The following is a 115,343-nucleotide window of genomic DNA, read 5'->3' as shown; positions in this document are numbered from 1 at the left end:
GAGAGAGATAGAGAGTTTACATGACAGATAAAAGCGCTGAGCAGCTACAACGGCAAATAGATAGCGCCAATAGCTATATTGAAGAGTTACAGATGAAAGTAGCTTTTCAAGAGCACACTATCGAGGCGCTTAATGAAGCGCTGGCTTCACAACAAAAGCAGCTTGATGACTTAGCGTTTAAAGTAAGTCACGTAATAGACCGTGTTAAAAGTATAGAGCCTTCTAATATTGCTAAGCAGTCGGAAGAAACCCCGCCCCCGCACTATTAATTTAAGAGAGTAAGTTATGAGCGATTTTGATATGGATGCATTCGACAGCATCGATTTTGACTCAGTGGAGCAGTCAGTAGCAGAGAAGCAGGCTGAAAAAGACAAGCAGGAAAGCCAAGAAATTGAAGGCATGCGCGACGGTGCCAACGATTGTGGTGATAGCTGTACCATATAGTACCATCTAAAGCGGTTAGGGCTCTTGCAGAGCCCTAACCGATGAAATTCCCCTCAGCGTTTTTAATTGGACCCCTTAGGGTTTTCCAATCTGTCTAACTCCAGTCTGTCGAGCTCTACGCTTTCCTCCACATCGCCTTTAAACGCTTTAATAAATGCGTTTTTCAATATTGCTGTAAATGCGTCCCATGTTTGCGTATCCGGGTTTGATAGGTCGCCTTCAATAGGAATGCGTGTAGCAATCTGATCTTCACTTTGATTTTCAAAAAGCTCTGTGACGAACGCGGAAATGGCTTCGATACTGCCTTCAATAAAACCGTCGCCGTCACGTTCAATATCGCCTTTCCAAGAAAACACTTCCACGTTATGCAAAATGGGTTTGATATAGCCTTTTACTTTCCCCTCGTTAGAAGCCACTTCGGCTGCAAGGGTAAGGGTCCCTGCTTCTAAATCAAAGGGCGCATAGGTATCAAGCAGGTTTTTAAAGTTCACCAGCCCAACATTGTCAGCTTGTATATCTAGGTCAAACGTGGGCGCTTCTGTCGCCGGGTTAAGCTTGGCGTTTAAGGAAATTGTACCTTGCTCTGCCGTTTGTCCCTTGGCTTTGGCCGTTGCTACACGGGTGTCTGATAAGTCATCGCTATTGACCAAGTTGTTCACTTCAAGCTGAATGTCGTGCAGCGCAATGTCGATAGCCGGAGAGGTATCGGGATTGTGAAAGGCAATTTTTCCTTGGTTAATGGTCAATTTGTCTATCCGCAGCGGAAACAGTTGATCGGCGATAGACAGCCAATTCTCGTTTTTACCCGACTGGCTTTTTTCTTCCGAGTTTCCGTCTACAAAATTAATTTCGGGGGAGTTAACAACCACTCTACCTACCGCAGCGCCTTTAAAAAGCTGTGACCACGACAGCGTAAATTCCACATAGTCTGCTTTAAACAAGGGCTTGTCTATTTGCCCGTTTGCCTTATAAAGCAAAACATACTCTAAGCTATAGGCGCCTCGCCACAACATCAAATCAACGTCGCCCACTCGGCCGTCGTATTGCTCCGATTGGCTTAGTGTGGTGTTAATGTATGTGGCTGCGGCATATGGAAGATATAACCTAAACGCAATGAGCATGAGCAATAACCCTGCTACCACATAACAAAACCGTTTTTTAGCATGCTTCATATTTCACTCCTTAGGGGCTAAGGATACAAAAACTATACCTGTACCACTTTTACATGATGAAAAGCGGCAGGCTAAGGGTTGGCGTGCTCTTAAGAGGAACGGCTATACGCTCATATTGGCAAGGGTTAAGCGGTATAGCACTAAATAAACGTAAATTTTACCTAGCGGTGAGTAGGAATGTTAGTGAGGCTTGAAAATACCAATAACGTTTTCTTTTGAACGGGTGGCTGCACTTACTTTTTCATCGGTTTGCGCTTCGTTATAGCCGCACGCCACACACTCAAGCTTCTCTACATTATTTTCGAAGTATAGCGAAATGGTATCTAGCTCTTGGCATTTAGGGCAGGTAGCTCCGGCCACAAACCGGCGTTTTACACGTTTTGACATACATACACCTTTGATGAATTTCGCCAATATTATACCTTGAAATGCTGCCTGTTGATCAGCTTTTGCCTTAAGTTTTTGATATTATACGCGGCCAAGTTTGTTCCATCACAGGTTGCTTATGATAAAGCTTTCAAACGTATCCCTACTACGCGGTCGTAAAATGCTGCTAGAAGAGGCGTCGGCACAGGTGTTTCCGGGCCATAAAGTGGCGCTAATTGGCAGTAATGGCTGCGGGAAATCTACACTTTTCGCACTGTTACGTAGCGAGCTGAGTGTGGATGCGGGCGACTGTAGCGTACCCAGTGATTGGCGCATAGTAAGCGTGGCGCAGGAAACCCCCGCAACGACGCGTACGGCCATCGACTATGTGGTGGACGGTGATAAACATTTACGTGACTTACAGGCCCAGTTAGAAGCCGCTGAAGAGAGTGGTGATGGTGTGAAAATAGGCCAAATTCATGGGCAGCTCGAACAAGCTGGGGCTTATGATGTGGAAGCCCGCGCAGCGACCATCCTTTCAGGCCTCGGGTTCACTAATGCGCAGCTGAACGCACCGGTTAGCGATTTTTCTGGTGGCTGGCGTATGCGATTAAACCTCGCCCAAGCGCTGCTTTGTCCGTCTGACTTACTGCTGCTGGATGAGCCTACTAACCACTTAGATTTAGACGCCGTAATATGGCTTGAAAAATGGCTGCAGCGATATGCTGGCACGTTGCTGTTGATATCACACGATAAGGCATTTATCGACAACACAGTGGCGCAAATTATCAGTGTTGAACAACAAAAGCTCGTTACTTATACCGGTAACTACTCGTCTTTTGAAACCCAGCGCGCCGAGCGTATACGTCTGCAAAACATTGAATATGAAAAGCAGCAGCAAAAGGTTGCGCACCTAAACTCTTTTATTACGCGGTTTAAAGCCAAAGCGAGTAAAGCGAAGCAAGCGCAAAGCCGAATTAAACAGTTAGAAAAAATGGAAACGCTATTGCCTGCCCATATGGCAAGCCCGTTTAGTTTTTCATTCGCGCCGCCCACCGCGCTTCCGAACCCGTTAGTTCAAATGGAAAAAATTCAGCTGGGTTACGATGAGCATATTGTGTTGCAGCAGGTAAAGCTTAACTTGGTGCCGGGGAGTCGAATTGGGCTTTTAGGGCGCAACGGGCAAGGTAAGTCCACATTGATCAAACTGCTTGCTGGCGTGCATGCGCCTAAGCAAGGTGTTTTTAATACGGCAAAAGGCCTAAAAATTGGCTACTTTGCCCAGCATCAGTTGGAAACGCTAGATGCCAATGCCACGCCCCTTTTGCATTTGCAGCGCATCGACGAGAAAGCTACAGAACAACAGCTTCGCGATTACCTCGGCGGGTTTGGTTTCAATGGTGACGAGGCCTTAGCGCCTGTAGCCCCCATGTCGGGTGGAGAAAAAGCCCGGTTGGTGCTGGCGTTAATTGTTTATCAAAAGCCTAACTTGTTGCTACTCGATGAACCCACTAACCATTTAGATTTAGAAATGCGTCATGCCCTTAATATCGCGCTGCAGGGCTTTGAAGGCGCCATGGTCCTTGTGTCGCACGACCGCTTCCTATTGTCATCGGTGTGCGAAGATTTTTATCTTGTTGATAGCAAAGAGGTTGAACCCTTCAAGGGCGACTTAGACGATTATCGCGACTGGATCTTAAAGCAGCAAGCCGCAGAAAAGGCGAAAGCCAATAGCGACGCCAAGGACGAAGCACAGCAAGCCTCTGGTGAGCCGAGTAAGCCAGAACGTAAAGTAGACCGTAAAGAAGAAAAACGCCGTGAAGCTGAGTTCAGGCAAACGGTAGCACCTTTCAAAAAAGCCATCGACAAACACGAAAAGGCCATGGAAAAGTGCAGTGCACAACTTGCAGACGTAGAAGAAGCGCTGGCAGATACCACGCTTTATAGCGACGATAAAAAACGCCGAACTAATGGCCTTGCTCGACAAGCAAACCCAGCTTAAACAGCAGCTTGAAGAAGAAGAGATGGCGTGGCTGGATGCGCAAGAGCAAATTGAGCTAAAACGAGAAGAGTACGACAATGCAACCGCTTAATCTTGAGATCAGTGCGTTCTGGGCGTACAGCGTTTCTCGCTATACCAAAGGGGACATGGCGCCGCTTGCTATTTTGCTGCAAGACAATCACAAGGTGAATGTTAACATTCTCTTGCTGATATGTTGGTGCTTAGAGAACAATACCATTATAAACTTGCCTCAGCTTAAAGCGGTTATTGAGGCCGCGGCCCCAACGGATTTAACATTGCAAGCCCATAGAGCCAAACGAAAAGCCGCACACCCTGATAACGGGGGGGATAGAGCCGTTTATGATGCGCTAAAAGAAGAAGAGCTTGAACTTGAACGAGCGCAGCAGCACGACATCGTTACATCGTTTAACGGGCAATCGGTAACATACTTAGGGCAGGCGCAGCTATCTTCTTCAAATATATTTAACGCATCTATCGCAGCGTTAATTAATGCCTACTCGCTTCGCGACAATAGCGAGGCTCGACGTTTGGTGAGCCTTGTGATCAAACAACTATCGTAAAAACACAATAAGAAATAACAATGAGTAAATCAGCGCTATCGCATGGAAAAAATAATAAAAAGCAGCTTTAAGGTGCCGGGATGGGCGAAAAACCGTCACGTCCAGACTATTTGGCCGCGTTTTATTCAAAAGCGTTTACCTTTGTCTTACGACATGGAGCGCTTAACGTTACCCGATGACGACTTTGTAGATGTCGCTTGGGGCCCCAAACCGCAAGAAACCTCAGGCATAGTCGTGATGTTTCATGGCCTAGAGGGCAGTATTAAGTCTCATTATGCTAACGATATGATGGCGCAGCTCTCTGTGAATGGCTGGCAGGTGGTAATGATGCATTACCGTGGCTGTAGCGGTGTACCAAATTTGAAAGCACGGGCCTATCACAGCGGTGAAACCGAAGATCCCAGTTATTTCTTGGCGTGGCTGCACGATAAGTTTCCACGTATTCCTAAAGTCGCCATTGGATTTTCCCTAGGCGGTAATATGCTGCTGAAATTACTTGGTGAAAACCCAGCTCAAAAATGGCTAAAAGCGGCCGTGGCCATCTCCTCTCCGCTAAAACTGTCTGAATGCGCTAAATCGATAAACCAAGGCTTTTCTAGGGTTTATCAAAAGTATCTGCTTACTAGCATGAAAAACACATTACTTAAGAAGATGGAGTACATTGACTATCGCAAGCTCATTCAGTTAACGAAAAGCGATGTGCATGAGATAACCAGTTTTACGCAGTTTGACGAGAAGATCACCGCGCCACTGCACGGTTTCGCAGACGCTCAAGATTACTATGAAAAATGCAGTGCTTATCATTTTTTAAGCGCAATTCACTGCCCTACGTTAGTCCTGCACAGTATCGACGACCCCTTTATGAACCACCTAATTGTGCCTCAAGAAGAAGAGCTTGCGCGTAATGTGACGGTAGAGCTTAGCGAGCGAGGTGGTCACGTAGGGTTCATGCAGGGCTCTGTATTAAATCCCAAGGTTTGGCTGCATGACCGCGTGAAACGCTTTGTTAGTGAAGCCCTGCCGGTGAATACCACCTGTGGCTATCTAAACCGATAAATACCACATAGTGTAAACACGATAAACACAACATACTTTCAGGAGCCTGAATGATAATTCCAATAGATGCGCTAGAAGCCGATACACTTTACAGTTTGGCAGAAGCGTTTGTGCTGCGCGAAGGCACCGACTATGGCGAACAAGAGGTTGCCCTAGAGGTGAAGGTGCAGCAAGTGTTAGAGAGATTGAAGCAAGGTGACGCGGTTTTGGTGTATTCAGAACTTCATGAAAGCGTGGATATTAAGCGAAAGGAAGATATTCAGCCTAGTGACGAAACAGAATAGATACCAAAAAAGCCGGGTCGAGCAACCCGGCAACCTACCTGAGGAGAGGGAGGCTTAAAACGCGTATCGTGCAGTAACCTGCATAATGTCTAGGTCATCAATCACTCTGTAGTTAGCTCCCACAGCCCATTGCGGCGTAATGTAATAATTTGCACCTACTCTAAATGATGCTTCTCCATCATCTACGTCGTAGTAACCCACTTCACCGGCTAGCTCAACTTGCTCTGTAATCATTGAGCGTAGGCCAGCATTAATGCTATAGCCCGTTTCGTCATTTACGTCACCGTCTATACGCTCTAGGTTAGCACCAAAGTAGGCGTCAGTTGTTGCGTTTACGGGTAAACGATAGCCAGCACCTAGCGTAAGCATGTCGAAGTCAAAGTTACCTTCTTCGAAAAAACTGTACTCACCGTTTAGGTACCAGTTGCTGTTTAAAAGATATTTACCATTAACCGTTAGGCCGTCTGGCTCAAAAGACTCGTTGTTGTCAAAGTCCATTTTGGTGTAACCACCTTCTACGTAACGCCAGTCAGGCTTGTCAGCCATTGCTGAAAGAGGAAGTGTTGCTGCAGCAAGTGCTGCCGTGATAAGTGTGATTGTTTTACGCATGTGATAACTCCTTAATGTGTTCAGCGACTTGCTTCTACTTACGCAATACCCGTGTGTCATAGAGTAAGCGCAAATAACGTGCTGCTAACAAGTCACTGTGTTGATGGCATAACAATGCTTCACGCCACCGTTTCTATTTCCGTAAAGAAATCGTGTCCGATTTAATTATCAACATGGTGAGTAGCAAGGCCTTTGCCAACACCGATAATGCGTGCTGTTACCAGCCGGTAAATTTCCTATATGTCATTAATAAATATGCGTAATTTTCACTTCGCTTAAATAATGTCACAACGTTGAATTCATGATATGTCGCATCTTTTTTATACTGCGAGGAAAAGTTGGCACGTCTAGGTGTCGCTAAAAACCAACAATTAACCTTTTGTCTAACCCTCTCGACATATTTACAAAACAAGGTTACCCGCTGTAACTCAATTAAATTAGAAGTAAGTCATTGTAAGTATTGTGAAAAATATAAAGTGACGCAGCGCTTCTTCGTATTGGAACGGCTTTTGCTGAAGTGCTTATGCGTTGTCCAATTTTCACTCCTACCGTTTTGACAGGGCGTTTGCTTCACAACGATAGGGTGAATAAGAAAGGAGTAGAGCACCTTTCTTCGTGTGGTTTGAATCACGAACGCTTTGGTAAAGTCTTTTAATTTGATTACTTACGCTAATTTTTTTCGATAACTCGGATAGCAAGCCAAAGCCACATAGCCACCTGGACAACCATTGTTTTCATAAGGAGAGGACGGATGGCTAAGCCAGTTTTTATTTTTAATAAAGTTTCAAAAAAGAGTGCGAGTAAGCCCCGACAGCTAGGGTTGTCACGCATTCTTTTGGCGATGACCAGCGTTATCGCGTTAGTGACATTTCATCAGGCAGGGGCTGTTGAGGTTAATGAAGACAATCAGCCACAGAAAACATCGCCAATTTTACAATCTATTATTGATGCGGCTCGTCAATCAGCCACTCAGAGCTATGAGCAAGACGATCATGGGCTAAACAGCAAGTTAAAAGAAATTGACTACACAACGTATCGTTCTATTCGCTTTAAACCCGAGCAAAGTCTTTGGCACGGTGAAAACGACTATGAGCTGCAATTTTTCCACCCAGGGTTTCTGTACGAATACCCGGTGACCATTCATACGATAGGCGAAAGTAATAAACCTGAGCGCCTTGCGTTTAACAGTGAGATGTTTAACTACGATGGTTCAGCATCAGCGTTGGCAGGGTTGACCGATGATAAGTCGGGCTTTGCGGGTTTTCGCGTTCACTACCCACTTAAAAATGAAGAGTATAAAGACGAGTTTGCTGTATTTTTAGGTGCTTCTTATTTTCGCCTTGTTGGTAAAAATCAGGTATATGGCATATCGGCCCGCGGGCTGGCTATCGATACGGCACTCGCGAAAGGGGAAGAGTTTCCTCACTTTACCGAGTTTTGGATTATCGAGCCTGGCGAAGGCAAACCTATTACTATTTACGCGCGCTTAGAAAGTCCGTCGGTAGCCGGCGCTTATAAGTTTGTCATTCAGCCCGACATCGATACCAGTGTTAAAGTGGAAAGCTGGTTGTTCGCACGAGATGATGTGAGCAAGCTAGGCATCGCGCCGTTCACCAGTATGTTCCTGTACGGTGAAAATACAGAGAAGCGCCACGACGATTATCGTCCGGAAGTTCACGACAGCGATGGCGTACTTATGGTTACCCACGCGGGTGAAGAGATTTGGCGCCCCCTTACAAATCCAGCTCGCCTTCAAGTGACCTCGCTTAGCGATACGAACCCCAAAGGTTTCGGTATGCTGCAGCGCGATGGTGAGTGGGATAACTACTTAGATGCAGAAGCTAACTATCACATACGTCCAGGTCTTTGGGTTACCCCCCAAGAAGGTTTTGAAAAAGGTCGTCTTGAAGTCGTCGAGATACCTACAAAATCTGAGATTCACGACAACATTGTGGCGTTCTGGACGCCTGAAAAGCCCTTTAATTCCGGTGAGTCGCTGTACTTTTCCTACGATCTTAAAACCGTTGAGCAAAACCCATTCGTTAGCGAACTGGCGTCAGTAGTGCGCACTCGCCAAGGTAAAGCGGTACTGCCAGGTGACGAATTTAAAGACGACAGCTTGAATAATACCCGTCAGTTTAGTGTGGATTTCAGCGCACCGCAGTCTCTTAGTTTTGATGAAAAATCTATGAAACTAGTGGTTCAAGGCGCTAATGGCGCAATCTCTAAGCAGCGCCTTTACCCCGTAGCCGATGGACAGGAATGGCGCGCTACTTTCTTTGTTAAACCGAACGAGAAGCAAACGGTTGATATGCGCGCTTATATCGAGCAAGACGGGCAACGTGTCAGTGAGGTGTGGAATTATGTCTATCAACCAAACTAAGCGCACAGATACAGCATTATCTAACGGGGCTAAAGCCGTGCCTCAGGTTAAAAGCGACACCGCAAAACGCGGGTCACATTTCATCTTAAAAGGAGAGCATATGCGTTTGTTTATCATGGCAATGCTAGTGATTCCAAGCACGGCGCTGGCCGGTTGGAGTTTATACGAAATATTTTTACCTAACGGCCTCACCAATTTAGAAATTGCACAGCTGGGGCTGGGGTTAACCCTGTTTGCTTGGCTATGTATGGCATTTTGGACGGGGATTATTGGATTCTTCTTACAGCTTTTCAACATTGACCCGTTAAGCTTGCGCCGAATTCAAGCGCAGCCAGATTCCGCTACACCACTTGGGCAAAAGCACGCCGTAGTAATGCCGGTATACAACGAAGATACTCGTCGCATTATGGTGGGTTTTGAAGCATGTATTCGCGAACTGATGGATAGCGACAATAGCGCGCAGTTTGATTTTTATATGCTAAGCGACACCCGTGATATGGCGAAAGCGGATGCAGAGCTTCGTGCCTTCACACGTTTGAAAAAACGTCTTGGTGGGTATTCAAGCCAGGTGTTCTATCGCAGACGAGAAAAGAACCTGCATAGAAAAGTAGGCAATCTTAAAGAATTTTGCGAGCGCTGGGGTGCTAACTATGAGTCGATGATTGTATTAGACGCCGATAGCGTAATGACGGGGGAGCGTATGCAGGACCTTGCTCGTCGTATTGAGCAAAATCCGGATACGGCGCTTGTTCAAACTATTCCTATGCCGGTACGTCAAAATACCTTCTTCGGGCGCTTTGTGCAGTTCGCGGCGCACTTATATAGCCCTATGTTAGCCACTGGGTTGTCATTTTGGCAAACCGACAGTGCTAACTATTGGGGGCACAATGCCATTATACGTATAGCGCCATTTATGCAGCATTGTGGGCTTCCTACTCTTGAAGGTCGCGCTCCCTTTGGCGGCGAAATTCTAAGCCACGACTTTGTCGAGGCGGCGCTATTGCGCCGAGCAGGCTGGCAAGCTTACTTGCTCACCGACACCACGGGCAGTTATGAAGAAGTGCCAAGCAATATTGTCGACTACGCCATCCGCGACCGCCGTTGGGTGCAGGGCAATATACAGCACCTAGGGTTGTTAAACGTGAAAGGCTTGAAAATGGCCAACCGACTGCATTTTTTGTTTGGTGCCTTTGCCTACATTTCTTCGCTTATATTGTTTTGTATGCTGGCGTTAGGCACGGCAGATGCGCTTATTCGCGCTACGTCGGTACCGGAATTCTTCGTGTCTGAATACCAATTATTCCCTAGCTGGCAGGTGGCACGCCAAGATATGATGATGGTGACCATGTGGGGCACGGCGGCCTTATTATTCCTACCTAAACTTTTGGGTATTGCTCTTGCGCTCATGAAGCGTCGCAGCGAGTTTGGCGGCGCGTGGGCGCTGATAAAAGGCGCGGCATTAGAGCTAACAATGGCTGTGCTCATTGCGCCGCTGATGATGTTTTATCACAGCTACTTTGTTATTAGTGTGTTCGTTGGTCATTCAGTTAAATGGGAAGCGCAAGAACGGGAAGGTCGCAAAGTACCTTGGACGGTAGCTATCAAGCACACGCAGATAATGAGTTGTCTAGCAGTGGCGTGGGGCGTAACCACGTTTTATTTCACGCCATCGCTATTTATGTGGCTGCTGCCGGTATTGGTAGGCATGGTGTTAGCAGCCCCGGTTATTCGTTTAACCAGTAGCGATAAGCTGGGCTTAGCAATGCGTCGGTGGGGTGTGTTTGTTATCGACCAAGAGGTAAAGGAATGCAAAGCCCTGAAGCGTTTACGTGTGGCCATGGACTACTTTGCTATTTCACAGCATAACGCTGAAGTTCCTGCTTTACCGGAAAATACATGGCAGAACATGCCGGTACAGACGCTCAGTGAAAAGCCCTTGCCTATGCGTTACAGGCTTTCTAATAACACCCAATAGGTTGATTTTGTTTCGAGAATTAAAAAACCGCACATAAAGTGCGGTTTTTTGTACCTTTACGAAATAAGAGGTCAGTTGCGCATTAGCACGAGGTGTTCAAGCTACCTTAAGGCGCGAGGTTCCTCTTTGCGCACATTGCACCCTTACTATTGTTCAAACGTTACCGCGAAGGTAACAGGTACAGTGGTTGTAATGCTCTTCAGGCCAGCAATCTTTTGAAGTGCCGCGACACCCTCTGCGAGACCAAATGACTCGGCTTTAATAAGCGTAGGTGCGGTAGTTGATACGGTTAATGTACCTTCATCTACCTTACTTGCGGTTACTGAAAATGATGTAGGGACCGCCTTGCCGTGAAGCACTAAAATGCCATCAACGTTTCCGTTTGCCACTTCACCTGCTTTCAGATTCATCATCGACTCAGGTAGGTTAGCTTCAAATGTTGCTTGTGCAAACTTTGATACATTAAATAGCATGTCTTGCATTCGCTGATTGCGAATATCAATCGCTGTATTAACAGACGATAAATCTACCGCAACGCTTAACTTACCGCTATCAGACAGGGTGCCGTTGAAGCTATCAAACTTATGAACTTCTGTAACTTGTGCGTTTTTCGTAGATAAGAAATGCAGCACACTTGTTTCGCTGTCAATTGACCAGTCGGCTGCAGCGGGAAATGCTAGCCCACAAGCGAGCAATGCTGTCGACAACGTGCGAATACGTGTAGTCATCATAGGTTACTCCTTTTACAAATTGGTTCCATCTGGCTTGATTTAACCACGACCAGAGTAATGTGGCCCAGCAACATTACTACGCTATTATACGTAGGTTAGCACGCTGCGCTATGTAATTTGTTACGTGCTAATGCGTATGTGGGTTTACGAAGTCATCATACTGGACAACGTCTTGCCACGGCACCCGTTGATCGCCCATTACCACAAAATCTGGGTTCTCTAACGAATGACGCTGGTTGTAGGTAAGCGGTTCAAAGTTAGCTGCGGCAATGCTACCGCCTGCCTCAGAGACTATGCACTGAGATGCGCCTGTGTCCCATTCACCGGTAATGCCGATTCGCATAAATACATCGGCTTTGCCTTCAGCAATGAAACAGGCTTTCAGCGAACAGCTGCCTAACGGTAGTGTTTGGTATACGCGCCTAGCGCACATTCTACTTAACACTTTTTCGCGAGACTGACGACGACTAATCGCAATCATAACAACGCTGCTTTTGGGGTCGTCTAGCTTGCGTACTTTTATGGGGTGGTCGCCATCAGGAGAAGACTTAAATGCACCCTTCCCTTTTTCGGCGTAATACAAAGACTGACCTGGCGGCCAAAATATAACCCCAATGGTGGGCTCATTATTTTCAATTAACGCAATATTAACGGCAAAGTCACCGCTTCTGGCGATGAATTCTTGTGTACCGTCAATAGGATCTATAAGCCAATAACGTGGCCAATGCTTTCGCTCTTCTAAACTTGCGTGTTTATTCTCTTCTGAAAGAATAGGGATATCAGGTGTAGCGGCTTTTAGTCGCTTATTAATAATATCATTTGCCAAATAATCTGCGCTGGTGACAGGGGACTCGTCTTCTTTTTGGTAAGCGTCAAACTCACCTTTGTCGTAGACTTCTAATACGGCTTCACCAGCTTCAACGGCAATTTTCTTTGCAAGTTCTAGTAGGTCGGCATGGGCGTCATCGGGCATGTTTATTGTTCCTTAAACCACTTTTGAGCTAAAAACAGCGCGGCAATACAGCGTGCTTCTATAAAGTCTTCTCGAGCAAGTAAAGCATCTGCTTCGTCTAAAGGCCAATGAATCACCTCAAGAGGCTCGGGTTCATCGCCTTCTAGTTGTTTGGGATACAAGTCGCGCGCCAATACAATGGTCATATTGGCGTTGAAAAACGTGGGGGCCATACTCACTTGGTGAAGTTCAATGAGATCGTTAGCAGCAAATCCTGCTTCCTCTTGAAGTTCGCGGTTGGCAGCTTCAATAGCGGTCTCGCCGGGGTCAATAAGGCCCTTTGGGAAACCAAGTTGATACGAATGTGTGCCCGCAGCATATTCGCGAATTAAAACCATGGTATTTTCATCTAGCATAGGCACAATCATTACAGCGCCCCGGTTACCCCCTGCCATTCTTTCGAATTCACGGGTGGCGCCATTAGAAAACTCAAGGTCTAGGCGTTCTACCCTAAAGAGCTTGCTTTGGGCTACGATTTCACGAGAATGAATGTGTGGTAACGGCTTGTTCGGATCAATTTTCGGCATGTCTCTCGCTACAACTTTGTTATCATACTTGTATACAATTTATTAGCTTACTTCATTATAAGGAAAATCGCTTGCCCTTTCTGCCCTGGAATGAAATAGACACTGTACTACTCGATATGGACGGTACCCTGTTGGACCTTCACTATGACAATCAGTTCTGGTTGCATCATTTACCAAAGCGTCTGGCTGAATTACGAGGGGTTTCAGAGGCGCAAACTCAGCAAGAAATGTCTAAGCGCTACGAGGCAGTGTTTGGTCAAATTCAGTGGTATTGCCTCGATTATTGGGCCGAGTCACTGACACTCGACTTAGAAAACGAGTTTATGCCGCTAAAACGGGAACTCGCCCATTTATTGGCACTTCGCGAAGACACCATTCCATTCCTTGATGCGCTCCATGCATCGGGCAGAGAAGTTGTACTGGTCACCAATGCTCACCCTCATAGTTTGGCGCTTAAAATTGAGCATACTCAGCTTGATTCTCACATTGATAACTTAATTTCTACCCATGAGTTTGGTGTGACAAAAGAATCTCAGCTGCTATGGGAGCGATTACAAGCCCAGGTTGAATTTGACGCCAGTCGCACGTTATTCGTCGATGACTCTCTTCCCATATTGAATGCAGCTAAGACTTACGGTATTAAGCATTTACTGGCAGTAGATAACCCAGACAGCACGTTGCCTAATCGCAATATTAGTGAATTCCCGGCAGTGCGAGACTATCGCTTGATGCTTGAAGATATCAAAGCAAATCCAGTGACTAATGTCGCAAAAGCACGTTTTTGAAGGACGAAAGCCAATGGTCTCAGATACAATTTACGTTGGGTCGATAAACCCGGTAAAAGTGAATGCGGCACTCAACACTCTATCTGACACGTTAGAGCATGATTTTGATGCACAAGGTGTGGCAGTGCCAAGTGGCGTACCTGACCAGCCTATGAATGAAGATGAAACCCGCCTAGGTGCCATCAATCGTATTAAAGCCATGCTTGCACACCATCAAGGCGGGTTAACCGATGCTTGGTACGTGGCGATTGAAGGCGGTGTCGACGTTTTCGAAGATGGCCCTGCAACGTTTGCTTATGTAGCGATATATCACGAGGGGCATTGGTCGGTTTCAAGAAGCGCCAGCCTGCCTATCCCCGTTAGTGTGTATCAGGCATTGCAGCGCGGTGAAGAGTTAGGGGCAGTAATGGATAAGCTTTTCGATACGGTCAACGTGAAACAAAAAGGCGGAGCTATAGGTCTTCTCACCTTAAATCACGCCACGCGACAAAGCGTCTATGAAGTCGCGTTAACCCTCGCTATGGCGAAGTTCCACTTTCCCGATCTTTATACCGACTAACCTCCCTTTCATAAAAATATTGTAAATCTGGGTTACTTCTTTTAGATACAGTAAAAAGGCTGGAATTCACCGAAAACTCACTAACATCTTCGATAATGGTGAGTTTTTCTTGGGTTTAAGCAATACATTGTGATCAGCCTCAAATACTGAGCACTCGCTCTGAAATCTTTACTGCGTTAGGGAATCTTTTCCAATTAGTTTTACTTTATCTTTTACGCGTTACACTTGATTTTAATATTAACCTATTGAAAATTCTGGCTAAAAGCTTTTGTGGCACCTTGGCTTTTTAGTTGCACCATCTTTAGACCAAACGGATTAAGGAGAGTGACAATGAGTGAGACAATCAATACCTACAACCCTGCTACAGGTGAAAAGATCGATCATTATCATTTGATGTCAGCTGAGGACGCAGAGCAAGCCGTAACACGCTCACAAGAAGCTTACTTGAACTGGCGCCGTACATCATTTGAAACCCGCGCCGATTTGCTAAACAACCTTGCTGACTTAATGGAAGAACGCATTGATGACCTTGCAAGCTTAATGACCCGAGAAATGGGGAAAGTAACGGCGCAGGGTAAGCAAGAAGTGCAATTATGTGCACAAATATGTCGTTATACCGCCGAGCATGGTGCATCAATGCTAGAAGATGAGCACCGTATCTTCGAAGGTGGTCGCGCTATTATTACCTATCAACCCATTGGCGTTATCTTAGGTATTCAGCCTTGGAATTTCCCGCTATACCAAGTTATTCGCTACAGTGTGTCGAACATTATGGCGGGTAACACAACGGTACTTAAACACGCGCAGAATGTATTTGGTATGGCCCAGGCTATTCAACAAATGTATGAAGATGCGGGTTTCCCGAAAAATGTTTATCAGTCGCTGCTTATAGACGGCAGTACGGCCAGTGACTTAATAAAACACAAATATGTTCGTGGCGTAACTTTTACCGGTAGTGATGAAGTTGGTAAACAGGTAGCAAAAGAAGCCGCCAGTTTATCGAAGAAAACCGTAATGGAGTTGGGTAGTAACGACGCCTTTGTGGTACTTGAAGATGCAGATATCGATAATGCGGTAGAGATGTGTATTCAAGGTCGTGTGATCAATAACGGCGAAACTTGTGTTGCTGCGAAGCGCTTTGTTGTAGTCGATAGCGTATATGATGAATTTAGAGATAAATTCGTCGCGAAGTGTAAAAAACTTAAAGTGGGCGACCCCACCGATGAGAATACCGATTTAGGCCCAATGGCGAGAGAAGATTTACGTGATGAGCTTCATGAGCAAGTGAAAAAGTCGCTAGATGCCGGTGCATCGTTAACGTTAGGTGGCGAGATCCCAGATTCGGATGGGTACTTCTACCCGGTAACGGTACTTGAAGACGTCTCCTCTGGTATGCCTGCATACGATGACGAACTGTTCGGTCCCGTAGCCTCATTAATACGCGCCCGTGATGATAAGCAAGCCATGGAGGTAGCGAACGATTCTCGCTATGGTTTAGGCGGCGGTATTTTTAGTACAGATACTGACAAAGCGGTAGAACTTGCTAAAGACGAGTTCGATACGGGCATGGTAAATATCAACGGCTACTCGTTAGCCCAGCCTAACCTACCCTTTGGTGGCGTAAAAGATAGCGGCTATGGTCGTGAGCACGGTGGATATGGTATGCGTGAGTTCGTAAACATTAAAACCATTATGGTAGCGGAGAAGGCTGCTGAATAGTCATTAGCTATTTAATATCGTTAATTAAAAACGGGCACGTATTACGTGCCCGTTTTTTTATTTAGGCTAAATAAGCTAGAATTTGGCGCTAGCTGTATCGGGTGACACTGCACGTGTCTGGCGCCTTTTGTGTTGTTACTTGCTATTGAGGCGCAAAAGGTAGCGGAATAGGCGTACCGTTAACGCTGGCTTTGCCATCTTTAAGCACTAATTTTGTCTCGTAACCATTCTCGGTTTCTTTTATCAAGCCTTGCTGAGCAAAGGTGCTTAAAACCATTGGGGTTTGCTGCTCGACAGCGGCTTCAAGCTCTTCTGCCGACATATTTTGCGCTTGCGGCGTTGCCATTAACTGCCCCATCATGTAGCCAGACGCTACGCTTTGCGCAAAGGCTTTGTCGGCGGTTACTTGTGCATCGGCCAGTAAGTGTGTTACCCAATAAGCCACATCTTCCATCGTACCTGGCAGCGCATCAATACCAACTAACTTGGTATTTGCGTAGGCGTTAAACGAGCCTTCAGGTAAGGTTGCTTTAAGCTTGGTAATGTTAAGCTCAGGCTCTGCTTTAAGCTGAGTAAGCAAGTTAGCCTCAATAAATTCCATCATTTTGGGCGGGGACTTCTTCTGAGGGCACGAGCAGTGATGTATTGCTAAAATCTTGGTAAGCTTTGATGAAATCAACGTCTAAGTTATTTAGGGCAACACCTAACACCATGTCAGAGGCTTCAAGGTCGGGCCCCGTTACCTTATCAATAGCGTATTCCACGTAAACATTGGCTGTGTTGCTGTCTTCATCAATATCGGTGTCTGTTACAAGGGCAATATTCTCAAGCTTTACCGTTTCTCCTGCTTCAAGGCCGGTAACTTCCATATTTTCGATAAGTGCTTTGACTTTCGATTCAAACAGGTCGCCCTTGAAGGCCTCTACCATACTGCCGTCATAGCTTACATCCATGGATAAATTGGATAATTTCATCGAAAACTCATCAGCGTTGATGCTTAGCGATTCACCAAAAGACGTATATAACGTCTGGTCGCCATCAGGTGCAGCTTCACCCTTATAGCCAGAGAAAAGCAGGGTGAAACCTTCTTCCTCATTGGTTGCGCTAAGGGCTGGAATAACATCTGCGTAGCTGAGACCGCCAAATAGTCCAACCACGCCTTCATTGCGATAAATGGGTTGTTGCGCATCCCATTGAACGTACTCTCTTAATTTATCGCCATCAATAAACACCGTGTAGTGAACGCGGCCTAATCCTACACCGTCGCCAAAATATACAGGGCCGTGATGAGCAACCAAGGTAGCGGTAACGCTAGGGTTTTCTTCAATAGGCATTTCAGCTGCATCGACATTTTGTGCATTGACTAGCGCTTGAAAGTCGACAGCAAGTTTGATTTCTGCCGTTGTCGAAAACCAGCCTTTGTCGTACGAAAGTACTTCGGCCGAGTAGACGGCTTGTTCATTCATTTCGTTTACTGCTGCGTTGACATTCTCGTGAACGCTAGAGCCGATAAAATAGGGGGCAACACCAAGCGCAACTAAAGTAACACCTGCGCCGGCTAAAAGAGGTTTGTTCATTGTACAATCCTTTGTTCAGAAATAATCAATTTACATGGGGCCTGGGCCATAATCGGTTTATGGCCTAGACAATTTATCGTTGCTCTATAAGTTACGTTCGAGGAATCTGAAACGCAATAAAGCCACTGTTATTAGGCGTACCAAATAAGCGTGCCGCTTGATGAACTTCATTGGGCAAGCTCGCATCAGGCTTAAATTTACCGCTCACTCGAATGTTTTTCATGTTTGTCGGTATAACCGCATCCATAGATAAGCTTAGCAAATTAGGCTCGTTCACCATTATGCCAATATCTTCACCTTCACAACGAAGTGTCGCAGAGTAGGTTCCGAAATCAATGGGGCCTTGGGTACCGGCTACCGTTGCATTAAGCCAATCTCCCGTACCATCAAGCGATTCACACGCTGGACCAAAGGTTAGGTTATTAAGCGAAACCTTAAAGCGCCCCCCTGCGTTAACGGGCAGAGGTAAGCGAACCTGCGCAAGCACTCTGTCTACAGGAAGGTAAAGGGTAAAGTTTTCAGTATTAACCGTATTTTGGCTAAAAAGCCCGGTGGTAACAGGCCCTTCAAAGGCAATGTCGTTTTTATCGCGAATGTTACCTGCTTTGAGGTCTAGCTTAACTTTACCCAGTAACAGGTGTAGCGGATTAAGCTCCCATTTTACGTTATTAATTGGCAGGCTATTCACTACCACCGTCTGCGCTTTACCCGAAAATAAGCTGCCGCTGACCCCGCTAATAGAAACATTATTTGGCAGCGACAGTCGGCCAATCACTTGTACTGCAGGCATGTATGCGATGGCAAACAATAAAAAGGCGAGAATGCCGCCTATTATCCAACTAACTTTCGACTTCATGCTTTACCTAACTGTAGTCGGCGAATTTTGATATAGCCTGGGACATCTGCTTCGGCAATATCGGCTTGAAGAACAACTACGCCCATGTTTTCCATGGCTTTTAGCCAGTCTAAAACCGCGTTAAAAGGCGCTTGATCTACCCACACTTGAAGCTCATCACCCTGAGGCTGCATGCGTGAAATAGCAATGTCGTGCTGAGCGGTAGTGCGGTTTACCGCTTGGGGTAAAGAGCCAGAAAAGGCGCGTTTACTGCCCGTACTGCGGCGTAATTGCTGTGCGCGTGCACCGCTGTCTTTTACCCAAACTAAAAGCGACTGCTGGTTATCAAGCAGCTGTTTCTGTTTGTCTAAAGCAGTATTAAGTGGCGACCAAACAGCAAAATAGAACAGCGCAATCGCAATCATAACAGCGGAAATAAGCACCAGTTTTTGCTCACGTTCAGTGAGGGCTTTGTATTTTTCTAAAAGTGCGTTCACGACGTACTCCTTACTGACACTGTACCTACAACGCCGTTGTCACGGTTATTGATAGCACCTTGTTCAACCAGAAAGCCCGCGTTTTCGGCGCTGCGTTTAAACTGCTCTAATGCTTCAAAATTTTTACCTTGTGCCTGAATGCGAATTTCAGTGCGCGAGGCGTCGAAGCGCAAGGTTTGAGGCTTAACGTCTGTTGCTGTGAATGCTGGCGCAAGCTGATCTAGCATAATAAGCATAGAGGCATCACCGCCGCCCTGCTCTAGCTTTGCAAGCTCACTTTGTAGCTTTAATCGAACGTTGCGATAAGTGCCAATATTGGGGAAGCCTGCTTTTACCGCAGCATTTATTTCACTGCTAAGCGCTTGGTTTTCCGATTTTAGCTGATAAAGGGTAACGCCCTTATCAATAAGACTGGTACACAGTGCAAGTACCGCGAGCACTGCGGCTACACGCCACTGGCTTAGCACACCGCTGCGTTTGCGTTTAAGTTTGTACTCGCCTTGGCATAAGTTAAAGCTGCTTTGCATGGCTTCTTTAGCCAATACTTGCATGGGCAACTCAAGTGGTGCCTGTGCTTCTTCGATATTGGGCAAGCTACTTAAATCGATACCCGCGTAGTTTGTGATAGTCACCGGGGCTTCTTGCTGCGCAGTGAAATGCACAAGGGTTGGTAGTAACCACGCTTGCTCGCCCTGAACGCCTTTAAACTCATCTTGGCGAACCAGTAACTGCTCGCCTATTGTGAGTACCGACCAGCCATTAGGCGTTGCAGGAACGGCGAGAACGTCAGGAATAATGGTATCGCAGAAAAGACCAGCTTCGCTTAACCAAGCTTGCCATTGAAGCATCTTTTCGTGACTGACTATCGCCACCGCTTGCTCATCGCCACGCTTAGGGCCAATGGCAAAGAACTGTTGGCTAATGTCGGTAGCCAACTCGTCTTCAAGCATAAACGGGATAGCGCTGAGTATCTTACGACCCGCTTTAGGCGGTAGCTCTACCCATTTGAGCAATATGTCACTGCTAGGAGCTAAAGCAATAACGCTTCGCTGGCCTGCGCGTTCGGTTAGCGTAGATAAGTCTTCTGCACTTGGCAGTTCACCAGAAGCAATAATTTCATCTTCTGTTTTTGAATAAACCAGCCAGCTTATCGGATCGGTGTAGTTGGCGCCTAAACGCACCAATAATTGTTCCATTAATAGGTTCCCCCAAACTCGCGATTCACAACATTAACGCCGCTATCGGCGCTAGCGTGAAACACGGTGGAAAGCTTAAAGGTTGCTTTGTTGTATTGTGTTTTTGTATGCAACATAAAATATTCAGTTTTAACTGAAAACCAGTCTTGTCGAGAGCTTGTTAAATTCAGTGCCTGAATAGACGGTTCGCTTAAAAACGCGTTGGTATCGTCCCACCCATTTTGTGGGCGACTGCTTAGCAAACTTGCAGCTTGTTGAATATCAAGCCCTGTTAACCCTGCCAGCAGCGGTGCATCTTCTTCTTCTAACGTGTTAACGTTAATTTTTAACTCACTGTAATCTGGGATCACACACACTAAAGGCAGTAATGCGTTTAGCCATTCTGGTGACACTCCGTTAATAATACGCAATTCACTTTTTGATGCCAGTGGTCCGTTAGCTGCAAGGTATGGAAATTCTCTCGATTCATACTCGCTGTCTTCTGCCCCATACGGTCGCATGTTGTCGTCGTCATCCACCCAGTCGGCAAGACTGTCGCGTAGCGTGTCAGCGGTGTAGTTATCTAGTCCATCAACACTAAGTGATAGCAGCATAGTGTGAAAGGCTTCCATAGCCTCAGTGGTATTGCTCGAGGCGCTATTTGCGTTATTCGAAGCGCTACCCGATGTGATAGCGTTAAGATTAAAACAGGCCTGTAGGTCTTCTAAGTTTGCCGTTAGGCCGCCGTTTTCTAACGGATAGCTAAATTCCTGCGCCCAAGGTTGATCAATAGAAATGACCTCAGGGCTTTGTTCAACAAGAGATTGGATGGACTTTCTTGCAAACGCTTCTGCTCCCATGGCATACCAGTAGGCTTGATTATTGTCTTTTAAGTTCATGGTGCGCTGAACTTGAAGCTGCAGCCGCGTGCCCATTTCGGTAGCCAGCACGGCAACTAGCGCCACAATCATCAAAACGATCATTAGCGCCACACCCTGCTGCTTGCCCGGTGCATTACCAAGTTGCGGCTTTGCAATAGTTGAGCTCGCTTGTCTGTACTTTTTTAGCGGCGTGTTATTGTTTGTTATGCTCATGATGATTCACCCGTTGTTAAGGTGAATTCCCTGCGAATTTTGCCAAAGTCCTTGCTAACAAACTCCACCGCTACGGCGCGAGGAAGTGTTGAACCCTTGTAGCTCTCACTCCAAGAGATATCGTCATCCTCATCTAATGAACTGCTGTTCGAGGTGGCAAGAAACTCAACTTTTAAACTTTCTACGTCTTCTAGCAGCACCCGTACTTTGGGCTCGTAGCCAATAACATTGTCAACATAGTTACTGTATAAACGCTCTAGCTTGTTCTCTTTTAAGCGGTAAGCGACGTACTGTAAGGTACTTCTTGGGAGCATTAGCTGAGGGTTGTGCCAGCCTCCGCGCACAAAGCCAATGCCATCATCATCGCTGTCGTCTGTTTCGCCGCCCGCCATTACCACTTCTTGTTTTTCACCGTTAATTCTTACTGCGCGAGGCACTGCTTGTTGAAGGTCTCGTTCAATGGTGATCATGGCGCGCTGCAATAGTTGAAGCTTTGCAAAGCGCTCTTCTGAAATATCGTTACTGTCGATAACCGTGGTAAGTAAACCTGTTGATGCCAAGCCGATGAGGGTGAAAATGGCCATGGCTATCAGTATTTCAATAAGCGTAAAACCGCGCTGCATACTAATTTCCCGCCGTCGGCTTTGCGACAAAGGTCGTCACAGACGTTACGGAGCTGTCGTAGCTTTCGTCTTCGCCGACAGAAACGGTGACAGACCGTAAATCATTGTCATTGGTTTTAGTGACGGTTTGTTGCCAGTACCAGGTGCGATCGGCCATCTCCATGGTACCTTTCAAATTGTTCTTAGGCGGCCACGTAGTATCTAGCTGAAGTTGGTTTAAGCGGTTGCTTGCCACCCAGTTGGCGAAGGTCACCGACTCTATCTGCCCAACACTGGATAAATGCTCGCCTGCCGCTTTGAGTACGGCGGTGCCGGTAAGCGCAAAAATAAGTAGCGCCACCATCACTTCAAGCAGGGTTAATCCAGTTTGGTAGCGCGGGGCATAGGGTAAATTGCTGCTTTTATCCAGTGCAGGTTTGAAAAACGACCTTGTCAACGGTGTCTTTGCAGCTGCTTTGCGCTTAAAAATGGATGCCTTCATAACGGACGCTCCAGCGGCCCTTCAAGCACTAAAGGCGGTAGATCTTGGTTTTGAAGGCTATAATAGACGGGGTCGTCGCCATCATCACCTTCATAGTTAAACGACAGCGTAAAAGGGGTAATTTCGCCGCTCGACATAATGAGAATTTGTGGGGGAGGAAGCTTCTTTTCTTCTTCGTTGCCTATCTCAACGCCTTCGTCAGACACGCTTAAATTCTCGTCAAACAACTCACGGTCAAACAGTCGGTCTTCAACGTCCCACGGCAAGTCATCAAGGTTTAAGTTGAAGGTGAAGGGCTCGGGCAAGGTGTAGGGCTCATAGGTCTTTTCACCTTCTATGCGCTGCCACTGGTCATCGTCGTCTAAATAAACAAAATAATACTCATTTTTGTCCGCTTCAAAGCGTACACCAAGCTGCTGCTGATTTAACACTGCGAAGTCGCTGGCCATATCAACAATGACCTGCAGGCGCTGGGCTTGTGATTTAAGTAAGTCAGACTTACTCGCCCCAAAAGCGTTAAACATGACGTAGCCAGCGGCTAGACCCATTAGCAGCAGTACTAACATGACTTCTAAAAGGGTGAAGCCTATATTGTGTTTGTAGGTACTGCCGCTGCTTCGCATAAGAGTTAGTTCAAATACTCGTTGATATTCCAGTTACCAATATCATCATCAGTGCCTGGCTCACCGTCTGGACCGTTTGAGAAAATATCGACTACGCCAAGCTCTCCCGGGCTAATTAGCGCGTAAGGGTTGCCCCACGGATCTTCAGGTAAACGCTTGATAAAGCCGCCTTCAGGGTAGTTGCGTGGAATTGGGTCGATGGTAGGTGCGGTTACCAGGGCGTCTAAGCCTTGCTCAGTGGTTGGGAAACGGTTGTTGCGAAGCTTGTACATTTCAAGCGCACTTTCCATTTGCTGTATATCAACAGCGGCTTTTTTAAGCTGCGCTTCTTCTTGGTTACCCAAGATTTGCGGTGCAACCATAGAGGCCATAATACCGATGATTAGAAGTACGACCATGACTTCAATCAAACTGAAACCAGAACTGCGATTAAGTGTTTTCATTAAATATTCACCATGTTGTTCAATGCTAAAATTGGTTGCAATATTGCCATAACGATAAACAGAACAATGCCCGCCATCGATACAATAAGTAAGGGTTCAAATACCTTAAGTGAGACACCAATAAGCGCTTCAAATTCCCTATCTTGATTATCTGCGGCGCGAGCTAACATTTGCTGGAGCTCGCCCGACTTTTCACCTGACGCAATCATATGCATCATCATAGGTGGAAACATTTTTGTATTATCCAGCGCAGCCCGCAAACTGCTACCTTCTTTTACGTTAATAGCGGCGTCGGCTACTTGATTTTTAATATACTGATTTTCAAGGACATCGCCTGAAATACGCATAGCTTCAAGTAGCGGCACTGCGCTGGCACTTAATATACTTAACGTACGTGCAAAGCGGGCCGTGTTTAAACCGCGCGACACGCGGCCTATCAAAGGTAAGGTTAAAAGCGCTTTGTGATAGCGCAGCTTCATATGCTTTTGCTGCAATACGCGCTGTATAATAACAATAAGCACGCCTATGCCGATTAGCATGAACAACCCGTAGTTTTGAAGCCAAGTGCTCACTGAAATAAGGAATTGGGTAATACCCGGAAGGTCTTGCCCCATGTGGTCGAATTGCCCCACAATTTTTGGTACTACCACGGTTAAAAGCAGCAGTACGATACCCATTGCAAAGAACAGCATTAACGATGGATAAATCATCGCCTGAGTAATTTGGCTGCGGGTTTGCTGCCTGCGCTCGGTATAGTCGGCTAAGCGGTTAAGCACGGTATCAAGGTGGCCTGACTTTTCACCTGCCGCCACCATGGCGCGGTATAACTCGTCAAACACACTGGGAAACTGTCCTAGGGCATCAGCAAGCCCGTGACCTTCCACGACTTTACTGCGTACTGCCATCATCATGTTTTTCTGGCGGGGCTTTTCGCATTGTTCCGCAACGGCAAGCAAGGCTTCTTCAACCGGAAGGGCCGACTCTACAAGGGTAGCCATTTGCCGTGTAAGTAGCGCTAAATCGGAGGCTGAAATGCGTGGTTTAAACAGTGAAAATGAAAGGCCTTTGCCTTCGCTTTGTGTGCGCTCTGCAACTTGCTCTACTTCTAGAGGGATCAAACCCTTTTCGCGCAGCTGTTGACGCACCTGACGTGCATTATCACCTTCAAGTACGCCGTTTGTATTTTTACCGCGGGCATTAACCGCTTTATAAGCGAACGCCGCCATCTAGTCTTCCCTCGTTACTCGAAGCACTTCTTCAAGAGAGGTTTCACCGATAAGCACTTTACTACAGCCATCTTCACGGATGCTTGGGGTAGAGGTTCTGATGTAGCGCTCAATGGCTTGTTCGCCCACACCTTCGTGCATCATTTCACGCACTTTTTCATCAACTAAAAGCAATTCGTGAATACCCGTACGCCCGCGATAGCCGGTTTGGTTACACGCTGCACAGCCGTGAGGTTTGTAAATTGTAGTGCTGCTGGTGGCTCCTTGGCCTAATATTTCAAGTTCAGACGCATCTGGCGTATGCGGCTTTTTACAGTCTGGGCATAGCGTACGAACAAGTCGCTGTGACAGTACTGCCAATAAACTGGAAGATAAAAGGAAAGGCTCTATGCCCATGTCTTCTAAGCGAGTAATGGCGCCAGCGGCGGTGTTAGTATGCAGGGTAGAAAGCACTAAGTGACCGGTTAAACTGGCCTGAACGGCAATTTGCGCAGTCTCGATATCACGAATCTCACCGACCATGACAACATCGGGGTCTTGACGCAAAATTGCGCGAAGGCCTCGTGCAAAGGTCATGTCTACACGGGGGTTAACCTGCGTTTGTCCGATGCCTGGCAGGTCGAATTCGATAGGATCTTCTACCGTTAAAATATTCCTATCGCGGGAGTTTATCTCGGTAAGCCCTGCGTACAAGGTGGTACTTTTACCGGAACCGGTAGGGCCAGTAACCAAAATAATACCGTGTGGTTTTCGTATTAACGTCGAGAAATGGTTACGGTTTTGCAGCGTCATGCCCAAATCTTCTAGGTTCAAGCGGGCGTTGTTTTTGTCTAAAAGACGCAGTACCACACGTTCGCCGTGGCTAGAAGGCATCGTCGAAACACGAACGTCTACCGCTCGCCCGGCAATACGCAGTGTAATACGGCCATCCTGGGGGACGCGTTTTTCTGCAATATCTAGCTTGGCCATTACTTTTATACGCGATACCAGCATAGAGCTAAGCTTGCGATTGGGGCGCAAAATTTCCCGCAACACACCGTCTACCCGAAAGCGAACCACAAGCTGGTTTTCAAACGTTTCGATATGAATATCTGACGCGCCTTCTTTAATTGCCTCACCTAGCATGGCGTTAATAAGCTTGATAATAGGGGCGTCGTCTTCGCTATCTAGCAGGTCTTCAGTGTCGGGTAAGTCTTCTGCAAGGGCGAATAAGTCGCTTTCGTTGCCTAAGTCTTCCATTAACTGCTTCGCTGCAGAACTATCGCGCTGAAACGCGCTAGTCAGTAAGTTTTCAAATTCGTCAGCGGGTATAGTTTTCGGTATAAAAGGCTCGCCGTAGAAGCGACGCACTTCTGCAAACACGTCAAACGGCGTGTTTTCTGTAAAATACAGCACCGCTGGCGTTTCGTTGGTTTCAAGCAGCACCTGGTTGCGCTTAGCAAAGCTAAAAGAGAGCTGCTTAGGGCCGGCCTCTGCTTCAGGTACGCCGGCGTCATCACCCATGGCTTCTAGGGCTTCTTCTTGGGCCTCTAGTGCTTGAGTAAGTTGTTCATCCGCCATACTACTCGTTACCTTCTTTTTGCTTCTCTTTCTCAGTCAGGTACTCTTCAAACGACGGTGGAAGGGCTAATGCATCGTCCCACTGCGGCATGCTTGGCGTTTCAGCTGACGGCATTAACGATACACCCTCTTGCTGACGTTTAAGCTGGAGTGCGCGAATGTAGTTATATTTACGATGGCTAATGGCGTTCATGGTTGCACCGTCACGTACAATAGTTGGCTTTAAGAACACCATTAAGTTGCGCTTACGTTTGCTTGTAGACGTCGTCTTGAAAAGATGACCAAGAACAGGGATATCGCCTAAAAGTGGCACTTTAGACACACTTTCTTGTACGTCTTCGTCAATCAAGCCGCCTAGTACGATAGTGCCGCCATCGTCAACGATTACGGTAGTTTTGATTTCGCGTTTATTAATTGAGATATCTACCGAGGTTGCACCGCTAACGCTAGACACTTCTTGTTCAATAAGAAGCTGAACGGCATCGCCTTCGTTAATTTGCGGCGTAACTTTAAGTTTAATACCCACTTCTTGACGATCCACCGTTTGGAACGGGTTAGAGTTGTTCGAGCCGGTTGTCGTACCGGTAATAATCGGTACTTCCTGACCCACAATGAAAAACGCTTCCTCGTTATCCATGGTGGTGAGGTGAGGGGTAGCGAGAATATTTGAGTTGGTGTCGGTACTTACTGCCTGAACAACCGCGCCCCAACCGTTTTCGATAACGCCTGCGATAAGGCCATTAGCCCCGCCTAGCAAACTCGCCAATGCGGTGTAATCACCCTCGTCTGTGGTCTCTACCGTGACAACTTCACCATCGTCCGTGACATAGGCTTCAGTATCAGTGTCATCTTCAGCTTGCTTGAGCGCAACCGCTAGGCTGCCTACTGGTACTACGCCATTACTAAACTGTGTGCCGCCACCTGCTTCAGAGGCCCACTGAACACCTAACGTGGTACCATCGCCTTCAAACACTTCAACGATAATGGCTTCAACCTGTACCTGCGCGCGGCGAATATCAAGTTGACGTACAACCTCTTCTAACGAGCGCATCATATCGGGCTCTGCGGTGATAACGATAGCGTTAGAGTCTTCATGTGCATCAATACTGATTTCGCGGTTTGAGCTTGCTCGACGTGAGGTCGTACCGCTGCCTTGCTCTTCTGCCTGAATACTGGCCGATACACCCTGCAACACTTTAACCAGGTCTTCAGCTTTCGCGTAATTCAAAAACATAACGCGGGTATTGCCGTTAGACTCAAGCTCTTGGTCCATACGTTGAATCAAATTAATAAGGCGCTGACGGGCCTTAATGTCACCGCTGACGATGACAGAGTTTGTCCTGTCATCTGCTACAACGCGGGGCTCAGACTTCGCGCCGGTATTCGCTTTACCTTGTGACTTGTTGATACTTTCAATAATGCGCACCATTTCAGAGGCTGACGCATAGCGAAGCTTAACAATTTCAACTTCTTCATCACCTGCACGGTCAACGCGCTCAATAATTTCTACAAGGCGGTTAACTACGGCAGCGCGGCCAGTTAGCATCATAACGTTAGAAGGGTCGTGACTTACCACATTTCCGCCGCCCGCCTGGTCGTTTAATTGACGCAAAATAGGGGCAAGTTCACGTACCGGCACGTTATAAACTGGAACCACGCGAGTAATGAACTCATCACCGTCTTGCTTGGCGCCTTCGACAACCGGAATGTTTGATGTTTTCGCATCCTTAGAACGTACCACTTTCAAAATGCCGCTGGGCATTTCTACAACGGCAAAGTCGTAAACCTGAAGTACGTTTAGGAAAAATTGATAGTACTGATCTTCATTGAGCATATCGTAGCTGCGTACGCTAATTTTGCCGCGTACGTTGGGGTCCACAATAATAGTGCGCTCAAGATTTTTACCAACGATATTGATGAATTCATTGATGTCAGTATCTTTGAAATTAGGCATGTACTCAGCCGCGGTCACCGAGAAACACAGAAGCGCTGTACACATTGCTGTGCCTAAGCGAGATAATAGTTTTTGGCTAGTGCGCCTTTTCATTCTAACTTCCTTCATTTCCTAACTTGTCGATGGCTGGTTTGCGTTGCAATTTTTAATGCCTACCTGATGACAAATGAGCCGTTACCGTTTTAGTTGTTGTTACGCCTCGGGTAAATCTAGGTATAGCGTGGTTAAACTGCCATCTCGAATAATCGTTAATTCTATATTTTGTGCATTGCGTAGCTCAGACAGTGCCTCTTGCGATTGCTGCAAGTCGGTAAGGTCTAGCCCGTTAATTTGTGTAATGACATCGCCAGCTTCAAGACCTGCCGATTTAAACAGTTCAGGCTCTTTTCCTGGGCTCACCTGGTAACCAATAAGTTGGCCTTCTTCTGTTTTTGGCGATATTGAAATAAAGTCAGTAAAGCTTGCTGGGCGTTCTCTTAGTGCCGCAGTGGCCTCTATCGCTTCTTCGCTTAGTTCAACGGTATCGTCTTCATATTCATCTTCTTGAGGTGCAGGGCGCTGTCTTGCCTGCATTTCACGGCGCCTGTTGGCTTCGTCATAATCAATGCCGTCTAACATTAGGGTTTCGTTTCTCACCCCATTTTTAATGATTACACGGTCGTTATACACCTTTTGCAACGTGGCGTTGGTGCCCTCAATTTTTTCGCCTAAACCGTATACCGCTTGGCTGCCGCGGTTTTCTATAATAGCGGTGCCTGCTTCTTGGTCTGAACTTGCCACCACCCCTGTTAGCGTTAAGTTTAAGCGTGTTTCTGGTGCGTCAGTCACCTCCGCTACGGGCTCGGCTGGCTTTGCTGCCGCATTACCAAATAAATTCAGCTGTTGTATTTTGGCAATGTTGACCCCATTTTTGCCTGATGACGAAGAAATAACTGGAGCACGGCTTATTGTGGGTGTCGCAGATAGCTGAGGTTCGGGTATAATTCGCCACACAAATTTGGCAGCGAATGCAATTAAATACAGGCTAAGCAGAACCACTACGATGGTATGTAGCTGTTTTTGATGCTGGCTTAGATAAACAATCAGAGATTGTGGGTTGGGTCTATTAAATGTCATGCTGCCACTGATGGTACTGCTTTATTATAATATAGTGAATTTTTGGTTAACCGTGCTTTAGCAAACCCATAATAGCCTAGTAAAGGTGAGGGTCACAACACTAAAGCTACACCATTACGAAATTATTACATGAGCCAATCGGAAAGCAACAATACAACACAAAACGTCAGGCTGGACAAGTGGCTATGGGCTGCAAGGTTTTTTAAAACCCGAGCCATTGCTAGAGACATGGTGCAGTCGGGAAAGGTCCAGTACAACGGGCAGCGAACCAAGCCTGGTAAACATGTAGAGCTTGGTGCCATGATTAAAGTTCCCGCAGGGTGGGATAATCGTGAAATAAAGGTGCTAGGCTTAAGTGACAAGCGCTTGAGTGCGCCTTTGGCACAAGCACTTTTCGAAGAAACGGCTGAAAGTGTAACAAAACGTGAAGAAAACCAAGCTGCCCGTAAATTGAGCGCATTTCACAGCCCTAAACCAGATCATAGACCTGATAAAAAGCAGCGACGACAGATTATTAAATTTAAGCAGCAATAGTGAGCTGCGCAACAGGATTATTTATGAGTGATTTCGATAAATTACACCGCTTCTTATTTACACAAGCTAACGTTCGCGGCGAATTAGTTCGCCTAGATGAGAGCTTAAAGAACATTGTGCACAGCTATGAATACCCTGTGCAAATTCAAACGTTACTGAGTGAAATGGCGGCAGCGACGTCACTGTTAACGGCAACGCTTAAATTTAAAGGTGAGATTTCACTTCAAATTCAAAGCAAAGGCCCGGTAAGTTATGCAGTGTTAAATGCCACTCACGAGCAAACACTGCGCGGTGTAGCACGTTGGGACGAAACACTTGAAACCCTACCTGACACGTTTTCTGAACTATTGACCCAAGCCGTTTTGGTTATCACCATTACCCCAGATGAAGGCGAGCGCTATCAGGGCGTTGTGGCATTAGATAAGCCATCTTTAGCTGAGTGTATCGAAGGTTACTTTGCACAGTCAGAACAGCTAGCAACCAGTGTTCACCTAATAACAGATATGAGCGACCCTAAAAATGCTAAAGCGTCGGGCGTGTTGCTACAAGTTCTACCTACCGATGCAAGCGCCACGGATGTATCGCAAGCCAATGAGTTTGCTCACATCTCAAAGCTTACCGAAACGCTGACCAAAGAAGAGATGTTTTCTTTGTCGGTTGAAGACATTTTGTATCGCCTTTACCACCAAGAAGACGTGGAAATGTACCCAGCAAAAGACGTAACCTTTGCGTGCTCATGTTCTAAAGAGCGAAGCGCAGAAGCGCTGCGTCATGTGGAAAAATCTGAACTGCACGCCATTATTGCCGAAGAAGGGGCGATAAAAATGAACTGTCAGTACTGCCATGCAGAGTACCGTTTCGACAGTATCGACGTTGAAGCTATTCATAACGGTAACTTCGACGTATCGTCATCAAACCAATAACCTCTATAGGTTAAAGCCTGCCAAGAAGGTAGCGGCTTTACGTCATAGATAAAAGCACCAACGGATGCGATAGCGCTGAACGTGGTGCTTTTTTGTTTCTCCTTGCTATGATTGAAAGCTTCAAGCATGGGCTTAACACTTAACATCTGGTTAAAAAGTACTCAGTAGTAAGTGTTTAACTTTTCACCACGGGCTCCCTTATTTAATTTTTTCTCCTTTTGAAAGTTTTCACTCTTTCTTTTAAAATTTTTTGCCCGCTTTTTATTTTGAAATTCATCGATCAATACGGTCTTACAAATCCATTATTTTACATTTTTAACGAAGGAAAAGGCTTTCCTTGTAATTAATTTACAATATTTATGAAATTGTAGACGAGTAAATAGTGAGTATGTGTTTTAAAAATGCCCTTCAAGCCTTGTTTACATTACACTCGAAGAGGTGATACTTTTTTGAAAGTGCTTTTGAAAAATTACATATAGGGTAACAGCCATGACCGCAGCAGCCTCAATTCAAACGGAACTGAAAGTAACGCCACTTACTGACCTGCCGAACGCAGAACTTATCGAACGCGCTGTATTGCGCGGCGAAGGCGTTCTCGATAAAAACGGTGCACTTGTTGTTGAAACCGGTAAGCGTACCGGTCGCTCTCCAAATGACCGATTTATCGTCAAAGAACCTTCGACAGAGAAGGATATTGATTGGGGCAAGGTAAATAAACCATTCGACGCTGACAAATTCGACGCGCTGTGGGATAGAGTGGAGGCTTATCTTTCTACTCAAGAACACTTTTTATCACACCTTCAAGTAGGTTCAGATCCTGAACATGCGTTATCACTTGAGGTAAGAACGCAAACCGCTTGGCAGCACGTTTTTGCCCGTAATCTATTTATTATTCCTGAAAAATGGAATGTTAAAGGCGATACGCCGTGGCAAATCTTAAACGTGCCAGGTTTCACTTGCGAACCAGAACGTGACGGTACAAACAGCGACGGCACAGTTATCATCAACTTCGCTAAAAAGCGTGTTTTGCTAGCTGGCATGCGTTACGCGGGTGAAATGAAAAAAGCGATGTTCTCAGTACAGAACTTCCTGCTTCCAGCTAAAGACGTGCTACCTATGCACTGTTCAGCCAACGTGGGTGAAGAAGGCGATGTGACCTTGTTCTTTGGTCTTTCAGGGACAGGTAAAACCACACTTTCAGCTGATCCTAAGCGTTTCTTAATTGGTGACGATGAGCATGGCTGGGCACCTGGTAGCGTATTTAATATTGAAGGCGGTTGCTACGCTAAATGTATTGACCTTTCTCAAAAGAACGAGCCGGTAATTTGGAACGCGATTAAGTTTGGCACTATTTTAGAAAACGTTGTGTTAGACGAGACACGCACGCCAGACTATACCGACACATCGTTAACGCAAAACTCGCGTGCAGCCTACCCGCTAGAGCACATTGAAAAGCGCGTAGCTGAAAACAGAGGCGGCGAGCCGCGCTCAGTCGTATTTTTAACCTGTGACGTAAGTGGTGTATTGCCTCCCGTTTCAGTATTAAGTGAAGAAGCGGCGGCGTATCACTTCCTAAGCGGTTACACAGCGAAAGTAGGCTCTACTGAAATTGGTTCTACAAGCGATATTGAATCAACCTTCTCAACCTGTTTTGGTGCGCCTTTTTTCCCGCGTCCAGCAGGGGTGTATGCAGAGCTTCTTATTAAGCGTGTTAAAGCGTTTGGCGCTAAGGTTTACTTAGTCAATACCGGTTGGACAGGCGGCCCTTACGGCACAGGTAGCCGTTTTGATATTCCTACTACCCGCGCCATTATCGATGCGATTGTGTCGGGTAATTTGGCCGATGTTGAAACTCAGCACATTGATGCGTTAAACCTTGATGTGCCTGTCGCCATTGAAGGCGTAGACAGCAATTTGCTTGTGCCGCAAAACACATGGGCAGACAAAGAAAAATACAACGAATACGCCGCTAACTTAGTTAACGACTTTAAACAGAACTTTGAAAAATACGACGTTAGCGACGCTATCGTTAAAGCCGGTCCGGGTAACTAAAACTCGGTTCGCCCCTTCCCAACGTTCATCACACTCAACGTGATTGATGTTTTGCCCGCACCGTGTTGCGGGCTTTTTTGTTTGCTGAACATTGCTACTTACCTTTGCATTAACATTTTTCACACAATGAATACGTATGTTTATTTATGTCGACACTGCCTGCCGTTATCATTTGGTTAACATAATAAGGTTTTCAGCGTGCGACGAAATTGCTTGATGCTGAAACGAAAAGAAAGGTTTTAGTATGTCGAAAAAGCACAAGCGTTCAGTTTTATCAGCCGTAGTTAGCGCAACCCTATCTCGCCGCTTATTGGCTACGTTACCGGCTCTCGCGTTGATATCAGGGAATGCGTTGGCCGTCGTTGAACAATTTTCTTTACAGGGCAACACGCTTTACATTGATACAGACACTAACGATTTTACGCTAACAGCATTAGGCAATAAGAGCTTTCAAGTCACTTACGTAACGGATAACAGCGGTAAACCCTATGAGAACCTGCCGTCTATGGCGTTACCAGAACATGTGGCGGCTAATGAACCAACCGTAGACGTATCTGATACACCTAATACCATTACGCTTACCTACGACAATGCTTCAGCGAGTATCGATAAACAAAGTCATGCAATAAGCTATTCGCTTAACGGTGAAGTGGTTACCAAAGAGCGGGACGGTCTTTCGATAAATAGCCACGGCGTGAGTTTATCGTTTGCTCTTAGTGATGATGAAAAGCTCTATGGCGGTGGTCAGCGTGTATTGGGCATGGATCGTCGCGGAAACGCCATGCCGCTTTATAACAAAGCGCATTATGGGTACACCACGTCATCGAACCAGATGTATTTTGGTCTGTCTGCGGTCATGTCATCGAAGCACTACAGTGTACTGTTTGATAACACGGCATCAGGTGAGCTTGATATGGGCAGCAGTACGCCCGACGAACTGTTGTTTTCTGCCAAAGGCGGGCGGGCCAGCTACATTATGGTGTTGGGTGAAAGCTTATCTGACACTGTGAAATCTACGGTTGCCATAACGGGCAAACAGCCACTGCCGCCACGCTGGCTACTGGGTAACTTCGCGTCACGATTTGGCTATAAATCCCAAGATGAAGTAATGAATGTTGTGGATGCATTTAACAAGCAAGATATTCCAGTGGATGCAGTGGTTCTGGATTTATATTGGTTTGGCAAAGACATAAAAGGACACATGGGGAACTTAAGTTGGGACACTGCCACGTTCCCTGAGCCTGAGAAGATGATTAGCGAGCTTCGAGAGCAAGACGTGAAAACCGTGCTTATTACCGAGCCATTTATTCTTACTACATCAAAGCAGTGGGACAGCGCGGTAGAAAATAACGCCCTTGCTCAAAATGATCAAGGTACGCCGTACACCTTTGACTTCTATTTTGGCAATACTGGTCTTGTTGATGTGTTCAGCGAAGCGGGCCAAGACTGGTTTTGGCAATATTATGAAAAGCTAGCTGCACAAGGCGTTGCCGGCTGGTGGGGAGACTTAGGAGAGCCGGAGGTTCATCCTGATGATATTCAACACGCTTGGAGCGAAGCAGGCCTTGGTAATCAGACGGTGAGCGGTACCGAAGTGCATAACGGCTATGGCCATCAGTGGGCGAAAACCGTGTATAACAATTTAACTGCGCTACAACCCGATACGCGCCCGTTCGTGCTGATGCGTTCAGGCTTTTTGGGCAGTCAACGGTACGGAATGGTGCCGTGGACAGGCGATGTGAGTCGAAGCTGGGGCGGGCTTAAACCGCAGGTAGAACTCGCACTTCAAATGAGTGTTTTTGGAATGGCGTATACCCATTCCGACTTAGGTGGGTTTGCTGGAGGCGAAACCTTTGATCCTGAGCTTTATACAAGATGGCTTCAGTTCGGTACCTTTTCACCGGTATTTAGGCCTCATGCCCAAGATAATATTGCGCCAGAACCGGTTTTTCACGACGACCCAGTAAAGTCTATTGCGCGTGAATTTATTCAGCTTCGCTATGACATGCTGCCCTATAACTATTCATTGGCTTTTGAAAACGCGCTATTCGGCACGCCGTTAATGCGCCCGCTTGCCATGGTATTTAATGAAAATAAGTGGTTCGAAAGCGCAAAAAGCTACATGTGGGGCGATGCCCTGTTAGTTTCACCTGTGACTCAGCCGAACCAACAGACATGGGCCGTTGAGTTGCCACCTGGCATTTGGTTCGACTTTTTCTCAAGTGCCAAGTATCAAGGAGGTAAAACGGTTGATTACCCACTAACTCAGGATAATTTTCCGGTTTGGGTAAAAGCGGGAAGCTTTATGCCTATGTCTGAGGGACTTTCGCGCACAGAACATTTTGATGCTCGGGAGCTAGAAATGCATTACTGGCACGACCATTCGGTGACCTCATCGTCTTACACCTATTATGAGGATGACGGCAAGAGCCCTAACTCTGTTGAAAAGGGCTTGTACACGACGTTGCAGCTTAACGCATCGGTAGATGAGAGCGCTGATCTCACCCTGACACTTGACAGTCAAGGTAGTTATATCGGTATGCCGCAGCAGCGAAATATAACCTACGTGGTTCACGGACTCCCTGAAAGGCCGCAGAAAGTATTGGTAGACGGGGCGCCTGCGCCTGCTACCTGGAGTGAGAAAGGGAAAACGCTTTCACTTGCATTTACGTGCGATTATCAGCAATCTGTAGAGATAGTGATCATGTAATAATAGCCGGTTCACTTTATGGTAAAGGGTACGGCGTGTGCGTGTACCCTTGAACATTAAAAAGATGTCTCTTCAACGATATCAACCATGGAGCTTTAATGAGCCGACTTCCCGCCACTATCGTCATTTTTGCCGGTTTTTTCCTAATAGGTAAGTTATTTCTTTTATGGGGAATACTACTACCTGATATAGCCGCCGATCTTCAGATGTCGGAACTCATCAGTGGCGCGCTTTTTCTCTCGTTTTTTCAGTAGGCATGATGTTAGGCGCAGTGATTGGAGGGAAGTACGCCAGTCGCTTTGAATACATGCCTTTATTGGCAGCATTATTAAGCATCAATACCGTGCTACTGCTTTTAGTGTCGGTGTTGTCGTCATGGCAGTGGTTTTTAGTATTGGCAGTATTAATAGGTGTGGTGAGTTCAACTATTTTTACTATAGGCCACACGCTTATCGCACGTATGTACGCTGAAAAGCGATTCACCATGATGGGCTTAATGGACTTTATGTTTAGCTTAGGTACCTTTGCAGCCTCGTTTTTTGTAACGCTGTTATATCTTGTCGAACACAACTGGCGCTTGCCAATCCAAGTACTCGCCGGTGTTATGATGATCTTATCTTGTTATACCTATATTGCGGCGCGCTCTCAGGCTAAAGTACTTAAAGGGCAACCGAAAGCGCCCAAAAAGACCCTGGCGTTTGGCGTCATTATCAAGCAGCCCGTGTTTATTTTTATGGCGCTACTTGCGTTTGGGTATGGTGCGGTAGAGTTTGGTAACGCGAACTGGTTTGTTAGCTATGCGCAAAACGGATTAGGGTTTAGCGGTGAGCAGTCTCGTAACTTATTGGCCTGTTTTACAGCGGGCATGGTGATTAGCCGCTTAACGTTTCCTTTTTTACTGCGCTTTGTATCTGTGCATCGCTTAATTGTTTTAATGGCGACGGCGTCTTTAGCCGGTGTGTTTACGCTTAAGCTTATGCCTAGTTTGTACGGCATAGGCGCGGGTAACCTTTTACTTGGGTTGGGGCTTGGCGGCTTGTTCCCGTTAATGTTATCTGCAGCAATGAATATCGATAGTGATAATGGGCCGGTCCTTTCCGGTATAGCTATTATTGGCAACTCAACAGGTGTACAGGTGGCGTCATTTTCTACTGGATTATGGGCAAACTTTGCGCCGCTTACCACGGCGTTTTGGGTTATTCCTATTGGCGGGTGTTTGCTGTGGTTAGCGTCTTACGGTTATAGTCGCAAAATTAAGTACCGCAACAGTCCAGCTTAACGCATAGGTTTGAAAATAAGTGGGCGACCAGGGCTTATTTTTTATCGGGTAGTTCCGCCAAATAGGGGAGGTAAAACTCAGCGACAAGGCCTTGTTGAGGATGGTTGCGTAAGGTGACTTCCCCGTCGTGGGCTTCAATAATACGTCTTATAATGGCAAGCCCTAACCCAGAACCGGACGAATTACGCGCCTTATCGCCTTGGGCAAACGGCATGAATACACCTGCTAATTCTTCATGTGGAATGCCCGGCCCGAAGTCACGTACTTTGCAATAAACCCGTTTCTCATGGCGGTTATAAAAGCTGCTAATCGCAATTTCATCAGACCCATATTTAAATGCATTCTCAATTAGATTATCTATTACCCGCTTCATTGCAATGCGTCTTAAGGGCAACGGGGGAATAGTATTGAGTTTCAGCTCAATATGGTGCTTGTCGTCAAGGTGTCTCGCTTGAACAAGCTCAGCAATAATGGTGTTTAAATCGGTTTCTTGGGTTACTTCTTCGGTGTCATAGCGGGCATAATCAATGAACTGATCGATGATAGCGTTCATGTCTTCAATGTCGTTTACAATGCCATCTTTTATCCAGTCCTGGTCTTCAGGCAGCATTTCAGAGGCAAGGCGAATTCGGGTAAGTGGGGTGCGCAAATCGTGTGAAATACCCGCCGTCATAATGTTTCTGTCGTTCTCTAGCTGCTTAATACCCTGATTCATGCGGTTGAACGCGCGGGTAACCTGAATCATTTCGGTGCTGCCTTGCTCGCGAAGCTGCGCCGGGTGTTCACCTTTACCCACGGAAATAGCTGCCTTTTGAAGGGCAGATAAGGGGCGGGTCATACGTCGTACAAACAGCCAGCCGCCGGCTACGCTTAATATACCAATTACCATTAAATACATGGTAAGCGGTGAAATATTGGCTTCGTTTAACCCTGAAATCGGTATTGAAATCCATGTATCTGGATATCGGTTTAAAGATATCCACACAATGTAAGGGGCGTTTTCGTCGCTGGCCTGTGTGGTAGTGCTAATGCGTACGTCAGCTAACTGACTAAGTTGTTCACTAACCTGAGATGATATATAGCCATAGTAAACGGCACTTTCTAACCCGTTTTGTTTAGCAACACTTTCATCGAAGACGTGCACCTGGGTTTTTTAGAAAATACCGGTCACGGGTTTCTTGGTTAGTGACGAGTAAGTCGTTGGCCAATACTGACTTAACTTGCGTCGCTAATAGGCTATTGATCTGTTGGTAACTAGGTTGAATAAAGTAATAGGTGACAGAGATGTAGGACACTATCTGATTAATGAGCAGAAGCACACCAATCAGCATAACGGTCTGGCCAAATGCACTTTTGGGAATTAAACGCATAGCTCACCGTTTCGTTGCGTCATAAGACAGCCTTTTCTAAAAAAAAGGCTTATCGTTGTAATTAAGCCTTTAACACCCGCTGCATCACGCATAAATACCTATACTTGCTCACCGTCTGGAACGAAGACATAGCCTAAGCCCCATACGGTTTGTATGTAGCGTGGGTTAGCAGGGTCTTCTTCTAGCATTCTACGCAAACGAGAAACCTGAACGTCAATGCTTCGCTCTAATGCACTGTAGTCACGGCCTCTAGCTAGGTTCATTAGCTTATCTCGCGAAAGCGGCTCGCGGGGGTGAGTCACCAGCGATTTTAATACGGCAAACTCGCCGCTAGTCAGGGTTAGCGGTTTATCGCCAGCGGTCATTTCGCGGGTGGCTAAATTAAGCTTATAGTCACCGAATTCGACTATTTGAACATCTTTTGAAGGCGCGCCGGGCGCTTCGCTGCTGCGTCTGCGCAACACCGCTTTAGCGCGCGCCAGCAGTTCACGAGGGTTAAAGGGCTTAGGTAAGTAATCGTCTGCGCCCATTTCAAGGCCGATAATGCGGTCTACTTCATCGCCCTTGGCGGTAAGCATAATAATAGGCATGTCGTTTTCTTGCTGGCGCAAGCGCCGACAAATAGACAGGCCATCTTCACCGGGCAGCATAAGGTCTAAAACCATAAGATGAAAATTCACTTCTCACGTTCTAGCAATCTGTCCATTTGCTCAGCGTTTGCCGCGCTGCGCACTTGATAATCTTGCTCTAGCAGATAACGCTCTAACAGGCTACGTAAGCGCATATCATCATCAACAACGAGAATTTTTGAGGTTTCCTGACCCATAGTCATACCTTTAGTTTTACTTTTGTTTCACTATAACCACTAGATGTGAAATACAAAAGCGAGAAAGCGGCAAAAGGGGCGGTATGTTTGTTACAAATAGTGTCTAAAGAAACACGTTCTTACTCCTTCGCTTAGAAGGCAAAGGCTGAAGCGTTAGTCAGCCCTTGTGCTCACAAGTGGTTTGACGTCAATTACAACGGCATTAAGACAATGTTAATCGAAGGACGCCACGTTAAGGGCTCTCGCTTGGCCAGAACCGTTAAGCGTGTCTAAATATAACTGTGTTATAGCCTCAGTGCCGCAATGAGACTGCTCGAAAAACTGATCGCTAACTTTGCTTGCAAAGCGCTGCCAGGCGTTGGCATATTTGGTCAAGAACTCATCGTGTCCCCATTCGCTTTGACGTAATTTCACCCGCGCCGGCGCAAAGAAGATCTCTGCATCTAGTAGCTTGGGGTTGGGTTTTTCTTGTGCTTTCCAATCGGTAGCGCCGATAAGCGTTACTGCGCTTAAGTTATCGCCAAGCTGTTTAGCGAGGTTATTGATAAGCGTGCCATTGGCAGCAAAGTCGAGTAGCCAATAGCGAGAATCGTGACCAAGTTCAGATAGGTCATCATAGCTATAAACCGCATCGTAGCATTCAGAGGCTTTTACCTTATCCACATTCGCTTTTGAGGTTAGCCCAACAACGCGGTAACTGGCTTTTCGTGGCGCTTTTTTATCTTTGAGAAGTTGCGCAGTTCCTAACGCTGTTTTACTTGAAGCGCTAGAAAGTAACAAGGTTTCATCGCGAGCCTTTTCGGCGACAAAGTCATCCAGAACGAACGACGTCATATAAAGTGGCCTGAAGTTAAGTTGCCATGCTTCACGGCTAGCGTCGTAGCCGGGGTCGGCAAAGCAGCGAAGGTATTGGTCGTAAACCGGGCTGATACTTTTGCGCTTTTCGTGTATATCTGAAAAACCGTGGGGTGCAACTTTACCGGCTTTTATTACCCAGTGACTTGCCATGGGCAAATAGCCAAATACTTTTTCACCTTCTTTGATTCCGCTATGACGAGACGCCTTCACAGTAGCAAAACCCCATACAGGCACAATACCAAAGCCAGTATCGCTGCTGTCATGACTATCTGTGGCGGGAAAGAACCCCCAATACCCCATTTTAAAGCCGAGTGCCGCATAGGTAATGTTATTGGCAGAAAAGCCAAAGCTGTCTGTTTCTAGCAATACCTCGTCTGGCTGTAAGTCACTAGTACTTAATTCCCGTTCGACGACTTTGGTATCGGCAAGGTCTTGCTGATTTATCCAAATTTGTTGGCTGTGTATTGTGGTCATTATTAAGGCCTGCTTTAGTGAAAAATAGCGAATTCAACAAAACTAGATTGGCGCAGGCTCAAAAGTATTACGACTTACGGTTTTAAATACATGCCTATAGAAGAAACGTATAGGGGGTATGCAGGTAAAAGCGGGTAATTAGCCGTCGCTATTTAGCCAATCCATCTGATGACCGGCTCGACGTTTTTTATTCAAAATGTCTTCAAGCAGCGGGGTTAAGATAAGCTCCATGGCTAGCCCCATTTTTCCGCCGGGCACAACAAGGGTATTGATCCTAGACATGAAAGCCCCATCAATCATTTGAAGCAAGTAGGGGTAATCGACGGTTTTCATTTCCCGTCTGAAACGCACTACAACAAAGCTTTCGTCTTGGGTTGGAATTTCCCGGGCGCTGAACGGGTTGGAGGTATCGACTGTAGGCACGCGCTGAAAGTTAACATGAGTGCGCGAAAATTGCGGCGTGATGTAGTGGAAGTAGTCATCAAGCCCTCGCACAATACTACTCATTACCGCTTCTCGGGAATGACCTCGGTCAGTGGTATCGCGCACAATTTTTTGGATCCACTCTAAATTTACAATGGGTACCATGCCTACCAGTAAATCAACGTGTTTTGCAACGTCATTTTCTTCTGTTTTAACGCCGCCGTGTAACCCTTCATAAAACAGTAAATCGGTGTTATTAGGCAAATCTTGCCACGGTGTAAAGGTACCTGGCATTTGGTTGAAAGGTACAGCTTCATCGAAGGTGTGTAGGTATTGTCTGAACTGGCCAGTACCTGAACTTCCGTATTCTCTAAACAGCGTCTCGAGTAACTCGAAGTCGTTGGCTTTGGGGCCAAAGTAGCTGATATGCCTGCCTTGCTCTTGGGCCTTACGAATTTCCACTTCCATTTCTGGACGGGTAAAACGGTGGAAGCTATCACCGCCGACTACTGCAGCATTAACATTTAAGTTCCTGAATATATGGCGAATAGCATTGGTCGTGGTGGTAGTACCCGCGCCAGAAGAACCTGTTATAGCAATAATAGGGTGTTTGACAGACATAGAAATTCTTTTTGGAAATGACGGGTACTAGTTATAAGCTGATGTGCGCTAAGAATCAAGGGGGGCGTATGAACGCTCACCTCGCAAGTGCTGTGTGAGCCTGCATATAATCAATTGTCTAACCCTTTATGGTGATGCTGCAATAAGCGCACAATTAGTTTTGCCTCCTCTTCATCTAAATCCAGTAGCGCTCGCACGTGTTCAAGGTGGTGTACGTCGTGCTCACTAAGCTTTCCATCGTCCAATACGCTTCTTACCGTGTCTTTAAACCGGTCGCGCTTTAACTGCATTTGGGTGGTATAGCTTGACGATAAAATGCCTGCGGGCAGTGCATAAAAGCAAATGCCCATAATGGTAATAAGCCCGCCAAATACCTTGCCTAACGCTGTAACGGGAACGGCATCGCCATAGCCTACCGTAGTGAGCGTGACCAGAGCCCACCACAATGAGGCAGGAATACTGCTGAAAACGTCGGGTTGGGCGGTGTGCTCGATATAGTAAATGCAGGTTGCCGCAATGACGGTAAACAGCAGGAGTACGCTGATTGCAGCAACAAGGCTATGAGATTCGTTGCGCAAAACGGTGACAAGGGTTTGCATTGAACGGGAATAGCGCCCAATTTTCAAAATTCGCAGCACCCTAAATACCCGTAAAATACGTAAATCAAAGGCCACGAACACGCTTAGGTAAAAAGGCAAAATCGCCATTAAATCGACCAGCGCCATAGGGCTTTTTATATAAGCCCAACGCTTTTGCCAAGGCGTAGTTTGTTCGCGGGAAGGGCGATTCGGCGCCGAAGCGCTGCTGTATAGGCGAAGCAAGTACTCAACGGTGAATATCAGTACCGACACTATTTCGATAATATGAAGCTCATGCTGCCAAACAGCAGGGATGCCCGGTACGGTTTCTAGCATCATGGCCGCTACATTTACGATAATTAGCGCAATAAGAAGTACATCAAACAACTGGCTTCGTTTTTTGTACTCGTGAGCTTCGCTAGCAGGAGCGAGAATGTGATAGCACGCGTTTCGAAATGACATAGCCGGATTTGTGTGGGGGCGAATGCTCTTTTTATACCAATTACTGCGCTAAATTGATAATGCTTCTATTAAAGGTTTGAGGGTTGCCGCGAGCTATTTCGTGCGCGGCCAGGCGCAAAACGTGATAGCGTTAAAGCATCAGACAGCAACTGAAGAGCATATTCAATTGAAAAGTACAAAAAACCTAGTATCTGCACTTACCTCAGCATTGTTTATGACTATACCCACAGCTACGGCGCTAGCGAAGACGGACAGCGTGATGTTTACCGCGACCCCGCCCGTTATTGATGGTGTAGCTAACGATGCGGCTTGGGAAGCGGGCGATTGGCATGAAATGACCTCACTTATGTGGGGCACCACACCCGAGCCCAGTGATTTTTCTGGAAGGTATAAACTGCGTTGGAATGAAAGCGCGTTGTATCTATTGGCGGAAATACAAGATGACCATCTTTCAGATACCTATGCCAACCCCCTTGAGCGTTATTGGGATGATGACTGCTTAGAAATATTCATAGATGCGGATGCCTCTGGTGGCGATCACCTTAATAATTACAACGCGTTTGCCTATCATTTAGCGTTAGATAATCAGGTTATTGATATTGGCCCGAATGAGGCTGGAGAGGCGGTACCGCTACGCTACAACGACCATGTTGAGAATAAATGGCAGCGAGCGGCTGCGGCACCCCATAAAATCTATTGGGAAGCGGCGGTGCGTGTGTTTGACGATAGTTATCAGCATGGAAAAGACAACTCACCGTTAACCTTAAAAGAAGATATGGCTCTAGGCTTTATGCTGGCCTACTGTGACGCCGATGGCGGTGACAGAGAACACTTTTTAGGCTCTCATGACATTACTCCCGTAAACGGCGATAAAAACCTGGGGTTTAAGGATGCGTCTGTGTTTGGGAAAGTGACTTTAGCGAAGTAGTGAAGATCTTAATCGAGGCTTTTGGGTTTTAAAAAGGCGTTTGCGCGCTCCCTTCAGCCAGTGCATTGCTACAAGATAAATTTGATCCACTGGCTGTGGATGCTCACATATTCAATTATCGAATTGCTGATAAACAAAGCCGAAGGTGGCTACTGTCCTTTAAACAAAACAACAAGACCTTGAGGGACTTCGGTGTTTGATAAAACATACGTCATTGAGTTTTTATTGTTTAGTACATATGCCAACGCCTCTTCTTGAGAACGAAACTCTTTTGGTGGAGTTTTTCTTCCACTAAAGCGCATTTGTGCCCAATACCCCTGAATGCGGGACTCTGTAAGCGCAATAAACTTAGTGTTGAATATTGTCCTAGCGGTATTGGGAGGATGTAATCCTACGGGCTCTATATCCCAATCAGAAGAATTTCCCATAAAGATGTCTCGAATTTGCCATTTTTCAGTTGGAGCCTCTTGTGCTTCCAAGTTAGCAACAATGATGACTTCATCGCATCTTGCGAATGAAGCAAACGTGACAAAAAGAATGGCAAGCAACAGCGTGTGAGTTTTCATTAAAACACCCACTCTAGTGCAAATTGGGTGAGTACCGCATTTCTATCAAAAGCCGGGTTCTTAATTTCTGAGTAAAATGAGTTCTGACCCTCCTCACCACTTAACCAAGTAACCTCTGCTTTGGCAGACATATCGTGCCTAAAGTCCCAGCGAAGCCCTACTGAAAGTGAATCAAGGTCATAGCGCGGAAGGCTATCGACTATTGCATCATAGGCAAAAGACAATGAAGTGAGTTGTGGTAATTGTCCCTTCGGAATTTGATTCGTTGGAACATCATTGCTGCTATTTGCAGAAGCAATAGTAGTAAATATTTGAAACTCATCAAAGTGATACCCAAGAGTCAGGTAGTATGCATTAACTTCGGGGACACTGATTAAATCTGATTCAATTTTAATAACTTCAGAGTAAACAAAATAATCGAGAGAGTCATATTGCAGGCTTGCTTGATACGCCACTGCGTCTGAATCAAATCGAAAAACGTCGGCGTTTTCTGTATAGCCTGAAAACTCCAAGAGTGTAGCAAAATCTTGAAAGCCTGGGATGTCTGCGAAGAAGTCAGACGACACTATGGCTGACGCCCGTGCGCGAAAGCCACCCTTAGATATGCCTAATATAAGACCCCGAATATCGTTTACTTCAATGGCTGTTTCTTCACCTGCACGGTCAAAAGTACCGTCATAAGTGCCGTAGTAAGCTTCAACTTCTACATTCAATTTATCGAAGTGAATGCGATACGTTGCGCTTAAGCCCTCATAGTTTGAAAATAAAAAGCCGCCGTAAACTTGTTCGGGAGGGGTAATCCATGGATAAGCGAAGCCCACATCAAGTACGTCGCTGTAGCGAAAAAATGGTGTTCTCAATTTGCCTAACTTAAAGCTCCAATTAGAGTTTGCGTTATAAGTTAGGTAAAGCCATTCAAGACCAGAGTCTCTGTCGTCGTTAGAATGCCCAAGTAGTTGGGCAGACAATTTAAGTTTTTCACTAATGCTTAAGTCCGCTTGTAACGCGAATAAAGACTGTTCAGAAAAACTAAAATCATTTGAATAGCCTTGGAATTCAGCTTCGCTCGTGTCTAGTTGTCCTCCAACAACCCTAGCAAAGCCACTGATACCTATCGAGTCAGAGAGGGTATCGCTGCTCTTCGCCGCACAGGTAAAGCATGCTAGGCATATTGCCAGTATGTAAAGGGTTTTCATTCGCCATAATTCTTTTGGACTTTGATTTCGTTCAAGTATAGACGGTCAAAGTAAAAAGTTGCGCCTTTTAAACCCTTTAAGTGATAGTTATGGAAGCGTTAGGTGGGAGTTTGGTAAGAGTTTGGTACAAGTTTTGTAAGACAGTCAAAAAATAGGTGCTATAAAAAACGCGGCTTACGCCGCGTCTTTAGTGTTTGTGTTATATGCGTCGCTTATTAAGCCTCAGCTTCACGGGCAATTGCACGGTGTGCAATGTCAGTGCGATAGTATACATCTTTAAATTGAATGGTTTTTAGCAGCTCGTAGGCTTTTTGCTGCGCTTCAGTTACGTTATTACCTAACGCAGTTGCACAAAGTACGCGGCCACCGGCGGTCACTACATCTCCATCTTGAAGGGCTGTGCCAGCATGAAAAACCTTTCCATCTAACTTAGCGGCTTCTTCAAAACCGGTAATCACGTCGCCTTTGTCGTAGCTACCCGGGTAGCCGCCCGCGGCAAGTACAACACCTACCGATGCGCGCTCGTCAAACTCAATGGTTTTGCCTGCAAGTTCGCCTTTACACGCTGCTTGGCAAAGTGGAACCAAATCAGATTTTAAGCGAAGCATAATAGGCTGGGTTTCTGGGTCGCCAAAGCGGCAGTTGTATTCAATGACCTTTGGTGTACCGTCGGCCATAATCATTAGCCCCGCATATAAAAAGCCAACATAATCGTTGCCTTCAGCGGCCATGCCATCAACCGTTGGCATAATCACTTCTTGCATAATGCGGTCGTGAATGTCCTGTGTTACAACCGGAGCCGGTGAATAGGCACCCATACCGCCCGTGTTTGGCCCTTTATCGCCGTCAGCTGCACGTTTGTGGTCTTGGCTGGTGGCAAAAGGCAGGACGTTCTTACCGTCTACCATAACAATAAACGACGCTTCTTCGCCGTCTAGGAACTCTTCAATAACTACGCGGCTGCCCGCTTCGCCAAAGGCATTGCCCGCTAGCATATCGCGAATAGCATCCTCAGCTTCTTCAAGGGTCATCGCAACGATAACGCCTTTACCGGCAGCAAGACCGTCAGCTTTCACTACGATTGGCGCGCCTTTCTCGCGAACATAGGCAATCGCAGGGTCAATTTCCGTGAAGTTTTGATACTCAGCCGTAGGAATACTGTGGCGAGCCAAGAAGTCTTTGGTGAAAGCTTTTGAACCCTCAAGCTGCGCGGCAGCTTGAGTGGGGCCAAAAATCATTAAACCCGCGTTAGTGAACGCGTCTACTACACCTGCAACTAGCGGCGCTTCTGGGCCTACAATAGTAAGTGCAACATCATTGCCTTGTGCAAAAGAAACCAAGCCCGCGATGTCGTTTACATCAATCGCTACGTTCTCAAGCTTAGGCTCTGTAGCGGTGCCGGCATTACCCGGTGCTACAAATACTGTTGAAACATCAGAAGACTGCGCTGCTTTAAACGCTAGCGCGTGTTCGCGGCCACCGCCGCCAATTACAAGTACGTTCATTAACTGTTCCGTTTTGAGTGTTTAATATTATGATTTTGGTTTGGTGAATTTTAGCGTCATGCGATTGCTCTCGCCAATCGCCATGTACTTTTCGCGGTCTTCATCGTCAAGCGCCAAACGCGGAGGAAGCGTCCACACACCTTTCGGGTGGTCGGCACTATCCATTGGGTTTGCGTTTACATCGCTACTTGCTTCAAGTACAAAACCTGCTTTTTCTGCAGCAGCCACAACGTATGAACGCTTCATGTAGCCACTTTTCTTCATCGCTTCATCATCAGCGCTTTCAGGCAGCTCGTGCTCTACTACACCTAACACACCGCCTGGCTTAAGTGCTTTGAAGAAAGCGCCAAATGCGTTGTCGATACCTTCGTCACCGTTACGCATGTACCAGTTGTGTACGTTGCGAAAGGTTAGCACCATATCAGCACTTCCAGCTTCACTAATATCTAGCGCTTTCATAGGGTCGAACGCAGTAAGTTCTGCACCTTCGTACTTCATGCCTGGCTTCATTTTTTCTTTAAAGCCTTCCACTGACTTTTTGTAGTAGCCACTGGTTTCTTCATCAACATAGAAGTGTGCTGCAACGTATTTACCGTTTTCTTTTACAACAGAATAAAGAATGTCTGCATACCAGCCACCGCCTGGCGAGATTTCCACAACGGTCATGTTTGGCTTAAGGCCAAAGAAGCGCAAGGTTTGCTGCGGATTGCGATATTCGTCGCGCACTTTGGCTTTATCAGAGCGGATATCGCTCGTCACGGCGTCAGAAATAGCATCGGCACTGGCATAGGTTGCTGTTACACCAAGTGTTGCAGCTAACACAATTTGGGCTAACTTTTTCATTCTTATTTCCTTTTTCTGTCGAGGGTAGGCAAATAACATAACATTTATTAGTAACACTATTACTACAAATTACCAGAGGTTAGATCAAGCCTATCAGCTAACCCTTATTTGCACTTACGCCTTAGCAGAGAAATTCGCGATTTTGTCGCTAAGATACCAGAAAATTTGAAATACACGCGTTGGTTTGATGAGGGGGAATAAAGCACGCAGTATGCTTTAAAATATTGGCATACTGCGTGTTTAGTAAAGCGTTAATCACCCCTCACAAGATGCTTTCTATGCTTCTTAGTGACGGAAGTGACGCATACCTGTGAACACCATGGCAATGCCGTGTTCGTCAGCGGCATCAATCACTTCTTGGTCGCGCATAGAGCCACCTGGCTGAATAACCGCTTTAATACCGGCTTGTGCAGCAGCGTCTATACCATCGCGGAATGGGAAGAAAGCGTCAGACGCCATAACAGAGCCTGCCACTTCTAGGTTCTCATCTGCCGCTTTAATGCCGGCAATTTTTGCCGAATACACGCGGCTCATTTGGCCTGCGCCCACGCCTACTGTCATGCCGTCTTTGCAGTAAACAATCGCGTTAGACTTCACGTATTTTGCGACTTTCCAGCAGAACATAAGGTCGCGTAGTTCTTCTTCGCTTGGCTTACGCTTAGTCACAACTTCTAGGTCTTCCATTTCAACCATGCCGAAGTCGCGCTCTTGCACTAATAAACCGCCGTTTACGCGCTTAAAGTCATAACCTTCAGTAAGCTGACCTGCCCAGTCGCCACAGGCAAGAAGGCGTACGTTTTTCTTCGCGCTTACTACTTCTTTCGCTTCATCACTAACCGTTGGCGCAATGATCACTTCTACAAATTGTCGGTCAACAATCGCTTGTGCTGTTTTCGCATCAAGCTCGCGGTTAAACGCAATAATGCCGCCAAACGCAGATGTTGGGTCTGTTTTAAACGCGCGATCGTAGGCAGTTAGAATATCGTTGCCAATCGCAACACCACATGGATTAGCGTGCTTAACAATAACGCATGCTGGCTCTTCGAATTCTTTAACGCACTCTAGCGCTGCATCGGTGTCAGCAATATTGTTAAACGACAGTTCTTTACCTTGAAGCTGTGTAGCAGTAGCAACCGACGCTTCTTGAATGTTGTTTTCAACATAGAACGCTGCTTCTTGGTGGCTGTTTTCACCATAGCGAAGGTCTTGCTTCTTAGTCAGCTGCATGTTGTAGGTGCGCGGGAATTCACTGTGCTGGTGGTCACAGTCTGCCTCGCATCCTGTGCTGTCTAAACGCGCACCAAAGTAGTTGGCAATCATACCGTCGTATTCAGCCGTGTGTTCGAACGCTTTAATGGCTAGGTCGAAACGGGTGCTGTATGTCAATGAGCCGTTGTTGTCGTTCATTTCAGCTAAAACGCGAGAGTAGTCCGCCGCATTAACAACAATAGTGACATCTTTATGGTTTTTCGCTGCCGCGCGAACCATGGTTGGGCCACCGATATCAATATTTTCAATCGCATCTTCTAGCGTACAGTCTTCGTTTGCCACGGTAGCAGCAAACGGGTAAAGGTTAACCACCACAAGGTCGATAGGCGCAATGTTGTTTTCTTCCATCACCGCTTCGTCAACACCGCGACGAGCAAGAATACCGCCATGAATTTTCGGGTGAAGCGTTTTAACACGACCAGCCATAATCTCTGGGTGACCTGTGTGATCAGACACCTCTTTTACAGGTAAACCAGCTTCAGCCAGGAGTTTTGCGGTACCGCCCGTCGACAGAAGCTCAACGCCAGCGTTATGCAGCGCTGTCGCGAAATCGAGGATACCGGTTTTATCAGAGACACTAAGAAGAGCACGTTTAATTGGTTTTGGTGTTTGCATAAATTTTAAGTTTCTAATGTTGTAGTGTTGAAACAAAAAGAGCACCGATTGGTGCTCTTTGGTGGGCGAAGCCCTTGGAATCTTAGTTCATGCCGTATTGCTTAAGCTTCTTGCGAAGTGTGCCACGGTTGATGCCCATCATGATAGCGGCGCGTGTTTGGTTGCCGCGAGTGTAAGTCATGACTTCTTCTAGAAGCGGCGCTTCTACTTCAGCCAGTACCATTTCGTACAGGTTGTCGATGTTTGCGTTATCTAATTGCTTTAGGTACTTGTTAACCGCTTGCTTTACAGAGTCACGCAATGGCTTTTGCGCTTGCGTTTGTGAAGGCGTAGTTACTGTCGTAGTAAAAGGTGAAGTCACGTTTTGATCGAACATAATACTGTGTTGCTCTTAAGTTAGTCATCACTATGCTGCGGGAGAGATCTGTCGGGTCTCTCGTGTCTGCAGCGCTTGAAAATATGCATTTAGTGCATCGAGTTGCTCATTCGCGTCATCGATAGCGTTAAACGTTTTACGAAACTGACGATCCGTATCGTGCTCCGCGAGATACCAGCCCACGTGCTTACGGGCAATTCTTACACCGGCTATGTCGCCATAAAAGTCCTGCACATTAGCTACATGCTCGTGCAAAATCTCATATTGCTCTGACAGCGGCGGTGGTGCTAGGTTCTCGCCCGTTTCAAGATAATGTTGGATTTGTTTAAATATCCAAGGCTTACCTTGCGCGCCGCGACCTATCATTACGCCATCTGCACCGGTGTAATTCAGCACCTCTTGTGCTTTCTCTGGAGAGGTAATGTCACCATTTGCAATAACCGGAATTGAAATTGCCGCCTTTATTTGACGTATGGTGCTGTATTCAGCCTCTCCTTTATACATACAAGCTCGCGTTCTGCCATGAACAGCAAGCGACTGTATGCCGTTTTGCTCTGCAATGCGGGCAATGTCTACCCCATTGCGATTTTCTGGGTTCCAGCCGGTACGAATTTTCAGTGTCACGGGTACATCTACAGCATTAACTACTGCTTTAATAATCGCTTCCACTGTGTCTGGGTATTGAAGAAGCGCAGAACCTGCTAGCTTCTTATTGACCTTTTTAGCAGGACAACCCATGTTGATGTCGATGATTTGCGCACCGTTATCTACATTAAATTGTGCCGCTTGAGCCATAAGCTCAGGGTCAGCCCCAGCTATCTGTACAGAGCGAATGCCTTCTTCACCCTCATGATTCATACGCGCTTGTGATTTAGCTGTGTTCCACACCTTCGGATTACTCGAAAGCATTTCTGAAACAACAAGCCCTGCACCAAGGCGCTTACAAAGTTGGCGAAACGGTCTGTCTGTTACGCCAGCCATGGGGGCCAACATCAAATTGTTTTCTAACTCGTAAGGTCCAATTCGCATTGTTAGTTGTATAGCTCGTCATCTAAAACTGCACAGAAATTATACACCCGGCTAAAACGGGGCGCTAAGTGTACGTGTTTTCGCAATACTTGAAAAGGCTAAAAATCACACAAAATTTCACTTGGTGGTCTTGACAGTGAAAAAAAACTGTCACATTAGTAAGCTAACGGCATTTTTTAGTTTAATTATTGTACGAAGGTCTTACAGCCCACGTGCTAAAAGGGCTGTAATGTGAAAAAAATTAACAATTATTCAGGGCGGGTTTGTTTTTCTGAATGTTTTTTTCAATACAAGCCGCCTTTCGCAAAAGGCGGTAGTGTAAAAATTTGCCGAATTAACGAGAGGGTTTAGCGTTTCGAGCCCGAGACTCTGGCCCATTCGCCATCAATCGCGCTTGGTTCTAGAACAATATCTTGTGAGTAAGCGTCTTCTATCTTTGATACTTGTTCAGCAAGTATGCCAGAGAGCACAAGCAACCCTTTAGATTTACAGTAGTTGGTAATCACGCTTTGAAGCTCTAAAAGCGGGCCCGACAATATATTAGCCATAACCACATCGGCTTCAAGCTCGGGCTGGTCTTGTGGAAGGTAAACATCGAGCCTGTCTTCGACACCATTGCGGCGGGCATTTTCTTTCGTTGCTTGTAACGCTTGAGGGTCGATATCGACTCCAACTACACGCTCGGCACCTAACTTTAATGCTGCTAGGGCTAAAATACCTGAACCGCAGCCAAAGTCGACTACTGTTTTACCGGCCATATCTATGCCGTCTAACCAACGTAAGCAAAGGGCCGTGGTAGGGTGTGTACCTGTACCAAAGGCAAGGCCTGGATCTAACATAACGTTTACGGCATCGGGGTCGGGTACATCACGCCAACTTGGACAAATCCATAAACGCTCGCCAAACTGCATAGGGTGAAAGTTGTCCATCCACTCCCGCTCCCAGTCTTTGTCTTCAAGTGGTTCAAGCTTGTATTTGAAATCAGGCCCAAGCACTTTCGCTTTCCCTAAGCGCTGCAGAATGCTTTTCATATCCGCATCCGCTTCAAATAACCCTACCACCTGAGTATCCGGCCACAACATTATTTCACCCGGCTTGGGTTCGTACATGGGGGTGTCTTTCGCATCGACATAGGTGACAGCTTGAGAACCATTGGCGCTAAGCATATCGCCAACTGATTCTGCATATTCAGATGAGGTGTTTATTCTAAGTTGTAGCCAAGCCATATTTATCGTTCGTTGAGACCTTTGAGGCTATTGTACCTTTGGATTGCATGAAACAAAATGCAAGTAAGCCAAAAGATACAAGTTAGGTAAGGGAAGAGGCAAGACCATATTCTTAATAAATAAAAATAATTAAAATGTTAATCTTTTGTCGAGTTGTGCGATGTTAAAAAACGTCTATAGTGAAGCGGGCTGTGTGGTTTTCAACCCAATAGGAACCGTATGCGTATACTTTTTTTACTGTGTTTAGTGTTTACCGTCATACCTTCTAGCGCAAGGGACGTCGACGTGGTGGTTGGATGGAATAAGCCTCCTTACGTTATTTCACAAGAGCACTCGGGGTTTGAAGTCGATTTAATTCGCGCTATTTTGGCCGATATGGGCCATAGCCTGTCTCCTATTTATGTTCCCTTTGGGCGAACGAGTAGGTTGCTTAAAAATAACACGGTAGATATTGGCCTAACGCTAAATTCAGCGCATAGCGTAGATGAAGCTATCTTGACAGACCCCTATATTATTTATCAAAACGTCGCGGTGACTCGGGCTGATAGAAAGCTTGAAATAAATAGTATTGAAGATTTGCGTGGCAAAAGTGTTATTGCTTTTCAAACCGCTCAGTCAGTTCTTGGAGAAGCTTTTGGTGAGATTGTTTCAGCGCAGCCCACCTATATAGAGATGGCAAGACAAGATAGGCAAGTAGACATGTTGATGCTAGGCAGTGTAGATGTGGCTATTCTCGATAGAAATATCTTTAATTTCTTTAAGTCTGAAAGTCGTGCCTATGCCGATGACGACATTGTTTTTCACGAACTGTTTCCTATCTCTAGTTATAGTGCCGCCATTCCTGACCCAGAATTAAGAGCAACATTTAACGCCACGCTTCACGCTTTTATTGATGATGGGCGTTATCAGAAGCTGCTAGATAAATATAAACTGGATAATCTTCTTTATAAGCTGCCAACCCCAGTAACTCAGTAAATACACATTTTATTGTGTAGCCAGTGAACTATTTCTGATACAACGTATAACAAACTATCATTACTCTAACGTCTGTGACTTGCTGTTTTTGTTTAACAGTAAAAAAACAGGCACTGGGATTATGCGTTAAGGAAAGATTTATGTTGAAGCAGTGGTATTTACTGGTCGCTGCCGTAATTTGTACGGCGTGTGTTTCTCACTCAACCCCCTCTAACTCAAACCAAGCGAACGAAACGCAATACTATTTGGGTAAACCCGCACATCAGCAAGCACAGGCTATTGCCAGTGGCGAGATTACGTCTGCGGCCTTGGTAAAAGGTTATTTAGCGCGTATTGAACAGCTAGATGGCAAGGTAAATAGTGTGTTGTCAGTGAACCCCAATGCGCTAGAAGAAGCGAATGCTATTGATAAGCAACTGGCGAACGGCAAGACGCTGGGCCCGTTAGCAGGTATACCTGTTTTGCTGAAAGATAATATCGAAAGCGATGAACTGCCTACAACGGCGGGCTCGATGGCGCTACTTAACAATAACACTGGGCGAAATGCACCCATTGTGGCAAAACTGAAAGCAGCCGGTGCCATTGTTCTGGGTAAAACTAATTTATCGGAGTGGGCAAATTTTCGCTCTGAATCATCAATAAGTGGTTGGAGCGCGGTAGGCGGGCTTACTCGTAACCCGCACATGCTATCGAGAAGTGCCTGTGGTTCCTCGTCGGGCTCGGGAGCGGCTATGTCGCTGCGCTTGGCGTCCCTCGCCGTGGGTACGGAAACCAATGGCTCTATTATCTGTCCAGCTTCTATTAACGGAGTGGTAGGTTTCAAACCAACCGTGGGTTTACTTTCTAGAACCCATATTGTACCTATCTCATTTAGCCAGGACACCGCTGGGCCAATGACATCGAGTGTACAAGACGCGTGGTTAATGGCCTCAGTTATGGCTGGCGCCGATAAAAACGATAGCGCAACTAAAAACGCTGACGACCACCTTCTTGAAGTCCCCTCTTCGTCGCTGCTTGCCACAGACTTAAAAGGTAAGCGTATTGGTGTGGTGCGCTACCGACAAGGTGATAACCCTCACGTATTGGCTGTTTATGAAAAAGCGTTAAAGCAGTTGGAAGCATCTGGTGCAACCCTCGTAGATATCAGTGATTTTTCTCAGCCGGATTCCTTTTGGGCAGATTCATACAATGTGTTGCTAAGCGAGTTCCATCACAGCATTAACGAGTACCTGTCGAACTCTCCTGCATCGCTTCCCGCTAAAAACCTGTCTGAGCTCATCGAGTTCAACCAGGCTACACCCAGAGAGTTAGCGTTATTTGACCAAGATATCTTTGAGAAGTCCTTAGCCTCTTCTGCTATCGACAGTGACGAATACAAACATGCACTGCGCCTTATCCGAGATACCGCTGGGGAAAACGGTATAGACGCCTTATTGTCGAAGCACAATGTTGACGTATTGGTTGCGCCATCGAATAGCCCTTCATTTTTAATTGATGGCGTATACGGCGACCACTCACCAGTGGGCTTCATCGGGATTGGGTATTTGGCCGCTATTGCCGGTTATCCGCATTTAACTGTGCCTGCTGGGCAAGTAAAAGATCTTCCGGTAGGCATTAGTTTCATCGGCGGCAAATGGCAAGATAAGAAAGTGCTAGAAATAGGCAGCATTTTTGAAGCAAAACACGGCTTTTTTATCAAGCCCGGTTTATTACCCACGCGCTTTGATAACCCGCGTTTAAAAGGTATAGAAGCAGGCCTTAGCGACCCTCGTTAAGCATTTGCCGCAAGGGAGTGAATACATCCTTCAAGCAATAAAAAAGCCCTCGATAATATCGAGGGCTTTCAATCGTCTATCAGCGTGGCCGCTATCTTAGCCCGGCTTTTTGACCCAAGCACTACACCAGCCATCCGCATTTACCAGCTTATTAGGGAAAATGTTACAAGGACGGTATTGTTCACCATCAGCTCCCTGCACGTACATGCAGTTAGCGCACTTTGAACCTTCAACGGTAGACGACGGTGTGTAGTTTAATGCTTTCGCTGTTGGGTCGTCGGCACTTAGCTGTTCTTGAGCTTGTGCGCGCAACGCTACACCACCTAGCGTCAGACCTATAACTGTAGAGCCTGATAACTTCAAGAAATCTCGGCGGTTTACAGATTTCATAACATTCTCCTTAAGAGATAGAAACGATAATGATTCTTTTTTATTCGGCGCTTTAAACGCAAAAACCTGCCCAAAGAGGCAGGTTTTATTACATATCTAAATACTATCTCTTTTTGAAAAAAGATCGAACGAAAAGTCGTATTTTCCTTTGATCTAGATTAAATAAACTTCAGAGTTCGATATGGCAGTAGCAACCCTTATTGATGCAAATAAGACCGAAGTTGCGCTAAAAGGTTCATTTTTGCGATAAATCTGCGCCCGGCTTAGCGTAGGCAAACTGTGCGATACGCGAGGTACCGTGATAGCTGTCTAGCCCGGAGATGCACGCTGTTTTCGCTTGTTCGATATCGGCGTAACCTTCGGTATCAATAATTTCTTCAGGTAGAAAAAGTTCTTGAATCTCACCAATGACCATTTCGGTTTCATTTAGTAAGGTAAAGTGTTGCGCTACCTTAAGCCCCATTTTTATCTCACTCTCCTTAACGTAAGGGGCGCTGAACGTTTCGCTAAACACAGGCGTTAAGCCTACGGCATCAAATTCACTGTCTTCTGGCGCGTAGCGTGCAGAGGTTTGGTGCGCTTTGTCTACCCAATCAGCTGAGACATGATTGAGTGTGTAGAAACCTTGTTGCTTAATATTGCTAAGTGTATCGCGCGTTACTGTGTGAGGTCGCATGATCATGCCAAGAAGAGGAGGGTTTGCGCCTACGTGAACAACAGAGCTGACAATAGCCAGGTTATTGGTTTGTCCGTCACTCGTCCCAACTAAGGTAGCTGACTTAAAACCTGATAGGCTGTTAATTAGGTTGGCCCGATAGCGCTGCGCTAGTGCATCTATATCACTGCGAGTAAACTGCTTAGTCATTCTCTCGTTCTGCCTCAATGTGTATATCGTCGGCGTCTTGGTATGCGGTTAACTCTATGGGTTGGCAGCATACCTGACAATCAAGAACCTGTACTTGACCTACGTCGTTAACTTCATCTATTTCCACATCGTTTGGTGCCATACAGTAGGGGCAAGAGAAGCCCATAGATCGGGTTAAGCTCATAATAGTTCGCCTTCGTAATCATTATTTGGTGTTATTACGTAATGCAAAGAAGACTGGATTTACTCACTGGCATAGAAGTGTAAGCGATAGGCGCGCCTAAGCGAGAGCGAGATTAGGCATACGCAAGCTAGATGCAGACGGAAGTAGATTTTATTAAAGGTGAATTGTGGTGAATAAGATAGGCGTATGCCCGTGCTGTAAAAGACAGACCCGTTTAACGTTTCATCACCTCATCCCCAAAAAAATGCATCGGCGTAACTATTTCAAAAAGCATTACACTAAAGCAGAGCTTCAATCCGGCATATATATTTGCCGGCAATGTCATAGCGGTGTCCACCGATTCTACGATGAAATGGCGCTGGCCAAACACTACAATAGTTTACAGCATCTATTAGACGATTCGCAGCTTGCGGCTTTTTTTCAATGGGTATCGAAACAGCGAGTGCGAGTTTAAACAGGGAATCAATAACTAAAATAGGCGTATTTAATTTGATTAATTGGGCTGTATAAATATACACTATTGCCGATTTCATAGCCAAAGATGCACCATGCGAAAAGATTTACCGCCCCGTTATTACCTGACACATTTTCATGAATTTCTCGCGTTCTTTGAAGGGGCGAGCCAGTCGTTATTAAGCAGTGAAGCTGTGCGCTTTATTCAGCGTTTCAAAGCCCTTGATGAGGACAAGCAATGTATTGTGGTTCGCGCGGCTAATCGCAAATATGCAGTGATAGATAGAATGCAGTTCAATTATGGTGAAATTGTTGCCCCTCAACATCAAATTGACTGTTTAATTAAGGACGGCTGGTTTGGCGATTTAACTCACGCTACGCTTAATGATATTGCTGGGGTTTTGACAAAAGATGCTCTGCTCGCGCTTTTGTCAGAATACGGCAGCATTCAGGGTCTTGCTTCTCAGAGAAAACCTAAACTCGTCAACTTACTTAGTGAGCAAATTACTGCCCGAGGATGGCCAGAGAGTTTTTCACTTGAAAGCTACTTAGTGTGTTTATTCGATAGTGCCCTGCGCTTCTTATTGTTTATTTATTTTGGTAACACAAAAAGCCGTTTAAATCAGTTTTCTATGCGCGACCTTGGGGTAATGAGAACACGCTCTGATTCTGTTACCGACACCGCGCGCTTTGAAAGTAAAGACGATGCACTGGCCGCGTGGTTTTATGCCAATCATTCAAGCCAGCTTGCCTTCTATAACCATGAGACATTGTTATCGCTTGCAGATAGCGAATTCCCAGAAACAGAAGGGGTGTCAGCCAGTTTTTATCGCGACCAGCTACTTTACGCACTAGGGCTTAAAGTACTTGAGGTTAACCGCGATAAGGGGCTTAACATACTGGCATTAGCGCAAAGCGATAAAGCAAAAGAAAAGTGGCTAAGAGAAAGCTATAAAGACGGTAACCACGGTGAAGTTCGACGCGCTTTAGAGCACATCATAGATAACCCCCAGTCAGATACCTTGCTGGCTTTTGCGGAAGACTTTTATGCCCGCAAATATCATAAAAAGCGCACCAGCACCGTTACCGACATGCTGAGAAACGCAAGTAGAACCTTAGCCATAGATGTTAGTCAAAATCAGCAGGTAGAGCGGGGAGTGCTGGCGCATTATGCCAGACAGGGAGTTCAAGGGTGGCGAACAGAGAACCGTTTATGGCGCAGTTTGTTTGGCCTCACTTTTTGGAAGCAGCTTTATGAAGAAGATACTCTGGTCACGGAATTTGATAGAAGGCCGCTGTCGCTGAAGCAAAATAATTTTTATGCAAAGTTTGAAGATAGCATCGAGACTTTACTCGATGCGCTTGATAGCAAAGAAAAGCTGCGCTTTCACATACATAAAATGGCGACCCAACACTACGGTAAAGTAAACAGCTTATTTATGTGGTCGAGCCATTTGCTGACTCCTATTGAGGCGCTTATAGAGCACGGTTCGCTGAGTGCGATATACGCATTACTTCGCATGATGAGCAAAGACTTTGAAAGCCTGCGAGACGGTTTTCCCGATATTATGGTATTGGATGATTCGCTTCGCTTTGAAGAAATAAAGGCGCCGGGCGATCAACTGCGCCGGAATCAATTGGTTTCTATTCAGCGTCTACAGCAAGCCGGATTCGACGTGGCTGTTACCACGGTAAATTGGGTTCGCGACCCAGCGCAGCCCTATGTTGTGGTAGACATTGAAACTACGGGCGGGAATAACAGCTATAACCGTATTACTGAAATAGGCATGGTTAAGCTAGTTGGGGGAAAAGAGGTAGATAGGTTTCAAACCTTACTCAACCCTCAGCGACGAATACCAAGTAGTATCACGCGTCTTACGGGTATCTCTGACGATATGGTTGCCGATGCACCGCTTTTCGCAGAAGTAGCCGATCATATCGCCAGCTTTACCGAAGATGCTGTGTTTGTCGCGCATAACGTAAATTTTGACTATGGGTTTATTAAACAGGAATTTGCGAGATTAGAGCAGTCGTTCAGGCGGCCTAAAATGTGTACTGTGCGGGAGATGCGCCGCACCCACCCGGGGTTATCTTCTTATTCATTGGCAAACCTGACTAAGCATTTTCATATCGACATGGAGCAACATCACCGCGCGCTAAGCGACGCTAAAGCGGCTGCAGAGCTTCTTAAGCTAGCATTTGAGAAAGATGATGAAGGCTTCAGTGTTGGTGATAATGTTTAGCTTTATCGCGGGCGCTTTTCACGGGCCATAACTGAACGAAATGACCTTTAATATAGTATTTATTGGGGGTTAAGTATGTATGTTGAGACGTTAGAGATGGCATTATCAGAAGAACAAGAGTCACGCATTATTGAAATGGCGTGGGAAGATCGCACGCCGTTTGAAGCAATCGAGCGCCTGTTCGGACTACCTGAAAAAGAGGTGATCAAGCTCATGCGCAAAAATCTTAAGCAGAAAACGTTTAAGAATTGGCGAGAGCGTGTATCTGGCAGAAAAACCAAACACGCAAGCTTGCGTCCTGAAGGCGTAGACAGAGGTTATTGCCCTTCACAGTATAAATATAAAAGTGCAAATAAGTAGCGCGCAAATAGCGCCGCCGCAATGCTTACCTATTTTCGCAGCGTAATATTCGCGCATGCCTTTATAAACATCACTTTTTTGGCGTCGGGATTGTGGTGATTGGCAGCAGAAAGGCAGTAAGCTGTTGGCGCAGTGGCGTCGGAAATACGATGGTATTTTCTGACTGCAAAATACCTTTAGCATGATGAACCTGCCGCAATAAATTGTGGTAGGTGTCGTTATTTTGCTGAACGTCTTCGACTTTCTCCATCATCAAATCGATAAACTCGGCCGGTGAAAGATCGTCGTGTTGCCTTATCTCGAAAGCCAATGCTTTAATGACGTAGGCTTCCCACTCTTTTCGATAGCTGTCTTTCAAGCGTTCGGGATATTGGGCTAGATCTGCAATATCTTGGGCAAAGTCAACAATATCCAAAGGCTCATCTAAGAGCACCCTAAAAGCGAGCAGAGTTTCATCTGAAAGAAGGGAAATGGGAAGCTTTTCTTTAAATTGGGCGTATCGGCTAGGCACAAAAACACCTTTTTTGGGTAAATCACTATCTACGCGCTGAAAATATCAGCCCTACACTTTGATTGTAATAAAAGCCGCATGGCGAATAAAGCCAGTGACATTAAAAATACGTAATCCACTACGTTTGAACCCCTTGAAGCGACCACCCGTAATCTATTATGCACTGTTAAAGTGTGTACGCGTTCTTGCTGTTTGGCCCATCGTTTGATGGGCCTTTTTTATTTGTTGAAAATTGCGCTTAAAACGCCACTTTAACGCCCGCAAGTAAGCGGCTTATGCTATCTACGACATCGGCCCTTACAAACCACTCTACTTCATGCTTTTGTAAAATTAAGCCGCTGAATTCAAGTGAGCCGCCATGGCCGGTACCAAGAAAGTCTTCGATAAGTTCCGCTCGGGCCCCGAAATTTCTATTGATATACGAGTAATAGGCGAAGTATTCAATGGGGTAGGCTGTATCGAGAACGTTCGTGCTAAACACGCCACTTTTGCCTACCACAATTTTTGCAGCACCTTTATCGGTGCGCTGTACCCACTCTATAAATGCAGTGTCTTGTTGGTTGATACGAAAGCGATACTCTCCTCTAACAAACGTGCCGTCTAGCATGCGTTCGAAACTGGCTTCATAGCTATGGCGCTGCCCCATATTCGCCGAGTATTCCACTTCAAAGTATTGATCTTCCCCGCCTACACTTAATGCCTCATTGGCTTGTGCATTAGCTAATTGGCCCAACACCACTTCTATGGCCGAGTCGTTTTTCAACTGCTTTACATGGCGAACTCCAGTTATCCAGCCGTCTTTTGATAGGCCGGTAGAAGAAACCCTGCCTTTGTAAGTAGGAATAACACCTAGCTCGGTTTTTCCAGAATGGGTTTCGTGCCTTAAGTAAAGGCGCCTTGCGTAAAAGTAACCCGTACTTTCTTTGCCAAAAGTATTGTGGCTAGAAGAAAAATCTTCACCTGTAACGATAAAGCTATTGATAGACCATGAAGCGTTTAGCGCAATAGACGGGTAATAGCGCAGTCGATATTGTTCGCGGCTAGGGCGGTTGGAGCGATTGTCGTAGCGTACCTGAATATCGAGTTTCTGTGAGAAGGTGGGCGCTATTTGTTCTCCAAACGCTTTGGTACCAGTAATAGTGATGAGCAGTAAAACAAATAAGAAAGGGGGTCGCACCTGTCTAGCCCTAAACAACGTAATTAATTGGTTTATACATTAAATCTAATTAATTAGTGCATACGCAACGTCGTTTAACGCAAAAATTGCAAAAAAAAGCCGGCAGGGATGCCGGCACAAGTGGAGTGGGACTCCAATAAGGGTAAACACACAAAAAGATTGAACTTAGGGAGATGTCTTAAAACTTGTATGCAGTATAAAGCGGTATATTAAATAGTAAAATCGTTAAAATTTGATTGTGCTAATCGGAAAAATAGAACACGCTGAATAGCGAATAGCGAATAGCGAATAGCGAATAGCGAATAGCGAATAGCGAATAGCGAATAGCGAATAGCGAATAGCGAATAGCGAATAGCGAATAGCGAATAGCGAATAGCGAATAGGGGTATGAAAGGGAGAAAATTGGGCTACACAAAAAACACCGTGTAGCCCAAAGGGGGGATTAGGCTAAGCCTAACTTCTTCTCTAGGTAGTGGATGTTGGTTCCACCTGCGAAGAAGTTTTCATCGGCCATAATGGCGCGCTGAAGCGGGATATTCGTTTTAATACCTTCAACCACAATCTCTTCAAGGGCGTGGCGCATACGAGCAATCGCTTCGTCGCGGCTTTCACCATAAGTGATAAGCTTACCAATCATTGAATCGTAGTAAGGCGGTACGTGATAGCCCGCGTAAATATGCGACTCCCAGCGAATACCTAAACCACCCGGCGCATGGAACATATCGATAGGACCAGGGCTAGGAATAAAGGTTTGTGGGTCTTCTGCGTTAATTCGACATTCAATAGCGTGGCCACGAATTTGAATTTGCGACTGATCAATTGACAGTGGCTGACCTGCGGCAATGCGAAGCTGCTCTTTAATAAGGTCAACGCCAGTGATCATTTCAGATACTGGGTGTTCTACCTGAATACGGGTATTCATTTCAATGAAATAAAACTCGCCGTTTTCGTATAGGAACTCGAAAGTACCTGCGCCGCGATAACCAATTTCGATACAGGCTCGACGGCAGCGATCGCCTATTTTTGCACGCATTTGCTCAGAAATACCCGGTGCCGGTGCTTCTTCAACCACTTTCTGGTGACGACGCTGCATTGAACAGTCACGCTCACCTAGGTGAATGGCGTTACCTTGTCCATCGGCTAGTACCTGAATTTCTACGTGACGCGGGTTTTCAAGGAACTTTTCCATGTAAACCGTTGCGTTACCAAAGGCTGCGCCAGCTTCCGCTTGCGTGGTCTCAATGGCCTTTACAAGTTCACTTTCGCTGCGAACTACGCGCATACCACGACCACCGCCGCCGCCAGCGGCTTTAACGATGATTGGGTAACCAATGCGCTTTGCAATGGCTCTGTTGCGCTCGGCGTCGTCTGTTAGCGGGCCGTCTGAGCCAGGTACACAAGGTACGCCAGCTTTTTTCATGGCGTTGATAGCAGAAACCTTGTCGCCCATAAGGTTAATAGTTTCAGCTTTAGGGCCAATGAAAATAAAGCCGCTCTTTTCCACCGCTTCAGCGAAGTCTGCGTTTTCCGCTAGGAAACCGTAACCAGGGTGAATAGCGATTGAATTTGTGACCTCGGCCGCCGCAATAATGCGAGGAATATTAAGGTAGCTTTCGGTTGCCGATGCTTTACCAATACAAATTGATTCATCAGCTAGCAACACGTGCTTCAAGTTTTTATCCGCCGTAGAGTGCACGGCTACGGTTTTGATGCCTAGTTCTTTACAGGCTCTCAAAATACGTAGGGCAATCTCGCCACGGTTAGCTATAAGTACTTTATCTAGCATAGTTAAGCACTCGCTTATTCAATGATGAACATAGGTTGGTCGAATTCTACAGGGTCTTGGTTTTCAACCAAGATTGCCTTAACCACACCTGCTTTATCTGCTTCAATTTGGTTCATCATCTTCATTGCTTCAACGATACACAGCGTATCGCCAACTTTTACTTGCTGGCCTACTTCTGCGAACGGTTTAGCCGTAGGAGAAGACGCACGGTAGAATGTACCTACCATTGGAGACTTAACTACGTGACCATCTGGCTGAGCAGGCTCGGCAGCGGGCGCTTCTGACGCGGTAGTTGCAGCCGCAGCTGGCGCTGGGGCCATTTGTGGTGCAGCAGGGGCAGCAAAGCTGTAATTCATAGGTGCCTGAACACCAGTAGGACCACGGTGGATGCGTACAGACTCTTCGCCTTCTGTGATCTCTAGCTCGGCAATGCCAGATTCTTCAACTAGCTCGATGAGTTTTTTAATCTTTCTAATATCCATGTTCTGTCTCTGCGTTATTTTTGCGATTTCGTTAAATTGATTGCTGCAGTTAGCGCGAGCGAGTAACCCATGGCACCAAGGCCAACAATGACGCCGGCTGCAACATCAGAAAAATAGGAATGGTGACGAAACGGCTCACGGGCGTGAACGTTCGACAAATGCACTTCAATAAACGGGATATTGACACTTAACAACGCGTCGCGAAGGGCGACACTGGTGTGCGTGAAGGCAGCAGGATTAATGATAATGGCGTCGACAGAACCCATAGCGGCGTGCACACGTTCTATCAGCGCGTGTTCCGCGTTAGACTGAAAATGCGTTAACGTCACGTTGCTCGACTCAGCTTGCGCCTGCAAATCATCCACGATGTCTTGCAGGGTCTGTGTGCCGTATTTGTCGGGTTCTCTTTGGCCTAACATGTTTAGGTTAGGGCCGTTTAATAACAAAATATTCATTAGTTTGCTGCTATCTTCGGGAAAATGTCATTGTTATTGCCATTTCAACAAACTTTTATGACAGTTGCACGAAAAAAAAGCCAATTTATTTGCTCGTTTATTAGATTAACTGCTGATTATAGTGATAGATAAAGATTTCGCAGCAAAATACTGGTCTAATCAGGTGTTTTCGCCGCAAAGTTTGTGTGCGGATTTGGCCTGAAAGCGCAGCATGCTGCCTTATTGAGAGATGTCGGTGAGTGAAAAGGGAACACTGACGTATTTACCGTGGAATTTGGCTACATAAATACCAAAGTGAAGGTGAGGCAAAGAAGAGAAGCCCGTATTTCCCGTATAGCCAATCAACTGGCCTTGCTGTACGGTTTGCCCTCGTTCTACCACGACGCTTTCGTGCTTGAGGTGGTAATACTCACCAGTAGTGCCATCGCTATGCAAAATGGCGACATAGTTGGCGTGTTTAGCTAATCGACTGTGCGGCCCACCCTTCGTGCCATCGTCTTTGGTATCTATTACCACTCCGGCTCGCGCGGCCAAAATAGGCGTACCCACGGGCGCGGCAAAATCTAATGCATACCGCGATGCTCCCGAATGACTGAAGCTGCCGTTAAAGCCTTGAACAATGCGGTATGCGCTCGCTGGCTGTAAAGGGGAGTAATAAGCATAATCGCGGTCATGCTGGGCATCAATTTGCCCTGCCGTCCACTTAACGCGCATAGTGTGCCAGAAAGCGTTCGCTTTTTTTACCACACCTAAAGGCACCGCATCATCCGTATTTAAAAATGCATTTACGTGAGCCTTGGGCTTAAGGGCTTCTAAGCTAAATGGAATTTGAAACAGCTTATCTGAATACAAAGTAAGCGCGACGGGCATCGCAATTTTTCGTTTTACTGAGACTAAATAAAGTGAACCGGACGAAGGGGTAAGTTCAAAGCAGAACCGAGCCTTATCAAAGCACCCCGACGTTTTCACCTCTGTTTCAGCGAAAGTGGGCGAAGGCAGTAAAAGTGAAACACACAAAAAGGCTAAAAATAAGAAGCTCGCTTTAAGGCGGCCCTTATCGCTAACAATAAAGGCCGGATGGCAAGTACTGTGTGATGACAACCTAGTTACCGGGCTCATGCTTGCTGTCACGAGTTACGGGGGCATCGTTAAGCCATTCGTTTACGTGACGGGCAAAAGCATCTGCTTTCATAAAACCTGTCACCCGGGCTTTAGTCAGTTCATCGCCATTTGCGTCGAAAAATAAAATAGTGGGAAGGCCGAGCACGTTAAAAGTATCAAAAATCTCCTGCCGCTCAGGGGTGTTGTCGGTAAGATCCATTTGCATCCATACCGTATTGCTAAGCGCTGTAACCACTTTTTCGTCTGGGAAGGTGTATTTCTCAAACTCTTTACACGCCACACACCAGTCGGCGTACAAGTCGACCATCACGGTTTTTCCTTCCCCGTTGGCTGCCGCTATTTTATGGCGTAAATCAGTCAAATCTCTTGCCACAACAAACTCTGGGTGGCTCGAGTGGACTATCTCAGCGTGCTCGCCCCAAAGACCAGTATTGATACCCGCCTGATAGGTAAGCCCGGCGCTGCCCATAATACCCATGGCCACAATAACCGCGCGGGCAAGTTTTATTAACGAGTTTGGCGAAGCGCGATTAATAACCCAGTAATAGCCGAATAAACCAAAGCCAAGTAGCGCCCACAAAAATGCCGTGTATGGGCTGGTGTATAAGCGCTCAATAAACACAATAGCCACAGCAAGCATCATAAAGCCGAATGTGACCTTAACTACATTCATCCAATTACCGGCTTTTGGTAAAAGCTTACCCCCTGTCATGCCAAACAAAATAAGCGGTACGCCCATGCCAATACTCAGTAAGTAAAGGGAAATGAAGCCCAGCGTCATATCGCCAGTTTGCGCAATGAATAACAATATGCCGGTGAGCGGGGCGGTAGTGCAGGGCGAAGCAATAAGGCCCGACAGCACACCCATAACAAACACGCCTGCGAAACTGCCAGGCGTTTGGCTGTTACTCATGTGAGTGAGTTTTTCTTGATACTTCGCCGGAAGCTGAATGTCGAAACCACCAAATAAGGCGATGGCGAGGGCCACGAAGAGCACTATAAACACACCCAATATTGCGGGATGTTGCAGTGCGGCCTGAAACTGCGCGCCTGCTACGGCGACCACCAACCCCAACAGCGAATACGTTATTGCCATACCCTGCACATAAATAAAGGTTAGCCAAAATGAATGGGACGCGGTTTTTGGTTTACCCTGACCAATCACAATGCCCGACACAATGGGATACATAGGGAACACGCAAGGAGTAAACGCCAAGCCCACGCCTAAGGCAAAAAAGAGGGCGAGGGTAAGGGGCAGGTTATCTTTATCGATAAGCTTTTGCGCTAAATTAAACTGTTCACTTTGTAGGGATGAAGCGGCGTTGTTCTCGTCACCTGCCGGTTGCGTTGTTGCTGCGTTACTTCCCACCTCGTTTAAGTACACCACTTTAATGGTGGGCGGATAACAAAGGCCCGCATCGGCGCAGCCCTGATAGCGAACTTTTACTACGCCATCACTATTGGCATAGCTGATAGGCAAAGTGATAGATACCCTGTCGTAAAATACTTCAGACTCGCCAAAAAATTCATCTTCAATCATGACGCCGCGGGGGAAAGTCGGGTCGCCTATCTCTGCTTGTTTTGAAACGAACTTAAACTGCTTAAGGTATAGGTAATAACCGTCGGCGATATCAAAAGTGAGGGTAAGTGTGTCGCTTTGCTGATTAAAATCGAAAACAAAGGCCTGATCGACGTCTAAAAATTGTGGTTCATCTACAAAAGGGTCGTCAAAGGCGCTAGGCATCTGAGCGAAGGCAGGTGCACTAAGCAGTTGTGATAAACACAACACCGACACTATCAGTGCAATAAACCGGCGCCAAAGTGGTGCCGATTTACTTGAAAATTGAGTAAGGGTAGTCATAAAGTTACAGCTCATTTTTATCGTGTTTTATTCAAGCATTATTGTTGTAGTGTCGTTTGCAACCATTGGCCATATGCGCTGCTTGCTTCTGCATTTAGCTCCAACCATTCAGGCACGTCATAAGGGTGTATTTCACTCACTTTTTCAAATGCCTGCAATACGTTTTGGGTATTGGTTTTAATTAACAGCTGGCATTCCGCATCAACTTCTACCTTGCCCTGCCATTCGTAAACAGACTGAATGCCTTTAATTATGTTCACACATGCCGCAAGCTTACTCTTTACAAGTGCAGTAGCAATGTCTTGCGCTGACTTTTCATCGGGTGTGGTACACAACACAAGTTTAATTGTCATTGGCTAATCCTAGCGATTTTCCGCAAGCCTCGGTATGGCGTATACGGCGATTTATTAGACCTTAATACGGGCCTTATTCTTTCACGACTCAGTATACCACGCTCGTTATCGGTCGCTTTAAGTGGCTAATTAAGCGAAAGGGTGGGCACCTTTTCTTGTTATTACGTACAAAGACCCTATAACAGGTTATGAATACATGAAAGAGGAAGCGTTTTGCGGGTTTTATTTTTACTGTTTGCCATACTGCCTATTTTAGAAATAGCGCTATTGATCAATGTAGGTAGCATTATTGGTGGCTGGAATACGGTGGGTTTAGTTATTCTATCGGCGTTTATTGGTGCTTATTTTGTTAAAAAGGAAGGTGTAAGTACGCTGCAAACCGCGCAAGAAAAAATGCAGCGAAATGAAGTGCCAGGAAAAGAGTTAGTAGAAGGTTTAATGTTGGTTGTGGCTGGGGTTCTTTTGGTTACGCCGGGCTTTATTACCGACATTTTCGGTTTCTTATTAGCTATGCCGGGGTCTCGCCACTTCTTCGCCGCACAAGTGAGTAAGCATATGAAGATGCGCGTCGTGGCTCCGGGCATGGGGCCGGGTATGGGCCCTAATGGCGCAGGCTTCAATCAGGGGGAATCCCCTTTTGGACAGAGTCCATTCGGCAACGGCCCTCAATCGCACCAACAAGGTGATGATGTCATTGAGGGGGAGTACACAGACAATACCACCAACGACCGAGATAAGCGTTTAAAATAACGCGTCCACCGCTTTTCTCAACTTCCCTTTTTTACTCACGTTATTAGCGTCGTTTACCACGATAAACGGCGTTTACTTGTTTAAGAAAAATAAGTATTTAGTGAAAAAATCAATTTTTTTACATTTTTTTGTTTAAAAACCCTTGAAGTTATCAGGGTACTACCCCATCTATCCGTGCAGAAACGATTTTAACTGCTCAGCAATGAGCAACCCAGGCACACAACATTCAGGCAGTCTGAGTGTTGGTAATCACACAACTTTGAATAGTGGAATTTTCAGGAGACTTGAAAATGGCAATTCGTCCTTTACACGACCGCGTAATCATTAAGCGCGCAGAGCAAGAAAGCAAATCTGCAGGCGGTATCGTTCTGACTGGTTCTGCAGCAGAAAAATCTACACGCGGCGAAGTAATCGCAGTAGGTAACGGTCGCATTCTTGAGAACGGCGAAGTTAAAGCGCTAGACGTTAAAGTTGGCGACACCGTTATTTTCAACGACGGTTACGGCGTTAAAACAGAAAAGCTGGATGGTGAAGAAGTACTTATCCTAAGCGAAAGCGACATTCTAGCGATTGTTGAGTAATTACAACTAACGTTAAAACGAATTTTAGAGGAATTTAATCATGGCAGCTAAAGAAGTACGTTTTGGTGATGACGCTCGCAGCAAAATGCTAAAAGGCGTAAACACACTAGCTAATGCAGTTAAAGTAACACTAGGTCCAAAAGGCCGTAACGTTGTTCTAGACAAGTCTTTCGGTGCACCAACTATCACTAAAGATGGTGTGTCTGTAGCGAAAGAAATCGAGCTTGAAGACAAGTTCGAAAACATGGGCGCGCAGATGGTAAAAGAAGTCGCGTCTAAAGCGAACGACGAAGCGGGTGACGGTACAACTACTGCAACCGTTCTAGCGCAAGCTATCGTAACTGAAGGCCTTAAGAGCGTTGCGGCGGGTATGAACCCAATGGACCTTAAGCGCGGTATCGACAAAGCGGTTATCGCGGCTGTTGAAGAGCTTAAAGCCCTTTCTACTGACTGTGCAGACAGCAAGTCTATCGCACAGGTAGGTACTATCTCTGCAAACTCTGACGCAGAAGTTGGCGACATCATTGCTCAAGCAATGGAAAAAGTGGGTAAAGAAGGTGTTATCACCGTAGAAGAAGGTCAAGCACTTCAAAACGAACTAGACGTTGTTGAAGGTATGCAGTTCGACCGCGGTTACCTATCGCCATACTTCATCAACAACCAAGAAAACGGCACCGTTGAACTAGACAACCCGTTCATCCTATTGGTTGACAAGAAAATTTCTAACATCCGCGAACTACTGCCTACCCTTGAAGGCGTAGCGAAAGCGGGTAAGCCGCTAATGATCATCGCTGAAGATGTTGAAGGCGAAGCGCTTGCTACACTAGTAGTTAACAACATGCGTGGTATTGTTAAAGTTGCAGCGGTTAAAGCTCCTGGTTTTGGTGACCGTCGTAAAGCAATGCTTCAAGACATCGCTATTCTAACTGGCGGTACTGTAATCTCTGAAGAGATTGGTCTTGAGCTTGAAAAAGTTCAACTAGAAGACCTTGGTACTGCTAAGCGCGTAGTTATCAACAAAGACAACACCACTGTTGTTGACGGTAACGGCGACCAAGAAGCAATTGAAGGCCGTTGTGCACAAATCAAAGGTCAAATTGAAGAGTCTTCGTCTGACTACGACAAAGAGAAGCTTCAAGAACGTCTTGCTAAGCTTTCAGGCGGTGTTGCAGTAATTAAAGTTGGTGCAGCGACTGAAGTTGAAATGAAAGAGAAGAAAGACCGCGTAGAAGATGCACTACATGCAACTCGCGCAGCGGTTGAAGAAGGTGTGGTACCTGGTGGTGGTGTTGCACTAGTACGCGCAGCTGCGAAGCTTTCTGAGCTAACTGGCGACAACGAAGACCAAACAGTAGGTGTTAAGCTTGCACTACGTGCAATGGAAGCGCCTCTACGTCAAATCTCTATCAACTCAGGTGCAGAAGCATCAGTAGTGGTTAACGAAGTGAAGAACGGCGACGGTAACTACGGTTACAACGCTGGTAACGACACTTACGGCGACATGCTAGAGATGGGTATTCTTGACCCAACTAAAGTAACGCGCTCTGCACTACAGTTCGCATCATCAATTGCTTCACTAATGATCACTACTGAAGCAATGGTAGCTGAACTACCTAAAGACGAAGCTGCGCCAGCAATGCCTGATATGGGCGGCATGGGCGGAATGGGCGGCATGATGTAATTGCCTGCTCCTCCCTTTGCTGTTGATTTATAAAGGTTTATTTTTCATATGTAGAAACGTATGTAGAGACAATAATAGAGCCTTTTGATCTAACACGGCATTGAGACCTAAAAAAGCCATCAAGATAATACTTGGTGGCTTTTTTGCTTTTAGTGTATAGCTTTTTTGTATGCAGGTCAGAATATATTTTGTTGGGAGGATTTATGAGTAGTCGTGAAGAGTCAAAGGAAATAGCCTTCTTGCTGAAAAATGGCGATTGGGCTTTCCCTGTAAAAGTTGAAAGTGAAAAAACGGGGAATCTTTCATTTAGGTCTGCGCCCAAGGACGTAAACAAATTTGGATTCGATTGGAATAATAATGAAGTTGAAGTATCTGAAGTAGAAATGATTGATGATGTGTTGAATAAAGGAAGAAGGACACGTTGTACGTCTACTTCAACCTGATAAGGCTAACCTCAGAGGTAAGTCATCAAGAGATGTCGTAGGTTTATATATACTCCATCGTTAGGTATTTTCGTACCCACAATCTCAGGGGGGGGATGACGTAGCACGCACCTCACGCTTTAGATTGCAGCGTATCATTACAATTAATAAAAGTGTCGTTTATTTAAGTGGACTTTTAGCTATCTGGACTCAAACAATCCAATCAAATGGTATGCTATTTCGTTGTCATCAATGTTCTTTGCAATTAATAAGCATTGCTTTACATGATCAGGTTCTAAGGCTTGTAATGATGCTTCGTTGATGAATTTATCTCTTAATTGTTTATTAGCATCCTTGTATAAAACGACAGCGAGAGAATATTTAGAAGACTCATGAGGGCATAAAATAATCATGTTCTTGTGACCTACTTGTTGCCAAGTGTGGTGCACTCTCTTGGACAAACTTTTTATCATATTGCTCAATTGAATTTGGTCTTCAGGTACATACATATTTAGTATGCAACCTATTTCCGTCCACCTCGGGGTTGAGCGTTTTTCGAGTTGCTTGAATATCTCAGTGAATAATTTAGATGTTTTAGGTTTAGGCTTTTGGATTGATACACCGGCATCTTTAGCCTGATAGTAACTGTCTATAGAATCAGACATTCCGCTAATATTTATAACGTGATCTGTGGCATAATCACTAAAGTTTCCTAAAGCTAAAAACGTCGATAGGTAAAGCCCCAAATAATCTAGCTCGTCTCCCATAAGATTATATTGCTTTTGAATTATGCTTCGTCTTTCTAGATAGTGGAGTATTTGTACTGGGTGCTCCAGCAAATCAAATATTGTCTCAAAATCAGCTAAATTGGTTGAAGGGCATGATTCATATCCATCTGGTAGCCAGCCAGTATCTTCGAATAATTTCAGATTAGTTTGTAAAGTGGCAAAATCCTCTAGCGAAACTGAAACTCGAATAACTTTGTTAATTTTTGAAATGTCGATTGGTAGTTTGTCGATTAATGGGTCATTCGTATCCGGATTTTCGATTAATTCTTTAATCTTTTCAGCAAACCTAAATGACTGAACGCTAGGATCAATATAAATTTCTTTGAAGTGCTTTTTGATTCGATCCGGAGCACCTCTCAAAGCTGGCTTGGTAATATTGTGTGATTTGGCCTCTATTATTAGTGCATGAGAATCTATGAAGGTGATTAGGTCTGTCTCAAATGTTTTTCCCTCAAAATCCCATTGTATTCCGGAGATTGTATGAGATTCAGGAAACCTCGTTTTTACTATCTCTTCTATCTTTTCCTCTAGATATAACGCTCTTCTTTCATGAAGTTTGTCTTTATCATAACCTTCGATTAGATTGTCTAGACTGTTCAAGGAGAAACTAAAAAACACTTGTGGGAGTGGACAGAAGTACTCTGACTCCTTTTGGACTATAGGTCTTGTCCAGATAGGGTTATCAAGAAATATGAAACCCTGATTGTGGGTAGCAAGTTCACCGCTTTCGAGTGAAAAATGGTTTAGTATTTTTACTATAGTCTCTTGTGCAATGCTTAACTCTTGACTTAATTCTTCACAATCTATGTGATACATGTATGGAGTGAATAAGTCATAGTGAGAAAGCATGAGGAAAAATAACTGTTTGAAGGGAGTTCTATCGATAGCTAAATCCTCAAACAGCTCTTCTTTGTCATTCACTGAGAGACCTATATGGTCAGTATATAAATCTATTAGTTTTTTCTTGTCATGAGTTCTATAAAGGCTACTCAAAAATTCATATCTTTCAGTTAATTTTTGTTCACCACTACTAACTAAATGAGAGAATACTTTTATAGTGTCTGTGACTGTAAAACCAAATATATTGTTAACTTCAAAATCAAAATATGTGTAGAGCTCCGTAATTATTGTTTTAATCTGAGAGTTAAAACCCCAATTACGGACTATTTGAGTATGTCCTCTTAGCAGCTCCTGAATGTTAGATATTGCTTTTTCTTCATTAGACTGATTGAGTTTTGCTGTTCTATATCTACTTTGAGTTGAGTTTTGTTGAATTTCTTTTATTAGCTCAAAAACAACTTCAATATCCATATTCGTAGGCATTTTTGTACCTAACGAATCTTTAGGTATCGTCAGAATTAAAGCTTGTAGTAGCTCCACATGAAATTGCTCAACCCCAATAGGAGATTCTTTATTAACAACCCCATCGTCACCGACACCCTGACTTAAAGAATAAGTAGCGACAATTGATAAAGTAGTTAACGGACAGTACTCACAAAGGAATTCCTTTAGGTCATCGATTCCTTCTTTTAGCTTAACTTTACTCTCAGAAGAAATTTTTTTGATTAAAGACTCTCGTTGTTCTCGAGTCAACGAGGATAGAGGATTTTCAATGCTAGTTAAGACTGGGCCTCCATCTGATTTAACCTTAGTTGGGGAGAAGTTTTTATCTACTTTATGATTTTTGTTCTTTAACTTCTTTTTCTTCGCGTCACGTCTTGCTTTACTTTTTTTACTCATAGCATTCCTTTCGAGTATTTCCTTAAGGATATTATCGTAAATGGCTAAACCTGTTGTGTACACCTAGGTGAAATACAGTGTACACATGTGTACGGTTACATAGGATCTCCTTGGTTTTCTAGATAGTAGCTTTCATCACTGTGCGTTTCAGCTTCTTCCCAAATTAATTTTCTGGAGATAGTAATACCTAGTTACTGCCCTTTCTTTCCTTTTTCAATATTTTAAAGCAATGATTTCTTTATAAACTACAACATGCTTCTTTATGAGGTTGCAGAGTTCGCTGATTAGACAACCTAAGCAAATGTGTTTGTACCAGACACTTCTTCCATAGGTTCTGCGAACTCCCATACAGCTTTTAGCCTACTTATCCTTGCTTAAACAGTAGCCTTTTTTGTTCTCGCACAAAAGTTTCGTCATGACCTTTTCCATTTATCGCAGCTAAAAGAGAGTTACCGCATTTTTTGTAGGATGAAAGTCTCTTTGATAACTACGCTTTAGGTAACAATTTTTTATCACTTGTACTTTTCAAAGCGCTAGCGTATTGAAATCAATTTGCCATATTGTCTTATTTTGCTTGTTATGTAGCTAATGTGCGAGGTCTTTATCTTTTCTTGCGCCGTACAAGTAACATGTTAAAAACTTGTATTTGAAAGCGGTTTGTCTAACTACATAAACTCATCATGATACTTTTTCGGCCTATTGAATTAACTCTAGTTAGCCTTTAACCTGCCACGCCTGCTTCATTTTTGAAGTAGGTAACTAGTGCATTTTTTATAAGGCATTCTAACCACTATGGCACCACGTTCTTTCGCTTTTTTAAGCGAATTGAATTCATTAATTAGACCTGCAGTAAACTACACCAATGGTGTAGGCGCTATGCTGTGGTTAGCTAATATGGTGCTGTTGCTGAATGTTGCACTAGTGATTAGTGGCACCATGGCCGACGCTACAGAGTTTGTTAGTGCATTTAATGAAAGCTTGGTTTTCGAGCCTTTTTTCATTGCACTTGCTGATCACACGCTTTCACAATTTATCGTTCCCACTATCGCGTTGGTATTAGTCGGTTTATTGGTTAAAGCCACGGCTATAGCAAAGGCGCAAATAACAAAACAGCGCCGACCTATTCCTTACCTTTGCCCTACGTTTCCTCAGCCTTTTGTTCAAACGGTTGGCAGCCGAGCGCCCCCTCTTTTTAGTTAAACGTTTCCGATTTATTAGACACCATAAGTGCTGCGCTTTAAGCGTGATAACGCCACTTCTGGTGCGTTTTCCGATGCTGTAAACCCGTAGTTCCTTTCGGAACTGCTCAGTCATCGCCGTTTAACTTGTGGGTTATAGGAACTTGTTTTGTCTATTCGTAACCTTTTTACTTTGATTGTTGCTGGTGCTGGGCTTACGTTAGCCGGTTGCAGCGGTGGCGTGCTTGACCCCAAAGGGCAAGTGGGCATGGATGAGAAGAACCTTATTATTCTTTGTACCATCCTGATGCTGATTGTTGTTGTTCCCGTAATTGTTCTAACGCTTTATTTCGCATGGAAGTATCGCGCTAGTCGCGACTTTGAAATTTACACCCCGAAGTGGGCGCACTCTACAAAGATAGAAGCCGTTGTATGGTCAATTCCTATCTTAATCGTTATTTCGTTAAGCGTGATCACATGGCGCTCTACTCACGCACTCGACCCTTATTCTCCGCTAGAAGGTCAAGGAGAACACCTTACTGTTGAAGTAGTGTCGCTCAATTGGAAGTGGCTGTTTATTTACCCTGAGCAAGGCATTGCTACTGTCAATGAATTAGTGTTTCCAGCTAATAAGCCTGTGGCGTTTAAAATCACTTCCGAAAGCACTATGAATTCGTTTTTCATTCCTCAGTTGGGAAGCCAGATTTATTCTATGGCGGGAATGGAAACTAAGCTTCATCTTATTGCCGATGAGCCAGGTACGTACAAGGGCATTTCGTCAAACTACAGTGGCGCAGGCTTTACGGGCATGAAATTCAACGCTATCGCCACACCTACAGAGGGCGACTTTAACGATTGGGTCGCAAGCGTTAAGCAAGCACAAACAGCGTTAACGCCCGCTTCTTATGAGCAGCTTGCCAAGCCAAGTGAAAACCACCCGGTGACTTACTACAACGAAGTGAGTGAAGGCCTTTTTCACGACATCGTGATGAAGTACATGAAAGATCACGGCTCTATGGACTTTTATAGCAAGCCAGAAAATGCCGCTACCGGCGAACACCACACAATGCCTCAAATGCAACACCGTCATCATCAAGAGGATGCACAATAATTATGTCTTTTTTAGGTAAATTATCTATAGAGGCCGTGCCCTATCACGAGCCCATAATCATGGTGACACTTGCCGTAGTGGCACTGCTTGGTGTGGTTATAGCCATGCTCATCACCAAACACAAACAGTGGGGCACCCTGTGGTTCGACTGGATCACGTCTGTCGACCACAAGCGTCTTGGTATTATGTACATTGTGCTGGCTATGATCATGCTGCTGCGCGGCTTTGCCGACGCTATTATGATGCGCACTCAGCTTGCAATGGCAACCAATGGTGCGCCCGGCTATCTACCTCCCGAGCACTACGACCAAATCTTCACCGCCCATGGCGTTATCATGATCATCTTCATGGCGATGCCGTTTATGATTGGCTTAATGAACATCATTCTGCCACTGCAAATTGGTGCCCGCGATGTGGCGTTTCCTTTTTTAAATAATTTGAGTTTTTGGCTAACCGCAGGTGGCGCAATTCTAGTGAATGTGTCTTTAGGGTTAGGTGAATTCGCAAAAACAGGGTGGGTTGCTTATCCGCCGCTAGCCGGGTTGGAGTTTAGTCCCGGGGTTGGCGTCGACTATTACATATGGGCCCTGCAGATATCCGGGCTCGGTACGCTGCTAACCGCCGTAAACTTCTTAGTTACCGTGTTTAAAATGCGTGCGCCCGGCATGAAACTCATGCAAATGCCTATTTTCACCTGGACCTGTACTTGGGCGAATATTCTTATCGCCGCGTCGTTCCCTATTCTTACCGCTGTGTTGGCCATGCTAACGCTAGACCGCTATATGGATTTTCACTTCTTCACTAACGAAGCCGGTGGTAACTCTATGATGTATATCAACCTGTTTTGGGCATGGGGACACCCTGAAGTCTATATTCTTGTACTGCCTGCATTTGGTATTTTCTCAGAAGTTATTTCTACGTTTACCGCTAAGCGTTTGTTTGGCTACAAGTCGATGGTTTATGCATCGGGCGCCATTGCCATTCTAGGCTTTATTGTATGGCTGCATCACTTCTTTACCATGGGGTCGAGCGCCAATGTGAATGCCTTCTTTGGCATTATGACCATGGTTATTGCTATACCCACGGGGGTAAAGCTATTTAACTGGCTGTTCACTATGTATCGAGGCCGTCTTGTACTAAGCGTGCCTGTGCTATGGACGCTAGGCTTTATGGTGACCTTCACCATAGGCGGTATGACAGGCGTGCTGTTAGCTATACCTGGCGCAGACTACGTACTCCACAATAGCTTATTCCTTATTGCCCATTTTCATAACACCATTATTGGTGGCGCGGTGTTTGGTTACTTGGCTGGCTTCGCTTTTTGGTTCCCGAAAGCCATGGGCTTTAAGCTTGACGAAAAAACCGGAAAAGCAGCCTTTTGGTGCTGGCAAATTGGTTTCCTTTTGGCGTTCATGCCCCTATATGTGCTTGGCTTTTTGGGTATGACACGCCGCTTAAATCACACTGACAATCCTGACTGGAATATCTGGTTATACATTGCTGCATTTGGTGCGTTTGTTATAGCAATTGGTATTTTCTTCCAGCTACTTCAGCTGTTTGTAAGCTTCAAAAACAAAGAGAAGCTTAACGATACAACGGGCGATCCGTGGAATGGTCACACGCTAGAGTGGTCAACGGCGTCACCGCCTCAATTTTACAATTTTGCCAAGATTCCTCACATCAAAGACATTGATGCATGGACGGATATGAAGGAGCGCGGCGAGTCGTATCAACGCCCTGAAAAATACACACCTATTCATATGCCAAAAAATACTTCAGCCGGAGTTTTCATGAGCATGAGCTTTACCCTAATGGGCTTTGCGCTTATCTGGCATATTTGGTGGCTAGCCATTGCTGGTTTAGCAGCAGGAATAGGAGTATTTATTAAGCGTTGCTATACCTCGGATGTTGATTACTACGTGCAGGTAGATGAGGTTGAACGAGTTGAAGCTACGCACTTAAGTGCCAATACAGTGGGAGGTCGCTCATGAGTACTATTGCAACATCAAGCGCCGCATCAATGCCGCATGAACACGCACACGAAGAACATCATGAAAACAACACCGTGTTTGGTTTCTGGTTGTATTTAATGACCGACTGTTTGTTGTTTGCTTCTTTCTTTGCCACCTATGCCGTGCTGTTTATGAACACGGCAGGGGGCGTGTCTGGCAAAGATATTTTTGAACTCAACTTTGTAGCTGTGGAAACAGCTGCATTGCTCTTAAGCAGTATAACCTTTGGCTTTGCCATGATTTGTGCTCACCGGCAAAACAAATCAGGTGCTCTTGCTTGGCTGGCGGTGACATGGGCGCTGGGAGCGTGTTTTATCGGTATGGAAGTATATGAATTCCATCACCTTATCGAGCATGGCAACGGACCGCAGCAAAGTGCGTTTCTAACGGCGTTTTTCTCGCTAGTAGGGCTGCACGGGTTGCACGTTACAGCAGGCCTTATTTGGATGACAATTATGTTTATTGAAGTAACCCGCCGAGGTCTAGGTGAGCAAACCGTTACTCGACTTAGTTGCTTAAGTCTGTTTTGGCACTTCCTCGATATCGTATGGATATGTGTATTTACCGTAGTGTATTTAATGGGGGCAATGTAATGGCGTTACACGATGCAAAATTAGCTTCAAATACTGACGGTCACGCTTCATCGACCCACAATAGTGATGACGCACATGGCGATGTGAAGTCTTATATTATTGGCTTCATTCTATCTGTGGTACTTACCGCTATTCCGTTCACTTTAGTGATGAATGGCGACCTATCTAAAGTTACCACGATTTGGAGCGTGGTAACTTTGGGCTTGGTTCAAATTTGGGTGCACCTTAAATACTTTTTGCACCTTAACTTTGTTACTGAAGAAGGCAGAGCCAATACGTTTTCATTCTTGTTCAGTGCGCTTATTATTTTCATGGTGGTTGGGTTATCCGTTTGGATCATCTACGAATCAAACGCCATGATGATGTATTAGCAAATCTCTGTATATGCGTGGTCTATCCTGACGATCATGTCAGGCTTTTCAATGTGTTTACTTCTTCGCGGTCAGTACGTGAAGCCCTCATGTTTCGCCCTTCTACTGTGGGGCAACCTATTGGGGCTTCTCAGTACACCTTGATACGCGTCTAAATGGGCGCGTTCTAAATTTGGATTTTACCCATGACCTCTACTTATAAACGTTACCTGTCAGTCACCAAGCCCGGCATTATTATGGGCAATGCTATTTCGGTAACGGGCGGTTTCTTGCTCGCGTCCCGTGGCGATATAGATTACTGGCTATTGCTCGCAACACTCATCGGTTTATCGCTGGTGGTGGCGTCGGGTTGTGTCATTAATAACTGCATTGACCGAGATATCGACGGCAAAATGCAGCGCACGGCCAACCGGGTTACGGTAACAGGCGAGTTGCCATTGCTTACTGCGATGTTGCATGGTGCTGTGCTGGGTATTGCAGGGTTTGGCTTGTTAGCGCTTTACACCAACCTTACTGCCGTATTTTTTGCTGTTTTTGGCTACGTTATTTATGTGGGTGTTTACAGCCTGTATATGAAGCGAAACTCGGTGTATGGCACCTTCGTTGGCAGTTTGTCGGGGGCCGTTCCGCCCGTAGTCGGTTATTGCGCCGCGAGCGGTCAGTTTGATATGGCTGCGGCTATTTTGCTGGGTATGTTCAGCATTTGGCAAATGCCCCATTCTTATGCCATCGCTATCTTTAGATATAACGACTATAAGGCGGCTGGAATTCCAGTATTGCCTGTATCGCAAGGTATTGCGAAAGCAAAACGCCATATCGTCCTTCATATTGCGTTATTTGCTTTAGTAGTAATGCTGCTTCCACTTAACGGTTATACAGGTATTGGCTTTTTAACAGTAGCTTTCGCAACAAGCCTTTGGTGGCTGTTGATGGCGCTGCGCGGATACAGACCCGACATCAACGTAGAAGGCTGGGCAAAACGTGTTTTTGGTTTCTCCATTGTGAATATAACGCTGTTATCCGTCGCTATGTCACTGGACTATCATACGTCAGTAACGAGTCTGTTTGCGCTCTCGTTCTAATTGACGTGTTTCGACTCACTCAACGAGGTTGGCTTGAAAGCTTTCAATGCAGTGTGCGTATAGCAACGCATTCACTTTGAGCAATCAGGCCTGACCGAGTGCTTTTTGCCCTCTGTACAAGCGAATAATGGTGAAGCTATTAACTGCCAGTAGCGTAGCTTCAAGCAGGGTGCCGCCAATAGAGCCGACAATAATATTGTTGGTTAGCCAACATATAGCGCCGCACAAAAACGCTAAACGCATGCGTATTCCCGACAAACAAAATAAGGCATAAGTGCCTATGCACGTGCCCAAAATAGGGAATAAATCGTACCAAACTTCGGCCAAATACAGCCCTGCTGCTAGCGATATCAATATAAACAGGTAGGCGACACTGCGGGAGCGGGTTTTAATTGAAATGCCTGTTCTTACCACTGCAAGCAAGGCACTTAAGCATGCGGTTACGGCACCAAGTAGCGCAAAATGCAGGGCGTGATTTAAATTCATCACCACCATCATTATTCGCAGGTGCTGATCATCACGCTGATAAAAGCACAAAATGCCAAGCGCAAAACTCAACATTCCTATCGCTTGGGCCAAGTCGAATTCTGGTAACAAAAGGGAAGGCTCGTAAATGAATGATAAAGGTTAACGATACGCAGTTTTTAAACAGCAGAGTAGCCTTTACATCGCTTTTTTAACCCAACACATCACATTGACTAATGGCAGGCGGGTTGTTCACTAGGGTATACTTAGCGTGCACGATATTATTCTTAAACCCCCGAGACAAATTAGGTCCTTTCCATGGCAACGGCATCCGCACTTCACATTTTGGTTAAAAACAGAGAAAGAAGCGCTTTCTATTTTAGAGCAGCTTAAAAAGGGTAAGGATTTTGCGACGTTAGCAAAGCGTCATTCTAAATGCCCGTCGGGCAAGCGTGGCGGCGATCTTGGTGAATTCCGTAGAGGCCAAATGGTAAAAGCCTTCGACGATGTGGTGTTCAAAAAAAGATGTGCTCAAAGTACACGGGCCGGTGAAGACCCGTTTCGGCTACCACCTTATTAAAACGCTTTATCGTAGTAATTAAAACCAGAGCCTTTTAAAACCAAAGCCGCTAGAGCCGAAGTAAGCCCGATCCATTCAACAAGCGTTTAACGTATGTCTTTGCTAATTACTTTGTTAATTGCCCGGCTCCCACTTTTCACCGCATACTGAATTTTTGGTAAATATGACGTACGGGCTGTTGGTGTCGTGCAGTGAATTGCGTAGCGCTGCGCCGTGATCTACCGTAATAAAAGCTGTGTCAGAGGCCTTACCTTGTTCATCCAGCATAAAGTAGTCGCTGGAGTAGCTTGTTAGCATCATGCGATTGTCGTAACCCATATCGCTTAAGCGAACCCGGGTAATGGCTTTAAATTTAGCGTCGGGGTTAGAAAGGCCTACGATTTTCTTAAAAAAGTAGCCTTTATCAGACTGCAGCTGGGAAAAACCGTTTAAGGTGTTTATCAGGGTTTTTAAATCTATTGCTTCGCGCTGCAGCATGAAGTCGTGCTGGATGGCATTGCCATCTTTTCTAAGGCTGTCTTTCGAAGGTGCTTTACCAGCAGTATAGGCCTGCTCTGCTTCCATTGAAGAAAGGTGCGCTTGCCCTTCCTCTGTATAGTGAATCAGTGCGCTCGTATTCATGTTTACGTAATAGTCGCTGATCCCCGCAGGTACCACTTCAAATAGCATAACATCTGGGGTTACGGCGCCTCGCTCTTCGGGCGTTTGAGGGCCTTTAGCCACGCACTTGTCAGAAATGAAATAATAATATTGGCCAGCTTCAATGGCGAAAGCTGTATTAGATAGCACCGCGCAGGTTGCCAGAAATAGTAGCCTGGAAGTGAGCTGCTTAATTGCCGTTAAAGTACTGCCTATTTGCATATCAAAGACGCCTTATTGTTTGATGCATTTATCTATCATACCAATGCATGCAGACTGATATAAGGCGTCATTGTAAGGGGGAGTGGGTAAAAGCGCGAGTTAAGCTTTAGAACGCGCTTTGTGTTTAGTTTGTAGCTCAATAATGCCAAGTAAGAACTTATGAGCCAAACCCACAGTTAACGGGGGCGAAGAACAATAGTGTCGCTAGAGTAGTCTGTAGATATCTGTAAATTGTCGGCAAGGGCGGCAATAAGCGCGTCTACATCATTGGTGTTGAATAGCCCTGCTACTTGCATGTTAGCAAGCGCAGCATCACCTAAAACAACCGTTTTATCCGTATATCGGCTTACTTCTTCAATCACGTCAATTAATGGCTCGCCGCGAAATACAATCTTGCCTTCACGCCAGCTTAAATCATTCGCGATATCTTCATCTGACACGCTCTCAACGGTGCTGTTAGGTAAAGATAAAAGCGATTTTTCACCTTGAACTAACGTCAATGGACGTGCCTGCGGCTTAATAATAGGGTTAACAATGCTTTCGCCATTCGCTTTGTTAAGTGTATAGCTGGCGACTTCTACCACGCCTTCGGTAACTACCAGTTCAAGGTCGCCGCGATGATACTGCACGTTAAATGCGGTTCCAACGGCTTGAATGGCTTTACCTGCCGCAAGTACATTGAGCGGGCGAGACTTGTCTTTTGCTACGTCGATATGAAGCTCACCTTTAACAAGCTGAATAACCCGCGAGGTATCGGTAAAGGCAATATTCACTTGTGAATTGGTATTTAGCCAAAGCGTACTACCATCTTCTAGACTGATACTTTTGTGCTCTCCCGCTTTAGTCGACGCTTGTAACGAGTAGCTCGCAACTTGAGAGATAGGTGCTGTCTGGCTAGAGAGAGAAAATAAATTAAGGCCTTGGTAGCTTAAAAAGCCCACCATTAAAAGCGAGGCAGCTATAGCCAACGGCCGCTTCCAGGTCACGGCGCTATCTGCCTTTTGTTTGGCACCAGGCTCAGGTGTATGAGGGACAATATCAGCCAGTTCATTAAGCACCGACATTTTGTCCCACAAGGCGACCATCTCTAAAAAGGTGTCTCGATGTAAAGGCGTAGCAAGCCAAACTTTTAATGCTTGTGCTTCACTTTCATCAAGCCCTTCATCGAGTTTAACAAGCCATTCGCTGGCGGTATCAAGCACACGCTCTTCGCTGTTGAATTGAACAACGTTGCTGTTAGTGTTTGACTTGTCAGTGTTTGTTTCAGTCGTCGAACTATTCATGGGCGTCTCTCTTTACTTCCGCCGTGCTGTATTGCCCACCCTTTTGATAAGCATTCGGCCGTGTGTGCGACGCGGTTTGTCGTCGCATAAACAAGGTGCATCTTTTAATCCCTTCAGCAATATGCTTTTCCACGGTTTTTTCGCTTATCTCTAATTCTTGGGCAATCTCTTTAAGAGAGTAGCCATACACTTTCTTTAATACAAATGCGCGCCTACATTGTTTGGGAAGGGCGCGCACAGCATCACAAAACAACTTAAATTCTTGTTGGGTAGCATTGTTGTGGAACGTTTCGTCTTCAACACCACTTATGGCACTTTCCAGCGCTGCCACGATTTCTATACTGTCGTCTACCATGCGTGTTTCAGCACGCTTTAGGTGATCGTAAGCCAAGTTCTTTGCCGTTTTGAATAAAAACGACTTGGGCTCTTTAATATGCTCAGTCGTTTTCGCCTGACACAAGCGCACATACGTATCTTGTAGTATGTCGTCGATTTCTTTAGGCGGCACAAGACGCGATAGCATTTTGGCCATCGAGCCGCGCGCCGACATATAGGCATTATGTATGGCTGTTTCTATGGGCATATTGTTATTTTTTATCGTTGTTACTTAATAAGACGACAGCCACACTATTATCCCCCAGTATTTTCGACATTATCGCTAAAAAATTAAATTTGTTAATAGGTTGTATATAATGCGTGGCTGGTTTACAACAACAGCATTCAACAGAGAGTAGAATGACGCAGGCGCGTCAAAAACTCCCCCAAAATCATAATAACAATAGCGTAAGAACAAATATGCCTGTGGCTAATAACCCAAACAACTCATTAATCATGCTACCTTTTAAGCCCAAGGCTTTAACGGTGGCGCTTTGTATGGTGTCGTTGGGTATAAGCTATTCAAGTAGTGCGCAGTCAGTACTGCCCCATCAACAAGATGAGGTGATTGCTCAGAACACGTCACCGCTACCGGCAGTAGATTTCACTATTCCTGCTCAAAGCGCAGACGAAGCGATTATCGCCTTTGCCAATCAAGCGAACCTAACCGTTGTATTCCCGTTTAATAAAGTAAGGCATATTTCCGCTAATGAAGTAAGTGGTAACTATACGCCTAAGGCTGCTATTGAAAAGCTTTTGTTGGGAACAGGTCTTAGTGCTGAAATAATAGATAGCTCCCGTATTAAGATAGTGTCTACTGGTGATAAAGATAAGAACCGTCACTTGCTCGGCCGCCTTTTAGGCGCCATTACTGCACAAGACGATAGCTTGGTAACCGTCCCTGATGAACAAGGCAGTTACGATATTGAATACATAGAAGTGAGGGGGTTGCGCGCGCGGGTCGCGCAGTCGGTTGGCATTAAACGCAATGCAAACGTTATTATTGACACCATTCAGTCTGTAGATATGGGCAAGTTTCCCGATCAAAACTTGGCTGAGGCGCTGCAGCGAATTTCCGGGGTGTCTATTGACCGTGCAGAAGGCGAAGGACAGTTAGTCACAGTAAGAGGCTTTGGGCCTGAATTCAACCGGGTTCTGCTAAACGGTAGGCCCATGGCAACCGATAAGCTTGGGCGTGAGTTCAGCTTTGACACACTGGCCTCTGAAATCGTAAGCAGTGTAACCGTACACAAGCAAAGCCAAGCGACTATGCAATCAGGCGGCATTGGCGCAACGATTGATGTTCAAACGGCAAAACCCCTGTCGTTTAAAGGGATGCGGGCGGCAGGTAATGTCAAAATGCAGTACGATACTAATTCGCAACAATATGCGCCCAATGCCTCAGCCATGTTCAGCAACACCTATTTAAATAACTCGTTTGGCATTCTAGCCTCTTTGACTCAGCATAAGCGCCAAGCGCGCTTAGAAGAAGCACAAATCGATGGCTGGTTGGTAAATACTAACGTACCTGAAAGTGAACTCTATGAAGACGTTCCTACGTTATACGTTCCCAGAAATTATGATCAAAGAGTGCGCTTCGACGATAGAACTCGAACGGGCGCTGCACTCGTTCTACAATATCGGCCTACCAACAAGCTAGAGCTTACCGCCGATTATCTGGGGTCGACATTCGACGTAGAGACGTCAGCAACCTCAATGGGTCATTGGTTTACTTCAAGTAACTTAGAAGGTGTTACGGTTGATGAAAACGGCACAGCGGTGTCTTTTTCCCAAAATAGCGGGCATGCCACCGACTTTCACGCTCGCACTTTTAACCGTTCATCGACCCTAAAAAGTTTCGGTTTTGCAGCAAACTATATCCCAAGCGATAGCGTAATTGTCGATGCTGATTTGTCTTACTCAATGGCTAACGTCGATGACAATAACGGAGAGGGCAATTCGCTCTCGCTTATCGGCTATTTAAACCGCTCTTCCTTCGACCATACTCAACAAAATATTCTGCCCGCTATATCGGGCTTTGAACAAGCCAACCCTCGTCAAGTTAACGCTGTGGGTGAGCCGGTGGGTGTATCCCACTACTTAGACCCAGCTAACGGCCGTTCCCACGTGATGCTGCGCCGAGGATGGAGTATTGATGATGATATAGGCCAAGCAAAAATCAATGTAAGCGTGCTTGGTGATAATAACTGGTTCAGTAAAATTGACGTTGGCGCTGCGTTAACTCAGCGAGAAAAAGCCAATGAAAGAAGAGATAACGAAGCTGATGCGAGGCACTGCAGTTTTTGTGGCTACTTCGATTCACCGGATATTCCAGATAGCTTTCAAACCCTATTTGATGCAGGCGACGACTTTCTCGGGTCGGTAAGTGGGCATGAAAATATTCCTCATCAGTGGCTGCGGCACGATGGCGATACGCTGTTTCATTATCTGGAGAACGCTGGGAATGTCAGTTTAGCCGCTGAAACACGAGGCAGTTCTTTCGCGGTTAAAGAAACGGTGTATGCGGGTTATATTCAAGCCGCCATTGAAAAGGATTATGCGCCTTGGTTTATTGATGTGCATGCAGGGCTTCGCGCTGAATATACCGACGTCGCGGTTAGTGGTGTTGACGAGCAGCTATCTGCGTTGGTTATTTTAGATCAAACCGAGCTGGGGCAAGAGTTTGGTGCGTCAGTAAGTATTGATGAAACATCAAGTTATACCAACTTTTTGCCGAGTGTAAGCGTTAAGGCCAGTTGGTTAGATAGCTGGGTATTTCGCGGAGCATATAATCACAGTATTACTCGCCCAACGTTAGAGCAAATGGCGCCAGGTGTTACCTATACCACTACGCGACAAGGGGGAGACTTGCGAGCCCGTATAGGCAATGCACAGCTATTGCCCTTTGAAGCAAAAAACATTGATGTGGCCATTGAGCACTACTACCAGGAAAATAGCTATCTATCGGCGGGGTATTTTAGGAAAACGGTAGATAATTTTATTGTTAATGAGAGCAGTACACAAACCTTTAATAACGTGACCGACCCTAGTACAGGCGCAGATCCAAACGCGGCTGACGATGCTGATGCGTTAGCGCAATTTTCCGTAATATCTCCTCGCAACGGCGAATCGGCAACGGTTGAAGGCGTCGAGATTGCAATGCAGCATTTGTTTGGCGAGTCAGGGTGGGGAATACAGGCCAATGCGAGCTTTGTAGACAGTAACGCAGAGTTGGATACCGCCAACATTCGTTCAACCTTTGCGCTTACTGGGCTATCTGGCGCGAAAAATATGGTGCTGTTTTACGAGAAGGACGCGCTGCAGTGGCGTGTGGCTTGGAACCAGCGAGAGGGATTTTTACAGTCGCTTAATCAAACGCAGAGCACCGAGCCCACCTTTGTGAGTCCTTACGAGCAATGGGATATGAGCCTTTCATACCAGTTCAGCCCGAAGGTCGCGGTATTTTTTGAAGGCATAAATATTACCAACGAAACCGTGCATAAACGTGGCAGATTCAGTAACCACCTTTTACTAGTGCAAGATGCTGGAGCCCGCTATGCGTTAGGCGTTAACATTACTTACTGAGTGTATCTTGCATGCGACGCTAACAGCGCTTGGCGTCTTAGCTTTTCGGTGAAGCCTTTTCTAACGCTTCTATTTCTTTCCACAGTTGCTCAGATTGGGCAGTAAGCAAAGAATAGGTTTTTATGTCACCGTTTCGCTGGGCATGCATGGCTTTCTCAAGCAAGGCGTCATACTGCTTGCGCATCTTCTTTGATGGGTTGCTTTTAAATAGTCCAAACATCTTCATAATCCTAGAAAAAAGTGCTGAAACGCGCCCTGAAAGAAAGGGGGCTAAGTAGGTGCGCTTAAAACGATTGTTAGCGACATAACGTTGAGACAGATGCTTTCGATCATCTTTTTTCGTGAACAAACTTTCATGTTTAACAGGTTCAAACAGACAAAGGTTGATGCGAATGCTGCTACTAATAAGGCTTCAGTAGCAGCCTTTGGCCTTAAATAAGTGAAGCTACGGGTTAAAAAATAACACTGGCATTTGCGGTTAATCTGCTTTTTTTCACATCAATAGAGCTCGAAATATCGTTGGGTAAACACCCACTATGTAGCAGGTTGGCGGGGTACAATACGGCGCGATTGTATTTAGGCGCAATGCGGCCAATTTGAGTAAACATGGCGGAATCACCATTGATGTAGGCTTTAGGCGGCAGCCCGACGGTGGTGGCCTGGCGTTTTAAGGTTTTGAAATAACCTTCGTGCTGGGCTGCATCAACGCGTTCTAAGCCGGTTTCAATATGCCGGTAAAATGCGGTGCCGCCCAAGGGGTCGCTGAAAAGATAGTGCACCAATGCCCACTCGTTATCCTTTTGCGTATCAATGTGCGGAATACATTGAATGGGCGATAGAGTTTTTGGGTCTTGATTAGCAATAGAGAGTTGTACTAACGCTATCTGTGGCGGCTTTTCTACCCCAACATCCTGCATATCATTATGCGAAACAAGCTGGCTGAAAAGTGCGGGTAACGAGGTGTTTAGGTGTGCTTCATACCCCACAGGTGCGTGACTTCTCACGCCAGGGTAAAAATCGCCTTCTCGTTTTATGAATTGATGATGACTGGCTATGGTCTCAACCAAGCCATGCGGGTCTGGGATAAAATCATCAATTACAACAACGGGGGTGGCGCTCTCGCCAACCCTTATTAATTCGTAGTTTGAAACCATGCGTCTGCGTTTTTATTCGCCTTGTTCTTTTTGTCGATAAGGGCATAGATTTGTGCGTTTGACGCTACCATCGTGTAAATGCTTTGCAACATGTTTCGTGCATGTAAATCGGCAATCGCGTCAGCGCTAAGCGCGGCTAGCTTGTCTTCGTCAATGGTATATAACCCTGTTATAGACGTTTTGCTTTCGTTTTCAAAGGTAATATCCAAGGTAAACGGTGTAATAAGGTTATGCTGTTGCAGCGCGGCAATAAAACGCTGATTTTGCGTTTCACCGTCAAGAAGCTGAGCAAGGATCTGCTGCTTCTCTAACAGGTAGCTGCTAGGCTCTCCTGTGTTATCAAAGAGCGGCGTTCCTTTTTCTTCGCTTACTGAGGCATTATCCATATCAATGCACAGCACCCGGTTACTGCTGTCAGCGCTTTGCGCTTCCGTTCCTACATAAAAAGGCAAGCGTTCAAACTGTGCCGGAATATAAACCGCATCCCATTCACCTTGCTGCCAAAATAGGTTTTCCTTTTCTTCAAACCCTAGCAAGGCAGATAAGCCAAATTGTCCAGAATCGTCAAACTTGGTGATCACCACGGGGTAATGTACCACAAGCTTGTTAAGTTCAGAGACCACCACAGGAACAAGGTGCTGATTGGCTCCTAGGGATAATGCGTCGTCGGTCACTTTAAGGCCTGCATGCAGCTTGTTGTTAATGGCAACCATGTTTGTCATACGCCAGTCCTTTTTATTGTTTTACTGTTAAACGGCCTGCAGGCCGAATTGGTGAATTTTATTGATAAGCTCGCGATGCTTAGGCAGTTTCTCCACCGCCATGCTGCGTGCTTTCCTGTTCTGCATCAACTGTTGCTTGGCAAAGTCGGCGTTCACCCATTGCTGATGCGTACCTAGTTGAGAGGTAAAGCCCATACCGTACAGCACATACTGATAGCTTGCCGCGGGAAATACCTCATTATTGCTGGTGAAGTCTTTGTCACTGGGCGGGTGGTATTGCCACAACGCCAGTAATTCTTTTAATGAGTCCGGAATGGTGTGACTATCGCGATTGTCTCGCCAAAATGCACTGTCTTCTCGCTTGCTTAACATGTAGTGCAGTTTTAAAAAGTCGACAATTCGCTGCCAACGGTACGAAAAAGTATCGTTGAATCGCTTCGCCACAATAGCCATCACAGCGCGATTTGCAGGCAATTGTTCGGCAATCATTGAGGCAGACAGTTCAACCAGTACTAAGGCAGAGGCTTCTAAAGGCTCTAAAAAACCCGCCGCAAGGCCAACGGCTACGCAGTTGTTCTGCCAAAAGCGCTGTCTGTGTCCACTTTGAATGGTGATATCTTTTACATTTATATCGTCGATACCATTTAAAGAACTGGTTTGGCGAACGTATGTGTCTAGGCGAGCATAGGCGTCATCTTTACTTTGGTGCCTGCTGGAATAAACGTGACCTACGCCACGGCGCGACTGCAAACCAATATCCCAAATCCAACCGGCGTCTTGTGCGGTGGAAATAGTGTGTGAGGCAATAGGACTTTGTGGCGTGTCGTAAGGTACGTGTACTGCCAACGCGCGGTCGATAAAAAGTACATCGTCACAGGGAATAAACGGCACCTTGTAGTGTTCGCCAAGCAGCATAGATTTGAAGCCGGTACAGTCAACATAAAGGTCGCCTTCTACTGTCACCCCTTGCTCGGTATGAAGGGCTTTAATATCGCCGTTATCAAAGCTTTCGACGCGGTTAACATCGGCCAGCACATGGTGTACACCTAGTTTTTCAGTGCAGTGTTTGGTTAAAAAGGCGGTAAACTTTCCTGCATCTAAGTGATAAGCATAGTTTGCGGTGCCTGCAAACTCTGCGTGGCGTATGCTTTTAGGTGCGCAGCCTGCTTCACATATAGCTTCTTGTACACACACTGCATGGGAAAAAGATTCGTTTAATTCTGGTGCTACCGTCTGCCAGTAAGGGCCTAAATTGGTTTGCGAAAACCCTTGGGGCAGCATAAGAGGGTGGTAGTAAAAATCGCTCTCTTCACCAGTGGTCCATTTAGCGAACTTTGCGCCTTGCTTGAATGTGGCGTCACACTCTTTGATGAATGTAGTTTCGCTAATACCCAATGCAATTAGTGTTGAGCGCATGGTAGGCCAAGTGCCTTCACCCACGCCAATAATAGGCACATTGGGGCTTTCTACTAAGGTTACTTTAATGTCTTTGCGGGTAGCGCACTGATGCTGCGCTGCAATACGACCAGCCGTAAGCCACCCTGCGCTGCCGCCACCGACTACTACAATGTGCGTTATGGGAGTTGCTGTTGTCATACTGTGTTCCTGAATAAAAACTGTGGCTACCAAAGGGTAGCCACGAATGTGGGGCCAACAAATGCCGGCCCCAATTACGCGAAACTAAAAGTTTCCGCGCACACCGAAGGCCCAACGTCTGCCGCTGTCTTCAACCAACAGCAAGTGATTAGAGAAGCGACCGCGTTTATGCACAAATTCTTCTGTAAGGTTAATACCTTCAAAGAAAATTTCTACATTGTCTGTCACGCTGTAGCTACCGCTAATGTCAAGCTGTTGATAAGACTCAACAATGGTTGGGCCGTCACCCTGCCCTTGTGTCAACGACTGAACAAACTCGTCACGCCAGTTATAGGCAAGACGAATTTGATAGTCGTCAGTTTCATAAAATGCCACCAAGTTGTAAGAATCACTTAAACCGGTTAGCGCAAATACTTGGTTAATATCGAACGGGTCTAGCTCGGCGTCACTGTCAACAATGGTACCGTTAGCCAGTACACCAAAGCCGTTATCAAAGGTGTGTTGAAGCGCAAGTTCGAAGCCATCTACCGTGGCGTCTTCACCGTTATTGGGTAGCGTATTGGTAAACACCGCCACGTCGTCACCCGCATCTGGTGCGCTTGCGTTCGCTCCTGTAGACGGGTCTGTTAGCAGACTGCCGTCAGCAAGCTCGAAGGTTTTGTCTTCTTGGCTATTAACAATAAAGTTTGATACGAGCTTTCTGAAGTAACCAATTGACGCATAGCTTGCTTCGTCGTAGTAATACTCAAGCGACAAGTCTAAGTTATCTGACTTAAACGGCTCTAGCGCAGGATTACCACTGGTTGAGGTTAAGTCGCCACCTTGACGGGTAGTCGTAATTACCGTTACCGGCGACATGCTGTTTAGCGTGGGGCGGGTAATGGTTGAACTTGCCGCAAAGCGCGCAATTAGGTCGTCGGTAATTTCCAAGCGTACGCTAAAGTTAGGCAACAAAACATCGTAATCAGACTCAGTGGCAATGCTTTGGGCATCACCAAAGCCCGCGAGCATTTCGGTTTGATCTAGAATAGTTAAGCCTGTTATTGGGGCTTGCGTTCCGTTAACCGTGACGTCGGTTGATTCATAGCGCACGCCTGCAGTTGCGCTTAAGAACATGTCGGCTACTTCACCTTCGAAATCGAACTCAAGGTACGTTGAGATAATATCTTCTTCTACTTCAAAGCTATTATTACGGCGTACCGCATCAAAACTAATAGCTTCGCCGTTTACGCTTTGGTAGTAAGATTCTAAAAACGCAAAGTTGGCTTCGCCATCATGGGCAAGCCAAGAGGTTGGCATACGGCCGCTTCCGCTTACGTCAGAAAGGAAGTCGCTACCCGCGTCAAAAACGTATTGGCTACCTGCTGGTATTTCCGGTAAATCTGGATAACCACAATAAGTACAGTGTATGCCTACACCTTCATTGTCCCAACGGGTAAGTGATTTGGTTTCGGTGCTGTATTGTGCACCAAAGCGAATTTCGGTTAAGCCGCTGCCGTCGGTTACGTACTCACCGTCAAATCGCAGTTGGCTCACTTCGTCTTCTACTGCCCATCCGCGGCGCAGCATTACATGGGCACGGCTGTTAGCTTCATCAAGATGATTGCTTACGCCGTCGGGGGTTAGCGCACCGTTGTAGGTAGGGAAGCCGTCAGGACCTGTAACAATAGCGCCATCCAACTCCTGTTGGCCGCTATAAATATCGGCATCTGGCGAGGCAAACATGCTAGCAACAGGCAGGATATTGTCGTCGACTTGGAAGCGTACGCGGTTGGCATAGCCAATAAGTGATAGCTGATCGCCGCCACCGTTATTGGCTTCGCGTTCGGCTTCTGAATGACTTAAATCGAACGATAGGTTTAAGTTATCTGAGTACTGATAATCAAAGTTCAGACCGATGGCATAAGTATCAGTTAAACGATCGAACGTTTTGGCGTGCATATCTGTCGCCAAACCCACCTCTTGATACAAGTCGATAATGGTGCCGTTTGCATCAACTGTCGGACTGCGGCGATTGCCGTTTTCGTCAAATAAGCTACCGTCATCACCCACCCCTTGAATGTTAGGTGCGGTAAACCAATGGCCGTATGACGTCGCTTCTGACTCTACGTCAAAATCGGAATACAGGGCATCTGCTGTAACCACAAGCTTATCGTTAGGGGCGTATTGGAATACTAAGTTGGCGTTAGTACGGGTGCGCTCTTCAAAGGTGACTTTGTGATCGTAGTTGCGCGGTGAAAATACATTGCCTGTCCAAGCTTCGCCTGACTGTGTAACGGGGTTTGGTACGCCGACGTTTTCTAACCAGCCGTCCATTTGTGCCTGATTTAAGCGAGTTTCACGTTCTTGGTGTGAGACGGCAAGCAATACACCGAAGGTATCATCGTTAAAAGTATTGCTGATAAGGCCAGAGAATTGGGGCGTGGTTTCTTCGCTATTTTCGTCGTACACGCCTTTTACCGAACCCGCCATTTTAAAACCGTTTAACGCAAATGGGCGTGCGGTATTAATATTTATAGTAGAGCCTACACCACCAGACTGCATTGTGGCCGTTGACGTTTTATGCACATCAAGGCTACTTACTAACTCAGAAGCAATCGTGTCGAAGCTAAAAGCGCGAGAGTCGTTTTCTGACGCCATTTGACGGCCATTCACCAATACCGTATTAAATTGGGGGCCAAAGCCGCGCACGGTAATTAGCTGACCTTCACCGCCTGAACGGTCGATAGAGACGCCGGTAATACGCTGTAGTGATTCAGCTAAGTTGGTATCAGGGAAGTCACCGATATCTTCGGCACTTATGGCATCAACTACGCCGGCAGAGCTGCGTTTAACATCCATTGATTTTGCAACCGATGAACGGATACCACTTACCTCAATCACTTCTACGTCGTTATTGGGTTGCGCGTTTTGGGCAAATGCACTATTAGCAGAAATAGCAGACGCTAAAACTGCTGCCACTGAGCATGCAAGCTTGGTTTTCCTATACATGATGGTGTGTGTCCTAATGGTTAATTTTAGTGTGCTTTGTGGTGTGCACCCCACAAGGCATTATTTCGCAGCATGTCGCTGTTAATTCATCAAGACGACGCAATATGTAAAATCCCCCAAATTTATTTAACATTTTTTTAAATTAATAAATTAATAAATTAAAGGTACTCACGTGGCGTTGTTTTTTAACCGGAGACAGACACTTCTTACCTTTACGGTTGCTTAAATTATGCACAAATAAAATAATATTCATAAGGTGAATGTATGATTGTTTGCCTCATTTATCTTCTGTATGCCATTTTTATATAAATATTAGTTATGACTCGTAAGTAAAAGATACTAGTGGTGTATGCCCTTATAGCGTAGCTTTGCGTTGCTCTAGCTTGAAAAATAAGCGAAACAAGCGGTGCTATTTAAGGTGAAATAAAAGCAGACACTGACTGAACTGCTTTTAATTTCGCTAGGGAATGCTAGGCATAAGTGAATAAAATGGCTTAGTCGTGTTTAAAGGGTGTCATTCTCAGATAGCCGGAATGTGAGGAGAAGCGTGTGAAAATCATAATTTTAAATGAGTCAAAAGCGCCAGATCCGCTAAATAATGTGGAGAAGCGATGCGCAGCTACACCAAGCAGCGCACAACGCCTGGTGAAAAAGGGAGCAACACTACTGCTTGAAGCAGGAGCGGGGTTGCACTCAGGTTATTCAGATAAAGAATATGAAGAGGTTGGTGTAACTATTATTGATGATGTGAATGTGGCGTTATCAACCGTAGATATGCTGGTCGCTGTGAATAAACCCTCTGATACGCAGTTAGCGTTGATGAAAAAAGGGGCCATTGTGGTAGGCCATCTTGACCCTTTCTTTCAGCAACCGCTGATAGAGTCTATTGCAGAGAAGGGATTAACCGCTATTTCTGTAGAGATGATCCCCCGTTCTTCACGTGCTCAAAAAATGGATGCATTAAGTTCTCAAGCAAGCCTTGCTGGCTACGTGATGGTTATGCAGGCGGCAAATAAATTGCCGTCGATATTACCCATGATGATGACACCGTCAGGAACAATAAAGCCGGCGAAAGTATTTATTATTGGCGCTGGTGTGGCAGGCCTTCAGGCGATTGCAACCGCCAAGCGTCTGGGTGCAAATGTACTTGCTTACGACACCCGCGCGGTCGTGGCAGAGCAAGTTGAGTCGTTGGGCGGCAAGTTCTTGAACATCGATATTGGCGAAACCGGCCAAACCAAAGACGGTTACGCGAAAGAACTGACCGACGAACAAAAGGCGAAGCAGCAGGAAGCTCAGCGTGACGCTATTGCCGATTCAGACATTGTTATTACAACTGCCCAACTCTTTGGCCGCAAGCCGCCCGTTCTCATCGCCAAAGAAACGTTAGCCTTAATGAAACCAGGCAGTGTGGTGGTTGATATGGCGGCGACGTCAGGTGGAAACGTAGAAGGTTCTGTGGCAGGCGACACTGTTGAGATTAATGGTGTAACGGTCATTGGCAATGGTTACTGGAGTCAGTACGTAGCGAAAGCCGCAACCGATATGTATGCCAACAATATTTATAACCTGATTGACGAATTCTTTGACGATGAAACCAAAACCTTTGGTTTAAATTTAGAAGACGACATTCTTGCAGGCTGTGTGATAGCTCACGACGGCAATATTACCAACGATATGCTCAACAATGCATACAAAGGAGCCTAATCATGGAAATCATTTACCTACTTTTCATTGTGCTTTTGGCAGCGTTTTTGGGTTTTGAGTTAATTCGAAAAGTGCCTGCAACGCTGCATACGCCCTTGATGTCAGGCTCTAATGCCATTTCTGGTATCACGCTGGTTGGCGCATTAGCCGCGTCGGGTAGCGATAATAACTTGCTCACTACCATATTGGGCACGGCAGCTGTGGCGCTGGCGAGCATAAACGTGGTGGGTGGCTATCTTGTGACCGACCGCATGCTTGGCATGTTTAAGAAAAAACAAAAATAAGGAGTACGCAAGTGAATGATATCGTAACCGTAATAAATCTTGCGTATGTCGTGGCAGCGGCACTATTCATACTGGGCCTTAAATTACTTAGCCATCCTGATACGGCGAAAAAAGGTAACTTTATATCGGCTATTGGTATGCTGGTAGCCGTGGTTGTCACCCTGCTCGACCAGCAAATCATAAGTTATCACTTTATCCTTTTAGGCTTTGTTATTGGTGGTGCATTTGGTGCGTGGAAAGCCAAGACCGTTGAAATGACGGCGATGCCCGAAATGGTCTCGCTATTTAACGGCTTTGGTGGTGCAGCGTCATTACTTCTGGGTTGGGCGACGTTAGCAGGCATGAGTCTGATCACCCTTAAAACCGAAAGCGCGTTTACCTTTATTACCTTGTTTTTCACTATTTTAGTGGGGGGCGTTACCTTCTCTGGCTCGGTTGTGGCGTGGGGTAAACTGTCGGGCAAAATGAGCTCAAAAGCGGTGATTTTCACCGGACTTCGTGAACTTAGCATTTTGCACTTAATTGGCATGGTGGTTATTGGCTACTTCTTTACCACCGACCCAAGTAACCCAATATGGATTTACTGTGCGATTGCGCTGTCTTTAAGCTTCGGCTTGTGGGCTACTATCTCCATTGGCGGGGCAGACATGCCGGTGGTTATTGCGTTACTAAATAGCTATTCGGGTGTAGCGGCGTGTGCTGCAGGTCTTGCTACAGGCAATACCATACTTATCGTTACCGGCTTATTGGTAGGGGCTTCAGGGCTTATTCTTACCAACATTATGTGTAAAGCGATGAACCGCTCCTTGATGAACGTCCTGCTATCTGGTTTTGCTAAGCCAGTGGAGGCGGGTGAAAAGATTGAAGGTGAAATTAAGGTACTGGCTGCACAAGATGCCTTCTACGTATTGGAAGCAGCGCAAGCGGTGCTGGTTGTACCGGGTTACGGTATGGCCGTTGCGCAAGCGCAGCATGCTGTGCGCGAACTTCAATCGTTGCTAGAAGAAAACGGCTGTACGGTTGATTATGCTATTCACGCGGTAGCAGGGCGTATGCCTGGGCACATGAACGTGTTGCTTGCCGAAGCCGACGTTCCTTACGATCAGCTATACGAAATGGACGATGTTAACCCGCGCATGGAAAACTACGATGTGGTCATTGTTATTGGCGCTAACGACGTTGTTAACCCTGCCGCGAAGGAAATGAAAGGCAGCCCCATTTATGGAATGCCGGTGATTGAGGCATACCGTGCTAAGACCGTTTTTGTATTAAAACGCTCTGCGAATGCCGGATTTGCTGGTGTAGATAACCCGCTGTTTTTCAAAGACAACACGCGCATGGTATTAGGTGATGCAAAAGACACGATCAACAGTATTATCCGGGAATTTGGAGATGATTAAGGGGGCAAATTTGCCTGGCACCGTAATGTGAACATCCGTCTTTTAAGGCCAGTACCTAATGCTGGCCTTTTTCTTTATTAAGAAAGCGCATCGCCTGAATATTAAACTTTAGTTGTAGTTATTTTTTATCGCTACTAATATGTGTTTGCTATAGCCCTTAAATATTTTGTTCATTTCATCGCATAGAGAAGTTCGATAAATGTCTACAGCACCTTTTCGCATTGAAAAGTTTAGAAATTGTATAGTCGTTACGCTGCGCGGAAAGTGGAACATGACGACCAATATTCAGTACTTAGCCACGCTGTCTGAAATACTAAAAACGCGAAAGGGCAGACCATTTCACCTATTTGTGGACATGCGCTCGTGGCAGATCCCCAAGTCTGATTCCTTCAATCAAATAAAAGCGCCATTGAAGTTGGGTAGACGAAACCAACTAAGCGAAATGTGGCTTGAAGACGAGACGACAGATGCCGATCATATCGCAGAAAAGTTCTTTACCTCATCGTCGAATAAACTTAGCTTTAAACTTCAACGTACTCATGATGTCACAGTATTTATGACACACTGTAAAAACTGCGCAGATGAAGCGGTAGTCCAATACATTCAAACCGCGCTAGACTACAACTAATCGTTTGAACGTTCGATAAACAAAATTAGTCGCGACAATCGATATTTTACATCGCAACAACTATCGCGTTCAGTCCTGCGTTGACTATAATACGCGGCTTGTTTTCGCACTTACTATGCTAGGTATTGGCCTAGCCCACTTACACATAGGTGAATAAATTGTCAGATTGGAGCATCGAAGAAGCGGAGCGCGTCTATGGCGTATCTCAATGGGGTGGCGGCTATTTTCAAATTGGTGAAAATGGCAACGTGCATATTACCCCTGTGCCTGAAGATCCTAGCATTCGAATCGACTTTAATTCGGTAATAGAAGATATTCGCAAAGAAGGCGTGCAGTTTCCTGTTGTTGTGCGTTTTCACGATATTCTTCGCTCGCAAGTTGCAGGTTTAAACAAAGCATTTAGACACTCCATAGAAGAAGCCGAGTACCAAGGTCAGTACCAAGGTGTATACCCGGTTAAAGTTAACCAAATGCGTGAAGTGGTTGAAGAAATTGTTGATGCAGGCAAACCCTATAATTATGGCTTAGAAGCAGGGTCTAAGGCAGAACTGCTTACTGTTCTGGCTATGAATACCAACGAAGAATCGCTGACCATTTTGAATGGTTACAAAGACGACGAAGTTATGCGTTTAGCGCTTCTTGGTAGAAAGCTCGGTCGACGGGTTGTCGTTGTTGTTGAGAAATTTACCGAGCTTCTATTGCTTGTAAAAACCGCTAAAGAATTAGGCATTGAGCCTATCATTGGCGTTCGCTCAAAAATGACCGTAAAAGGTCGTGGTAAGTGGGAAAGTTCTGGCGGCGAACGTGCGAAATTTGGTTTAACGATCACTGAAATTATTAACGCGGCGCGCTATTTAGAAGAGCAGGGCATGGCCCACTGCTTGAAACTATTGCATTTCCATATTGGCAGTCAGCTAACCGATATACGAGCGGTAAAAGAAGCCGTTACAGAGGGCGCGCGAATCTACGCCGACCTTCATAAGATGGGCTTTGCCCTAGACTATGTTGACGTGGGCGGTGGCTTAGGTATCGATTACGATGGCAGTAACTCAACGAATGAGTCGTCGCGTAATTACAGCATGCAAGAATACGTTGCTGATGTTGTATATGGCATGAAAGAAATGTGCGATTTAGAAGGTGTACCGCACCCTCACCTTGTAAGCGAGAGTGGACGCGCTATTACCGCCCACCATAGCTGTGTTATTACCGAAATTGTTGGAGAGATTAAAACCAACGCGGCACAGATGGATACCTCAGCAACAGAGGGTGAACATTTCTTTTTGAAAAATATGCGTGAGCTTGCCGACACCTTTGACGAACAAACCAATATGCACGAAGTGTATAACGATGCGTCTCAATACAAAGAGCAGGCATTAGATGCCTTTAAACTGCGCGTATTACCCTTAGAAGAGTTGGGCAAAATAGAAACCCTTTATTGGGATATTATGGGCCGCTTACAGAAGTGGTATCGCAACGAAGAATACGTACCGGAAGAGTTACAAGAATTGGATTACAGTTTGTCATCACAATACCTTTGTAACTTCTCTGTTTTCCAGTCGGCTGCCGATACGTGGGCAATCGACCAGCTTCTGCCGGTAGTGCCGCTTATTCGTATGAACGAAGAGCCCACGGTGAACTGTTCGTTGGTTGATATTACGTGTGACAGCGACGGTAAAATTGACCAGTTCACTATTGGACGCGAGATCACCGACGTATTGCCTATGCACCCGCTTAAGAAAGACGAGCCTTACTATATTGGGCTATTCTTAACAGGGGCATACCAAGACGTGATGGGCGATATGCACAACTTGTTTGGTCGCCTAAACGAAGTGCACATTTACAGCTACGATGACGACCCTGAAGACTTCTATATTGAAGAGGTAGTGAAAGGCTCTTCGGTAGAAGATGTGCTTAATGTTATGCAATATAACCCTCGTGCGATGGCATCAGATGTAAAACGCATGATTGATAGACAAGTATGGGACGGAAAGTTGAACCCTCGTGAAGGTGTTCGCTGGACCGATTTCTATGAAAACTGTTTAGCCGGTTACACCTACTTAAAACAGTAATCGCAATAGCCGGTTTAACCAATAAAAGCCGATGCAGTTATTAATTAGCTGCGTCGGCTTTTTTCAAGTAGCGCTTCCATAGTTCAGCCGTGGTGGAATTAATCATATTTGACTCAGCGTTCATCAGCATAACGTAGCCCACCTTGCGCTCTGGTGAAAACGCAACATCAGCGCGATAGCCTTTCACCCAGCCACCGTGGTAATTCAGTTTCATACCGTTTATATCGTAAATACGCCAGCCTAGTCCATAGTGAGCGTCGTCAATCATGCCGCGCCAGCCTCGACGATAGGTTTCGCGCTTAGTTCTAACCCGCTCAGTGGTAACAAAGTCCACCATTTCTTTCGACATAACGGTAGGAAATTCGCCAAGCAATGCCTGCAAGTAAATGGTCATGTCTGAAATGCTAGCGTTTACGCCAGCAGCGGGAGAAAAACGGTAATAGTTACTTTCAACTTTACCTTCACGCCACTTGTTTCTGGCAATAGCAATATGAGGGTGTGCCCAGCTGTCTGACGCTAACAGGCCACCTTTGCCTACGCTTGCTGTATTCATTCCTAACGGCGTGAATAAATTAGCCTGCATTTGTCGTGAGTACGACGTATTGTTGTTGCTGAAGTAATATTCTAGGGCACCGAAAAGAGCATTTTGATAGGTATAACACTCGCCGGGTACACACAGAGGCTCAAGTTCGCCAAGTGATTTAAGTACCCGTTCTAATGAGTAGTCTGCCTCGATAAGATTGTCGTAAGCGTTTGGCATAAAGCCACTGGATTGGCCCACTATATGCTGTAACTGTAGCGCTCCCATCCCTTTTCCGTTAAATGGAATGTCGGGTAATAACGTAGATATTGGGGTTTCCCAGCTTAACTGCTTTTTCTCTACGAGTTTGGCTGAAAGCAACGCGGTAAAGGTTTTCGAGACAGAGGCTAAACGGAACACAGTATCTTGCGTAACGCTTTCACCGCCTTTTTTTTGTGTTCTGCCATACACATAAACTCTTGGCGCTTTGCCTTGTTCGTAAAAAACAAAGGCATAGCCAGGCACGTTATACTTAGACGCTTCTTTTTTTACGTGGCTTGCGTAATCGTCTAGCCAGTCAGCGGCGGCGCTTTGTGAAACTACGAATAGCATTACTACTAGCCAGCATTGAGACAGGCACAACTTCAAGGTGCGCAAAGAGTTCAGCATACAGTCACTCGTTATGCCTGCGGAAAACCAACTCAACCACAAGGCGTTCTTTATTATTATCGCATTATTATGCGTTTAGCGGCCCTAATGATCAAATGTCGCTAATTGTGGTCACTTTTTCGTTTTTTGTTTTTATTGAGTTCCGATTTTGTCGCACGTGTTTGCTTAATGCACGATACACTATGTTTAGATAATCCAACGCGGCAGGGCGTGGCGAGTATATGTCTGACAGCAAGGCTTCCCAAAACGAGGCATTAACCGAATCGGTCTTTTCAAAGGCAAGGCTTAGCCGAGATCCCCGATTCGACGGGCGTTTCTTTGTGGGCGTAAAAACGACCGGAATATTTTGCAGGCCTATTTGCCCGGCAAGGCTCCCTAAAGAAGACAATGTCACTTATTACCAGCTTGCAGCGCAAGCGATGGCAGATGGTTATCGCCCTTGTTTTCGGTGTAGGCCTGACAGCGCGCCAAGCTCTGCCGCGTGGAAAGGCGTAGGGGCAACCGTAGGGCGGGCGTTGTCGCTTCTTTCTTCCCTTCCTACAGAGCGCGTGGGTGATATTGCGACGCGCCTTGGTATAAGCGAGCGGTATCTCAATAAGCTGGTGGTGAATGCGGTAGGTATGGGGCCAAAAAAGTTTCAAAATATGCAGCGTACGCTATTTGCTAAACAGCTTATTCAACAAACCCATTTGTCTATGACAGATATCGCTACAACAGGAGGTTATCAGTCACTTCGACAATTGCAGCGTGCGGTAGAGCAGTTCTGTGCTACCACGCCCTCTAAGCTAAGGAAAAAAGAGCCCGCTACCCAAAAGGTGATTACATTGTTTCTTTCTTATCGGCCGCCTTACAACTGGCCTTACGTCAGAGAGTTTTTAGCCGCACGCGCTATTTCAGGTATGGAAGTCGTTAGTGATAACAGCTACGGGCGCTATTTTTCTTGTGGTGAAAGTATTGGCTATTTCAACGCGGTGCATAATGAAGCTCGCCATGGCTTTGAGTTGCATATTGATATGCCAGATTTACGCAACCTGCATAAAACGATTGAAAATATCAAGTTATTACTCGACCTTCACGCTGACCCACTGCTTATTGAAGAGAGTTTAAAGCAAGCAGGCTTACCTGATAATGCATTAACTGCGGGGTTACGGCTACCGAGCGCTTGGAGTGTATTTGAAAGTGGATGTCGCGCTATTGTAGGCCAACAAGTTAGCGTTAAAGCGGCCATCGGAAAGGTTACGCTGCTGGTACATCAGTTAGGGAAAAAAGGCGCTGTATCCGACAAGTACAATACCAACTCAACAGCATACTATTGCTTCCCAACACCCGAAGCGGTTGCGGGGAATAACTTGGCGTTTCTGCGTATGCCGCAAGCAAGAAAAGAGGCTGTGCGGCAGTTTGCCTGTTTATTTTTGAATGATAAGGTACCAAACCACAAGGAAATACTGGCAATAAAGGGGGTGGGGCCCTGGACGTTAGATTATTTGAAAATGAGAGGTGAGCGAAACCCTGACGTTTACCTTGAAGGCGATTTAATTGTGCGAAAAATGGCGCAGCTATATCCTGTAGAACCTGCACAGGCCGCACCCTGGCGTAGTTATTTAACCCTTCAGTTGCGGCAAATTAGCAATCAACAAAAAGAGGCCTAGCATGATATACACAGCGTCGATAAAAAGCCCCCAAGGGCTCCTTGAGGTGTGCGCCAATAACAAAGGGGTGACTTCTATTGCCTTTATTAACGACGACGCTAATTTACTGGCCGCAGGTGTCAAAGAAGCGGAGCAACAAACGAACGACATAACCACGGAAGCTTGCCGGCAGTTAGTTGCTTATTTTAATAAAAAGCTAAAAGACTTTGACCTGCCTTTAGACCCCAAGGGCACGGCATTTCAGCAGCAAGTGTGGACGGCTCTGTTACAGGTTCAATACGGGGATACTGCTAGCTATTTAGACATTGCAAAAACTATTGGGAACCCAAAGGCTGTCCGTGCTGTAGGGATGGCTAATGGTCGTAATCCTATTGCTATCGTGGTGCCTTGTCATCGTATAATTGGCAGTAACAAAACCCTCACGGGCTATGCGGGCGGTTTATCGCGTAAACAATATTTACTGAATTTAGAAGGAGCCCAAGGGGTGCTGTGGTGATAAGAGAATGGCAATAAAAGATATTATCTCGCTATTGGTGTTAGCAGGTATTTGGGGCGGGTCGTTTATCTTTATGCGCGTGGCCGCGCCAGAATTTGGCATTTATGTATTAGTGGCCATTCGAACGTTACTGGCAACGGCAGTGCTACTTCCCCTTTTGATGTTACGTGGTTCGGTGAAAGAGATTAAACATCACTGGCTGGCCATTGCCTTAGTAGGTATGGCGAACACGGCCATCCCCTTTGTGTTGTTCAATTACAGCAGTCTGCACCTAGAAGCCGGTGTAAACGCGATTTTAAACGCCACCGCGCCCATGTTCGGCGCTATTGTGGCATGGCTATGGCTTGATGACAGGCTCAGTAAGTCTGCTGTAGCTGGGCTTTTTGTGGGCTTCTTAGGCGTAACAGTGATTAGTCAGCAGAAGTTAGGAGAGGGAGCCGTAAGCTTTCTGCCTATTCTCACTGCGCTGCTTGCCACAACGGGGTATGGTATTGCTGCGTGTATGATGAAAAAGTGGCTGCAAGGGGTTAAACCTTTGGTTGTAGCAACAGGTAGTCAGGCTATGGCCAGCGTTATGTTGGCGCCGTTCGCGCTAGCCACTTTGCCCGATACTATGCCAAGCGCCAATGCGTGGGTCAACGCGGTAGCACTGGCCGTTGGCGGAACGGGAATCGCGTATATTCTGTACTTCAAGCTCATCGCCGATATAGGCCCAGCCAAAGCCATTACGGTGGCTTATTTGGTCCCGCTGTTTGGTATTATTTGGGGCGTACTATTTCTGCAAGAGCACTTGTCAATACAAACGATAGTTGGCGGCTTAATGATTCTATTTGGCGTGGCGTTAACCACAGGCGTTCTCAAACGAAAACGCCTTAAAGTTAAACCTGCTTGAGGGCTAGTCGATTAACTGCATTCTAACTAGGTTGCTGCCGTCGCGCTTTGCTTGGTAAAGCGCGTCTTCAGCATGGGCAGTCACCTCATGCATCGCTCTTGGCGAAGCCGTATATGAAATACCAATTGAGGCGGTAATCACCACATCTGGCAATTCTTGTAAAGGTGGTAGGGTGGCAATGCCATGGCGAAGGTTGTGTGCTATATCAAAAGCAACGTGAGGGCCCGTGTGTGGCAACAGAATAATGAACTCCGCGCTGCTCCACCTGCCTAACACGTCCTGCTCTCGCATCTGTTCAGCCAAGTAAGCCACAATTTTATCTAAAATATCATCACCAGCATTGCGCCCATGTGCATCAACGATATCGCTAAACTCATCCACGCTTATCAACATCACGCTTAATGACTTATGCTCAGCTAACAAGCTTTTATAAATAAGCTGCAGATTGTCTTTCTCTGGCAGTCGGTTGCTGTGGCGCACTACTAAGTCTGGCTGCATGTCTTTTCTAAAATAATAAAGTAAATTGTAGATGAGCAAGAACAGCGAGAAAACAACAACTAATAATGTGACTACACTGAAAATAAAGGCTTGAGAAATTTCAGCCTGACGGTCTTCCAAGGGACTTAAAAGAAACACTGTCCACCCAAATTGATTGAGTTTCACCTCGGCGATGAGGAAGTCTTTCTGGTCGATAGTAACCAGCTTATTGTTCAGTGCCTGTTCGTTTTGAATAGCTAACGGAAGGCTGGCATACCAAGGTAATTCAGATAAATTGGTAAAGTCTGAATACGAAGCAATAAGGCTGGGATCAGAGGACAACATGATATCTCCCTCACCATCGACAAATAAAAAGTCGTATCCGTACTCTTGCTTGTAAGTATCAAAAATTTCGATGAAGCTGCGCAGGCTTTTGCCTACACCAAAAAAGCCTAAGAATCGCCCGTCTTCATCGTGAATTTTAATATCAATATAGAAATGCGTGTCTTCCCACTTACCTATATCTGCAACAGCATCGGCGGGGTAGTCACGATATTTGAAGTACCAGCTAACTTCACCTTCTATTAAGTTGATGATGCTGCCGTCGGAGTTGTATTGCTTTCTATCCGTTTCACTGGCAATGAAAAACGACAAACTAAACTCATTTTCCAGACGTTCGAGGGTTTTGAAGACCGCTTGCTGGTCTATGGTTTCGCCGTCTAGCAAGTCTACGAGTTCAGTGGAATGACCTAACGCTTCTGAAATGTGTAATGGTTTTAGCAGTTGCTCTACAATCAGTGATATTGCAGGCGAAAGTGACTGTTGTTGCGCGCGACTTTGCTCGGCAACAATTTTTGAAATACTGAAGTGAACAAGCGTTACGATTGCGATAACCACTACCGCAAATAACACTAATATACTTCTATGTAGTGTACGAAATGTGTTCACAGACTGCGCATGCTCCCTTGCCTGACTGAACCTAACTCAAGTTGCAAGTATACCTGTTGCAAATATGAACTACTAGGTGGTTCACCTTAACTTTATACTAAATAACAAGGTGAAGATCGCAGCACAACACCATAAGGGCCACGTTAGTTGTAAATCAGTCGCTGACAACGTGTTGGGGCTTGGTTACACTAGGCGTCGATTTTCATTCTCTTTGCGAAATAAAGGAATTATATGGCTTTTTCAGTGGTTGTTTTAGCGGCGGGTAAAGGTACCCGTATGAAGTCTTCGTTACCTAAGGTATTACATAAAGTGGGCGGTGTACCTATGGTGCAGCGAATCATTAATACCGTGAGATCGCTTGGCGCTGACAACATTCATTTAGTGTACGGTCACGGAGGCGACCAGCTAAAAGCAACGGTAGTTGAAGAGAACCTAAACTGGTGCTTGCAGGCCGAACAGTTAGGCACAGGTCACGCGGTACAACAGGCTGCGCCACATATTAATGATGACGAAGACGTATTGATTCTGGTAGGCGATGCGCCACTTATTCGCGAAGACACCTTAAGTGCACTAAAAGCGGTAAAAGAAAGCTGCGATTTAGCGTTGCTTACGGTGAACCTAGATGACCCAACAGGAATGGGCCGCATTATTCGTGAAAACGATAATATTACCGCTATTGTCGAGCATAAAGATGCCACAGAGGCGCAGCGCGCCATTAAAGAAATTAATACCGGCATGATGATGATGTCCGGTGCGGACCTTAAGCGCTGGTTGGGCGAATTAAGTAATGATAATGCACAAGGTGAGTACTATCTTACTGACGTTATTGCTATGGCTGCATCTGAAGGTAAACGCATTCAGTCTGCTCAGCCTCAATCTGCAGTTGAAGTGGAAGGGGTTAATAACCGATTACAACTTGCTAATTTGGAACGCGCCCTTCAAAACCGTCAAGCTGACGAGCTAATGACAAATGGTGTAACGTTACTCGACCCTTCGCGATTCGACTTACGCGGTACCCTTCAAACAGGTAATGATGTGATTATCGACGTAAATGTGATTGTTGAAGGAGACGTTACCCTTGGCAATAACGTAGAGATTGGCGCTAACTGTATTTTACGTAACTGTACAATTGCCGACAATGCGGTTATCGAAGCCAATTCAATTATTGAAGAAGCCCGTGTAGGCGAAGCGTGTACAGTAGGCCCATACGCAAGACTTCGCCCGGGCGCGGTAATGCAGAAAAATGCCAAAGTGGGCAACTTTGTAGAAATGAAAAAAGCGGTATTAGGTGAAGGTGCAAAAGCCAACCATCTAACTTATTTAGGTGATGCAGAAGTTGGCGCTAAAGCCAATATCGGTGCAGGTACGATTACGTGCAATTACGACGGCGTGAACAAATCCAAAACAGTGATAGGTGAAAATGCCTTCATTGGCTCTAACTCATCGCTTGTTGCGCCGGTAAATATAGGTAAAGGTGCCACAGTCGGTGCGGGTTCTGTCATCACCTCTACGGTAGATGAAGCCGCTCTTGCGGTTGCCCGTGGTAAACAGCGCAATATTCCAAACTGGCCACGACCTACCAAAAAATAAGGCACGTTGTCGTATCCACACAGAGTATTAGCTAATTAAGGGTTCGGGCTAGCAAACACGGTTTGTGCGTTGCTGGCCCTAATACCGTCATACAAACCACTATCACGGGTGCCGCGTTAAGGTGCTGCCCCCTTCTAATAATGAACCTTCTTCGTTTCTCATCATCTTTTATAACTGATAGTGTGTATTTACTTACTTCAAAATAATCTTTATACAAGGAGCTGTAATGATATCTACATTACTCGTTGGTTTTGGATTTTCAGCCACCACTTTCCATTTACCGTTCCTCAACTATCTGCCGCAGTTCTCAGTCGATGTGGTTATTTCCTCAAAGCCCGACACGGTAAAAGCGCTTTTGCCTCATGCAGAAGTGTATAGTTCACTAGAAGAAGCGCTTAAAATTCACGATGTAGATTTGGTGGTCATTACCACTCCGAATCACCTGCATGCACCGCAGGCTGAGCTTGCACTTGTCCATAACTGTCATGTGTTAGTCGAAAAGCCTTTCACATTAAGTAGCAGTGACGCTGAAGCGTTAGTCGCTCTTGCAAAAACAAAAGAAAAACAGCTTTGCGTTTATCACAATAGGCGCTTTGACGGTGACTTTCTTACCATTAAGCAGTTAATTCACGATGGAAAGCTTGGTGACATTAAGCGGTTGGAGAGTCGGTTTGACCGATTTCGCCCGATGCCTCGCGACAGATGGCGTGAAAATGCAGGGCCGGGCAGCGGGATCTTTTGGGATTTAGGCCCGCACCTTATAGATCAAGCATTACAGCTTTTCGGCGAGCCTGAAAAAGTGTCGGCCAATATTTTAGCATTGCGCGAAAACGGGCAGTCAGACGACACGTTTGACATAACGCTTCACTACAGCGATAAAGTCGTAAAGCTTGGCAGCTCAGCTTTTCAGGCTGGCGTAACCCTGCGTTACGACTTGCAAGGCACAAAAGGCAGCTTTCGAAAATTCTATTTAGACCCCCAAGAAGATCAGCTCCGTGCAGGGTTGTCTTTTGATGATGAAAACTGGGCGAAAACAAAAGAAGAACAGCATGGTGTTCTTGTCGTTGCAAACCATAGCGGTGCGCTAGAGGAAGAAACCTTTGAAACTTTTAAAGGTGAATACCTGACGTTCTTTAACCGTCTTGCCCATACTATTGAAGACGGTAACTTTTCGCCTGCCGACGCCAGCACGGTGATCCCTGTTATTAAGATCATTGAATTAGCAATGAACGCCAATGAGCAAAATAAGGCGTTGCCGTTTAATTAAACAATTCTCTTGATCGAAGTTTCAATTTAACTTACGATGCTTTCACTTTAAAATTCATAACTTTCGTTTTGAAAGTTATGAGTGATATTGCGGTTAGTTTTTATCGTTGGGTTGCGTGCTTGTGTAACTACTTGATAAGCAGCCCGCAAAAGCATCGAGGTATCGTTGAAAAGTAGCAAACCAGTTGAGCAGCGCCGCCAGCAAATTGTGGCGTGGGTGAAAGAGCAAGGTCAATCTCAAGTTGAAGATTTGGCCGTGCGTTTTGCTACCTCTGAAGTCACCATCAGAAAAGACCTTGCAGCACTTTCACAGCAAGGCTTGCTCATTCGTCAGTTTGGTGGCGCAGTGCCTGTACCAGCTACTGCCTCTCATTCTGGCACTGCTCAACTTAGTATCAACGAAGCCAATGTAAATCACGCTATCAGCCCGGCAATAAATGCCATAGGAAAGTGCGCAGCAAGCTTGATTAAGCCGGAGAGCAAGTTAGTGATAGATTGCGGCTCTACTACTGCATCAGTTTTGCCCCACCTAGCGCAAGTCGACGATTTAGTGGTCATGACCAACACCCTGTCGACGGCCAATTATCTTACCCAAAGCGAGAAAGAACCCACCGTATTAATGGTAGGTGGCACGTGGGATACGCAGTCACAGTCATTTCAGGGCGCCATGGCCGAACAGCTGGTGAGCGCCTATAGTTTTGATATTGCGTTCATTGGCGCAGCGGGTATAGACGTAAACCGAGGGACCACTACTTTTAACGAGCTTATTGGCGTGACGCGAGCTATGGCAGCGGCGGCCGGTAAGGTTGTGGTATTAGCCAGTTCAAAAAAACTACGCACAAAATGCCGAATCTTGAACTGAGCTGGAAAAGCATTTCTGTTTTGATCACTGATGAAGGCATTAGCGATGAAGACAAACTTAATATTGAAAATCAGGGCGTGACAGTCATCGTTGCCGTGCCCGCTGGAGAGTAATTATGTGTGGAATTGTTGGCGCTGTTGCCGAACGTAATGTCGTTGAGATCCTTCTTGAAGGACTAAAAAGGCTGGAGTATCGCGGCTACGATTCAGCCGGTGTAGCTTTACTTAAAAACGACGGCACGCTCACCCGTATTCGCCGCACGGGCAAAGTGCAAGAGTTAGCCGATGCCGTTGCAGAAGGCGAAGCCTTGGGAACTACAGGTATTGCACATACCCGTTGGGCAACTCACGGCGGTGTGACAGAAGCGAACGCTCACCCTCATTTCTCAACCGAGCGCGTAGCCGTGGTTCACAACGGTATTATTGAAAACTACGTGAACTTAAAAGGGCAGCTTAAAGAGCAAGGCTACACCTTTACCAGCGACACCGATACCGAGACCATTGCGCACACCGTGCATGAAGAGCTTAAGTCGGGCAAAGCCCTGCTTGATGCAGTACAAAGCGCGGTAAAAACTTTTCACGGTGCTTATGGCACAGTGATTATGGATAAAGAAGATCCAAGTCGCGTGGTGGTAGCGCGTTCAGGCAGCCCGCTCGTTATTGGTTTAGGGCTTGGCGAAAACTTTATTGCGTCAGACCAAATGGCGCTATTGCCGGTTACCCGCCGCTTTATCTTTTTAGAAGAGGGTGATGTAGCCGAAATTACCCGTCGCGACGTAAAGATTTTCGATAAAGACGGCAATGCTGTTGAGCGTGAAGTGGTTGAGTCAAACGTAGAACATGACGCTGGTGACAAAGCGGGCTACCGCCACTACATGCTCAAAGAAATTCACGAACAGCCAACGGTTGTGCGCAACGCCTTAAAAGATCGTATTGATGAAAACGGCCTTACCGCGGATGTATTTGGCAAAGGCGCTGATGAGATTTTCAAAAAGGTAAAGCACGTACAAATTATTGCCTGTGGTACAAGTTATCACGCAGGGATGACGGCACGCTATTGGTTAGAGCAGTACGCTAATGTGTCGTGTAACGTGGAAATTGCCTCTGAGTTTCGCTACCGCAAGTCTGTAGTGCATCCAAATAGCTTGCTTATCACCATTTCTCAATCGGGCGAGACTGCCGATACGTTAGCCGCACTGCGCTTGGCGAAAGAGCTTGGTTATATGTCGAGCCTCACCATTTGCAACGTACAAGGCTCGTCGCTGGTTCGCGAATCTGACCTTGCTTTTATGACCCGCGCGGGTGCGGAAATAGGCGTTGCGTCTACCAAAGCCTTTACCACACAGCTTGCTGCTTTCTTAATGCTGACACTGGCGTTAGGCAAAGAGAATGGGATGTCAGATACCGATACCAACGCCATTGTTTCAGCGCTTCACAGCCTGCCGGCGAAGCTAGAAGAAACACTGGCAATTACTGGCGGTATTGAAGATTTAGCCGAAGAATTTGCTGATAAAAATCACAGCTTATTCTTAGGTCGTGGCGACCAATACCCCATTGCCATGGAAGGCGCGCTTAAGCTTAAAGAAATTTCTTACATTCACGCAGAAGCTTATGCCTCAGGTGAGTTGAAACACGGCCCGCTTGCGCTTATCGATGATGAAATGCCGGTTATTGTGGTGGCGCCGAACAACGAATTACTAGAAAAGCTTAAATCTAACGTTGAAGAAGTGCGCGCCCGTGGCGGTATCATGTATGTATTTGCTGATAAAGATGCAGCCTTTGCAGGTGATGAAACCATGCGTGTTATTGATGTGCCACACTGCGAGGCGCCAATTGCACCTATCATCTACACCTTGCCGCTACAGTTATTGAGTTACTACGTAGCGTTAATTAAAGGTACGGATGTTGACCAACCACGTAACTTGGCGAAGTCGGTTACGGTGGAATAACTCAACGCTATTAAAGCAACTCTATTGTTAGAGCATATTATATTTGGTACTAGACATATTATATTTGGTAACAAATAAAAATTTAGCATTAAATTAGGTAATTAAAGTAGATTAGTTTATGCCCTATGCCATAGATGGCATAGGGCGTAGGCGATGAAGAAACTGCAATGGCTGACAAGAGAAGAAATCGATAAGCGCTTCACAAGCGGCAGAGGAATGGGCCGTAAAAGCGAATATCAGCCATGGATTTACATTCAAGAAATATCCAGTGATGGCACGAGTTATCGTGCCTTATCTCACCGCACCGGCAGAGTAGTTCACTTGCTTTCCAAGCTAGAATACCTTGCTTTTTCACTCTACGACTGGAATGAGTCAATTTATGACATTCGAGAGCAGTATCCGTTTGCTCTAGAAACCACTCTGGAAGTAGCCGACAAAGCGGGCATAAAACATCCGCAAAAAGGCAATAAATATCACGTATTCACCAACTGATTTGTTATTAGACTTTGATGGGTTAGAGAGCAATCAAATCGCGATTCAGTTCAAATACAATGATGAGCTGATGGATAAAAATGTTATTGCTAAGCTCGAAATAGAGAGGCGAAGTTGTCTGGCCAAAGGAATGCAGTGGAAGTTAATTACTGAACTCGACATACCTCATGTTCAACAAGCCAATATTGATTGGATACTGGGAGGAAAAGACCTTCACATTGGCGAATCTATTCAAATGCAAGTTTATGATCTTTGGGAAGAGATAAAGCGCTTCCCTGACATTAAGCTCTCTAAAGCATGCTCAGATTATGATAAGCGTCATGGCCTACCGTTAGGTGAAGCATTAAAATTAGCTCGAAACGCCTTTAGCTATCGATTGCTGGCGTTTGATATCCATAAGCCCTATCAATATCTTATCTGCTCTGACATCCATAGCTTGTCCTTCGGGTTCGATAGCGGAGATTTATATGCTGTTGGTTAATAGCGTTGTGCATGAAAACGGACAATTTTATAGGGTGTTAGCCATCACACCGGAACACGCTATTTGGATTGATATATACAAACGACTTGCTGATCCTATTGAATTTGACCTAGGCGCAATAACCGAAGCTATTCAAAGCAAACACACACAAGTCGTCAGTGATCCATTCATCGATGAATCGCTAAAACACCCCACCGAAGCTCAAAAAAAACGGTTAGAAGAAAACTGGTCAGTTATGCAAAAAGTTGCTGATAATCCTTATCGGCTCTTCAAACATGGATGGCTTCGACTCTACGAGGAAGTTATCGATCAGAATAATCCTGAGTTTTCCAAAAAACACTTTTACAAGCTTCTGCGTCAATTTTTACAGCGTTGCCAGAACAAAAATGCTCTAAGGCCTGATTTCCATAAGCAGGGAGCGCCAAAGCAACCGAGAAACATTGCTAATAAAAAAAGTAGGCAGACCGCGTATCACGACTGTTGGCACAGGCATCCCAATTACGGATGAGATTAAACAATTGTTTAGGGAGGCAATTGATAAATATTATTTGAATTCCATGAGAATGCCGTGGACAAAAGTTCATGACCTAGTGCTACTTAAATTTAGGAAGCAATATCCCACTATTACACGACAAGATTCACCAACTGTTACGCAGCTAAAACACTTGTTTAATATGGAATACAAGGCCATTAAAACCGCACAAGCGCGTAACACAGCAATAGCGTTCGAAAAGGACGTGAGGCAACTTACTAGCACAGCGACTGCTCAAGTGCTTGGACCCGGAGATAGGTTTGAGTTTGACGCCACCATCATTGATCTTTATTTGGTCAGTGAAAAAGACCCATCAAAAATTATTGGTCGCCCCACGCTTCTCATTGTAATCGATGTTTTTTCTCGTTTAACGGCAGGTTACTATCTGACATTTGAACCACCATCTTATGTTTTAGCCATGATGTCATTGGCAAACTGTTTAGAAAATAAAGTAGACGTTTGTAGGCGTTTAGGCATTTCAATCGAGTTTGAAGATTGGCCAGCGCTAGGTCTTCCGACGGCAGTATTAGCGGATAAAGGAGAGCTTCTTACCCACCAAGCAGATTCTTTAGTCAACGTTTTTAACACCCGTATAGAAAACGCAAAAGCTCGCCGAGGTGACGCTAAAGGCATTGTTGAACAGAGATTTAGAACCTTACAGGCTGAATTTAAACCTTATGCCCCCGGCGTTGTGACAACAGAAACAGTTAAAAAAACGAGGGGTAAGGATTATCGCCTAGATGCGAAATTGTCTCTGCGACAAATGGAAGAGATCATTGCCTTACTTATATACAAGCATAATTTAAAAGGGATGAAAAAATATGATGCTGATGAAGGAATTCCCGATGACCTGCCCTACACCCCAAAGGACTTGTGGCAATGGGGAATAACGAATAGGTCTGGTGCCCTAAAATCATATGACGTGGAAAAGTTTAAGGTGCTAACTTTACCGAGAAATACCGCGACGGTTTCAAATGAAGGAATAAAGTATCAGTCTCTGACTTATAGTTGTTCAGAGGCTTTCGAAAAAGGATGGTTTATTCGAGACAAGCATCGAACCAGACCACAGAAAGTCGAAATAGGATTTGACCCAAGGAGCACGAATAAAATTTATGTGTTCCCACTGGGGCAGACTTCTCAGTATTGGATCGCGCAGTTGACCGACCGGAGCCGTACGTATAAAGATATGACGTTTTATGAAGCAAAGCTTTCTATGCAAGTAAGTAAACTAGCGAACAGTGAGGCTGCCAATGCCAATAAAGACAAACAGCTCTCTGCTGACGAAGAAATTCAAAAGCGCATGGAGTCAGCAGAAAAGCATGCCAAAACTGGCAGTAAATCTGCGTCGAATAGTGCTCGTATTAAATCTATAAAAACTAATAAAAAGGAAGCTATAGCTCAAGAGCGCAAGGAACGTGCTGTCGGCAGCAACCCTGATAATGACCCTAAAACACCACCAAATAATGTTCAACCGATGAAAAGACAGGAAGATTTCTCTCACCCTGATATTCCAGATGATATTTATGGAGACGAAGATTGAAAACGCCTTATGTAGCGGTTACAGCAAATTATATTGATCCGGGGCTAGAAGAGTATCGTGGCAATCCGCTTATTGAAGCTTTGCCTAAGATTTACGAGGACGATCTTGTATTAGCAAAGACTTTGGCATCCCGCCCAACACATAGTGAGGGTGACTTAAAGCTACATCCTAAATTGCGTATGCACGCGTTAGGGCGGTTACTTGATGGTGACTTTTTTCATCCATTGCCAAACCACCTAAACCTCGAAAAAAAGTTGTCTCTGATGATTCGTAGCGGCTACGTTAAACGAAACCCTGCAAAACATTACGACAAACAATTGATGCAAGAAAACTATTTAAAATCTCAAGGAAAAGAAGAGAGAATTCAAGTATTCCCGACCACAGATCGATCAGTTCAGAGTACGACGTTAATTGGCTGCTCTGGCAGTGGCAAAACTACGGCGGTAAGGAAAGTTTTATCAACATACCCTCAATTAATTGAGCACCCTGACTACAATATGCATCAACAACTCGTCTACGTGGTTGTTGAATGTCCCTATAACGGCGATTTAGCGAGTCTATGTAAGAATTTCTTTCACTCGATTGACGAGGTGCTCAATACTAAGTATCACCGACGCTATGGTTATGAGATTCGAGTAGGCGAAAAAACTTTATTGCAAGCAATGAAACAGATAGTGATAGACCATTCGCTGGGTTTACTTGTGATAGACGAGATTCAGCACCTGCAAGATACCAAAGACAAACGTGATGAACTGTTAAACTTTTTTACTGAATTGACTAATACCATCGGTGTTCCAGTACTTATCGTCGGAACTCCAAAAGCCTCGGGTATTTCGAAGGATTTGCGTGGCGCTAGGAGGGAAATTGGTTTTGGTAGTATGAACTGGGGAATATCCAAAACTGAAAGCGATATGAAGCAATGGCGGAGCTTTGCTATGCGACTATGGCGTTTTCAATGGGTTAAGAAGCGAACCCAAACGCCGGATAGCGATCTGCTTGAACACTTATTCGTACTGTCGCAGGGCATTATTGACATCACACTTAAGCTGTTTGTGATTGCACAGATAAGAGCAATTGTTACAAAAGCTGAAGAAATCACTATTCCATTGCTTGATACCGTTTATGCGGAAGAAATGAAAAGCGTACACCCTATGCTAGACGCTTTACGCTCTGGTAACGAGAAGGAAATCCTGAAGTATTCTGACCTTTTGATACCTACGGTTGATATTGAGGATGTTGTGAAAAACATGCCGCAATATGTTGAGGAACTTGATATCTCAGAGCAGAGGGAGCCTGAAGAAAATGGGCTGAAATCATTATTAGAGTTTTTCAAACTCGACTACAAGGAGCATGTCAGTGAAATTGCGCTTTTAAAAGATGAGTACCCGGACATCGACAATGTCAGCCTTGTAAGAAAGTTAATTGCTGAAGTTGATGCAAGCAAAGTAAGTTTAAAATCGGTTCAGAAAAAAGAGCAAAAACCAAAGACTAACGTCGTCCCTTACGGGAAATGGTCGAAGCTTGATCATGACGATCTACGATATATTCGTTCCCAGTCCAATACTGAGTCCGAGATGCACTCGAATCTTGTCAAGGCTGGCTTAATAGCTTCCCTAGACTAGCTTCACTTGCATAAGTTTGATTTTGGCTATGAGAGCTACCTATACTGGAAATGTCTGATTGGTTTTTTCTTTTATAATACGTCACCTCTTTTCTTTCTCATGAATCAACACTATCTTTTATGTTGAAGTTATTTGGTAAGGCATGAGAATGGACGTATGAGCTTCTGGCAACTCTCGAAATTAGTCAGCTTTTAGCTTCTTATTCAAAGGAGGTTATCATGGATAAACTTGATGTTCTTCGACTTGCTGAAAGGGTCGCCCAAGAATCGGCATCGGGTTCTATTGC

At 45.7% G+C, this 115,343-nt stretch carries 105 protein-coding genes and 6 pseudogenes (2 of these 111 cut by a window edge); 52 read left to right on the top strand and 59 right to left on the bottom strand.

Annotation, left to right across the window (positions count from 1 at the left end; all coding sequences use genetic code 11):
- The 3 genes in view from ACX5J7_RS02980 to ACX5J7_RS02970 are tightly spaced (at most 16 nt apart) and all read left to right on the top strand, a layout consistent with a single transcriptional unit that may run on beyond the window.
- A protein-coding gene (locus ACX5J7_RS02980; RefSeq protein ID WP_287150703.1) for a WD40 repeat domain-containing protein crosses the window boundary here: on the top strand, nucleotides 1-11 show its final stretch. Its footprint begins 922 nt before the window's first position; 11 of the gene's 933 nt are visible here — the last part of the coding sequence; its start codon lies beyond the left edge, outside the window; its stop codon occupies nucleotides 9-11.
- 9 nt (nucleotides 12-20) lie between these two features.
- Nucleotides 21-269, top strand: a complete 249-nt coding sequence (locus tag ACX5J7_RS02975; protein ID WP_498706055.1) for a SlyX family protein — start codon at nucleotides 21-23, stop codon at nucleotides 267-269.
- A 16-nt stretch (nucleotides 270-285) separates the two neighbouring features.
- The gene (locus ACX5J7_RS02970) at nucleotides 286-444 is read left to right on the top strand and encodes a hypothetical protein (RefSeq protein ID WP_012520154.1); all 159 of its coding nucleotides are present in this window, start codon (nucleotides 286-288) and stop codon (nucleotides 442-444) included.
- Nucleotides 445-506: 62 nt separating this feature from the next.
- Here the strand turns inward: ACX5J7_RS02970 and ACX5J7_RS02965 are convergent, their stop codons facing one another.
- Both ACX5J7_RS02965 and ACX5J7_RS02960 read right to left on the bottom strand, forming a co-directional pair.
- Nucleotides 507-1,616: a DUF748 domain-containing protein gene (locus ACX5J7_RS02965; protein WP_020746859.1), complete on the bottom strand. Its 1,110-nt coding sequence runs from the start codon at nucleotides 1,614-1,616 to the stop codon at nucleotides 507-509.
- A gap of 180 nt (nucleotides 1,617-1,796) precedes the next feature.
- The gene (locus ACX5J7_RS02960) at nucleotides 1,797-2,003 is read right to left on the bottom strand and encodes a YheV family putative zinc ribbon protein (protein WP_278384675.1); all 207 of its coding nucleotides are present in this window, start codon (nucleotides 2,001-2,003) and stop codon (nucleotides 1,797-1,799) included.
- 118 nt (nucleotides 2,004-2,121) lie between these two features.
- Here ACX5J7_RS02960 and ACX5J7_RS02955 point away from each other — a divergent pair.
- The 4 genes and pseudogenes from ACX5J7_RS02955 (at nucleotide 2,122) to ACX5J7_RS02940 (ending at nucleotide 5,905) form a co-directional block, all read left to right on the top strand.
- Nucleotides 2,122-4,075: pseudogene (locus ACX5J7_RS02955) on the top strand (ATP-binding cassette domain-containing protein).
- Nucleotides 4,062-4,565, top strand: coding sequence for a TIGR02444 family protein (locus ACX5J7_RS02950; protein ID WP_498706054.1), 504 nt, complete (start codon nucleotides 4,062-4,064; stop codon nucleotides 4,563-4,565). Before ACX5J7_RS02955 ends, ACX5J7_RS02950 begins: the two are co-directional and overlap by 14 nt.
- Nucleotides 4,566-4,585: 20 nt before the next feature.
- Nucleotides 4,586-5,621, top strand: a pseudogene (locus ACX5J7_RS02945) (hydrolase).
- A 50-nt stretch (nucleotides 5,622-5,671) separates the two neighbouring features.
- Complete coding sequence (locus ACX5J7_RS02940) at nucleotides 5,672-5,905, top strand: YheU family protein (protein WP_012520148.1); 234 nt, start codon at nucleotides 5,672-5,674, stop codon at nucleotides 5,903-5,905.
- Between the two features lie 54 nt (nucleotides 5,906-5,959).
- Here ACX5J7_RS02940 and ACX5J7_RS02935 read toward each other — a convergent pair whose 3' ends face one another.
- Complete coding sequence (locus tag ACX5J7_RS02935; protein ID WP_012520147.1) at nucleotides 5,960-6,514, bottom strand: outer membrane beta-barrel protein; 555 nt, start codon at nucleotides 6,512-6,514, stop codon at nucleotides 5,960-5,962.
- Between the two features lie 751 nt (nucleotides 6,515-7,265).
- Between ACX5J7_RS02935 and ACX5J7_RS02930 the strand changes: the two genes are divergently transcribed.
- Nucleotides 7,266-8,897: a glucan biosynthesis protein G gene (locus ACX5J7_RS02930; protein ID WP_015068475.1), complete on the top strand. Its 1,632-nt coding sequence runs from the start codon at nucleotides 7,266-7,268 to the stop codon at nucleotides 8,895-8,897.
- Nucleotides 8,878-10,872 carry a glucans biosynthesis glucosyltransferase MdoH gene (gene mdoH / locus ACX5J7_RS02925; protein ID WP_012520145.1) on the top strand — a complete coding sequence of 665 codons (1,995 nt, stop codon included), beginning with the start codon at nucleotides 8,878-8,880 and terminating at the stop codon, nucleotides 10,870-10,872. Before ACX5J7_RS02930 ends, mdoH begins: the two co-directional genes overlap by 20 nt.
- Nucleotides 10,873-11,018: 146 nt before the next feature.
- Here the strand turns inward: mdoH and ACX5J7_RS02920 are convergent, their stop codons facing one another.
- From ACX5J7_RS02920 to nudE, 3 genes are all read right to left on the bottom strand, one after another.
- The gene (locus ACX5J7_RS02920) at nucleotides 11,019-11,603 is read right to left on the bottom strand and encodes a YceI family protein (protein ID WP_012520144.1); all 585 of its coding nucleotides are present in this window, start codon (nucleotides 11,601-11,603) and stop codon (nucleotides 11,019-11,021) included.
- A 127-nt stretch (nucleotides 11,604-11,730) separates the two neighbouring features.
- Nucleotides 11,731-12,576 (bottom strand): 3'(2'),5'-bisphosphate nucleotidase CysQ, encoded by an 846-nt coding sequence (cysQ, locus tag ACX5J7_RS02915; RefSeq protein WP_012520143.1) that lies wholly within the window; start codon nucleotides 12,574-12,576, stop codon nucleotides 11,731-11,733.
- A 2-nt stretch (nucleotides 12,577-12,578) separates the two neighbouring features.
- Nucleotides 12,579-13,142 (bottom strand): ADP compounds hydrolase NudE, encoded by a 564-nt coding sequence (gene nudE, locus ACX5J7_RS02910; protein ID WP_012520142.1) that lies wholly within the window; start codon nucleotides 13,140-13,142, stop codon nucleotides 12,579-12,581.
- 71 nt (nucleotides 13,143-13,213) lie between these two features.
- On the opposite strand from nudE, the gene yrfG reads away from it, so the two are divergent.
- From yrfG to ACX5J7_RS02895, 3 genes are all read left to right on the top strand, one after another.
- Nucleotides 13,214-13,927 (top strand): GMP/IMP nucleotidase, encoded by a 714-nt coding sequence (gene yrfG / locus ACX5J7_RS02905; protein WP_498706051.1) that lies wholly within the window; start codon nucleotides 13,214-13,216, stop codon nucleotides 13,925-13,927.
- Between the two features lie 13 nt (nucleotides 13,928-13,940).
- Nucleotides 13,941-14,486, top strand: a complete 546-nt coding sequence (gene yjjX, locus ACX5J7_RS02900) for an inosine/xanthosine triphosphatase (protein ID WP_012520140.1) — start codon at nucleotides 13,941-13,943, stop codon at nucleotides 14,484-14,486.
- A 330-nt stretch (nucleotides 14,487-14,816) separates the two neighbouring features.
- Entirely contained in the window at nucleotides 14,817-16,205 is a 1,389-nt protein-coding gene (locus ACX5J7_RS02895) for an NAD-dependent succinate-semialdehyde dehydrogenase (protein ID WP_015068471.1), read from the top strand.
- A gap of 142 nt (nucleotides 16,206-16,347) precedes the next feature.
- On the opposite strand, the gene ACX5J7_RS02890 is transcribed toward ACX5J7_RS02895, so the two are convergent.
- The 14 genes from ACX5J7_RS02890 to gspC form a co-directional block, all read right to left on the bottom strand.
- The gene (locus ACX5J7_RS02890; protein WP_498706050.1) at nucleotides 16,348-16,809 is read right to left on the bottom strand and encodes a DUF945 family protein; all 462 of its coding nucleotides are present in this window, start codon (nucleotides 16,807-16,809) and stop codon (nucleotides 16,348-16,350) included.
- Nucleotides 16,793-17,782 carry a DUF945 family protein gene (locus ACX5J7_RS02885; RefSeq protein WP_498706049.1) on the bottom strand — a complete coding sequence of 330 codons (990 nt, stop codon included), beginning with the start codon at nucleotides 17,780-17,782 and terminating at the stop codon, nucleotides 16,793-16,795. The genes ACX5J7_RS02890 and ACX5J7_RS02885 overlap by 17 nt, the downstream gene beginning before the upstream one ends.
- 91 nt (nucleotides 17,783-17,873) lie before the next feature.
- The gene (locus ACX5J7_RS02880) at nucleotides 17,874-18,638 is read right to left on the bottom strand and encodes a type II secretion system protein N (protein ID WP_498706048.1); all 765 of its coding nucleotides are present in this window, start codon (nucleotides 18,636-18,638) and stop codon (nucleotides 17,874-17,876) included.
- Complete coding sequence (locus tag ACX5J7_RS02875; protein ID WP_498706046.1) at nucleotides 18,635-19,114, bottom strand: type II secretion system protein M; 480 nt, start codon at nucleotides 19,112-19,114, stop codon at nucleotides 18,635-18,637. The genes ACX5J7_RS02880 and ACX5J7_RS02875 overlap by 4 nt, the downstream gene beginning before the upstream one ends.
- Nucleotides 19,111-20,310 (bottom strand): type II secretion system protein GspL, encoded by a 1,200-nt coding sequence (gene gspL, locus ACX5J7_RS02870; RefSeq protein WP_278384659.1) that lies wholly within the window; start codon nucleotides 20,308-20,310, stop codon nucleotides 19,111-19,113. The genes ACX5J7_RS02875 and gspL overlap by 4 nt, the downstream gene beginning before the upstream one ends.
- Nucleotides 20,310-21,383 carry a type II secretion system minor pseudopilin GspK gene (gene gspK / locus ACX5J7_RS02865; RefSeq protein WP_498706044.1) on the bottom strand — a complete coding sequence of 358 codons (1,074 nt, stop codon included), beginning with the start codon at nucleotides 21,381-21,383 and terminating at the stop codon, nucleotides 20,310-20,312. Before gspK ends, gspL begins: the two co-directional genes overlap by 1 nt.
- Nucleotides 21,380-22,006 carry a type II secretion system minor pseudopilin GspJ gene (gspJ, locus tag ACX5J7_RS02860; protein WP_498706042.1) on the bottom strand — a complete coding sequence of 209 codons (627 nt, stop codon included), beginning with the start codon at nucleotides 22,004-22,006 and terminating at the stop codon, nucleotides 21,380-21,382. Before gspJ ends, gspK begins: the two co-directional genes overlap by 4 nt.
- Before the next feature lies 1 nt (nucleotide 22,007).
- Nucleotides 22,008-22,487, bottom strand: a complete 480-nt coding sequence (gene gspI, locus ACX5J7_RS02855) for a type II secretion system minor pseudopilin GspI (protein ID WP_498706040.1) — start codon at nucleotides 22,485-22,487, stop codon at nucleotides 22,008-22,010.
- On the bottom strand, nucleotides 22,484-23,110 hold the full coding sequence (gspH, locus tag ACX5J7_RS02850; protein ID WP_498706038.1) for a type II secretion system minor pseudopilin GspH: 627 nt from the start codon (nucleotides 23,108-23,110) through the stop codon (nucleotides 22,484-22,486). The genes gspI and gspH overlap by 4 nt, the downstream gene beginning before the upstream one ends.
- Nucleotides 23,111-23,115: 5 nt before the next feature.
- The gene (gene gspG, locus ACX5J7_RS02845; protein ID WP_012520130.1) at nucleotides 23,116-23,553 is read right to left on the bottom strand and encodes a type II secretion system major pseudopilin GspG; all 438 of its coding nucleotides are present in this window, start codon (nucleotides 23,551-23,553) and stop codon (nucleotides 23,116-23,118) included.
- A complete protein-coding gene (gene gspF, locus ACX5J7_RS02840) occupies nucleotides 23,553-24,779 on the bottom strand; it encodes a type II secretion system inner membrane protein GspF (RefSeq protein ID WP_498706036.1) in 1,227 nt (408 codons plus the stop codon). The genes gspG and gspF overlap by 1 nt, the downstream gene beginning before the upstream one ends.
- Nucleotides 24,780-26,339, bottom strand: a complete 1,560-nt coding sequence (gene gspE / locus ACX5J7_RS02835) for a type II secretion system ATPase GspE (protein ID WP_020746846.1) — start codon at nucleotides 26,337-26,339, stop codon at nucleotides 24,780-24,782.
- 1 nt (nucleotide 26,340) lies between these two features.
- Nucleotides 26,341-28,386, bottom strand: coding sequence for a type II secretion system secretin GspD (gene gspD, locus ACX5J7_RS02830; protein ID WP_024017238.1), 2,046 nt, complete (start codon nucleotides 28,384-28,386; stop codon nucleotides 26,341-26,343).
- A 99-nt stretch (nucleotides 28,387-28,485) separates the two neighbouring features.
- Nucleotides 28,486-29,409 (bottom strand): type II secretion system protein GspC, encoded by a 924-nt coding sequence (gspC, locus tag ACX5J7_RS02825; RefSeq protein ID WP_498706035.1) that lies wholly within the window; start codon nucleotides 29,407-29,409, stop codon nucleotides 28,486-28,488.
- 129 nt (nucleotides 29,410-29,538) lie between these two features.
- Between gspC and hslR the strand changes: the two genes are divergently transcribed.
- The 5 genes and pseudogenes from hslR (at nucleotide 29,539) to ACX5J7_RS02800 (ending at nucleotide 36,907) form a co-directional block, all read left to right on the top strand.
- The gene (gene hslR, locus ACX5J7_RS02820) at nucleotides 29,539-29,943 is read left to right on the top strand and encodes a ribosome-associated heat shock protein Hsp15 (protein WP_012520125.1); all 405 of its coding nucleotides are present in this window, start codon (nucleotides 29,539-29,541) and stop codon (nucleotides 29,941-29,943) included.
- A gap of 23 nt (nucleotides 29,944-29,966) precedes the next feature.
- The gene (gene hslO, locus ACX5J7_RS02815) at nucleotides 29,967-30,866 is read left to right on the top strand and encodes an Hsp33 family molecular chaperone HslO (RefSeq protein ID WP_015068461.1); all 900 of its coding nucleotides are present in this window, start codon (nucleotides 29,967-29,969) and stop codon (nucleotides 30,864-30,866) included.
- Between the two features lie 489 nt (nucleotides 30,867-31,355).
- Nucleotides 31,356-32,918 (top strand): phosphoenolpyruvate carboxykinase, encoded by a 1,563-nt coding sequence (locus tag ACX5J7_RS02810; RefSeq protein WP_071970305.1) that lies wholly within the window; start codon nucleotides 31,356-31,358, stop codon nucleotides 32,916-32,918.
- A 244-nt stretch (nucleotides 32,919-33,162) separates the two neighbouring features.
- On the top strand, nucleotides 33,163-35,628 hold the full coding sequence (locus ACX5J7_RS02805) for a TIM-barrel domain-containing protein (RefSeq protein WP_498706034.1): 2,466 nt from the start codon (nucleotides 33,163-33,165) through the stop codon (nucleotides 35,626-35,628).
- Between the two features lie 98 nt (nucleotides 35,629-35,726).
- Nucleotides 35,727-36,907: pseudogene (locus ACX5J7_RS02800) on the top strand (MFS transporter).
- 34 nt (nucleotides 36,908-36,941) lie between these two features.
- Here ACX5J7_RS02800 and envZ read toward each other — a convergent pair.
- The 6 genes and pseudogenes from envZ to ACX5J7_RS02770 form a co-directional block, all read right to left on the bottom strand.
- Nucleotides 36,942-38,277, bottom strand: a pseudogene (gene envZ / locus ACX5J7_RS02795) (two-component system sensor histidine kinase EnvZ).
- A 98-nt stretch (nucleotides 38,278-38,375) separates the two neighbouring features.
- Entirely contained in the window at nucleotides 38,376-38,957 is a 582-nt protein-coding gene (ompR, locus tag ACX5J7_RS02790; protein WP_498706033.1) for an osmolarity response regulator transcription factor OmpR, read from the bottom strand.
- Nucleotides 38,954-39,103, bottom strand: coding sequence for a hypothetical protein (locus ACX5J7_RS02785; protein WP_498706032.1), 150 nt, complete (start codon nucleotides 39,101-39,103; stop codon nucleotides 38,954-38,956). The genes ompR and ACX5J7_RS02785 overlap by 4 nt, the downstream gene beginning before the upstream one ends.
- A 213-nt stretch (nucleotides 39,104-39,316) precedes the next feature.
- Nucleotides 39,317-40,435 carry a DUF2855 family protein gene (locus tag ACX5J7_RS02780; RefSeq protein WP_012520117.1) on the bottom strand — a complete coding sequence of 373 codons (1,119 nt, stop codon included), beginning with the start codon at nucleotides 40,433-40,435 and terminating at the stop codon, nucleotides 39,317-39,319.
- Between the two features lie 138 nt (nucleotides 40,436-40,573).
- Complete coding sequence (locus ACX5J7_RS02775) at nucleotides 40,574-41,479, bottom strand: phosphoribulokinase (RefSeq protein WP_012520116.1); 906 nt, start codon at nucleotides 41,477-41,479, stop codon at nucleotides 40,574-40,576.
- Nucleotides 41,480-41,589: 110 nt separating this feature from the next.
- The gene (locus tag ACX5J7_RS02770) at nucleotides 41,590-42,519 is read right to left on the bottom strand and encodes an ion transporter (RefSeq protein WP_498706031.1); all 930 of its coding nucleotides are present in this window, start codon (nucleotides 42,517-42,519) and stop codon (nucleotides 41,590-41,592) included.
- A gap of 166 nt (nucleotides 42,520-42,685) precedes the next feature.
- Between ACX5J7_RS02770 and ACX5J7_RS02765 the strand changes: the two genes are divergently transcribed.
- Nucleotides 42,686-43,447, top strand: a complete 762-nt coding sequence (locus ACX5J7_RS02765) for a sugar-binding protein (protein ID WP_498706146.1) — start codon at nucleotides 42,686-42,688, stop codon at nucleotides 43,445-43,447.
- Between the two features lie 149 nt (nucleotides 43,448-43,596).
- Here the strand turns inward: ACX5J7_RS02765 and ACX5J7_RS02760 are convergent, their stop codons facing one another.
- From ACX5J7_RS02760 to prmA, 8 genes are all read right to left on the bottom strand, one after another.
- Nucleotides 43,597-44,013, bottom strand: a complete 417-nt coding sequence (locus ACX5J7_RS02760; protein ID WP_498706030.1) for a hypothetical protein — start codon at nucleotides 44,011-44,013, stop codon at nucleotides 43,597-43,599.
- The gene (locus ACX5J7_RS02755) at nucleotides 44,013-45,209 is read right to left on the bottom strand and encodes a hypothetical protein (RefSeq protein WP_498706028.1); all 1,197 of its coding nucleotides are present in this window, start codon (nucleotides 45,207-45,209) and stop codon (nucleotides 44,013-44,015) included. Before ACX5J7_RS02755 ends, ACX5J7_RS02760 begins: the two co-directional genes overlap by 1 nt.
- 215 nt (nucleotides 45,210-45,424) lie before the next feature.
- Nucleotides 45,425-46,714, bottom strand: coding sequence for a phosphoribosylamine--glycine ligase (gene purD / locus ACX5J7_RS02750; RefSeq protein ID WP_498706027.1), 1,290 nt, complete (start codon nucleotides 46,712-46,714; stop codon nucleotides 45,425-45,427).
- A 27-nt stretch (nucleotides 46,715-46,741) separates the two neighbouring features.
- Nucleotides 46,742-47,557 carry a class I SAM-dependent methyltransferase gene (locus ACX5J7_RS02745; RefSeq protein WP_015068450.1) on the bottom strand — a complete coding sequence of 272 codons (816 nt, stop codon included), beginning with the start codon at nucleotides 47,555-47,557 and terminating at the stop codon, nucleotides 46,742-46,744.
- Between the two features lie 285 nt (nucleotides 47,558-47,842).
- The gene (gene purH, locus ACX5J7_RS02740) at nucleotides 47,843-49,441 is read right to left on the bottom strand and encodes a bifunctional phosphoribosylaminoimidazolecarboxamide formyltransferase/IMP cyclohydrolase (RefSeq protein WP_498706026.1); all 1,599 of its coding nucleotides are present in this window, start codon (nucleotides 49,439-49,441) and stop codon (nucleotides 47,843-47,845) included.
- 82 nt (nucleotides 49,442-49,523) lie between these two features.
- Complete coding sequence (fis, locus tag ACX5J7_RS02735; protein WP_012520109.1) at nucleotides 49,524-49,817, bottom strand: DNA-binding transcriptional regulator Fis; 294 nt, start codon at nucleotides 49,815-49,817, stop codon at nucleotides 49,524-49,526.
- Between the two features lie 30 nt (nucleotides 49,818-49,847).
- On the bottom strand, nucleotides 49,848-50,846 hold the full coding sequence (gene dusB / locus ACX5J7_RS02730; RefSeq protein ID WP_179984980.1) for a tRNA dihydrouridine synthase DusB: 999 nt from the start codon (nucleotides 50,844-50,846) through the stop codon (nucleotides 49,848-49,850).
- 347 nt (nucleotides 50,847-51,193) lie between these two features.
- Nucleotides 51,194-52,072, bottom strand: coding sequence for a 50S ribosomal protein L11 methyltransferase (gene prmA, locus ACX5J7_RS02725; RefSeq protein WP_012520107.1), 879 nt, complete (start codon nucleotides 52,070-52,072; stop codon nucleotides 51,194-51,196).
- Between the two features lie 219 nt (nucleotides 52,073-52,291).
- On the opposite strand from prmA, the gene ACX5J7_RS02720 reads away from it, so the two are divergent.
- Nucleotides 52,292-53,047 (top strand): substrate-binding periplasmic protein, encoded by a 756-nt coding sequence (locus ACX5J7_RS02720; RefSeq protein ID WP_498706023.1) that lies wholly within the window; start codon nucleotides 52,292-52,294, stop codon nucleotides 53,045-53,047.
- Nucleotides 53,048-53,187: 140 nt separating this feature from the next.
- Nucleotides 53,188-54,822, top strand: a complete 1,635-nt coding sequence (locus tag ACX5J7_RS02715; RefSeq protein WP_024017229.1) for an amidase — start codon at nucleotides 53,188-53,190, stop codon at nucleotides 54,820-54,822.
- Between the two features lie 96 nt (nucleotides 54,823-54,918).
- On the opposite strand, the gene ACX5J7_RS02710 is transcribed toward ACX5J7_RS02715, so the two are convergent.
- The 4 genes from ACX5J7_RS02710 to ACX5J7_RS02695 all read right to left on the bottom strand — a co-directional run bounded on the left by ACX5J7_RS02710 (nucleotide 54,919) and on the right by ACX5J7_RS02695 (nucleotide 56,794).
- Nucleotides 54,919-55,212 (bottom strand): high-potential iron-sulfur protein, encoded by a 294-nt coding sequence (locus ACX5J7_RS02710; RefSeq protein WP_012520104.1) that lies wholly within the window; start codon nucleotides 55,210-55,212, stop codon nucleotides 54,919-54,921.
- Nucleotides 55,213-55,447: 235 nt separating this feature from the next.
- Complete coding sequence (locus ACX5J7_RS02705) at nucleotides 55,448-56,077, bottom strand: flavin reductase family protein (protein WP_498706021.1); 630 nt, start codon at nucleotides 56,075-56,077, stop codon at nucleotides 55,448-55,450.
- Nucleotides 56,070-56,261, bottom strand: coding sequence for a zinc ribbon domain-containing protein (locus ACX5J7_RS02700; RefSeq protein ID WP_012520102.1), 192 nt, complete (start codon nucleotides 56,259-56,261; stop codon nucleotides 56,070-56,072). Before ACX5J7_RS02700 ends, ACX5J7_RS02705 begins: the two co-directional genes overlap by 8 nt.
- 278 nt (nucleotides 56,262-56,539) lie before the next feature.
- Nucleotides 56,540-56,794 carry a hypothetical protein gene (locus ACX5J7_RS02695; protein ID WP_023559983.1) on the bottom strand — a complete coding sequence of 85 codons (255 nt, stop codon included), beginning with the start codon at nucleotides 56,792-56,794 and terminating at the stop codon, nucleotides 56,540-56,542.
- 15 nt (nucleotides 56,795-56,809) lie between these two features.
- On the opposite strand from ACX5J7_RS02695, the gene ACX5J7_RS02690 reads away from it, so the two are divergent.
- Nucleotides 56,810-58,957, top strand: a complete 2,148-nt coding sequence (locus ACX5J7_RS02690; RefSeq protein WP_498706019.1) for an exonuclease domain-containing protein — start codon at nucleotides 56,810-56,812, stop codon at nucleotides 58,955-58,957.
- 96 nt (nucleotides 58,958-59,053) lie between these two features.
- Nucleotides 59,054-59,317: a TIGR03643 family protein gene (locus ACX5J7_RS02685; RefSeq protein WP_041703668.1), complete on the top strand. Its 264-nt coding sequence runs from the start codon at nucleotides 59,054-59,056 to the stop codon at nucleotides 59,315-59,317.
- Nucleotides 59,318-59,387: 70 nt separating this feature from the next.
- On the opposite strand, the gene ACX5J7_RS02680 is transcribed toward ACX5J7_RS02685, so the two are convergent.
- The 9 genes from ACX5J7_RS02680 to cutA form a co-directional block, all read right to left on the bottom strand.
- Complete coding sequence (locus tag ACX5J7_RS02680; RefSeq protein WP_012520098.1) at nucleotides 59,388-59,828, bottom strand: hypothetical protein; 441 nt, start codon at nucleotides 59,826-59,828, stop codon at nucleotides 59,388-59,390.
- A 238-nt stretch (nucleotides 59,829-60,066) separates the two neighbouring features.
- Nucleotides 60,067-61,005 (bottom strand): hypothetical protein, encoded by a 939-nt coding sequence (locus ACX5J7_RS02675; protein WP_012520097.1) that lies wholly within the window; start codon nucleotides 61,003-61,005, stop codon nucleotides 60,067-60,069.
- Between the two features lie 241 nt (nucleotides 61,006-61,246).
- A complete protein-coding gene (locus ACX5J7_RS02670; RefSeq protein WP_498706016.1) occupies nucleotides 61,247-61,420 on the bottom strand; it encodes a hypothetical protein in 174 nt (57 codons plus the stop codon).
- Between the two features lie 27 nt (nucleotides 61,421-61,447).
- Nucleotides 61,448-62,791 carry an acetyl-CoA carboxylase biotin carboxylase subunit gene (gene accC, locus ACX5J7_RS02665; RefSeq protein WP_012520095.1) on the bottom strand — a complete coding sequence of 448 codons (1,344 nt, stop codon included), beginning with the start codon at nucleotides 62,789-62,791 and terminating at the stop codon, nucleotides 61,448-61,450.
- A 14-nt stretch (nucleotides 62,792-62,805) separates the two neighbouring features.
- A complete protein-coding gene (gene accB, locus ACX5J7_RS02660; protein WP_015068439.1) occupies nucleotides 62,806-63,273 on the bottom strand; it encodes an acetyl-CoA carboxylase biotin carboxyl carrier protein in 468 nt (155 codons plus the stop codon).
- 14 nt (nucleotides 63,274-63,287) lie between these two features.
- Complete coding sequence (aroQ, locus tag ACX5J7_RS02655; protein WP_012520093.1) at nucleotides 63,288-63,728, bottom strand: type II 3-dehydroquinate dehydratase; 441 nt, start codon at nucleotides 63,726-63,728, stop codon at nucleotides 63,288-63,290.
- 219 nt (nucleotides 63,729-63,947) lie between these two features.
- A complete protein-coding gene (locus ACX5J7_RS02650) occupies nucleotides 63,948-64,847 on the bottom strand; it encodes a M23 family metallopeptidase (RefSeq protein WP_498706014.1) in 900 nt (299 codons plus the stop codon).
- Nucleotides 64,831-66,711, bottom strand: coding sequence for a protein-disulfide reductase DsbD (locus ACX5J7_RS02645; RefSeq protein ID WP_498706011.1), 1,881 nt, complete (start codon nucleotides 66,709-66,711; stop codon nucleotides 64,831-64,833). Before ACX5J7_RS02645 ends, ACX5J7_RS02650 begins: the two co-directional genes overlap by 17 nt.
- A 38-nt stretch (nucleotides 66,712-66,749) precedes the next feature.
- A complete protein-coding gene (gene cutA / locus ACX5J7_RS02640; RefSeq protein WP_012520090.1) occupies nucleotides 66,750-67,064 on the bottom strand; it encodes a divalent-cation tolerance protein CutA in 315 nt (104 codons plus the stop codon).
- A 213-nt stretch (nucleotides 67,065-67,277) separates the two neighbouring features.
- Between cutA and ACX5J7_RS02635 the strand changes: the two genes are divergently transcribed.
- The 4 genes from ACX5J7_RS02635 to ACX5J7_RS02620 all read left to right on the top strand — a co-directional run bounded on the left by ACX5J7_RS02635 (nucleotide 67,278) and on the right by ACX5J7_RS02620 (nucleotide 70,519).
- A complete protein-coding gene (locus ACX5J7_RS02635) occupies nucleotides 67,278-67,814 on the top strand; it encodes an FxsA family protein (RefSeq protein WP_498706009.1) in 537 nt (178 codons plus the stop codon).
- Nucleotides 67,815-68,104: 290 nt separating this feature from the next.
- Nucleotides 68,105-68,395 (top strand): co-chaperone GroES, encoded by a 291-nt coding sequence (locus tag ACX5J7_RS02630; protein ID WP_015068434.1) that lies wholly within the window; start codon nucleotides 68,105-68,107, stop codon nucleotides 68,393-68,395.
- 40 nt (nucleotides 68,396-68,435) lie between these two features.
- The gene (gene groL, locus ACX5J7_RS02625) at nucleotides 68,436-70,076 is read left to right on the top strand and encodes a chaperonin GroEL (protein ID WP_012520087.1); all 1,641 of its coding nucleotides are present in this window, start codon (nucleotides 68,436-68,438) and stop codon (nucleotides 70,074-70,076) included.
- Nucleotides 70,077-70,279: 203 nt separating this feature from the next.
- Nucleotides 70,280-70,519, top strand: coding sequence for a hypothetical protein (locus ACX5J7_RS02620; protein WP_498706003.1), 240 nt, complete (start codon nucleotides 70,280-70,282; stop codon nucleotides 70,517-70,519).
- 179 nt (nucleotides 70,520-70,698) lie between these two features.
- Here the strand turns inward: ACX5J7_RS02620 and ACX5J7_RS02615 are convergent, their stop codons facing one another.
- Nucleotides 70,699-73,026: a hypothetical protein gene (locus tag ACX5J7_RS02615; RefSeq protein ID WP_498706000.1), complete on the bottom strand. Its 2,328-nt coding sequence runs from the start codon at nucleotides 73,024-73,026 to the stop codon at nucleotides 70,699-70,701.
- Nucleotides 73,027-73,818: 792 nt separating this feature from the next.
- Between ACX5J7_RS02615 and ACX5J7_RS02610 the strand changes: the two genes are divergently transcribed.
- From ACX5J7_RS02610 to cyoE, 6 genes are all read left to right on the top strand, one after another.
- The gene (locus ACX5J7_RS02610; RefSeq protein ID WP_498705998.1) at nucleotides 73,819-74,226 is read left to right on the top strand and encodes a hypothetical protein; all 408 of its coding nucleotides are present in this window, start codon (nucleotides 73,819-73,821) and stop codon (nucleotides 74,224-74,226) included.
- Between the two features lie 147 nt (nucleotides 74,227-74,373).
- Nucleotides 74,374-75,315 (top strand): ubiquinol oxidase subunit II, encoded by a 942-nt coding sequence (gene cyoA, locus ACX5J7_RS02605; RefSeq protein WP_498705997.1) that lies wholly within the window; start codon nucleotides 74,374-74,376, stop codon nucleotides 75,313-75,315.
- A gap of 2 nt (nucleotides 75,316-75,317) precedes the next feature.
- Nucleotides 75,318-77,306, top strand: coding sequence for a cytochrome o ubiquinol oxidase subunit I (gene cyoB, locus ACX5J7_RS02600; protein WP_498705995.1), 1,989 nt, complete (start codon nucleotides 75,318-75,320; stop codon nucleotides 77,304-77,306).
- Nucleotides 77,303-77,920 carry a cytochrome o ubiquinol oxidase subunit III gene (gene cyoC / locus ACX5J7_RS02595; protein WP_014977735.1) on the top strand — a complete coding sequence of 206 codons (618 nt, stop codon included), beginning with the start codon at nucleotides 77,303-77,305 and terminating at the stop codon, nucleotides 77,918-77,920. Before cyoB ends, cyoC begins: the two co-directional genes overlap by 4 nt.
- The gene (gene cyoD, locus ACX5J7_RS02590; RefSeq protein WP_012520077.1) at nucleotides 77,920-78,291 is read left to right on the top strand and encodes a cytochrome o ubiquinol oxidase subunit IV; all 372 of its coding nucleotides are present in this window, start codon (nucleotides 77,920-77,922) and stop codon (nucleotides 78,289-78,291) included. Before cyoC ends, cyoD begins: the two co-directional genes overlap by 1 nt.
- Nucleotides 78,292-78,476: 185 nt before the next feature.
- Nucleotides 78,477-79,373: a heme o synthase gene (gene cyoE / locus ACX5J7_RS02585; RefSeq protein ID WP_498705989.1), complete on the top strand. Its 897-nt coding sequence runs from the start codon at nucleotides 78,477-78,479 to the stop codon at nucleotides 79,371-79,373.
- Nucleotides 79,374-79,457: 84 nt separating this feature from the next.
- Here the strand turns inward: cyoE and ACX5J7_RS02580 are convergent, their stop codons facing one another.
- Nucleotides 79,458-79,970, bottom strand: coding sequence for a YgjV family protein (locus ACX5J7_RS02580; protein ID WP_498705987.1), 513 nt, complete (start codon nucleotides 79,968-79,970; stop codon nucleotides 79,458-79,460).
- 186 nt (nucleotides 79,971-80,156) lie between these two features.
- Between ACX5J7_RS02580 and ppiC the strand changes: the two are divergent.
- Nucleotides 80,157-80,440, top strand: a pseudogene (gene ppiC, locus ACX5J7_RS02575) (peptidylprolyl isomerase PpiC).
- Nucleotides 80,441-80,532: 92 nt separating this feature from the next.
- Here the strand turns inward: ppiC and ACX5J7_RS02570 are convergent.
- From ACX5J7_RS02570 to ACX5J7_RS02560, 3 genes are all read right to left on the bottom strand, one after another.
- A complete protein-coding gene (locus ACX5J7_RS02570) occupies nucleotides 80,533-81,279 on the bottom strand; it encodes a hypothetical protein (protein ID WP_287149280.1) in 747 nt (248 codons plus the stop codon).
- Between the two features lie 176 nt (nucleotides 81,280-81,455).
- Nucleotides 81,456-82,562: a FecR family protein gene (locus ACX5J7_RS02565; protein WP_498705985.1), complete on the bottom strand. Its 1,107-nt coding sequence runs from the start codon at nucleotides 82,560-82,562 to the stop codon at nucleotides 81,456-81,458.
- Entirely contained in the window at nucleotides 82,555-83,145 is a 591-nt protein-coding gene (locus tag ACX5J7_RS02560; RefSeq protein WP_020744517.1) for a sigma-70 family RNA polymerase sigma factor, read from the bottom strand. Before ACX5J7_RS02560 ends, ACX5J7_RS02565 begins: the two co-directional genes overlap by 8 nt.
- A gap of 212 nt (nucleotides 83,146-83,357) precedes the next feature.
- Here ACX5J7_RS02560 and ACX5J7_RS02555 point away from each other — a divergent pair, with 212 nt between their 5' ends.
- Nucleotides 83,358-86,522, top strand: coding sequence for a TonB-dependent receptor (locus ACX5J7_RS02555; RefSeq protein WP_232363318.1), 3,165 nt, complete (start codon nucleotides 83,358-83,360; stop codon nucleotides 86,520-86,522).
- 37 nt (nucleotides 86,523-86,559) lie between these two features.
- On the opposite strand, the gene ACX5J7_RS02550 is transcribed toward ACX5J7_RS02555, so the two are convergent.
- The 5 genes from ACX5J7_RS02550 to ACX5J7_RS02530 form a co-directional block, all read right to left on the bottom strand.
- Nucleotides 86,560-86,742, bottom strand: coding sequence for a DUF6435 family protein (locus ACX5J7_RS02550; RefSeq protein ID WP_020746822.1), 183 nt, complete (start codon nucleotides 86,740-86,742; stop codon nucleotides 86,560-86,562).
- A 232-nt stretch (nucleotides 86,743-86,974) separates the two neighbouring features.
- The gene (locus tag ACX5J7_RS02545) at nucleotides 86,975-87,676 is read right to left on the bottom strand and encodes a DUF6445 family protein (RefSeq protein WP_020744515.1); all 702 of its coding nucleotides are present in this window, start codon (nucleotides 87,674-87,676) and stop codon (nucleotides 86,975-86,977) included.
- Nucleotides 87,655-88,398, bottom strand: a complete 744-nt coding sequence (locus tag ACX5J7_RS02540; protein WP_024017211.1) for a SapC family protein — start codon at nucleotides 88,396-88,398, stop codon at nucleotides 87,655-87,657. The genes ACX5J7_RS02545 and ACX5J7_RS02540 overlap by 22 nt, the downstream gene beginning before the upstream one ends.
- Before the next feature lie 27 nt (nucleotides 88,399-88,425).
- Entirely contained in the window at nucleotides 88,426-89,994 is a 1,569-nt protein-coding gene (locus tag ACX5J7_RS02535; RefSeq protein WP_498705981.1) for a tryptophan halogenase family protein, read from the bottom strand.
- 84 nt (nucleotides 89,995-90,078) lie between these two features.
- Nucleotides 90,079-92,985: a TonB-dependent receptor gene (locus ACX5J7_RS02530; RefSeq protein WP_024017209.1), complete on the bottom strand. Its 2,907-nt coding sequence runs from the start codon at nucleotides 92,983-92,985 to the stop codon at nucleotides 90,079-90,081.
- A 549-nt stretch (nucleotides 92,986-93,534) separates the two neighbouring features.
- On the opposite strand from ACX5J7_RS02530, the gene ACX5J7_RS02525 reads away from it, so the two are divergent.
- The 5 genes from ACX5J7_RS02525 to speA all read left to right on the top strand — a co-directional run bounded on the left by ACX5J7_RS02525 (nucleotide 93,535) and on the right by speA (nucleotide 99,073).
- Nucleotides 93,535-94,692, top strand: coding sequence for an NAD(P) transhydrogenase subunit alpha (locus ACX5J7_RS02525; RefSeq protein ID WP_012520066.1), 1,158 nt, complete (start codon nucleotides 93,535-93,537; stop codon nucleotides 94,690-94,692).
- 2 nt (nucleotides 94,693-94,694) lie between these two features.
- A complete protein-coding gene (locus ACX5J7_RS02520; RefSeq protein ID WP_012520065.1) occupies nucleotides 94,695-94,976 on the top strand; it encodes an NAD(P) transhydrogenase subunit alpha part 2 in 282 nt (93 codons plus the stop codon).
- Nucleotides 94,977-94,987: 11 nt separating this feature from the next.
- Complete coding sequence (locus ACX5J7_RS02515) at nucleotides 94,988-96,376, top strand: NAD(P)(+) transhydrogenase (Re/Si-specific) subunit beta (protein ID WP_015068417.1); 1,389 nt, start codon at nucleotides 94,988-94,990, stop codon at nucleotides 96,374-96,376.
- Between the two features lie 199 nt (nucleotides 96,377-96,575).
- On the top strand, nucleotides 96,576-97,004 hold the full coding sequence (locus ACX5J7_RS02510) for an arginine decarboxylase (RefSeq protein WP_474376274.1): 429 nt from the start codon (nucleotides 96,576-96,578) through the stop codon (nucleotides 97,002-97,004).
- 158 nt (nucleotides 97,005-97,162) lie between these two features.
- Entirely contained in the window at nucleotides 97,163-99,073 is a 1,911-nt protein-coding gene (gene speA / locus ACX5J7_RS02505; protein ID WP_081366559.1) for a biosynthetic arginine decarboxylase, read from the top strand.
- 40 nt (nucleotides 99,074-99,113) lie between these two features.
- Here the strand turns inward: speA and ACX5J7_RS02500 are convergent, their stop codons facing one another.
- Nucleotides 99,114-100,262 (bottom strand): serine hydrolase domain-containing protein, encoded by a 1,149-nt coding sequence (locus ACX5J7_RS02500; RefSeq protein WP_015068414.1) that lies wholly within the window; start codon nucleotides 100,260-100,262, stop codon nucleotides 99,114-99,116.
- 221 nt (nucleotides 100,263-100,483) lie between these two features.
- Here ACX5J7_RS02500 and ACX5J7_RS02495 point away from each other — a divergent pair, with 221 nt between their 5' ends.
- Genes ACX5J7_RS02495 through ACX5J7_RS02485 form a run of 3 tightly spaced genes read left to right on the top strand, consistent with a single transcriptional unit; the run spans nucleotide 100,484 to nucleotide 103,299 of the window.
- Entirely contained in the window at nucleotides 100,484-101,911 is a 1,428-nt protein-coding gene (locus tag ACX5J7_RS02495; RefSeq protein ID WP_498705979.1) for a DNA-3-methyladenine glycosylase 2 family protein, read from the top strand.
- A gap of 1 nt (nucleotide 101,912) precedes the next feature.
- Nucleotides 101,913-102,407 (top strand): methylated-DNA--[protein]-cysteine S-methyltransferase, encoded by a 495-nt coding sequence (locus ACX5J7_RS02490; protein ID WP_287149295.1) that lies wholly within the window; start codon nucleotides 101,913-101,915, stop codon nucleotides 102,405-102,407.
- A 7-nt stretch (nucleotides 102,408-102,414) separates the two neighbouring features.
- A complete protein-coding gene (locus ACX5J7_RS02485; protein ID WP_012520058.1) occupies nucleotides 102,415-103,299 on the top strand; it encodes a DMT family transporter in 885 nt (294 codons plus the stop codon).
- Between the two features lie 3 nt (nucleotides 103,300-103,302).
- Here the strand turns inward: ACX5J7_RS02485 and ACX5J7_RS02480 are convergent, their stop codons facing one another.
- Nucleotides 103,303-104,724 (bottom strand): sensor domain-containing diguanylate cyclase, encoded by a 1,422-nt coding sequence (locus ACX5J7_RS02480; protein WP_498705978.1) that lies wholly within the window; start codon nucleotides 104,722-104,724, stop codon nucleotides 103,303-103,305.
- A gap of 231 nt (nucleotides 104,725-104,955) precedes the next feature.
- Between ACX5J7_RS02480 and glmU the strand changes: the two genes are divergently transcribed.
- The 10 genes and pseudogenes from glmU to ACX5J7_RS02430 form a co-directional block, all read left to right on the top strand.
- Nucleotides 104,956-106,314 carry a bifunctional UDP-N-acetylglucosamine diphosphorylase/glucosamine-1-phosphate N-acetyltransferase GlmU gene (glmU, locus tag ACX5J7_RS02475; protein WP_012520056.1) on the top strand — a complete coding sequence of 453 codons (1,359 nt, stop codon included), beginning with the start codon at nucleotides 104,956-104,958 and terminating at the stop codon, nucleotides 106,312-106,314.
- Between the two features lie 226 nt (nucleotides 106,315-106,540).
- Nucleotides 106,541-107,581 carry a Gfo/Idh/MocA family oxidoreductase gene (locus ACX5J7_RS02470; RefSeq protein ID WP_498705976.1) on the top strand — a complete coding sequence of 347 codons (1,041 nt, stop codon included), beginning with the start codon at nucleotides 106,541-106,543 and terminating at the stop codon, nucleotides 107,579-107,581.
- A gap of 165 nt (nucleotides 107,582-107,746) precedes the next feature.
- A pseudogene (locus ACX5J7_RS02465) lies at nucleotides 107,747-108,555 on the top strand (DeoR/GlpR family DNA-binding transcription regulator).
- 2 nt (nucleotides 108,556-108,557) lie between these two features.
- On the top strand, nucleotides 108,558-110,390 hold the full coding sequence (gene glmS, locus ACX5J7_RS02460) for a glutamine--fructose-6-phosphate transaminase (isomerizing) (RefSeq protein WP_015068408.1): 1,833 nt from the start codon (nucleotides 108,558-108,560) through the stop codon (nucleotides 110,388-110,390).
- A gap of 153 nt (nucleotides 110,391-110,543) precedes the next feature.
- Nucleotides 110,544-110,882: a PDDEXK family nuclease gene (locus ACX5J7_RS02455; RefSeq protein ID WP_474376605.1), complete on the top strand. Its 339-nt coding sequence runs from the start codon at nucleotides 110,544-110,546 to the stop codon at nucleotides 110,880-110,882.
- 1 nt (nucleotide 110,883) lies between these two features.
- A complete protein-coding gene (locus ACX5J7_RS02450; RefSeq protein WP_498705971.1) occupies nucleotides 110,884-111,363 on the top strand; it encodes a TnsA endonuclease N-terminal domain-containing protein in 480 nt (159 codons plus the stop codon).
- Nucleotides 111,350-111,871 carry a hypothetical protein gene (locus ACX5J7_RS02445; RefSeq protein ID WP_498705969.1) on the top strand — a complete coding sequence of 174 codons (522 nt, stop codon included), beginning with the start codon at nucleotides 111,350-111,352 and terminating at the stop codon, nucleotides 111,869-111,871. The genes ACX5J7_RS02450 and ACX5J7_RS02445 overlap by 14 nt, the downstream gene beginning before the upstream one ends.
- A complete protein-coding gene (locus ACX5J7_RS02440) occupies nucleotides 111,804-113,435 on the top strand; it encodes a TnsB C-terminal domain-containing protein (protein WP_498705968.1) in 1,632 nt (543 codons plus the stop codon). The genes ACX5J7_RS02445 and ACX5J7_RS02440 overlap by 68 nt, the downstream gene beginning before the upstream one ends.
- Complete coding sequence (locus ACX5J7_RS02435) at nucleotides 113,432-115,057, top strand: ATP-binding protein (protein ID WP_024017203.1); 1,626 nt, start codon at nucleotides 113,432-113,434, stop codon at nucleotides 115,055-115,057. Before ACX5J7_RS02440 ends, ACX5J7_RS02435 begins: the two co-directional genes overlap by 4 nt.
- 218 nt (nucleotides 115,058-115,275) lie before the next feature.
- A protein-coding gene (locus tag ACX5J7_RS02430) for a hypothetical protein (protein ID WP_287149317.1) crosses the window boundary here: on the top strand, nucleotides 115,276-115,343 show its beginning. It continues 145 nt past the right edge of the window; only the first 68 of its 213 coding nucleotides appear in the window; the start codon lies at nucleotides 115,276-115,278; its stop codon lies off the right edge, out of view.

Source organism: Alteromonas infernus (assembly GCF_902705815.1).
This window is presented reverse-complemented; position numbering and strand designations above follow the sequence as displayed.

What these genes read in the sequence shown, in the direction of transcription:
- ACX5J7_RS02545 (WP_020744515.1), bottom strand. Translation starts at nt 87,676, where the DNA reads ATGGTTTCAAACTACGAATTAATAAGGGTTGGCGAGAGCGCCACCCCC.
- yjjX (WP_012520140.1), top strand. Translation starts at nt 13,941, where the DNA reads ATGGTCTCAGATACAATTTACGTTGGGTCGATAAACCCGGTAAAAGTG.
- aroQ (WP_012520093.1), bottom strand. Translation starts at nt 63,728, where the DNA reads ATGAATATTTTGTTATTAAACGGCCCTAACCTAAACATGTTAGGCCAA.
- nudE (WP_012520142.1), bottom strand. Translation starts at nt 13,142, where the DNA reads ATGCCGAAAATTGATCCGAACAAGCCGTTACCACACATTCATTCTCGT.
- ACX5J7_RS02645 (WP_498706011.1), bottom strand. Translation starts at nt 66,711, where the DNA reads ATGACTACCCTTACTCAATTTTCAAGTAAATCGGCACCACTTTGGCGC.
- ACX5J7_RS02485 (WP_012520058.1), top strand. Translation starts at nt 102,415, where the DNA reads ATGGCAATAAAAGATATTATCTCGCTATTGGTGTTAGCAGGTATTTGG.
- cutA (WP_012520090.1), bottom strand. Translation starts at nt 67,064, where the DNA reads ATGACAATTAAACTTGTGTTGTGTACCACACCCGATGAAAAGTCAGCG.
- ACX5J7_RS02620 (WP_498706003.1), top strand. Translation starts at nt 70,280, where the DNA reads ATGAGTAGTCGTGAAGAGTCAAAGGAAATAGCCTTCTTGCTGAAAAAT.
- ACX5J7_RS02695 (WP_023559983.1), bottom strand. Translation starts at nt 56,794, where the DNA reads ATGAAATCGGCAATAGTGTATATTTATACAGCCCAATTAATCAAATTA.
- ACX5J7_RS02775 (WP_012520116.1), bottom strand. Translation starts at nt 41,479, where the DNA reads ATGTCTGTCAAACACCCTATTATTGCTATAACAGGTTCTTCTGGCGCG.
- ACX5J7_RS02890 (WP_498706050.1), bottom strand. Translation starts at nt 16,809, where the DNA reads ATGATGGAATTTATTGAGGCTAACTTGCTTACTCAGCTTAAAGCAGAG.
- ACX5J7_RS02500 (WP_015068414.1), bottom strand. Translation starts at nt 100,262, where the DNA reads ATGCTGAACTCTTTGCGCACCTTGAAGTTGTGCCTGTCTCAATGCTGG.
- ACX5J7_RS02550 (WP_020746822.1), bottom strand. Translation starts at nt 86,742, where the DNA reads ATGTTTGGACTATTTAAAAGCAACCCATCAAAGAAGATGCGCAAGCAG.
- cyoB (WP_498705995.1), top strand. Translation starts at nt 75,318, where the DNA reads ATGTCTTTTTTAGGTAAATTATCTATAGAGGCCGTGCCCTATCACGAG.
- mdoH (WP_012520145.1), top strand. Translation starts at nt 8,878, where the DNA reads ATGTCTATCAACCAAACTAAGCGCACAGATACAGCATTATCTAACGGG.
- ACX5J7_RS02965 (WP_020746859.1), bottom strand. Translation starts at nt 1,616, where the DNA reads ATGAAGCATGCTAAAAAACGGTTTTGTTATGTGGTAGCAGGGTTATTG.
- cyoC (WP_014977735.1), top strand. Translation starts at nt 77,303, where the DNA reads ATGAGTACTATTGCAACATCAAGCGCCGCATCAATGCCGCATGAACAC.
- ACX5J7_RS02720 (WP_498706023.1), top strand. Translation starts at nt 52,292, where the DNA reads ATGCGTATACTTTTTTTACTGTGTTTAGTGTTTACCGTCATACCTTCT.
- hslO (WP_015068461.1), top strand. Translation starts at nt 29,967, where the DNA reads ATGAGTGATTTCGATAAATTACACCGCTTCTTATTTACACAAGCTAAC.
- ACX5J7_RS02535 (WP_498705981.1), bottom strand. Translation starts at nt 89,994, where the DNA reads ATGACAACAGCAACTCCCATAACGCACATTGTAGTAGTCGGTGGCGGC.
- ACX5J7_RS02445 (WP_498705969.1), top strand. Translation starts at nt 111,350, where the DNA reads ATGCTGTTGGTTAATAGCGTTGTGCATGAAAACGGACAATTTTATAGG.
- gspC (WP_498706035.1), bottom strand. Translation starts at nt 29,409, where the DNA reads ATGACATTTAATAGACCCAACCCACAATCTCTGATTGTTTATCTAAGC.
- gspF (WP_498706036.1), bottom strand. Translation starts at nt 24,779, where the DNA reads ATGGCGGCGTTCGCTTATAAAGCGGTTAATGCCCGCGGTAAAAATACA.
- ACX5J7_RS02470 (WP_498705976.1), top strand. Translation starts at nt 106,541, where the DNA reads ATGATATCTACATTACTCGTTGGTTTTGGATTTTCAGCCACCACTTTC.
- ACX5J7_RS02490 (WP_287149295.1), top strand. Translation starts at nt 101,913, where the DNA reads ATGATATACACAGCGTCGATAAAAAGCCCCCAAGGGCTCCTTGAGGTG.
- ACX5J7_RS02935 (WP_012520147.1), bottom strand. Translation starts at nt 6,514, where the DNA reads ATGCGTAAAACAATCACACTTATCACGGCAGCACTTGCTGCAGCAACA.
- groL (WP_012520087.1), top strand. Translation starts at nt 68,436, where the DNA reads ATGGCAGCTAAAGAAGTACGTTTTGGTGATGACGCTCGCAGCAAAATG.
- ACX5J7_RS02760 (WP_498706030.1), bottom strand. Translation starts at nt 44,013, where the DNA reads ATGAAAACTCACACGCTGTTGCTTGCCATTCTTTTTGTCACGTTTGCT.
- glmU (WP_012520056.1), top strand. Translation starts at nt 104,956, where the DNA reads ATGGCTTTTTCAGTGGTTGTTTTAGCGGCGGGTAAAGGTACCCGTATG.
- ACX5J7_RS02510 (WP_474376274.1), top strand. Translation starts at nt 96,576, where the DNA reads ATGTCTACAGCACCTTTTCGCATTGAAAAGTTTAGAAATTGTATAGTC.
- glmS (WP_015068408.1), top strand. Translation starts at nt 108,558, where the DNA reads ATGTGTGGAATTGTTGGCGCTGTTGCCGAACGTAATGTCGTTGAGATC.
- purD (WP_498706027.1), bottom strand. Translation starts at nt 46,714, where the DNA reads ATGAACGTACTTGTAATTGGCGGCGGTGGCCGCGAACACGCGCTAGCG.
- ACX5J7_RS02950 (WP_498706054.1), top strand. Translation starts at nt 4,062, where the DNA reads ATGCAACCGCTTAATCTTGAGATCAGTGCGTTCTGGGCGTACAGCGTT.
- ACX5J7_RS02930 (WP_015068475.1), top strand. Translation starts at nt 7,266, where the DNA reads ATGGCTAAGCCAGTTTTTATTTTTAATAAAGTTTCAAAAAAGAGTGCG.
- ACX5J7_RS02895 (WP_015068471.1), top strand. Translation starts at nt 14,817, where the DNA reads ATGAGTGAGACAATCAATACCTACAACCCTGCTACAGGTGAAAAGATC.
- gspD (WP_024017238.1), bottom strand. Translation starts at nt 28,386, where the DNA reads ATGAAAAGGCGCACTAGCCAAAAACTATTATCTCGCTTAGGCACAGCA.
- ACX5J7_RS02940 (WP_012520148.1), top strand. Translation starts at nt 5,672, where the DNA reads ATGATAATTCCAATAGATGCGCTAGAAGCCGATACACTTTACAGTTTG.
- ACX5J7_RS02885 (WP_498706049.1), bottom strand. Translation starts at nt 17,782, where the DNA reads ATGAACAAACCTCTTTTAGCCGGCGCAGGTGTTACTTTAGTTGCGCTT.
- fis (WP_012520109.1), bottom strand. Translation starts at nt 49,817, where the DNA reads ATGTTCGATCAAAACGTGACTTCACCTTTTACTACGACAGTAACTACG.
- ACX5J7_RS02715 (WP_024017229.1), top strand. Translation starts at nt 53,188, where the DNA reads ATGTTGAAGCAGTGGTATTTACTGGTCGCTGCCGTAATTTGTACGGCG.
- ACX5J7_RS02975 (WP_498706055.1), top strand. Translation starts at nt 21, where the DNA reads ATGACAGATAAAAGCGCTGAGCAGCTACAACGGCAAATAGATAGCGCC.
- ACX5J7_RS02610 (WP_498705998.1), top strand. Translation starts at nt 73,819, where the DNA reads ATGGCACCACGTTCTTTCGCTTTTTTAAGCGAATTGAATTCATTAATT.
- ACX5J7_RS02785 (WP_498706032.1), bottom strand. Translation starts at nt 39,103, where the DNA reads ATGGGTCAGGAAACCTCAAAAATTCTCGTTGTTGATGATGATATGCGC.
- ACX5J7_RS02960 (WP_278384675.1), bottom strand. Translation starts at nt 2,003, where the DNA reads ATGTCAAAACGTGTAAAACGCCGGTTTGTGGCCGGAGCTACCTGCCCT.
- ACX5J7_RS02745 (WP_015068450.1), bottom strand. Translation starts at nt 47,557, where the DNA reads ATGAAAAAGTTAGCCCAAATTGTGTTAGCTGCAACACTTGGTGTAACA.
- ACX5J7_RS02630 (WP_015068434.1), top strand. Translation starts at nt 68,105, where the DNA reads ATGGCAATTCGTCCTTTACACGACCGCGTAATCATTAAGCGCGCAGAG.
- gspJ (WP_498706042.1), bottom strand. Translation starts at nt 22,006, where the DNA reads ATGCAGCGCGGTTTTACGCTTATTGAAATACTGATAGCCATGGCCATT.
- dusB (WP_179984980.1), bottom strand. Translation starts at nt 50,846, where the DNA reads ATGCGAATTGGACCTTACGAGTTAGAAAACAATTTGATGTTGGCCCCC.
- ACX5J7_RS02540 (WP_024017211.1), bottom strand. Translation starts at nt 88,398, where the DNA reads ATGACAAACATGGTTGCCATTAACAACAAGCTGCATGCAGGCCTTAAA.
- ACX5J7_RS02810 (WP_071970305.1), top strand. Translation starts at nt 31,356, where the DNA reads ATGACCGCAGCAGCCTCAATTCAAACGGAACTGAAAGTAACGCCACTT.
- ACX5J7_RS02920 (WP_012520144.1), bottom strand. Translation starts at nt 11,603, where the DNA reads ATGATGACTACACGTATTCGCACGTTGTCGACAGCATTGCTCGCTTGT.
- cyoD (WP_012520077.1), top strand. Translation starts at nt 77,920, where the DNA reads ATGGCGTTACACGATGCAAAATTAGCTTCAAATACTGACGGTCACGCT.
- ACX5J7_RS02555 (WP_232363318.1), top strand. Translation starts at nt 83,358, where the DNA reads ATGCCTGTGGCTAATAACCCAAACAACTCATTAATCATGCTACCTTTT.
- cysQ (WP_012520143.1), bottom strand. Translation starts at nt 12,576, where the DNA reads ATGCCCGATGACGCCCATGCCGACCTACTAGAACTTGCAAAGAAAATT.
- cyoE (WP_498705989.1), top strand. Translation starts at nt 78,477, where the DNA reads ATGACCTCTACTTATAAACGTTACCTGTCAGTCACCAAGCCCGGCATT.
- ACX5J7_RS02970 (WP_012520154.1), top strand. Translation starts at nt 286, where the DNA reads ATGAGCGATTTTGATATGGATGCATTCGACAGCATCGATTTTGACTCA.
- ACX5J7_RS02805 (WP_498706034.1), top strand. Translation starts at nt 33,163, where the DNA reads ATGTCGAAAAAGCACAAGCGTTCAGTTTTATCAGCCGTAGTTAGCGCA.
- ACX5J7_RS02565 (WP_498705985.1), bottom strand. Translation starts at nt 82,562, where the DNA reads ATGAATAGTTCGACGACTGAAACAAACACTGACAAGTCAAACACTAAC.
- ACX5J7_RS02700 (WP_012520102.1), bottom strand. Translation starts at nt 56,261, where the DNA reads ATGAGCTTAACCCGATCTATGGGCTTCTCTTGCCCCTACTGTATGGCA.
- gspI (WP_498706040.1), bottom strand. Translation starts at nt 22,487, where the DNA reads ATGAAGGCATCCATTTTTAAGCGCAAAGCAGCTGCAAAGACACCGTTG.
- accB (WP_015068439.1), bottom strand. Translation starts at nt 63,273, where the DNA reads ATGGATATTAGAAAGATTAAAAAACTCATCGAGCTAGTTGAAGAATCT.
- ACX5J7_RS02570 (WP_287149280.1), bottom strand. Translation starts at nt 81,279, where the DNA reads ATGCAAATAGGCAGTACTTTAACGGCAATTAAGCAGCTCACTTCCAGG.
- gspL (WP_278384659.1), bottom strand. Translation starts at nt 20,310, where the DNA reads ATGGAACAATTATTGGTGCGTTTAGGCGCCAACTACACCGATCCGATA.
- accC (WP_012520095.1), bottom strand. Translation starts at nt 62,791, where the DNA reads ATGCTAGATAAAGTACTTATAGCTAACCGTGGCGAGATTGCCCTACGT.
- purH (WP_498706026.1), bottom strand. Translation starts at nt 49,441, where the DNA reads ATGCAAACACCAAAACCAATTAAACGTGCTCTTCTTAGTGTCTCTGAT.
- ACX5J7_RS02520 (WP_012520065.1), top strand. Translation starts at nt 94,695, where the DNA reads ATGGAAATCATTTACCTACTTTTCATTGTGCTTTTGGCAGCGTTTTTG.
- ACX5J7_RS02770 (WP_498706031.1), bottom strand. Translation starts at nt 42,519, where the DNA reads ATGTCATTTCGAAACGCGTGCTATCACATTCTCGCTCCTGCTAGCGAA.
- gspE (WP_020746846.1), bottom strand. Translation starts at nt 26,339, where the DNA reads ATGGCGGATGAACAACTTACTCAAGCACTAGAGGCCCAAGAAGAAGCC.
- ACX5J7_RS02455 (WP_474376605.1), top strand. Translation starts at nt 110,544, where the DNA reads ATGAAGAAACTGCAATGGCTGACAAGAGAAGAAATCGATAAGCGCTTC.
- ACX5J7_RS02755 (WP_498706028.1), bottom strand. Translation starts at nt 45,209, where the DNA reads ATGAAAACCCTTTACATACTGGCAATATGCCTAGCATGCTTTACCTGT.
- gspK (WP_498706044.1), bottom strand. Translation starts at nt 21,383, where the DNA reads ATGAGCATAACAAACAATAACACGCCGCTAAAAAAGTACAGACAAGCG.
- ACX5J7_RS02685 (WP_041703668.1), top strand. Translation starts at nt 59,054, where the DNA reads ATGGCATTATCAGAAGAACAAGAGTCACGCATTATTGAAATGGCGTGG.
- ACX5J7_RS02650 (WP_498706014.1), bottom strand. Translation starts at nt 64,847, where the DNA reads ATGAGCCCGGTAACTAGGTTGTCATCACACAGTACTTGCCATCCGGCC.
- ACX5J7_RS02560 (WP_020744517.1), bottom strand. Translation starts at nt 83,145, where the DNA reads ATGCCCATAGAAACAGCCATACATAATGCCTATATGTCGGCGCGCGGC.
- ACX5J7_RS02615 (WP_498706000.1), bottom strand. Translation starts at nt 73,026, where the DNA reads ATGAGTAAAAAAAGTAAAGCAAGACGTGACGCGAAGAAAAAGAAGTTA.
- ACX5J7_RS02880 (WP_498706048.1), bottom strand. Translation starts at nt 18,638, where the DNA reads ATGAAGTCGAAAGTTAGTTGGATAATAGGCGGCATTCTCGCCTTTTTA.
- ACX5J7_RS02710 (WP_012520104.1), bottom strand. Translation starts at nt 55,212, where the DNA reads ATGAAATCTGTAAACCGCCGAGATTTCTTGAAGTTATCAGGCTCTACA.
- ACX5J7_RS02530 (WP_024017209.1), bottom strand. Translation starts at nt 92,985, where the DNA reads ATGTATAGGAAAACCAAGCTTGCATGCTCAGTGGCAGCAGTTTTAGCG.
- ACX5J7_RS02705 (WP_498706021.1), bottom strand. Translation starts at nt 56,077, where the DNA reads ATGACTAAGCAGTTTACTCGCAGTGATATAGATGCACTAGCGCAGCGC.
- ACX5J7_RS02495 (WP_498705979.1), top strand. Translation starts at nt 100,484, where the DNA reads ATGTCTGACAGCAAGGCTTCCCAAAACGAGGCATTAACCGAATCGGTC.
- ACX5J7_RS02690 (WP_498706019.1), top strand. Translation starts at nt 56,810, where the DNA reads ATGCGAAAAGATTTACCGCCCCGTTATTACCTGACACATTTTCATGAA.
- ACX5J7_RS02780 (WP_012520117.1), bottom strand. Translation starts at nt 40,435, where the DNA reads ATGACCACAATACACAGCCAACAAATTTGGATAAATCAGCAAGACCTT.
- gspH (WP_498706038.1), bottom strand. Translation starts at nt 23,110, where the DNA reads ATGCGAAGCAGCGGCAGTACCTACAAACACAATATAGGCTTCACCCTT.
- hslR (WP_012520125.1), top strand. Translation starts at nt 29,539, where the DNA reads ATGAGCCAATCGGAAAGCAACAATACAACACAAAACGTCAGGCTGGAC.
- prmA (WP_012520107.1), bottom strand. Translation starts at nt 52,072, where the DNA reads ATGGCTTGGCTACAACTTAGAATAAACACCTCATCTGAATATGCAGAA.
- gspG (WP_012520130.1), bottom strand. Translation starts at nt 23,553, where the DNA reads ATGAAAACACTTAATCGCAGTTCTGGTTTCAGTTTGATTGAAGTCATG.